Origin of the sequence: Skermanella mucosa (genome assembly GCF_016765655.2) — a bacterium.
GTDB classification, from domain to species: Bacteria; Pseudomonadota; Alphaproteobacteria; order Azospirillales; family Azospirillaceae; genus Skermanella; species Skermanella mucosa.
Genome location: NZ_CP086106.1, coordinates 5,692,929 through 5,808,271 on the forward strand (window position 1 = coordinate 5,692,929; position 115,343 = coordinate 5,808,271).

Here is a 115,343-nt window from a genome sequence, read left to right on the forward strand (position 1 = left end):
GGGCTGGAGTGACCGGAATGGGCACCGAATCGAATGGTCCCAAGGTCGTAGACATCTATACCGACGGGGCCTGCAGCGGCAATCCGGGACCGGGCGGCTGGGGCGCCATCCTGCGCTACGGCGCCGTCGAGAAGGAAATGTGCGGCGGCGAGCCGAACACGACCAACAACCGCATGGAACTGATGGCGGCCATCCAGGCGCTGGAGGCGCTGAAACGCCCGGTCAAGGTCCGGCTCCACACCGACAGCCAGTACGTCAAGGACGGGATCACCAAGTGGATCCATGGCTGGAAGGCGCGCGGCTGGCAGACCGCCGACAAGAAGCCGGTCAAGAACGTCGAGCTGTGGCAGCGCCTGGACGCCGCCAAGGCCGGCCACGAGATCGAGTTCCACTGGGTCCGCGGCCACGCCGGCCACCCGGAGAACGAGCGCGCCGACGAGTTGGCGCGCAAGGGCCTCCAGGAGGCGCGGCGGCGGTGAACCGCGCCCGCCCGAGTCAGAATTCCAGGTTGACCGCGATCACGGCCACGTAGCCGTCACCGACCTCCGGGTCGTCGTCGTCGAAGAAGATCAGGTCGGGGCCGATGGTCAGGCCGGAAGCGACCTGATAGGCGGCACCCACGGCGTAGATGTCGATGCCCCGGCCGGTCAGGTCGACCTTCTGGTACTGCGCCGCGACGCCCCAGGCATCCGTCTCGTAGCTGACGCCGACGTTCCAGGACCTGGCGTCCGGGTCGTCGGTCTCGATCAGGCTGTCGCCGTTGTCGTTGTAGGCGCCGCCGATCTTGAAGCCCTGGTAGCCGACCTGGGCGCCGACGCCCCAGGCGTCGAAATCCTCCGCCTCCGTCCCGTCGTTGGCGTCCCCACGGACATAGCCGGCGCCGATCTCCAGCGAGAAGCCGGCGACCTCCCGCTCATAGCCGATGCCGACCTCGATCAGGTCCTTGTAAAGGTTGTCCGTATCGGGATCCGTCGGATCCAGGGCGACGACGTTCTGCCCTTCGCTGTCGAACTGGGGCGCGTACGAGACGCCGGCCCGCAGGCCGCCGAACTCCGGGGTCATGTAGGTGACCTTGGTCGAATCGGAGGTATCGGTCGGCATCAGCAGGTCGTCGGTGTCGATGTCCGGGCCGGCGAAGTCGAACCAGTCCTCGTCGATCTGGCCGTTGCCCACGGTGGGCGCGAAGACGAACAGCTGGTCGGCCGCGCCGTCCTGGTCGCCGAACTCGAAGCGTCCCCAGGTGCCGCCGAGATAGACCGAGGCCTCGTCGGTGACAATACCGCCGCCGGCACCCTCGTTCTCCAGCTCGATCCGCGCGCCGTAGAGCAGGCCGTTGTCGGCCTTGCCATCGGCGGCGACATGGATCTCGACCTCGTTCTGGAACTCCCGGCTGGTGGCGCCGGGGGCGTCGCTGTCGAAGGTGGCGGCGCGGAAAGTCGTGTAGCCGCCGAGCTTCACCGTGAGCTGAGCTTCGGCGGACTGCGGCTGCATCACCGCGAGCGCCGCTCCGGCGAGCAACGCAGCGCTCAAGACCTTCGATCTGGACAACATGAAACCGCTCCGAAATGCATGGACTCTGGAGCGGAGTATTCAGGATAGGTCAATCCCTGACCAGAATAGCAAAAGCATAATCATACCGATTTTTCTTCCTGTGCCATATCGGCGACACCCGGAAGGTGGACTATATGCGATCTGTCCTTAAGAAAAAGAAGTATTCATGAAACATGACTGAAACGCTACTGAAATCATGCATTTTACATTTCGGTCCTCAATCCGGACTTCCGAAGCGTTCCGCGGTCGGGGACCCGCCGAGCGGATCTGCGGGCTTGTCCGATTCCCGGGCTTTCCGCATCTTCAGGTTGGCTTCCTGCGCTTCCTGCCCCGACTCTTCGTCGAACAGCCTCTCGACATCCCGCGCGTTCTCCGCGGGATCGCTCTTCACGGCATCGGAAAGATCGGGAACCGGCTTCTTTTCCACGGCGCTGCTCCTTGGATGGATCGCAGCGTGAACACTCCGGCGCAGGCTCCGGTTCCAGCGCCGCCCGTCCTTCACCCCAACCGATTGTTGCCCCAGCGTATCACACCCGAACTTCCCAGCGGCCGGCGCGAAAAAGATGCGGCGCGGTCGGGGCATGGCCTGATATGAAAGATAGGGTTACCTGCCAGGGAGTTTGGGAATGGGGTTCCGGGGGCATCGGCTCGCGGTATTGAGCGTTGCGGTCTGCCTGTCGGTATCGGCTCCCGGAGCCGGTCCGGCCGACGCGGCCGATCCGAAGAGCGCCGACGTGCAGTGGGCGCAGACCATCCTGAAGGACAAGGGATTCTTCAAGGGCCGTCCCAACGGCGACATGAACGACCCGACCCGTGCGGCCCTGCGCGCCTATCAGAAATCGGCCGGACTGAAGCAGACGGGGCAGCTCGACCACGCGACCACCAGCCATATGCTCGCGGCACGCCAGGCCGCGACGGCGCCGACCATGGGCAATCTCGCCGGGCCGAACGGCCGTCCCCAGCCGAGCCAGGCCCCCCGCGGCGAAGCGCCCAAGCCGGTGGCGGCGCCGAGAACCCAGGTCGATTCCCACGGCACGCCCGAGGGCGTGCAGGCCCTGGGCGTGGTCGGCCAGTCCGGGACCGCCGGGAACTCCAGCTACACCGCCCCCGCTCCGGTGAGGCGCGCGGCGGCGCCCGGCGAGCCGGTTCCCCAGGCGGCGCCGCGCACCGCGGTCGATTCCATCGGACAGGCCCCGCCGGAGGGCATGCGCGAGGCGCCGGATCCGGCGACCAGCGGAATCACCGTGCCGGAATGGGTGCGCACCGGCGTGATCGGCATCCTGGCCGCCGCCTTCGGCATCGCCGGCCTGACCTTCTGGCTGAGCGGACGGCGGCCGTCGCGCAAGCGCACCGCCGCCGGTGCGGCCGCCCCCGCGGCCCAGCGGCGGGAACCTAGCTTCGAAGGCGGCAAAGCGGCGGCGGGCGGCGCTCCGGTGCTGCGCGCGACCAGGCCCTCCTGACCGGATCGCAGCCCGAAACTGTTCGGCACCGAGGCAAATTGCTGCATCGCAGCAAAAGCGCTGGGCAGGGATGACCGACCCGGCGTAGCATCGCGGCCACCGCCTCCTTCCGTGCCCGATCGGGATATCCTCGCCCCATGGAACTTCTGACCGGTCTGATCGGCGACCTGCCGGCCGTTGCCCAGGTTATCCTGATGCTGAGCCTCGTCACCGTGCTCGGCTTGGCCCTGGGAGAGATCAAGCTCGGCGGCGTCGGACTCGGCATCGGCGGCGTCCTGTTCGCCGGGATCGCGGTCGGGCATGCCGCCAAGCTGGCGGGGCTGTCGCTCGACCACGCCATGCTCGACTTCGCGCGGGAGTTCGGACTTATCCTGTTCGTCTACAGCATCGGCATCCAGGTCGGCCCCGGTTTCTTCTCCGCGCTGAAGCGGTCCGGCCTGGCGCTCAACCTGATGGCGGCGGCGATGGTCGGGCTCGGCGCCGCGACGGCGGTAGCGATCCATCTGGCGGGCGGGCTGCCGCTGCCGGTCGTGCTGGGCCTGTTCTCCGGCGCCGTGACCAACACGCCGTCCCTGGGCGCCGCGCAGCAGGTGCTGAAGGAGGTCGGCGCCGCGCCGGAGATGCTGGCCCTGCCCAGCCTGGGCTACGCCATGGCCTATCCCTTCGGTATCGCCGGCATCCTGATCACCATGCTGGCGGTCAAGGCCCTGTTCCGCCTCGACCCGGCCGAAGCCGCCCGCGCGTTCGAGGAGCGGCGGCGCTCGGACGTGGCGGCGCTGGAGACCATGAACGTGGCGGTCCGAAACGAGGCGCTGGGCGGCCGGGCGATCGGCGACCTGCCCGGACTGGCGGATTGCGGCGTGATCGTCTCGCGCATGATGCGGGACGGCAGGCTGCGGGTGCCCCACGACGGCACCCTGCTCCAGGCCGGCGACGTGCTGCACCTCGTCGGGCCGAAGCCCGGCCTGCTCAGGATGCAGTCGGTGCTGGGGCCGGAGAGCGACCTGAAGCTCACCACCAAGGGAACCGACCTCACCTGGGCGCGGGTGGTGGTGACCAACGCCCAGGTGCTGGGCAGGTCGATCGCGGCGCTGAACGTCCAGGACTCCTACGACGTCCGCATCTCGCGCGTGGTGCGGTCGGGGGTCGAGCTGGTGCCGGACGCCGCCTTCAGGCTCCAGTTCGGAGACATCGTCAACGTCATCGGCACGCCGGAGCATATCCGGCAGGTCGCCGGCGTGCTGGGCAATTCCGAACGGCGGCTCCAGCAGGTCCATCTGGTGCCGATGTTCCTCGGCATCCTGGTGGGGCTGCTGCTGGGCAGCGTGCCCCTGGCGGTGCCGGGACTGCCCGCGCCGCTGAAGCTGGGGCTCGCCGGCGGGCCGCTGATCGCGGCGATCCTGCTGGCCCGCGTGGGCCATGTGGGGCCGCTGGTCTGGTTCATGCCGCCGGTCGCCAACACGGCGCTGCGCGAGCTGGGCATCGTGCTGTTCCTGGCTGTCGTGGGGTTCCGGTCGGGGGACCGCTTCGTCGATACCCTGGTCCATGGCGACGGTCTGGCCTGGATGGCCTGCGGCGCGCTGATCACCATCGTCCCGCTCATGGCCGTTGCGCTGTTCGCCCATCTGGCGATGCGGCTCAATTATCTGAGCCTGTGCGGCCTGCTGGCGGGATCCATGACCGACCCGCCGGCCCTGGCCTTCGCCGGCGCCATGGCCCGGAGCGAGGCGCCCGCCCTCGCCTACGCGACCGTCTACCCCCTGGTGATGTGCCTGCGCATCCTGGCGCCCCAGGTGATGGTGCTGCTCCTCGCCTGACGCTCAGCGGAGACCCTGGAAGAAGTCCATGATCGCCTCCGCGGTCCCCGGCGGCCACTGGTGCGGATAGTAGCGGCCGCGGGAATTGAGGTCCCGGTCGTGCGGGCACCACAGCACCGGGTTGGCGGGGTCCCGGTCGGCGAAGCGTTCGCACCGGAAGGCGCCGGCCCCGGCCGGCTCGGGCGAGGCCGCGTCCTGGCCGTTCTGGGCCACCAGGGTGTCGCGGGCCCGCTCGCCTTCGGAGATCGGCACCAGCTCGTCCGCCGGGTTGTGCAGCATCAGCGCCGCGACACTGCCCCGGCAGCGGGACGGCACGATGCCGCCGGCGACGCTGCCGACGCCGCGGATCCGGTCGCCGCGGGCGCAGGCCAGGCTGTTGACGAAGGACGCCCCCAGCGAATGCCCGACCACGAAGATGCGGTCGGGATCGACGCAGTAGCTCCCGGCGAAGCGCGCCACGACGGCGTCGAACAGGGCATAGTCCCGCAGGCTCCCCGACCGGTCGCCGGGATCGGACCAGCTGAAGGTGCCGTCGGCCTGCCGCAGGGCCTGGGGATAGACGAACAGGGTCGGCTCGCGGGCCGCCTTGTCCAGGCCGTAATAGCCCCTGACCTGGGCGTTGTCATTGGTCCGTCCGTGGAAGGCCACGACCAGCCGGTGCGGCCGGCCCGGCTCGTAGCCGGCCGGGATGTCGGCGATCAGCGCGCGCTCGCGCCCGTCCACCACGACGCTGTCGGGGGGCGTGGCCGGCGGCGGGCGGCCGCAGCCGACCGACGACCCCGCCCCTTCCGCGGTGGCGCAGGCCGACAGCAGGAACAGCGGGACCGGCAGCAGCGCGAGCCATCGGGCGGCGGTCATGGCGCCTATTCCCCGGCCGCCGCCGGCGGCAGCTCGTCGCCGAGCGCGCGCGCGATCTCCAGGTGGTCGCGCAGCGACGGCAGGTGGTTCGCCGCGAAGGTGCGGAGCGCCGGATCGGCACCCTCACTCGACTGCCGGTCGAACAGGTCGATCAGCGTCTCCTGCGTCGCCGTCTCGGTCTCCAGATAGGCCCGGTCGAACGCGGCCCCCGCCAGGTCCAGCAGGACGCCCGGCGCGGAGGCCGGCGACGCCTCGGCGGACAGCGGGGCGATCCCGGCGTCGCCCGCGAGCACGGTGAGTTCCTGGTTGATCGGCCGCTGGTCCTCGACGACCCGCTCGGCCAGGGTCCGCACCCGCCCGTCCTGTGCCTTGGCCAAGGCCTGTTCCGCGGATTCCAGCCGGGCCAGGCCGGCGCGCGACGCCCGCTCGACGAACTGGCGGTCCTGCACCGCCGGTTCGTCGGCTCGGGCAAGGACGGAATGCCCCGCCGTCAAGGCGAGCAGGAGAAGAACGGCGGCTGGCAGCTTCATCGTGTCTGGCCCATGGCTTTGCGTCCCGCCCGTCGGGAACCCCGGCTTGCTGAACAACATGGATGCTCCGTTGCTCCGTACCGGCAGCTCCAGGATACCGGGCCGCGCATAAAATATTAATACTTACTGAGCATACAATCCTTTCTGTCCACAGGGACATCTTATCGTCAGGCAGGGAATTCTTCCATATGGGGCCGCGCGACAGGTCCGGAGGATTGCGCCGGTCCACCCGCAAGCGCTGGGCCGCCCAGGCCTTCGGGCTCGGAATCATCAGCCTGCTCGGCTTCATGCTGCTGCTCCAGTTGCGGCAGGACAGGGCGGCGGCCCTGGCCAGCGCCACCGCGACCGCCGACCGGCTGTCCCGGGTGCTGGAGGCGCACACGCGGGAGACCGCCTCGGCCGTCGGTGCCGTGCTGGCCGCCACCGCCTTCCACCTGCGCATGAGCAAGCGGCCCGATGCGCTGCACTTCGAACGGGTGCGCCGGATCCTGCGGGAGAACGCGAGCAGCCTGCCCTATCTCGGCGCCCTGTCCTTCGCCGGGGTCGACGGACGGCTGATCGCCTCGACCCGGACGGAACTGCCCGTCTCGACCGACATCTCGTCCCGCGATTACTTCCGCAGGCACGCTGCGGGAGAGGCCGGCCTGCTCATGGGATCGGCGGTACCGAGCCTCCTTTCGAACAACGTGGTCCTGCCGATCAGCCTGCGGGTCGAGACCTTCGACGGGGCCTTCGCCGGCGTGCTCGTCGCCGTGATCGATTTCCGGCACTTCCAGGCGTTTTACCGGACCCTCAGGATCGGGGAGCTGGGGCTGGTGGCGCTCTATTCCGGCGATCACGTGATGACCCTCGAACTCCCGGCCGGCCGCAGGCCGGGCGCCGACGCCGGCGTGCCCACGGGACTGCTGTTCAGCGAGGCTCCTCCCCCCGCCGCCGGAGCCGGAACCTTCCACGCCGAAACGCCGCTCGACGGCATCGACCGGATCATGGGCATCCGCACCGTCGACGGCCTGTCGTTGGGTGCCGTGGTCGGCGTCTCGGTCGAGGAGGCGCTGGCCGACTGGCGCCTGGGCGCCCGCAGCCACGCCCTGGTCGGGCTGGCGGCGGGACTGGGCGTCGTCGGGCTGACCATCGCGCTGCTGGGCCAGATGCACCGCCGCGACCGGGCGAGCGAGGCGCTGCGCGCCGCGGGGGAGCGGCTCTGCCGCAACGAGCAGCACCTGACGCGGGCCCAGACCGTATCGCGCATGGGAAGCTGGGAGCTGGACCTGGCGTCCGGCCGGGTCCTCTGGTCGCCCATGATGCACCGGATCTTCGGCCAGCCCATGGCGTACCGTCCGACCCTCGCCAGCATCTTCGAGCTGGTCGGCGAGGAGATCCGCGGCGACCTGCGGCACTTCCTGGACCAGGCGGTCGCCGGATCGACGCCCGCCGGCATCGAGTTCGACTTCACCCGGCCGGACGGCGGGACGCGGCGCTGCCGCTGCAAGTGCGAGCCCGTCCTGGCCGGCGGCCGGACCGTCGCGATCATCGGCACCCTGCAGGACGTCACCGAGCAGCGCCGGGCCGAGGCCAAGCGGCTGGAGCTTGAGCGGCAGCTTCAGCAGGCGATGAAGATGGAGGCCCTGGGCACCCTGGCCGGCGGCATCGCCCATGACCTTAACAACGCGCTGGTGCCCGTGCTGGGATTGACCGAATGCGTGCTGGAAAGCCTCCCCCCCGGCAGCGGGGAGCGCGCCGACCTGGAAGTGGTGGTCCAAGGCGCCACCCGGGCCCGCGACCTGGTGCGCCGGATCCTCGCCTTCAGCCGCCAGGAGGCGCCGGAACGCCGGCCGGTCGATGTCGGGACCCTGCTCGGCTCCGCCTGGGAGCTGCTGCGCCATGCGCTGCCGCCCGCCGTCACCGTCGACTTCCGCTGCGCTTCCGGAGCGCTTGTCCTGGCCGACCCGTCGCAGCTCCACCAGGTGGTCGTCAACCTGGTGACCAATGCCGCCCAGGCGATCGGGAACCGCGCCGGCACAGTCACCGTCACCGTGGCCGCCGCCGACGGCGAGGTCCGCCTGAGCGTCGCCGACACCGGGACCGGGATGGACGAAGCGGTCCGGGCGCGGGTCTTCGAACCCTTCTTCACGACCAAGCCGGTCGGCGAAGGCACCGGCCTCGGCCTCGCCGTCGTCCATGGCATCGTGTCCGGCCATGGCGGCCGCATCGAGTGCCGGAGCCGGCCCGGCGAAGGCACGGTGTTCGACGTCCACCTGCCCGCCTTCGAGGCGGCCGGCCTCGAACCGGTCCCCTGCGACTTCATCTGACGAACAGCGACAGGCTCCCGAATGAATTCAATCCCCGCAACCGCCTCCGCCCTGGCCCCCGCCCCGACGCAGACGATCGTCGTGATCGACGACGAGAAGCTGGTCCGCCTGACCCTGTCACGCATCCTGACCCGGGCCGGCTACCGCGTCGCCGAGGCCGCCGACGGTGAGGAGGGCCTCGGCGAGGTGGCCCGTTGCCGGCCGGACCTCGTGATCTGCGACATCCTGATGCCGACCAAGGAGGGGATCGAGACGATCCGTGAGCTGCGGCGTACCCTCCCCGACCTGCCGATCATGGCGATCTCGGGCGGCGGACGGCACGGCACCTGCGACTTCCTGCGCCACGCCGAACAGTTCGGCGCCTGGGCGACGCTGCAGAAGCCGTTCCTGCCGGAGGAAGTGATCCAAACGGTGGGCCGGCTGCTTCCCGAGCCGGCCCGGCCGCCGGTCAGTCCAGCTTCAGCGCCTGCCTGACCGCCGGGAGCGCCGGTTCGCCGCCCAGGGTGGTGACGCCGTCCAGCCAGGCGGCGATCGGTTCCGGGTCGGCCTTCAGGACCTCGGCCGCGGCCTCCGCCGGGTCCTGCCGCTCCTCCTCGATCCCCTGCATGATCGCGTTTTCCATGTCGGTGGTGAAGGCGAGCTGGCCGAACAGCTTGCCGGCGTTCGGGCAGTCCTGGGCATAGCCTCGGCGCGCCAGGGTGTTGATCGTGGTGCCGCCGTAGTTAGCGCCGAAATACTCGTCGCCACCGCTCAGATAGGTGATGTCGAACTTCTCGTTCATCGGATGCGGCTCCCAGGCGAGGAACACGATCCAGTCGTCCCGCCGGGCCTTGCGGTTGACCTGGGCCAGCATGCCCTGCTCGCTCGACGGCACCAGCGACCAGTCGCCCAGCCCGAAGGCGTCGGCCCCGATCATCCGGTCGATGTTCTGGTTGGCGGGGGCGCCGGGATCGATGCCGTAGATCTTGCTTTCGAACTTGTCGGCGAACTTGTCCAGGTCGGCGAAGCTGCGGACGCCGGCTTCCGCGACATAATCGGGCACCGCCAGGGTGAACTTGGCGTTCTCCAGGTTGGCGCGCAGCAGGTCGGCCTCCTTGTTCTCCAGCAGGGGGCCGGCGAGGTGGCTCTGCGCCGGCATCCAGTTGCCGAGGAAGACGTCGATCTGGCCGGTCTTCAGCCCCTGGAAGGTGATCGGCACGGCGATGGTCTCGACCTTCTGCTCATAGCCCAGCGCCTTCAGCAGGATGCCGGCGACCGCGTTGGTCGCGGTGATGTCGGTCCAGCCCGGATCGGACATGCGGACCAGCTTGCAGGAGGCCGGGTCCGCCGCCCTGGCCTGGGCCATCGGCAGCGCCGCCAGGAACCCGGCAAGCGCCACGCCTGCCGCCACGCTCATTCCCTTCATCGTCGGTCCCTTTCGCATCTGTTCCAAGTTCGCCTGTTCCAAGCTCGCCAGTTCCAAGTTCAAGCCTACCGGCGTTGAACCGCCGGAAAGCGGGCCATCGCTTCCAACTCGTCGAGATCGATGTGGTTGCGCATGTATTTCCGCGAGGCGTCGTTCGGCGGATGGTGGTCCCACGACCGGCGCTCGCCATGGCAGAGCGCGTCGTAGACCAGGTGCCGGCGCCGCTGGCTCTCCAGAACCCGGGCGTGCAGGGCCGGCAGATCCCAGCGCCGGGCGACCTCGGCGCGGTAGGTCGCCACGGTCCCGGCCGCCTCCGGCCGCTCCGCCAGGTTGACCAGCTCGTCCGGATCCGCGGACAGGTCGTAGAGCTGGTCGGGATCGGCCGGCGAATGGACGAACTTCTCCGTCCCGCGCCGGATCATGACGATCGGCGCCACGGCGCCCTCCGCAAGGTATTCGCCGATCGCCTCGTCGTGGCCGCCGGTCCCCTGGAGGTGCGGCAGCAGGCTGCGCCCCTCGATCGGCGTGGCATAGGACGGGGCGGCGCCGTCATGGGCGATCTCCGCCAGGGTCGGCAGCAGATCGATGGAGGAAACGGAGGAAACGACCCGCCGCGCATCGAAGCGCCCGGGCGCGTGGACGATCAGCGGGATGCGGCAGGACGGCTCGAAGAAGCTCATCTTGTACCAGAGCCCGCGCTCGCCCAGCATCTCGCCATGGTCGGACAGCAGCACGACGATGGTGTTGTCGGCCTGGCCGCTGTCGCGCAGGGACCGCATCACCAGCCCGATCTGGTCGTCGATGAAGGAGACGGACCCGCAATAGGCCCGCCGCGCGTCGCGGACATGCCGCTCCGTGATCTCCGCGTTGTCCATGTCATAGACATGCCGCAGCCGGCGGGAGTGGGGGTCGAGCCGGTCGGGCGGGATCGTGATGCGCGGCGGCGCGATCTCCTCGTCGCCGTACCGGTTCCAGTATTCCTCGGTGATCGCGTAGGGATCGTGGGGATGGGTCATCGACACGACCATGCAGAACGGCCGGTCGTCGCGCCCGCGGGCGATGTCGAACAGCTTGCGCCGCGCCTCGAACACCACCTCCTCGTCGAAATCCAGCTGGTTGGTCCGCACGCACAGCCCGGCGTCGATGACCGAGCCCATGTTGTGGTACCAGGAGGGCCGGTGGTCGAAGTCGCTCCAGTCCGGGGTCCAGCCGAAATCGGCGGGGTAGATGTCGGTGGTCAGCCGCTGCTCGAACCCGTGGAGCTGGTCCGGCCCGCAGAAATGCATCTTGCCGGACAGGATGGTCTGGTACCCGGCATGGCGCAGATAGTGGGCGAAGGTCGGGACGTCGGACGGGAACTCCGCCGAATTGTCGTAGGCGCCGATCGCCGAGGGCAGCCGGCCCGACATGAAGACGTAGCGGGACGGCGCGCACAGGGGGCTGTTGCAATAGGCGGATTCAAAGGTGACCCCGCCGGCCGCCAGCGCGTCGATATGCGGCGTCTTCGCCGGCCCGCCGCCATAGGCCGCCAGCACTCCCGGTGTCAGCTGATCGGCCATGAGGATCAGTATGTTCGGCCGGCCCGCAGTTCGCCCTGTCATTCACTCCACCTTTCTCCGCTGTGCCTGCTCACCCGGGGTAAGGCCCCGGCCGCGCGAAACGTTCCATCCGGCGATGCCGTCCGGCGATTCCATTCGGCCTGATGATCCGCGCCGTCGCGTTCACTACAATTCCAGTCGAATGCGGCCGGCGTGAAGCCGCTCGTTGATCATGATGGTATGAGGAGCGCTCATGTCGATCCGCCGCCCGCCGCTCCAGCCGCTGGCCTTCTTCGAGGCCGCCGGCCGCCATCTGAACTTCAGCGCCGCGGCGCGCGAGCTGGGCGTGACCCAGTCGGCGGTCAGCCATCAGGTCGCCTGGCTCGAAGCGGACCTGGGCGTGCCGCTGTTCCGCCGGCTCCACCGGGGCGTCGCCCTGACCGCGGAGGGCGGGCGCCTGTTCGAGGTGGTGCGCCGGGGCTTGGACGAGATCGGCGCCGTGCTGGCCGCGATCCGGGCCGGACGGGGCCGCCGGGTCCTGAACGTCGCGACCGACTTCGGCTTCGCGGCGTGGTGGCTGATGCCCCGCCTGGCGGAACTGCGCGAACGGATGCCCGACCTGGACGTCCGCATCGTGACCTCGCAGGACGCGATCGACATCCGGCGCGAAGCGATCGACGTCGCCGTGAGCTTCGGCACCGGCATTTGGCCCGGCTGCACCGCGCGCCCCCTGTTCCCGGAGGTCGTGGTCCCGATCTGCAGCCCGGGCTTCCTGGCCGGATCAAACCTTTCCGCCGGCCATGAGAAACTGGCGTCCGTGCCGCTCCTCCACCTGGAAAGCGCCGGGTTCGCGCCGTGGCTGTCCTGGCGCGACTGGTTCGAGATCCACGGAGTGACCGGCCGCCGGCCGACCGGCCTCGACCTGACCTTCAACAACTACCCCCTGGTCCTCCAGGCGGCGCTGATGGGCCAGGGCGTGGCGCTGGGCTGGTCGCCGCTGGTCGATGCGCTGGTGAAGGGCGGTCAACTGGCCGCGCTCGGCATCCCTGTCGAGCGCGCCGACCGCGGCTACTTCATCGTCGAGGCCGAGCCCGGCGGCCCCGTCCCGGGACCGGCCGGCGAAAGCCGCGAGGTCTTCAGGAAGTGGATCCTGGAGGAGGCGGGAGGCCAGCCGGTCGCCCTCTCCTACTCCCGCGTCGGAAAAGGCTCGGCGGTCGTGTAGAACCGGCCGTCGTACTTGACCGCGTGGTTGTAGGGCCGGTACAGCCGCCACGTCAGGGTCTCCAGGGTCCGGCGCAGCAGCGTATGTTCGCCGACCGGATGCTCCATGTCCGGGTTGGCGGGGATCTCGATCGTGATGTCGCCGGTCGCCTGCCGTCCGGAGACCTTCCAGCCGATCTTCTCCAGGTCCAGGTCGTAGTCGGCGACCTCGACCGGAAGGGGCTGCTCGGGATCGGTCCAGAAGGGCGAACCGGGCGGCTGGAGGAACGCCATGACGAGCGACCGCAGGCCCCAGTGGCAGCTTCCCGTGCCCGTATAGGCCTCGACGAAGCGGAGATCCTGGCCGTAATAGCCTTGGGTCAACTGCCCGCCCCGGAGGGCGCCCCGCTCCACGAAATGCCGCCACACCGCGTCCAGGGCGCGCCGCGCCTGCCCCGGCGCCACGCTCTCGGGTGCAGCGGCGGCCTCCGCCACGACGGCGGCCGGAATCGCCGTGCGGTAGCAGATGCTGCGTCCCATGATCGGAACGCCCTCGGGGCTGATCAGGTGGAGGATGTTGGAGGTGGACGCCTGGAGGGCATCCGCGTTGAAGTCTGCGTCGAAATCGGGATCGACCATCCGGATCCAGGCCAGCTCGTAGCTGATGCCCCAGGCATTGTAGAAGTCGATGCCTTCCGGATTGTCGAAGAACCAGCCGTGCCCGCGGTAGTGGCCCAGCATGGCCTTGTAGTGGTGCAGCGGAACCTCGGCGCCCGCGACACCCAGGTCTTTCAGCACGATGCCGACCATCAGGGGGAAGAAATGCCAGTTGTTGTCGCGGACCTTCACGGTCAGGGCTGGGGACAGCCAAGCGGCGATCCGGTCCCGCTCGGACTGGGTCAGGCGGTCCCAGATGCGATCCCGGGTCATCCACAGGATGCGGGCGATATCGGCGGCCTCGACGGTGCGCTGGTCGTAGTCCCGCAGGTCGCCCCAATAGGCGTCGCCGTCCCTGTCCGTCCCGGCCAGCAACCCGGCGCGCAGGACCTCGACCAGATCTACCTCGCCGATGCCGCCGCCGAGCCGGACCACCGGATCGCGGCCGGACCGGATCCAGGCCGCCGGAAGGACGGCCGTCCTGGCGAAGCCTTCGAGACCGTTGATCGCGTAGCCGGCCCCGCTCGGCGCGCCGGGATACTGGACCCGTTCGCCCCCGGGCGATCGGTACGTCATGTACCCTTCCATGAAATAGGCGAACAGGGCCTCGTACCGCTCTTCCGCCCCGGCCGCCGGATCGAGGAACGCCGACCGGAGCGCCCCGTCCCGCCGCGTCGGCTCGGGATCGGCAGCCTCGTAGCTCATCCACCCGGGGATGCCGCGAATGCCGAGATAGGCGGCATAGGCGCCGCCGCCGAGAATTAAGGAACCGATGACCAGGAAGAGAACCGACTTACGCGAAACTTGAAACTTCATTCAGAGGAGAACCTTGACCCGCCGGACGATTGAAGACTCCGGCACAAGGCGCGGGCGCGGACTGCCGAAGCGATGAACCCGGATTGCCGATGCCCCGGGCCGAAATGTCTGCGGGTTGTAGCGCAGGGATTACACGAATGTGAAGCGTAGGTTGAGATAAAGCGAACTCCCCCCAATTTTACCTAGTGTTTCGGCCGGAACGAATGATCCCCCGAGTCAGGTTCTGCGATGCGTTGGGCCACGGCCCAACCTACGGTTTGGCGCAGGGCAAAGGCGACACAGACCGTCGATCGCAGGTTGGGCCGTGGCCCAACGCATCGAACCAAATAAAACGGGGTCAAAAAAAGGGGTCAGAGTGATTTGACGCAGCGCCCAGACCCTTCCGCGCCCAATTGGAACACCCCGGCACGTCGATCTGGGGCACGGATGACCACGGATGGGCCGAACTTTGACGACATGGCCGAAGCGCAGCACACCGATCCTGACATCGAAGCCCCTGCTTCCACCCCCGTCCCGGCCAAGCAGGAGAATTTATCCTGCACACTAAACTTTATACGAACTATCACTCTCAATGATGCAATTTTTGAGATGCGTCCCCAGCGCACCCCGTGTTATCTGGATCGACCCGCCTGGACGGGCTTTTCGGCTTCGACCCGGTTCCCCCTTCGAAGCTGGAACGCCGCGCCGCGTGACGGGGATCGTACGCAGGCATCATGCGGCTATCGCCGAAGGTAGCGCCGCACCAGGGCATTGAAGCATGAGCAGTTTCGAACCGTGGCGGTCACGCCGACATGGGGCACACCCGCCTCGCACCTCCCTCCGGCCCTCGGGGAAGCGGCGATGAGCGAGGCGGACGCGGCGGTCGAGGCCGACCGGAAGCCCAAGGCCCGGCAACCCGACAAACCCTCCGACGCCCTGACCGGCCTGCTGCCCAAGCTGCCGCAGCTCGACGCCGGGCACGTCAAGGCGATCGGCGGGACGCTGCCGGGCCGCCTGCTCGGACGAACCGCAGCGCTGCTGGCACTTGTCGCCATGGTCTTCGGATGGTGGGGCCTGATCGACAGCATGCTCCCGTCCTGGGCGGCGAAGCTGCGGAACGACCAGCCCGAACTCTTAAACGGCATGGTGTTCGGCCTCCCCTTGGCGATCGTGGTATTGCAACTCGGACGCGAGCTATTCGAGAACGCTCAGGCGCGCCGGATGCGCGAGCGCGTGATCAAGGGCGAGGTCAGGGACCCCGGCTATTTCCGTCTGGTGCCCTATACCGCCAGGGACCGGGAGCGTTTCGCGCGGGCTGACGGCGCGCCCGCCCGGGTGCTTGCCTGGATCGAGGACGCGGCCACCCCCGTCCTGTATTTTTCCGGCGACTCCGGCACCGGAAAAAGCTCGCTGCTGGAAGCCCATGTCGTTCCGAGCCTGCGCGAAACGGGTTGGCTGGTGGTGAGCGTCCGCAGCTATGCCGATCCCGCGGCAGCCCTGGAGACGGCGCTCCGCACCCCGGACCTGATCTGGAAGCACCCCCCTGAGGCCGGCAGCCTCCATGACCTGATCGGGTCGGCGGCGCGCAAGCTCGCGCGGGAAAAGCGCCGTCTGGTCCTTCTGCTCGACCAGTTCGAGGAGTTCCTGATCCTCCACGACGATTCCGCCCGCCGGCAGTTTCTAGACCTGCTGGCCGAACTCGACCGGATGCCGGTCGCCGGCCTCCGGCTGGTTCTGGTGCTGCGCTCGGAATACGAGGCGCGCATTCCGGAATCCGGACTGCCCCCGCTGATGCAGGGCGGGAACTGGTTCAAGCTGGGTGCCTTCACCGAACCCATGGCGCGGACTTTCTTGAAGGACTCCGGGCTCGAACTGGCGCCGGGCGCGTTCGACCGCCTGCTCGCGGGTGCTGCCGCCCTGGAGGCCACCCGGGGACTGTTCCGGCCGATCGTGCTCAACCTGCTCGGTCTGGTCATCGCCCGGCATGCCGGGAAGCTCCCGGACGGCCTCGACCCGGAAAAGGTGATCCAGGGCTACCTGAAGGAGAACCTCAGCGCCGCCGAGATCAGCGCCGACGCCCCCCGCGTCCTCGCGCCGATGATCACCGAAGCCGGCACCAAGCGGCCCTTGGAAGAGAGCGTTCTGGCGGCGGAAACCGGATTGCCGCTCGGCCGGGTGCGGCACTGCCTGCTCCATCTCGCCCAGACCGGCATGGTGCGTCCGCTCGGCCAGCATCAGGTGGTCTGGGAAATCTCCCACGACTTCATCGCCACCCAGATCGGGCTGCTGCTCGGCCGCCTGCGCCCATCTACTTGGCGGTGGGCGCTTTCCTTCCTGACGCCGCTGGTCACCGCCGCTTGGCTTATGACGGCAGCGCTGCTGGCTTGGTATTGGCCCAAGCTCCTCGTCTGGGAGGCGATTACGGCCTTGAGTAGTCAGGGCTTCAATATTTCAGGCGATCATGAGACGGGTTACCGGATCGATAGCCTCGACTTGCGCGAAGGCGCGGCATCGGTGCTCGCCGAGCATCTTTCCGCATTCGATCCGCTCATATCCTTAGGCATATCCGGAGACGGTGAAGCAAAGACCTTGCCCAGCCTGAATGGATTGGCAAAACTACAGCAGCTCTCCATCTCATCCAATGGCTCGCTCCAGTCGCTGCCCAGCCTAGACGCCTTAACGAACCTCAATGAGTTAGCTCTGGGTTTATTAGCCTATCATGGGACCTTAGCCTTGGAACAGCTTGCGGCACTGAAAGTGCTTAATGTTCCGGACTCACGAGGTGCTTACGAATTCGTTCGTAGAATACAGGCCGAGCGAGAGCTTCTCGGGCTCAATCCACTCAAGATCGAATTCTGGTCACATCAGGGATGAACATGACTCGGCCACATCCGAGGCAGGTCCATCCCTATGCATCAAGAATAAAAGGGGTCAGAGCGAATATACCGCGGCAACCAGATCCCTGCCCGCCTGATTGGATCGTCTCAGCACCGGTGAATGGCCGGGCGGCTATCAACCTGACGGTTTCAAGCCGGGAGAAATCCCACTCCGATGAACGAGATTGAAATCTTATAAAAATAGGCGTAAAAGCCTACGCTCTATCTCTCCAGAAGAGGCCCGCCATGCCCGACACCGCCGTCCAGGCACAGGCCCGCCGCCCGGAAACTTCCGTCCGGACATGCCAGCGATCCGGACCTGCCCGGCCTACCCAGGCGGATCAGCGAGAAAACAAGAAGAAGGATGCGGCATCGTACCAGCTTCGGCGACGGACGGCGGTTAATGGACGAACCGGGTCCGGATGCTCGCATGAGGTTACGGCGAGTGATGACGGATCATGACATTCCCGGCCTTACCCCAGGGGGGGCGACAAGCGCGCTGGCAGGTTCCGACACCGTGCTTCATGTCCACGCAGCCGGCGGCAGGTCGCCCGTGCCGGTACTGCGCCCCACGCCGGCACGGGACGAAGTCGAGACTACGCCCGCGCCCCGACTCCCCCGCCGGCCCCTGGCGAATGATGACAAATGATGACCTCGACTTTGGCCATCCTAAATGGGACTTTGATCAGGCCCTGATCCAGAAGAAGGGTTCCTCGGCGATGAAGTCGAGGGCGTCATCAAGGGGCATGATGGCGCCGAAGGGACCGGCGGGTCCCCAGGCGTCGCGTCGCCACCAGAGGACCTCGACCTCGTCGTCCTCGCCGGTCGGGCACAGGCGGGCGACCGGCGCGCCGGTGCGGGTGCTGACCAGCGAGTAGCCGTGACCGGCGCGCCGGGCGCGGACGCCACCTTGCGGCCAGGGGTGGGCGTGGATGCGCTGGAGCACGGGGTCGGTCTTGGCGGCCATGGCGATCTCCGCGGGGCGGGACTGTTGGGTCCAACACTCCAACCGCCCGGAGGGGACCATGGACCGCCCTGACCCGCCGCTGCCCGAGGCGTTCTGCCGCTGGCTCGCCCCGGCGCTCGCTGTGTTCTCGCCGACCTGCCGGCCCCAGGCCGCCGCGCTGGCGGTCGGCGCCCTGCTGGCGCTTGGCCCGCGCACCGTGGCCGGCGCGCTACGCGCGCTCGGCCTGGCCGGACGGGCCGATTTCGCCACCTTCCACCGGGTGCTCAGCCGCGACGTGTGGTCCGGGCTGGCGCTGGCCCGGCGGCTCACCCGGGCGCTGGTGCGCGTGTTCGCCCCGCTCGGCCCGGTGGTGGTCGGGCTCGACCACACCCTGGAGCGCCGGCGCGGTCCCCGGGTCCGGCCGGCGGCACACTACTACGACCCGGTGCGCTCCTCGCGCGGGCGCAAGGTCACCAGCCGCGGCCTGCGCTGGGTCTCGGCCATGCTGCTGGCCGAGGTGCCGTTCGCCCGCAAGGTCTGGGCGCTGCCGATGCTCAGCGCGCTGGCGCCGAGCCAAGCCTTCTGCCAGGCCGAGGGCCGGCGATACCGGCCGGTCACGGCGTGGGCGCTCAGCCTGCTGCGCCTGGTGCGGCGCTGGCTGCCGGGGCGCGCCATGGTCGCGGTGATGGACGGCGAGTTCGCCTCGGTCGGCCTGCTGCGCGAGTTGGGCCGCGCAATGACCGTGGTGACCCGGCTCCGCCTGGACGCCCGGCTGTTCGACTTCCCGGCCCCGCGCCCGCCCGGCCGGGGCGGTCGGCCCGCCACCAAGGGCAAGGCCCAAACCAAGCTGGCCAAGCGGCGGCACGACGCGGGCGAGCCCTGGCAGCGCTTCGCCCTGCTGGTCCGCACCGGGCGTCGCCACGCGCGGGAGGCGGAGTTCATCTCCGGCACCGCGCTGTGGCACCACCCGGGGGAGCCGCCGGTCGCGGTCCGCTGGATCCTGGTGCGCTATCCCGGGTCCAAGCGCGACCCCGACGCGTTGGCGTGCACCGACTTGACGGCCGACCCGCTGGTCATCCTCGGCTGGTTCTCCAGGCGCTGGCTGATGGAACTCACCTATGAAGAGGCGCGCGCCCACCTCGGCGTCGAGACCCAGCGCCAGCACGCCGACAAGGCGGTGTTCCGCACCACCCCGGTGCTGTTCGGCCTGTACTCGCTGGTCGCGCTCCATGTCCAGGCCTTCGCCGGCCAACTCGACCTGACCCCGCGCCGGGCGGCCTGGTACCCCAAGACCGCCCCGACCTTCGCCGACGCCCTGGCTGCCGTACGCATCGCCCTGTGGACCGACCTGAATTTCGTCACAGCCCTGGATCCCGGCGAAACCGTCCAAATTCCTCGCACCGTCTACGTCAGGCTCGTCCAGGCCGCCGCTTATGCCCCCTGACCTATCAAAACCAATCCGAAGCCGCTCGTAGTCCCATTTAGGATGGCCAAAGTCGAGATGACATCTGCGGCCTTACCCCGGGGGGTCATCAACACCCGCCCCGCCGACCGAATCCCCGCCTACCGGTCCACCACCACGTCGCTGGTCGGCTTGGAGCAGCACAGCAGCACCTGCCCCGCGTCGATCTCGCGCTGGCGGATGCCGCCGCCGTGCTTCATGTCCACGGTGCCGGCGACCAGCTTGCTCTTGCAGGTGCCGCACAGTCCCTTGGTGCAGGAGGACGGCAGGCGCATGCCCGCCATCCGCGCGGCGCTCAGGATGGACGTCCCGGCATCGCATTCGATCACCCGCCCGGTCTTGGCGAACTCCACCCGGAAGGTGCGCGCGACCGCTGCCGGCGGCGGCACCGGCACCACAGCAGAAGCCGCCGCCGCGTCCGGCTGGGCCTCGGCCAGGGCCGCGAAGTCGAAGCTCTCCTCGTGGTAGCGCCGCATGTCGAAGCCGGCCTCGGCCAGCATCGCCCGCACCGCCGCCATGTAGGGCGCGGGACCGCAGGTGAAGACGGTGCGTTCCTCCAGGTCGGGCGCGATCAGCCGCAGCATCGGCAGGGTCAGCCGGCCCCGGAAGCCGCTCCAGGCGCGCTCGGTGTCCGTCGTCTCGCACACATAGGCGGTCGAGAACCGGGGCAGGTTGCGGGCCATCAGGTCCAGTTCGGTCCGGAAGATGATGTCGGCCGGGCTGCGGGCGCTGTGGACGAACACGATGTCCCGGTCCTGGGCAAGGTCGTGGTACGTGCGCGCCATCGACATCAGCGGCGTGATTCCGCTGCCGCCGGACAGGAACAGGAATTTCGGCGCCGGATGGTCGATCGTGGTGAAGTCGCCCAGCGGGCCGACCGCGCGCAGCTCCATCCCCGGCTTCAGGGTGTCGTGCAGCCAGTTGGAAACGACCCCGCCCGGCACCCGCTTGACCGTGATCGAGATCAGGTGGCCGCGCGTCGGCGCGGAGGAGATCGTGTAGCAGCGGTTGATCACCTGCCCGCCGATCGGCAGGTCCAGGGTGATGAACTGGCCGGGCTTGTAGCGGAACAGGCGCGGCTCCCGCGCCGAGAAGACGAAGGTCCTGACGTCATGGGTCTCGTCCCGGACCTGGCGGCAGACCAGGACGTCGTCGATCTCCGGGTTCCAGCCCGGCAGTTCCCGGGTGACCTGGGACGCCAGGGCGTCTTCCGCGGAAATCTCCAGAACAGGTGCGTCGGTCATCAGCATCACCGGTTTCCTGCCTTCCGCTCAGCGTGCGCCGTCGCCCGCAGCGCGGGCGGCGTTATGGGCCGACATGCGGCCGACATACCAGTTGGTGAATTTCTCGACCAGCATCTCGGTATGGACCGAATAGGGGCCCGGCTCGTAGGCCGGGCTGCGGGCACCCGACTGGGCATAGCCGACCAGTTCGCCGTCCTGGTTGTTGGTCGCGGCCCAGACCGAGATCAGGTTGCGCAGGTCGTAGTCCACGCCCTCGACCGCGTCCTTGTGGACCAGCCACTTGGTGCGCAGCAGCGTGCGCTCCGGGCTCAGCGGCAGCACCGAGAAGGTCACGATGTGGTCGCTCATGAAATGATGCCAGGAGTTCGGCTGGGTCCAGACCGACAGCCCGCCGAGCTTGGCGTCGTTCAACCCGCCCAGCAGCTTCTTGCAGGCCACCTGCGTGTTCATGGTCTGGGACTCGCCGTGCTGGTCGATCGGCAGGCGCTGGGCGCGGTAGCCGGTCACCCGGTCGTCCAGGTGGTCGATCTCCCGCGCGCCGATGCCCCGAGCCTCGCACCGGGCCTCCAGGTCGCGCACCAGCCCGTCGTAGCGGGCGATCTGTTCGCGGCCGACATCGTCCACCTCGTCCGGCGCATAGCCGAAGCCATAGGCGAACAGCGGGATGGTCAGTTCGGGATGGTTGACCGAGCAGTGGTAGCATTCACGGTTGTTCTCCATCGTGAGCTTCCAGTTGCCCTCCTCGACCAGGTCGATCTGCTGCACCACCTTGGTGTTGGTAATGTCGTGGGGTGCGATATAGGGCTCCAGGTCGCGCGCCATGTCCTCGATGTCGGCGGGCGGCTCGGCGGCCAGGCAGATGAAGATCAGGCCGGCGACGTTGCGCAGGTGGACCTTCTTCAGGCCGTGGCAGGCCGTGTCGAAGCCCGGCCCCATATGCTCGGCGAACAGCAGCGAGCCGTCCAGGCCGTAGGTCCACTGATGGTAGCGGCAGACGATGTTGCCGACCGTCGTCTTCTCGTCCAGCACCAGCCGGGCGCCCCGGTGCCGGCAGACATTGTGGAAGGCCCGCAGGCCCATGTCGTCATCGCGGGCGATGATGACCGAGGCAGTGCCGATGTCCACCACCATGCAGTCGCCCGGCTCCGGAACGTCGGGCTCGACGCCCACATAGATCCAGTGCCGCCGGAAGATGATGTCGAGGTCCGCTTCGAAGATCTCGCCGCTGGTATAGAACGGCGCTTCCAGGCTATAGCCCGGCTTGCGGCGCCGGAGCAGGCTTTCCAAAGAGGATGCAACCATCGTCGACATTCAAGGGCTCTCCCGCGGCAATCGGGCGCTCGTCCCGCCCGAAGCCGATGGTGCGACGGACGGACTGGTCCAGCCTCCGCAAATGCGTCATTTATCTCTCAAAGCGCGACATCGCCCGAGACCATGATCATCCGAGAGATCCCCTGGCGCGACCCCCTCCCGGCCTTCGCCCCCTGGGCGTCGGACCCCTTCGCGGTGCTGTTCGACAGCGCCGCGGACGGGGATGCCCGCAGCCGGTGGAGCTACCTGGCGGTCGAGCCCTTCCGAACGATCCTGGCCGGCCCGGGCGGCGTCGCGGTGGACGGGCTGCCGGCGGCGGGCGATCCCTTCGCCGCGCTGGAGGCCGAACTGGGGCGGACCCCGGTGGCTCCCGGCGCGGGACCGGCGCCCTGGTGCGGCGGGGCAGCGGGATTCCTGGGCTATGGCCTGGGCCGGCACCTGGAGCGCCTGCCCTGCCGCCACGGCGACGACCTCGGCCTCCCGGACATGGCGGTCGGCCTCTACGACGTGATCGTCGCCTTCGACCACCGGGAGCGGCGCTGCTGGATCACCTCGGTCGGCGGGACCGGCGGGACCGGAAAGCTGGACGCGGTCGCCGCCCGCCTGGAATCCACACCTCCCGCCCCGGCGGAGCCGCCCCCTTCCGCCGGGCCGTGGCGGGCGGAGCTGACGCGGACCGAATATGAGCGGCGGGTCGGCCGGGTGCTGGACTATATCCGGGCCGGCGACATCTTCCAGGCGAACTTCACCGGCCGCTTCACCGCCGGCCGGCCGGCGGCGCTGGGCGGCTTCGACCTCTACCGGCGCCTGCGCGATCTAAGCCCCGCGCCGTTCGCGGCCTACGCCGCCTGCGGCCCGAGGCTGGCGCTTGCGAGCGCGTCGCCGGAACGGTTCCTGAAGCTGTCGGCCGATGGCCATGTCGAGACCCGGCCGATCAAGGGCACCCTGCCGCGCGGCACCACGGCCGAGGAGGATTCGCGCAACGCCCGCACCCTCGCCGCCAGCGCCAAGGACCGCGCCGAGAACCTGATGATCGTGGACCTGATGCGCAACGACCTGGGCAGGGTCGCCCTGACCGGCAGCGTCACGGTGCCCAGCCTGTACGCGCTGGAGAGCTTCGCCAGCGTCCATCACCTGGTTTCGGTGGTGGAGGCGGACCTGCGCCCCGGCGTCGGCCCGGTCGGCCTGCTGCGCGCCACCTTCCCCGGCGGATCGGTCACCGGCGCGCCGAAGATCCGCGCCATGGAGATCATCGACGAGCTGGAGGCCTGCCGACGCGGTCCCTATTGCGGCGCGCTGGCCTGGATCGGGTTCGACGGCGCCATGGACAGCAGCATCCTGATCCGCACCCTGATGGTGACGCCGGACCGCATCGCCGCCCATGCCGGCGGCGGCATCGTCTCCGACAGCGACCCGGCGCGGGAGTACGAGGAGATGCTGGTGAAGATCACGCCGCTGCTGCGGGCGGCGGATCCTGAATGGAGAAGGGAATGAAGGTCTGGCTGAACGGCGCCCTGGTCCCGGCGGGGGAGGCGCGGATCGACCCGGCCGACCGGGGCTTCACGCTGGGCGACGGGCTGTTCGAGACGATCCGCGTGGCGGACGGGCGGCCCTGCCACCTGGATCGCCATTTGGCAAGGCTGGCCGGCGGTGCGGCTGAGCTGGGCATCCCGCTGCCGATGGAAGCGCCGGAGATCGCCGCCGGGATCGCCTCCGTGCTGGCGGAGACGGGATTGTCGGAGGCCGCGGTGCGGCTGACACTGACGCGGGGACCGGCGCCGCGCGGCCTGCTGCCGCCCGACACGCCTCGGCCGACGCTGCTGGCGACGGCGGCTCCGGCCTCCCCGTCCCCGGCGCCGGCCCGCGCGGTGATCGCCCGCTCGACCTGCCGGAACGAGCTGTCGCCGCTCTCCCGACTCAAGAGCCTGAACTATCTCGACGGCATCCTGGCCCGGCGCGAGGCGGCCGACCGCGGCGCCGATGATGCGCTGATACTGAACACCCGTGGTCGGCTGGCCGAGGCCACCGTCGGCAACGTCTTCGCCGTGATCGATGGCGTGCTGGTGACTCCGCCTGTCGGCGAGGGAGCGCTGCCCGGCATCGCGCGCGGTCTTGTGATCGAGCGGCTATCCGCAGCCGAGCGCCCCGTCACGGTCGAGGAACTGATGAACGCCACGGCGATCGCCGTGACCAACAGCCTGGGCGTCAGGCCGCTGGCCACCCTGGAAGGCCGGCCGCTGGAGAGCCGCACTGCAGCCTCCGAACTGGCCCGCATGATCGGATTTGCGTAGGTCGGCGTTCGCCCGCAGGGCGAACGCCGACCTACGGTGTTTCGAACTCAGCGATCGATGTTAGGGACCGCTCAGCCCGCCTTCATCTGGCCGGTGACCCAGTATTCGATCCGCTCCGGATTGTTCTTGATGTAGTTGTCCACCGCCTGCTCGTAGCTGCTGCCCTGCGCCTCGAACATGATCGCCTCGACGTCGGCCAGCGGCAGCACCATGCGGCCCAGGAACTCGTAGGCCTCCGGCTGGTCCTGGTAGAAGCCCTTGCGGACCAGCTTATTGACGCTCTCCAGCCCGCCCAGCGAACCCTTGGGATCCTCCAGGTAGCGCAGCTCATGCTTGGCGAACATCCAGTGCGGGCTCCAGCTCGTCGCGACGATCCACTCCTTGCGTCGCTCCGCCCGCTCGACTCCCGCGAGCATCGCCGCGTCGCTGGCCGAGATCAGCTGATAGTCCGTCAGGCCATAATCCTTCAGCGCCGTCTCGGACGCCTGCATCAGCCCCGCGCCGGGATCGATGCCCTGGATCTTGCTGCCGAGCTTCTCCTTGACCTCGGGCTTGCTCAGGTCCTCGATGCTCTTCAGCTCGGACTCCGGGATATAGGCCGGAACCACCCAGCCCAGCTTGGCGCGGGTATACATCGGGCCGAGATCGTCCACGTCCTGCCCGACCTTGTCCAGGTACGGCTTGTGGGTCAGCGGCTGCCACGACATCAGCATGGCGTCAAGGTTGCCCGACGCGATGCCCTGGTACTGGATGCCGATGTCGGCCATGGTCAGCTGGACCGTGTAGCCCATCCGGTCTTCCATGATCTTCTTCGCCAGCTTGGTCACTGCCTCGGCGTCGGACCAAGCGGTCCAGCCGATATTGATCTTCTTCTCGGCGGCCTGCGCGGGACCGGCAAGCGTCGCCACCATCACGGCGGCGGCGGTCGAGGCCGCGGCCAAGCTCAAAGCTCTGGACAATATTCCCATTTTCTGTCAGCCTCCTGTATCATCGTTTTGTTTATGTCCCGGCGCTCAAGGCGCCGGGTTCGAACGGGCCGGCGACGGCATCAGCCGTTGCAGGAAAGCCGGCACCACGAAGCGGCCCTTGGAGGGTGCCGCCGCCTTGGCCCCGAAGCTCTGGGTGATACGGTCCAGGATGATGGCGAGCAGCACCACCGCCAGGCCGCTCTTGAAGCCCAGCCCGATGTCCAGCCGCTGGATGCCCTGAAGTACCACGTTGCCCAGGCCGCCGGCGCCGATCATCGAGGCGATCACGACCATCGACAGCGCCAGCATCATGGTCTGGTTGATGCCCGCCATGATCGACGGCCGGGCGTTGGGAAGCTGCACCCGGAACAGCAACTGACGGTCGGTGCAGCCGAAGGCGCGGGCGGCCTCGACGATCTCGACCGGGACCTGCTGGATGCCCAGCGCGGTCAGGCGGACCGCCGGCGGCATCGCGAAGATGACGGTGGCGATGATGCCGGGGACCCGGCCCAGGCCGAAGAACATGACCGCCGGGATCAGATACACGAAGGCCGGCATGGTCTGCATGAAGTCCAGCGTCGTCTTGGAGATGCCCTCGACAATCTTGCTCCGCGCCATCCAGACGCCCAGCGGCACGCCCAGGATCAGGCTGAGCATGGTGGCCGCCAGCACCAGGCCCAGGGTCGAGATGGTCTCGGTCCAGAGGCCCATGGAGACGATCAGCAGCAGGGCCACCAGCGTGAACAGCCCGAAGCGCAGGCTGACCCGCCAGCCGGAGAAGGCGGTCAGCAGGACGATCATCAGCCAGATCGGCAGGGCCAGCAGCGCCCCGTCGATCGCGGCGCCGAAGCCGTCCACCACGGCGGCGATGCCGTCCAGGAACGGCTGGAAATTGTCCAGGATATAGTTGACGAGGTCTTCGACCCAGATGTCGAGCGGGATCTCGAAGTTCATCGGTTCAGCCCTCCCGATCCAGGGTTCTGAGCAGCGACGAGGGCGAGATCGAGCCGACCAGCTTGTTCTCGCCGTCCACCACGGGGACGGGGCATTCGGTCGAGGCGACGGTGCGCATCACCTCGTGCAGCGGCGTCTCGGACGAAATCGGATCGACGTCGGGCAGGAAGGCGTGGACGAAGCGGGGCTGGTCCTCCGCCGCCAGCGCGCGCTCCAGCGAGCTGCGCGACACGGTGCCCTGGTAGCGCTGGTCCTGGTCGTGGACATAGCCGTATTCCTGGTTGCCCCCGGCCAGCTTGTCCAGTGCCGGCTGAAGCACGCCCGGCGTCCGGACGACGGAAGTCGATTCCTGGAAGTCCGCCACGTCGCCGGCGCGCAGCACGCGCGACACGTCCACGTTGCGGAAGAAGGAGCGGACATAATCGTCGGCCGGGTTGCGCAGGATCTCGAACGGGGTGCCGATCTGGACGATGCTGCCGCCCTCCATGATGGCGATCCGGTCGCCGATCCGCATCGCCTCGTCAAGGTCGTGGGAGATGAAGATGATGGTCCGCTTGTGCTCGCGCTGGAGGCGCAGCAGCTCGTCCTGCATCTCGGTCCGGATCAGCGGGTCGAGGGCCGAGAACGCCTCGTCCATCAGCATGATGGTCGGGTTGTTGGCGAGCGCCCGGGCAAGCCCGACGCGCTGCTGCATGCCGCCCGACATCTCGCGCGGATAGCGCTGGGCATACTGCCCCAGGCCGACCTGCTCCAGCGCCTCCAGGGCGGCCTCGTGCCGCTTCTGCTTGGGCACGCCGGCGATCTCCAGCCCGAAGGCGGCGTTGTCGAGCGCGGTCAGGTGGGGCATCAGCGCGAAGGACTGGAACACCATGCTCATGTCCTTGCGGCGGACCCCGATCAGCTCCTTCTTGGACATCTGCACGAGGTCGCGCCCGTCGAACACGATCTTGCCGGCGCTCGGCTCGATCAGCCGGTTGAGCAGCCGGATCATGGTCGACTTGCCCGATCCGGACAGGCCCATGATCACGAAGATCTCGCCGCTGCGGACCTGGAAGCTGGCGTCCTTGACGCCCACCGTGACGCCCAGCTTCTTGAAAACCTCGTCCTTGGTGGCGCCCGCGTTCAGCATGTCGAGGGCCGGCTTCGGGTCGTCGGCGAAGATCTTGTAGACGTTGGAGACGTCGAGCCGCACGTCGCCGGCGACGTCCTTGGACTTGGCGCCGGCCGGTCTGGGTACGGCCGCAGGCGCCGATGCAGTCCCGGTGGCCGCCGGAAATGAGCGCAGCGGAGCCGATTGAACGGAGTCTTTGCTCGTTATGCCCTCGAACGCTGCTTTCATCTCATGGTCCTCTTCCCTGTTTTTACATCGGTTACCTGCAACTGTACCCGCATACTTACTTCATTCAACGAATTATTCCCTGTTCGATCAGGCATTCGTAGATCGCAGACGCCGCGTCTTCGGGCGACGGCTGGACCATCAGCCTGCCTTGGCCGGCCCGGGTCTCGGTCGCCGCCCTCAGGCGGTCGAGCGCCGTGCCGCCCCGCCGGGAGCCCATCAGCCTCGGTCGGGCACGCCACGGCCGGACGGCGCAGTCCTCGAGGAAGGCGTCGCCGGCGCCGTCCGCGGGGAGGATGTCGATGCTCCCGCGTCGGGCGCGGGCGAACGCGCTCTGGCGCGCCGCCGGTGCCGACCCATGCAAAGTCGCGACCAAGGGCAGCCCGGCGGCGACCAGCCGGCGCCGTCCGCGCGGCAGAGCCTGCGTCAGATCGGCTCCGTCACCGGAAAGTTCCAGCGCGACAACGTCCGGAACAAGCGTACGTTCCAGCGACCTTGCCATAAGATAAGGCACCATGCCGCTGTCTTCCCCACCCTCGGCGACCGCCCCGGCCAGGACGAGCGCCGGCGCCAGCGTCCGCAGCCGGGACGCCAGGGCCGGGACCGGGTCGGCTCCGGACGCCAGTTCCAGCACCTCCAGCCTGTCCAGGCCCATGCCGAGATAGTCGCGGAGCGCCGGGTTCGACGGGTCGCCGGCATGGAGCGCGTGGACGCGGGCGGCATGGCCGGTTTCGACCAGCCGAAGCGCCAGTTCCAGCGCCTGGGCGTCTAGCGGCGCCCGCCGGGCGCGGCCCGACGCCGGATGGCGGCCGGCGGAGAGCAGGACGGCGACCTCGATCATTCGATCGTCAGCCATGGCCACCCCGCTCGCGGCGGCGTTCCCGCGCATGCCGGATCAGGGCCGGCATGACCGCCTGCGCGTCGGCCACGATGGCGAGGTCGGCGCGCTTGATCATCTCGGCGTGAAGGTCGGTGTTGACGGCGATGACGTGCTTTACCTCCGTGATTCCTTGCAGATGCTGGGGCGCTCCCGCGATCCCCAACGCGAAATAGCAGCGCGCCGTCACCAGGGTGCCGGACGCGCCGATCTGGCGGTCCCGGGGCAGGTGCCCGGAGTCACAGACCACGCGGCTGCCGCCGCGCGTGGCTCCCAGCACCTCCGCAAGCTCGGCGAACGAAGCCCAGTCGGTCAGGCCGTTGCCGGCGCTGACGATGAAGTCCGCCTCGGCCGGCGACAGCCGGTCGGGGTCGGTCTCCAGCAGGCGCGCGGAGCGGATACCCGCCGACGCCGGGAAGTCCGGGACCGGTGCCGGGATCGGCCGCGCCTCGTGGCGGACATCGTCGAGCGGCGGAACGGCGTCGGGAGCGATGCTCATCAGCCGCGCCGGGGCGCGGCTCAGTTCCGATGAGCCGCCGCGGGCACGCCGGCCCGCCTGGGTCGGTGTCAGTGTCTGGACACCCGGAAACAGCCGTTCGCCGGTAGCAGCCGCGACGCGGCGCGCCAGATCGGCACCGCCGGAAGCACTCTCGGCAAACAGCACGTGTCGCGGCTTCAGACTGTCCACCGCGGCGAGCACCAGGGCGGTGCGTCGCTCCGGGCAATAGCCGGCAAATAGTTCGAAGTCAACCTTCATAACCCGATCGATACCGGCGGCACCCAGGTCGGACTCCCTGTCGAGGCCGGCGGAGAGCGCCGCCACCGCCCCTCCCCCGGCATCGGCGAGGATGCGCCCGGCGGCGATCACCTGCCGGTCATGGTCGGTCATCTGCCCGTCGGGCTGGTCCAGGACGACCAGCACCAGGAAGGCCGGATCGTCGATGATCCGGACGGAAGGACCGGCGGCGGCGGCGGTCTGCAGGCGACCCTGCTGCCCCGGATGGGCCAGGGCGGCGCCGCTCCAATCGAAGCGACGGCGGGCTCCGACCTGGACGGCGGCCCCGGCGCGCTCCGCCCGGGGATCGCGGCGGCGCCGCCCGCCCGGTGCCGGGGCGGCTCCCCGGGCGATGCGCCGGCGCGGCTGTTCGGACACCGTCAGGGCCAGCAGTTCGGCCCGGGGATCGCGCCGCTTGCGGGTCATGGCCGCGGCTCCGTGGCGGCCAGGACCAACTCGGCGATCTCGGCGACCTGCGGCCTCGGTCCGACCACGCCTTCCAGCATCAGCGCGCAGTTGGGACAGGCCACCGCCACCGTCGCGGCGCCGGTCGCGCGGGCATGGTCCATGCGGACATCGGGGATGCGCCGCTCGCCCGCCACGTCGGTCAGCGGCGCCCCGCCGCCGCCGCCGCAGCAGCTCGACCGCAGGCCGGAGCGCTCCATCTCGACGCGGGCCACGCCGATCGCGTCGAGCAGGGCCCTGGGTGCGTCGATCTCGCCGTTGTAGCGGCCGAGATAGCAGGGATCATGATATGTCACGGAGTCCGAAAGCCGGCTCTCCGCCTTGAGCCGCCCGTCCCGCAGCAGGTCCAGCAGGAAGGCGGTGTGGTGGATCACCGGGACGTCGAGCCCGAACGGCCGGTACTCGTTGCGGAGCGCATGAAGGGCATGAGGGTCGGCGGTGACGATGCGGTCGAAACGATAACGGCGCAACGTGGTGACGTTGCGCCGTGCCAGATCCTGGAATGTCGCCTCGTCGCCGAGCCGTCGGGCGACGTCGCCACAGTCCAGCTCTTCCGCCCCCAACACCGCGAAATCGACCCCGGCGCGGCGGAGCAGCTTCACCAGCGCCCTCAGGGAACGCTGGGTCCGCAGCTCGAACGCCCCGTCGCCCAGCCACAGGAGCACGTCGCACTCGCCCCTGTCGGCCAGCACCGGCAGGTCCAGGTCCACCGCCCAGTCCAGCCGCCGGGACAGCGGCCGTCCGCCCGGATTGTCGGTCGCCCGAAGCTCCTCCAGCATGCCGGCCGCCTTGCCCGGCGTGGCGCCCAATTCCAGGGTCTGGAAACGGCGCAGGTCGATCACCGCGTCCACATGCTCGATCATCATCGGGCATTCCTGCACGCAGGCGCGGCAGGTGGTGCAGGCCCACAGGGTGTCGGGATGCACCGTCGGGCCGATGACGGGTTCGGCGGGACCGCCATGGGCATTGCCGACGGGGCGCCCGGGATGGCCGTGGCCGGCATAGTTCCGATCCGATCCATCCTCGTCCAGCGCCGTCACCAGGTCCTGGATCAGCTTCTTGGGGTTCAGCGGCAGGCCGGCGGCATAGGCCGGGCAAGCCGTCTCGCACCGGCCGCATTGGACGCAGGCGTCGAATCCCAGCAGCCGGTTCCAGTCGAAGTCCATGGGTCGCTCGGCCCCCAGCCTCGGCGCCTCCAGGTCGAGCGGCCGGATCGCGCTGTCGCGGCCGGCACCGTCCCGGAACCGCAGGGGCCGGGGATGGGCGACCAGATGGAGCGCGCCGTGGACGGCGTGCTTCAGGGGTCCCTTCCAGACGCCCAGCACCAGTTCGGCGCAGCCCCAGGCGCCGGCCAGGACCAGCGCCAGGGCCAGCCAGCCCGGCAGGACGCCCCCGGCGGCTTGGTCCAGGGCCACCGCCAGGAAGGCCGCGGCATAGGCCAGCAGCGCGAAGGGCAGCCGGCTGAAGCGTCCGCCGGACAGTTCAGCCGGCCGCTCGACCCGGCGGCGCCAGCCGACCATCAGGCCGCCCGCCAGCATGGCCGCCAGCGCCAGGCTCAGCAGGCCCCAGACCGCGCCGTGCCGCAGGGGTGGCAGCGCCAGCGCCACGATCAGCACCAGCGAGGCGAGGAAGCCCCCCGCCGTCAGCGCGTGGAACCGGGAATTGAAGCTGTTGCGCGCCACGACCTCGTGGACATCGACCAGATAGCGGCGCGGCAGCGCCTTCAGCCCGGCGACGATATCCACGTCGGCCGCGCGGCCGGCTCGCCAGCGCCGGGCCTGGACCAGGGCCAGCAGCAGGCCGGCGGCCAGCGTGGCGATGACGATGGCGGAGAGCGTCGTCGCGATCATGCCGGCACTCACAGGTCCTTGCACAGGCGGGCGGCGTCGTAGATCGCCGCATGGATGTTGCGCCCGGCGACCCCGTCGCCGATGCGGTAGAGGACCGCGTGCCCGTTGCTCCGATGGGGTTGCGGCCGGCCCTCGACCAGGGCCCGCAGGTCCATCTCACCCCGGTTCACCGAACGCTCCTTCAGGTCGAAATACAGGCCCTCGTTGGGCAGCGTGCCGAACTCGACCACGACCTGGTCGACCAGCCGCTCCTCCTCCTCGTGGGTGAACTCGTTGCGCAGCACCGCGACCAGCTTGTTGCCCTCGCGATAGATCTCGGTGAGCTGGAGGTTGGGCGACATGACGACGCCCAGCTTGTACAGCTCGCGCAGGTGGATCGGCTGGTTGGTGGCCCCGACCTCCTCGGCGATCATGCGATCCTGGGTCGCGATCTCCACCAAGGCGCCTCGCTTCGCCAGGAACTCGGCGCAGGACGAGGCGTGGTGCTGGCCGGTCCCGTCGTACAGCAGGATGTTGTCGGCCGGCTCCACGGCGCCGGACAGCATGTCCCAGGTGGTAACGGCCAGCTCAGCGCCCTTGACGTCGCCCCGGCTGGGATGGCCGCCGGTCGCCAGGATGATCACGTCGGGCTTCTCCGCCTCGATCAGGTCGGGTGTCGCCTCGACGCCCAGCCGCATGTCGGTGCCGAGCCTGGTCGCCTGCTGGGTCAGCCAGCGGGTGATCCCGGTCAGGGCCTCCCGCCAGGTCGCCTTGGCGGCGATGGTGATCTGGCCGCCGGTTGCGGCGTTCTTCTCGAACAGCACGACGGAATGGCCGCGCTCTGCGCACACCCGAGCCGCCTCCAGCCCGCCGGGGCCGCCGCCGACCACCACGACGCGCTTCTTCTCCGTGGCCTTGGGAATGACGTGGGGCATCGTCCGCTCGCGCCCGGTCGCCGCGTTCTGGATGCACAGGGCGTCGCCGCCGGCATAGATCCGGTCGATGCAGTAGCCGGCGCCGACGCATTGCCGGATGTCGTCCATCCGCCCTTCCATCAGCTTCCGCACCAGGTGCGGGTCGGCGATATGGGCGCGGGTCATGGCGACCATGTCCACGTGCCCCTCGGCCACGGCGCGGCCGGCGGTGTTCAGGTCGGTCACCCGCTGGGCGTGGAAGACGGGGATGTCCACCTCGCGCTTGATGGCGCTGGGCAGGAACAGGAAGGGGGCAACCGGGAACGACATGTTGGGCAGCACGATCGCGTGGGCCAGATGGTCCCGCGCCTGTCCGCCCAGGATGTTGGCAAAGTCGATCAGCCCGCGCCCGGCATAGGTCCGGGCGATGGCGACGCAGTCCTCGTGGGTCAGGCCGTCGTCGATCAACTCGTCGCCCGACATGCGGATGCCAATGACGTAGTCGTCGCCGACCGCCTCGCGGCAGGCCTCCAGCACCTCGATGCCGAAGCGCATGCGGTTCTCCAGGCTGCCGCCGTACTTGTCGGTACGCCGGTTGACCGAGGGGCTCCAGAACTGGTCGATCAGGTGGCCGTGGGCGGCCGACAGCTCGAATCCATCCAGACCGCCCTCCTTGCAGCGGCGCGCCGCGGCGGCATAGTCGGCGACGATGCGCCGGATGTCGGTGTCCTCCATCTCCTTCGGGATGGTCCGGCCCGCCGGCTCCCGCCGGGGCGAGGCGGACACGGTGGGCAGCCAGTTCTCGGTATCCCACTTGGTCCGGCGGCCCATATGGGTGAGCTGGACCATCAGCGCCGCGCCATGGGCGTGGACGCGGTCGGAGAACTCCCGGAAGAAGGGGACGACGCTGTCGTCGGCGACCGAGATCTGGTTCCAAGGGGCCGCCGGGCTGTCGAGCGCCACCGACGACGAGCCCCCGAACATGGTCAGGCCGATGCCGCCTTTCGCCTTCTCCTCGTGATAGAGCTGGTAGCGCTCCTTGGGCTTGCCGTCCGAGCCGTAGGATGGCGCGTGCGACGTGCTCATCACCCGGTTGCGGATGGTCAGGTGCTTGATTTTCAAGGGGCGGAGAAGCGCTTCGACGGGAGACATTTGACCTCGGTTCCCCATCATTGTGACAGTCCCAAGAATTCGCTGGCGGTGGCAGGGGCACCTGCCCTAGCGCGACAAATTTCCGTCAAGTTGCGACAAGGTGTCCGATACCCCTTCCGCGGCATCCGGCAGCTTGAGAAAACGGCCGCGCCCGCATACCACCGGGTGGAGAACAGGCAGGCACAGGCTCCACCCGGATGACGGACGAGACGGAAGGCGAGGATGGGAAGCGGCGCCTGGTCAGCCGGCACGACCAGTTCGCGAAATACCTTCTGGATCAACCCGGCATCGCCGACGCGTTCCTTCGCGAACGGCTGCCGGCGGCGGTGGCGGCCAACCTTTCCGACGCGCCGGCGGTGGACAGGTCGGAGAGCTTCGTCGACGCCGCCCTGCGGGAGCGGCGCGGCGACAGGGTCTACAGCCTGAGCACCCGAACCGGCGACCCGCTGCTGACCTGGGCGCTGGTCGAGCACAAGAGCACGCCGCACATCAACTCGCTCCCCCAGCTCCTGACCTATGTGAGTGGTGCCGCCGTACGGGGCGCCGTCCGGCGGGTCATGCCGGATGGAAGCGTCTGGATGGTTCCCGTTCCGGTGTACGCGATCATCCTGTATCATGGGAAACGGCCATGGTCGCTGCCGACCCGGCTTCGGGATGCCTATGGCGTGCCGGGTGGGATGGTTGAAGCGGGGCTGCTCGATTTCGGCTATGTCCTGATCGACCTGGAGACGATCGCCGATGACGAATTGTCCCGGCATCCCGATCTTCAGGCGGGCCTGCTGGTGCTGAAATACGCGGGCAGCGACGCCGACCCGCAGGAAACGCTGGAGCGGCTGCTGACGATCGGGGCGGCAGCCGGCCTGGCGGTGATCGTGGCGGTGGTGAGGTACCTGTTCAGCGCGGCGGAAAACCTGGACCGCCAGCACTTGAGGACGATCTTGGGCCGCATCGTGCCGGAGGAGAGTGAAATGATCATGTCGAACGCGCTTCGCGAAGTCATGGCCGAGGCCCGCGCCGAAGGCGTGATCCTGGGCGAAGCCAAGGGCCAGGCCAGGGGCAAGGCCGAGATGCTGCTTCGCCTGCTCGGCCGACGCTTCGGCGCGGTGCCGGAGGAGACTGTGCAAAGGGTGCGGGCGGCATCGATCGAAGATCTGGACAGCTGGGCCGAAACTATTTTCGACGCGCCAACGCTCGACGCGGTTTTTAACGATCTTCATTGAAAAGCGGCGGCGCGGACCCTTCCGCGCCGCCGGGTTTCACTCCGCCGCGGCCGCCAGGGGAGTTCCCGAATAGATCGGGAAACGGGCGCACAAGGTCTGCACCCGCTCCCGAACCTTGGCCTCGACCACTGCGTTGTCGCCGGAACCGCCGGCGGCGGCCAGCCCGTCCAGGACCTGGGTGATCATCTCGCCGACCTGGGTGAATTCCGCCGTGCCGAAGCCCCGCGTCGTGGCGGCCGGGGTGCCGAGGCGCACGCCCGAGGTCACCATCGGCTTCTCCGGGTCGAACGGGATGCCGTTCTTGTTGCAGGTCATCCCGGCGCGCTCCAGGCTCGCCTCGGCGGCCTTGCCGGTCAGGCCCTTGGGCCGCAGGTCGACCAGCACGATGTGGCTGTCGGTTCCGCCCGACACGATATCCACCCCGCCCTCGACCAGCCTTGAAGCCAGCGCGCGGGCATTGTCCACGACCGACCGGGCATAGGTCTTGAATTCCGGCCGCAGCGCCTCGCCGAACGACACCGCCTTCGCGGCGATCACATGCATCAGCGGACCGCCCTGCAATCCCGGGAACACGGCGGAGTTGATCTTCTTGCCCAGGTCGGCGTCGTTGGACAGCACCATGCCGCCGCGCGGCCCCCGAAGCGTCTTGTGCGTGGTCGTGGTGATGACATGGGCCTGCGGGACCGGATTGGGATAGACGCCGCCCGCGATCAGGCCGGCATAGTGGGCCATGTCCACCATCAGGTATGCCCCGACCTCGTCGGCGATTTCCCGGAACGCGACGAAGTCGATCACCCGGGGATAGGCCGAGCCGCCGGCGACGATCAGCTTCGGCCTGTGCTCGCGCGCGAGGTCGCGGACCTGGTCATAGTCGATCAGCGCATCGTCGCGCCGGACGCCGTACTGCACGGCGTTGAACCACTTGCCGGACTGGTTGACCGAGGCGCCATGGGTCAGATGGCCTCCGGCCGCCAGCGACATGCCGAGGATGGTGTCGCCGGGCTGAAGCAGGGCCATGAAGACCGCCTGGTTGGCCTGGGCGCCCGAGTGCGGCTGGACGTTGGCATAGGTGCAGCCGAACAGCGCCTTGGCCCGGTCGATCGCGATCTGTTCCGCCACATCGACGAACTCGCAGCCGCCATAGTAGCGGCGGCCGGGATAGCCCTCCGCGTACTTGTTGGTGAGGACGGAGCCCTGGGCCTCCAGCACTGCGGAGGAGACGATGTTCTCCGACGCGATCAGCTCGATCTGGTCCTGCTGCCGGTGCAGTTCCCGGGCAAGCGAGTCCGACAGCTCGGGATCGCTGTCGGCGAGGCGGGCGGTGAAGAACCGTTCGATGGAGTGCGACATGTCAAAACCCTTCAGCATACGATGCCCTTCAGCATTCGATAAAGTTGACGGCGAGGCCGCCAAGCGAGGTTTCCTTGTATTTCGTCTGCATGTCGGCGCCGGTCTCGCGCATGGTGCGGATCACCTTGTCGAGCGAGACATGGTGCCGGCCGTCGCTGCGCAGCGCCAGGCGCGCTGCGTTGATCGCCTTGGTGGCGCCGATCGCGTTGCGCTCGATGCAGGGGATCTGGACCAGGCCGCCGATCGGGTCGCAGGTCAGGCCCAGGTTGTGCTCCATCCCGATCTCGGCGGCGTTCTCGACCTGCTCCGGCGTGCCGCCCTGGGCGGCGGCGAGGCCGGCGGCGGCCATGGAACAGGCGACGCCGACCTCCCCCTGGCAGCCGACCTCAGCACCCGAGATCGAGGCGTTGCGCTTGTAGAGGCCGCCGATGGCGCCGGCGGTCAGCAGGAAGGTGAAGACACCCTGCTCGCTGCGGCCGAAGCAGAAGCGGTCGTAGTAGTGAAGCACCGCCGGGATCAGGCCGGCCGCCCCGTTGGTCGGCGCCGTGACGACGCGCCCGCCCGCCGCGTTCTCCTCGTTGACCGCGATGGCGTAGAGGCTGACCCAGTCCATGATCGCCATGGGATCGCGGAGCGACGCCTCCGCCCTGCCGTTCAACTCGCGATACAACGCCGCAGCGCGGCGGCGAACGTCGAGGCCGCCGGGCAGCTTGCCCTCCTGCGTCAGGCCCCGGGCGACGCAGGCCTGCATCGCGTCCCAGACGCGGCGCAGGCCGGTGTCGATCTCGGCATCCGTGCGCCGGACCCGCTCGTTGGCCCGCATCATCTCGGCGATCGACAGGCCGGAGGTGCGGGCCGCCTCCAGCATCTGGCTGCCGCTGACGAAGTCGTAGGGTACCGGCGGGGTATCGGCCACGCGCTCGTTGCGGAACATCTCCTCCTCGGTGACGACGAAGCCGCCGCCGATCGAGTAGAAGATCCGGGTGTCCAGCACCGCCCCTTCGGCGTCGAAGGCGGTGAAACGCATGCCGTTGGGATGGCCCGGCAAGGTTTCGTCGCGGTGAAGGACAAGGTCCCCGTCTTCATCGAACGCGACCTCGTGACGGTCCTTGAGCGAGATCCGGCGGCCGGACTTGATGCCCTCCAGGATCCCCGGAATCCGGTCCGGATCGACGGTATCGGGTTCCGCCCCGGACAGCCCCAGCAAGACCGCCCGGTCGGTGCCATGGCCGACGCCGGTCAGGGCCAGCGAGCCGAACAGTTCGGCGGCGACGCGATGCGTACCGGCGAGGAGGCCACGCTCGTCCAGCGCACCGATGAAAGCGGCGGCCGCCTTCATCGGTCCGACGGTGTGGGAGCTGGACGGCCCGATGCCGATTTTGAAGATGTCGAACACGCTGACCGACATGACCACCCCCGTTGGATGTGAGAAAGCCGTTAGCGCCGGTACTCCGCCATGGCGTCGCTCAGCCACATCCAGGTGTATTCCGTGAAGGAGCGGCGCGGGTAGACGTCATAGGTGGGCGCGTCGTCGATCTGGTGCAGGATGATGCCGGCGCGCGCCAGCAGGGTCTGGGCGCACTGCCCGGGCCTGAAGCTCGCCGGGTGCAGGTCGAGGCTGCATCCCTTCATCATCGTCTCGCGGGCGCCGGGGCCGGTGAGGCGCAGGCGGGTCCTGTTGCCGGTCACGTCGGTGACGGCGGCATGCAGGTCGCCCAAGGCCTCGCGCAGGCGGGCGACCAGCGCGGTCTCCTCTCCCGGAGGAGTCACGAGAAGCCACTCGTCGGGACCGAGCCACAGCACGGTCACGTCGGCGGCAGACGTCACCGTGTTCGCGCTGAGCGGAAGGACGCAGCCCAGCACGGCGCCGACCGTGCGGACGAACCTGGGATCGGATGGCCGGCCGCGCAGGTTGATCTGGCCGGGCGGCGTCAGTTCGACCAGCCCGAGGCCGGGACCGCCGGCCAGCGCCGCGACGGCCTGGGTGAAGCGCTCGGCGCCGCCGCGCCGGAGCAGGGTGTCAGCCATGGAGACGCACTCCCTCGGGATCGTAGAACACGGGCTTTGTGACGGCGCATTTGACGGTCTTGTCGCCGGCCAGCGGCGCGTAGACATGCTGGCCCATCCGGTTGAAGCCGTCGGAGACCAGCGCCAGGGCGATCGAGCGGCCCAGCGTGTCGCTGAAATAGCTGGACGTGACGTGACCCAGCATGGCGACCGGCGGCTGGCCGCCGGCGGTGGCGGTCAGCTGCGCCCCTTCCGGCAGCACCTCGTTCGGGTCCTCGGTCAGCAATCCCACCAGTTGCTTGCGGTCGCTCCGCGCCGTGTCCTCCCGGGTGAAGGACCGCTTGCCGATGAAGTCGGCCTTCTGCTTGGACACGACCCAGCCCATGCCGAGGTCCTGGGGCGTCACCGTGGCGTCCGTCTCCTGGCCGACGATGATGTAGCCCTTCTCGGCGCGAAGCACGTGCATGGTCTCGGTGCCGTAGGGCGTGATGCCGTGCTTCTCGCCGACCCGCATGATCTCCTCCCAGAGATGCAGGCCGTGCTGGGCCGGCACGTTGATCTCGTAGGACAGTTCGCCGGTGAAGCTGATCCGGAAGATCCGGGCCGGGACGCCCGCGACGACCGCCTCGCGGTACGACATGTAGGGGAACGCCTCGGCGCTCAGGTCCAGTTCGGGCGCCAGTTCCGCCACCACCTCGCGGGCCTTCGGGCCGGCGACCGAGGCCGTCGCCCAGTGCTCGGTGACGGAGGTCAGGAACACGCGCAGGTCCGGCCACTCGGTCTGGATGTAGTCCTCCAGCCAGTCCAGCACCTTGGCGGCGTTGCCGGTGGTGGTGGTCATCAGGAAATGGTTGGGGCCGAGGCGCGTGGTGACGCCGTCGTCCATCACCATCCCGTCCTCCTTGCACATCACGCCGTATCGGCAGCGCCCCACCTCCAGCTTCAGGAAGGCGTTGGTGTAGACGCGGTTGAGAAGCTGCGCCGCGTCGGGTCCCTGGATGTCGATCTTGCCCAGGGTCGAGGCATCGAGCACGCCGACCGCGTTCCGAACCGCCCTGCATTCGCGCCGGACGGCGGCATGCATGTCCTCCGAGCCTTGGGGGAAGTACCAGGGGCGCTTCCACTGGCCGACATCCTCGAACGCGGCCTTGCGGGCGACGTGCCAGGAATGCATCGGCGTGACGCGGGCAGCGTCGGCCAGTTCGCCGACGTCGCGGCCGGCCAGCACGCCGTATGTCGTCGGCGTATAGGGCGGGCGGAAGGTGGTGGTGCCGACCTGCGGGATCGGCGAGGCCAGCGACTTCGCCAGGATCGCCAGGGCGTTGACGTTGGAGGTCTTGCCCTGGTCGGTGCCCATGCCTGTGGTCGTGTATCGCTTCAGGTGCTCGACCGACTGATAGCCTTCGCGGGACGCCAGCAGCACGTCGGCGGCGGACACGTCGTTCTGGAAATCGACGAAGTGCTTTGCCTTGCCGTGGCCGACCGGGGCCGTCGTCGGAACGATCCAGAGCGGCCGGATCGGCTGGTGCGGCACCGACGCCGCGGCCGGGACCGCCGGAGCCGAACCGTCGCCGTGGCCGGCCGCCCGGGCCGCCTCCGCGCCGGCGGCGGCGCCCTCCGCGAGGCAGCCGGGAAGATCGAAGGTCCCCTTGCAGGATCCCGCCGACCGCTCGGCCTGGACCGACACGCCCGGAACGAAGCAGGCCAGCGCATCGTCGTAGCGCAGCTTGCCGGTCGATTGGGAGAACAGGTGGACCGCCGGATTCCAGCCGCCCGACATGGCGACGAGGTCGCATTCGATCCGCGTCGGGGCGCCGATCACGCCTTCGCCGGGACCGTTCATCATCATGACCTCGACACCGGTGACCCGCTTGCCCCCCTGGGTCGCGGTGATCGCCGTGTTCGCCAGGATGCGCATGCCGCGCCGCTTCGCCTCGGCAGCCAGCGGGCCGCCGGCCTGGATGCGCAGGTCGACGATGGCGGCGATCTCGATCCCGGCGTCGTTCATGTCGAGGGCGGCGGCGTAGGCGCTGTCGTTGTTGGTCAGCACCACGGCGCGGCGGCCCGGCAGGGTTGCGAACCGGTTGACATATGTCCGCACGGCGCCCGCCAGCATGATGCCGGGACGGTCGTTGTCGGCGAACACCAGCGGGCGCTCGTGCGACCCGGTCGCCAGCACGACCTGCTTGGCACGGACCTTCCACAGGCGCTGGCGCGAGATCCCGGGCGCCGAGCCGCGCGGCAGATGGTCGGTCCGCCGCTCCGCCAGGATCAGGTAATTGTGGTCGTAGTAGCCGGTCACGGTGGTGCGCGGCAGCAGTCGCACCTCGGGGAAGGTCTTCAGCTCGGCGACCACGTCGCGCACCCAGTCGGCGGCCGGACGGCCGTCGATCGTCTCGTGCGTGCCGAGCAAGGAACCGCCGAACTCGTTCTGCTCGTCCGCCAGGATGACCCGGGCACCCGTCCGGGCGGCGGCCAGCGCCGCCATCAGTCCCGCGGGACCGGCGCCGGCGACCAGCACGTCGGCGTGGACATGCATCTTGTCGTAGAAGTCGGGATCAGGCTCGGCCGGGGCCTTGCCCAGACCCGCCGCCCGGCGGATCACCGGCTCGTAGACCTTCATCCAGAAGCTCTGCGGATGCATGAAAGTCTTGTAGTAGAAGCCCGCCACGAAGATCTTGGACAGCACGTTGTTGATGGCGCCCACGTCGGTCTCGACCGACGGCCAGGCGTTCTGGCTTCCGGCGACCAAGCCCTCGTAGATTTCGATCTGGGTGGCGCGCAGGTTCGGTTCGGTCCGGCCGCCGCGTTCCAGCTGGATCAGCGCGTTGGGCTCCTCCGATCCGGCGGACAGGATGCCGCGCGGCCGGTGGTACTTGAAGCTGCGGCCGACGAGATGGACGCCGTTGGCGAGCAGGGCGGAGGCCAGCGTGTCGCCCTCGAAACCCCGGTACCGGCGGCCGTTGAAGGTGAAACCGACGGGCCGGCCGCGGTCGATACGGCCGCCGGCGGACGTGCGGAGGGTCCCGCTGCTCATGATCCGCTCCCCTGCCTGGGTTCCTTGGTCCCGACCGCCTCTTCCACCGGCTGATCCGCGACGGCATCGGTGCCGCCGATCGGATAGACACGCAGGATCTGGTTGGTCACGGTATGGCGCTCGACGTTGAACCAGCGGCGGCAGCCATGGCTGTGGACCCAGCGTTCGCGGTGGGCGCCCTTGGGGTTTGTGCGCATGAACAGGAACTCGGCCCATTCGGCATCGCCGAGGGAAGACGGATCGGTCGGGCGGGCGCGGTGGGCTTCGCCGCCGTAGCCGAACTCGGTCTCGTCGCGCGGGCCGCACCAGGGGCAGTTGATCAGGAGCATGGCGGGTTCCTCAGACAGGGCTCAGTGGGCGACGGCGGCGGCGCCGTGCTCGTCGATCAGATGGCCGGTGGTGAAGCGTTCCAGGCCGAAGGCGGCGTTCAGCGCGTGCGGCTCGCCCCGGGCGATGGTGTGGGCGAAGACGAAGCCGGACCCCGGCGTCGCCTTGAAGCCGCCGGTTCCCCAGCCGCAGTTGATGAACAGGTTCTCCACCGGCGTCTTCGAGATGATCGGGCTGGCGTCGGGGCAGACATCGACGATGCCGCCCCACTGGCGCAGCATGCGCAGCCGGCTGAAGATCGGGAACAGCTCCAGCAATGCCCCCATCTGGTGCTCGATCACGTGGAAGCTGCCGCGCTGGCCGTAGCCGGTATAGGCGTCGATGCCCGCCCCCATGACCAGCTCGCCCTTGTCGGACTGGCTGACATAGACATGGACGGTGTTGGACATCACGACGCAGTCGATCACCGGCTTGACCGGCTCCGACACCAGCGCCTGGAGGGGATGGCTCTCCACCGGAAGCCGCAGGTCGGCCATGCCGGCGACCACGCTGGAATGGCCGGCGGCGACGATGCCGACCTTGCCGGCCTTGACGAACCCCATGGAGGTCTCGACCCCGACCACCTTGCCGTTCTCGCGGCGGATGCCGGTGACTTCGCAGTTCTGGATGATGTCGACGCCCCGCGCGCTGGCCGCCCGGGCGAAGCCCCAGGCGACCGCGTCGTGGCGGGCGGTGCCGGCGCGACGCTGCAGGGTGCCGCCCATGATCGGGTAGCGGACATCCTTCGAGATGTTGATGATCGGGCAGAATTCCTTGACCTGCTCGGCCGTCATCCATTCGCTGTCGATGCCGTTGAGCCGCAGGGCGTTGACCCGGCGCATGCCCTCGCGCACGTCGCCCAGGTTATGGGCGAGGTTGAGCACGCCGCGCTGGCTGAACATGATGTTGTAGTTCAGCTCCTGGCTCAGCCCCTCGTAGAGCTGGAGCGACTTCTCGTAGAGCGCCGCGCTCTCGTCCCACAGGTAGTTGGACCGGATGATGGTGGTGTTGCGGCCGGTGTTGCCGCCGCCCAGCCAGCTCCGCTCGATCACGGCCACGTTGGTGATGCCGTGCTCCTTGGCGAGGTAGTAGGCCGTCGCCAGCCCGTGCCCGCCGCCGCCGATGATCACGACGTCGTAGCCGTCGGCTTTCGGCCGGTTGTCGCGCCACGCGCGGTCCCAATTCTGGTGGTGGGACGCCGCGTTCTTCACGAGGGAGAAAATCGAGTATTTCGCCATGCCAGCCTCACCCTGTACCGTGGGCCGAGGCTATCCCGGAAACGCACCCGGCCGCTAGAATGCAGCAGCCGATTCGGCATAACGGAAGCGACACGGCACCCTTCGGACACGTCAGAAATCTACAATGGGCACTTCACCTTCCGTCACGGCACCCGGGCCTTCCGCCGCCACCGGCCGCGCCACGCTGATCGGCATCTCCGCGATCCTGATGTGGGCGCTGCTGGCGCCGCTCACGGCGCTGACCGGCGCGCTGCCGCCGTTCCAGACCGTGGCGGTCGCCTTCGCGATCGGGGGACTGACGGGCATCTGCGGCACGCTGGCGGGCGGGCGGAGCCCGGTGCGGGCGATGCGCCAGCCGGCGGCCGCCTGGGCCTTGAGCGTCGGCGGCCTGTTCGGCTTCCACTTCCTGTATTTCCTGTCGCTCAAGTCGGCCCCGCCGGTCGAGGCCAACCTGATCAATTATCTGTGGCCGCTGTTCATCGTGCTGTTCTCGGCCCTGCTGCCGGGCGAGCGCCTGCGCTGGTGGCACATCGCCGGCGCCTTCGCCGGCCTGGCGGGCACGGCCCTGCTGGTGACGCGGGGCGGCGGCTTGGCGGTCCGCACCGAGTACCTGCCGGGCTACGTCGCGGCGCTGGGCAGCGCCCTGATCTGGACGACCTATTCGCTGCTGAACCGGCGCTTCGGGCAGGTGCCGACGGATGCGGTCGCGGGCTTCTGCCTCGCGACGGCGGTACTGGCTTTTGTGTGCCATCTGGCCTGGGAGACGACGGTCTGGCCGGACGACACGGTCGGCTGGGCGGCGTTGATCGGGTTGGGGATCGGGCCGGTAGGCGCCGCCTTCTTCGCCTGGGACCATGGCGTCAAGCGCGGCGACATCCGGGCGCTGGGCGCCTTGTCCTATGGGGCACCGCTGATCTCGACGCTGCTGATGATCACCTTCGGGCTGGCCGAGGGTCACTGGACGGTATGGGCGGCCTGCGCGCTGATCGTGGGCGGAGCGCTGCTGGCAAGCCGGGAAATGCTGCGGCGGTAGCGTGCCGGCCGGCAGGTGGCCGGGTTGGCAGCATCTTTTTTTCTGGCCACAGATGACGCAGATGGACAGAGATGAATGCTGGTCCGCGAACGCATCGGCCGAATGTTATTGACAGCGATCACCATTGTACATAAATCTGTACAACAACATGGCGGGGGCTGGGGCGATGGGACATGTCAGCTATACTGAACTTCGGCAAAACCTGGCCCGGTACATGGATGAGGTATGCGACAGCAACGCGCCCCTCGTCGTCACGCGGCAGAATGCGCGCCCTGTCGTGATGATCAGCCAGGATGAGTACGAAAGCATGGCGGCGACCCTCCACCTGATCAAGTCGCCTCGCAACGCCCTTCGGCTCATCGAGTCCATGGAGGACGCCGAAGCTGGCCGGGTAAGCGAACGGGGATTGATAGAGGTGGACGACGAGGCGGAAACCGACCTTCGCACCGGCGACGGTGAGCCGGATTGACGAGACTCGCCTGGACCGACGCTGCTTGGGAAGATTATACTTGGTGGCAGGAGAACGATCGTAAGACGGCCCGCAGGATCAACGAATTGATCAAGAGCGCCTTGCGGACGCCCTTCGACGGCGTTGGAAAGCCTGAGCCATTGAAAGGTGACTGGGCGGGTTGGTGGTCCAGGCGGATAACCTTGGAGCACCGTCTGGTGTATCAAATCTCCAGGATCAACGGCGACGAGACATTGATCATCGCTCAATGCCGTTATCACTACTGATCCGGCGACCGGCGTCAGACTATGGTCACGTCTCGGCACTTCAGCAGGAACGTGCAGGAGGAATGTGATTTCTTCCTCTCCGGCCGGATTCAGGTCAAGCCGCGAAGCGGATCGTCGAGGATATCTCATCAAATTTCATGGAAAGCCGGCCGGACTGATCCCGGTCGACCAAGCCAATTTCTTCAAGTGCCACGACATCCTCATGGACCCGTTTGACATCCCGTCCCAGTTCCCTCGATAGAGCTCGGATACTGGCCGCGGGCGCGCGCCGCAGGTGGCGCAGCAGTTCAAAGCGTTTCGGTGTCAGGACGGCGCAGAGGGCACTCCAGTCCTCGAAGTAGAGATGGTCGGTCGCCTCAACGTCCTGGCCGGCCTCAGCTGCTTTCCAAGCGCTCGCAACCTCGGTCGCCGCCTGCTCCAGAGCGCCTCGCGTGACGCGGATTTCACGCTTAATGATCCCACTCTCATCCATGATCCCGCCTCCAATCAGCTACCGCTTTCAGAAAATCAGCCACAAGGCTATCCACGTCCGTGAAATGATAGGGTTCCTCATGGTCACGTCGGTGCTGATGGTCACCCTTCCCTCTTTCATTGTCGAAGCCGACCATCCGTTGCCCATCGACGATGTATACCAAGCGGTACTTGAAGCTGTGCTTGGATGGTGGGACAGGCTCCGGCACACTCCAGACCACCAGTTCGGCGAAATCGCGGTTACCGAAGGCAACGCGACGTCGGATCAAGAGCTTGGCGGTCATGTTGGCATTTTACGCCAACACCTTTGTCGGGGTCAAGAGCCAACGTAAATGCGGCCATGGCCGTCAGTTTGATCCTGGGTGGTCCCGGCGCATCACCTTGGAAAATCGCTTGGTACACCAAGCCTTTGGAAAGGGTGCGGGAGAGACATCAATCATTGCTCAATGCCGCCGCAACTCCTGTCCGCCCAATCCAAGTGCCGTCGGTGTTTCCTGAGTTTATCCGGGCTATCCGTGGCCCGGATACGTGATGTTCCGTTTCCCAGCGTCTGACGGCCACCGTCACTCGAACAAGCGCCGGTCCGGCGGCACGAGGTCCCGGTCCAGCGCCAGCGCCGTCACCGCCCGCAGTCCGTCCGCCAGCACCGCCGGCTCCGGTGCCGGCCCGTCCCGCCGCAGCTCGCTCGGGCTGACGCCGTAGACTTCGCGGAACTGGCGGGAGAAGTGGGCGCAATCGGCGAAGCCTGTCTCCTGGGCGATGTCCGTCACCGACCGGGCGGAGTTGCGCAGCAGCCAGTGGCCGTAGCGAAGGCGAAGCAGGCGGTAGAAGCCGGTCGGGCTCATCGCCGTGGCATCGCGGAACAGCCGCTCGAACTGGCGGGTGCTGACGCTCAGGCGGGATGCTATCTGCTCGACCGTCAGCGGATCGCTCAGGTTCTGCTCCATGAGAAGCAGCGCGCGGCGGACGCGGTCGTTGACGACGGCGGCCGCCCCTTCCATCGAGGCGGTCGGCGGCTGGGGCTGCGACTGGCCGGGCGGACGGGCCTTGTCGATCAACATGATGTGCATCGTCTTCTGGGCGCAGGCGGAGCCCAGGTGCCGCTCGATCAGGAAGGCGGCGAGGTCGGCGACACCCGCCCCGCCGGCGCAGGTGATGCGGTCGCGGTCCACGACGTAGAGCTGTTCCGCCACCGGCTGGTGGTCGGGGAACTCCTCCAGGTAGTCGCGGTAATGGTACCAGCTCACGCAGCAGCGCCGGTTGCGCATCAGTCCGGCGCGGCTGAGCACGAAGCTGCCGGTGCAGACCCCGACCAGCCCGACGCCTTGCGCCGCAGCGGTGCGCAGGTATTCGACCGCCTGCGCGTCCAGCTGCGGGCCGGCGTGCAGCAGCCCGCCGACCACCACGATGTAGTCGAACTGGCGCGGGTCCTGGAACGCTTCCCAGCGGGCGACCGGGATGCCGCAGCTCGACCTGACCGGTTCGGGCGAGGAGCCCATGATGGTCCAGCGGCAGCGGATCTGCCGGCTGCCGTCGCCATCGTCGGCGGCCAGCCGCAGCGCGTCCATGAAGGTCGACAGCGCCGTCAGCGTGAAGTTGTTGGTCAGGACGAACCCGACGGAAAGGCCGGTGCGGCTCATTTCGCCACCGCGGGCTGGCGGGTCGCCTCGACCAGGGGGCGGACGCGGTGGCTGCTCTGGTCGTTGCGCGGCGCCACGCCGAAATAGTCGCGGTAGCATTTGCTGAAGTGGGTCGCGGAGACGAAGCCGCAGCTGATCGCCACCTCCATGACCGACATGCGGGTCTGGCACAGCAGCTGGCGCGCCCGCTGGAGCCGCAGGCCCAGGTAATAGCGCGCGGGAGAGCAGTTCATGAACTTGCGGAACAGCCGCTCGACGTTGCGCCGCGACTGGCCCAGCCGGCTGGACAGGGTCAGCAGGTCCAACGGCTCCTCGATGTTCTCCAGCATCAGCTTGACGGCGGCGGCCAGCTCCTCGCGCTCGATGGCGGGATCGGGCTGGATCGCCTCGCGCTGGCGGACCGATCCCTGGCGGATCTTTTCGTGCAGGAGCTGTTCGGCGATCGATACCGCCAGCTTATCGCCATGGGTCCGGGCGATGCGGTGGAGCATCATGTCCATCGCCGCCGTCCCGCCGGCGCAGGTGAAGCGGTTGCGGTCGACGGTGAACAGCTCGTCGGTCGCCTCGATCTCCGGATAAGTTTCCGAGAAGCCGGCCAGGTTCTCCCAGTGGATCGTGCAGCGGTATCCGTTCAGCAGGCCGGCCCGGGCGAGGATGTGGCTGGCGGTGCAGAGAGAGCCGAACTCCACCCCCTGCGCGGCCCGCCGCCGCAGCCAGGACAGCACGGCGCGGTCCTCGTACCAGTGGCCGTCGATGCCGCTGCACAGGACGATGGCGGGGATGTGGGGCGCCGCATCGATGCCGTGGTCCACCGCGATGCGCAGCCCGCAGCTCGCTTCCCCCGGCGCCCCGTCGGGGGAGAGCAGCACCCAGCGGTACAGTTCGCGCCCGCTGATGTGGTTGGCGAGCCGGAGGGGCTCCAGGGCCGCGGTGAACGCGATCATCGAGAACCGGGGAATCAGCAGAAACCCCACTGTCTCAGGCGTGCTCACGGTATGGCCCATGACTGGAGAGACCTCTCAGGACGCGCGGTTCACCGATGTATGCAGATTATGACTTCACCTTCTGGGCATCACCAAGGCAAGAGACGTTGCTTGGATCATCCGAAAGGGTTTCGAATACTCCCGGCTCACCCGGCGGAGCGATAGCTGGAAACCGCCCCTCCGGCCGAAACCGGCCGCCGGGCCGGAGCATCCCCCGCGACAAAGTAGGGCACGTCGGCGCGCGGCAGTGCGTCCCGCCCCCGGATCGCGTCGGCCAGCTTCTCCGCCATCATGATGGTCGGCGCGTTCAGGTTCCCCGTGGTGATCTGCGGCATGATCGAGGCGTCGATCACGCGAAGCCCGTCCACCCCGTGGACCCTGCCCTGCCCATCGACCACGGCCATGTCGTCGGTGCCCATCCGGCACGAGCAGGACGGGTGATAGGCGGTCTCGCCATGCTGGCGGACGAACTCGTCCAGCTCCGCGTCGGACTGGAAATCCACGCCGGGGCTGATCTCCCGCCCGCGGTAGGGGTCCAGCGCCGGCTGCGCCATGATCTCGCGGGTGATCCGGATGGCGTCGCGGAACTCCCGCCAGTCCTGGTCGGCGGACATGTAGTTGAACAGGATGCTCGGCGCCTCGCGCGGGTCGCGCGACTTCGCATGGATGCGGCCCCGGCTGGGCGACCGCATGGAGCCCACATGGGCCTGGAAGCCGTGGGCGTTCACCGCGTTGGTGCCGTTGTAGTTAATCGCCACGGGCAGGAAATGGTACTGGATGTTCGGCCAGGCGAAGCTCTCGTCGGAGCGGATGAAGCCGCCCGCCTCGAACTGGTTGCTGGCCCCGGTGCCGGTGCCCATGAACAGCCACTCCGCCCCGATCGCCGGCTGGTTCCACCATTTCAGCGCCGGATAGAGCGACACCGGCTGGGTGCACTCGTATTGCAGGTACATCTCCAGATGATCCTGGAGGTTGGCGCCGACGCCCGGGATCTCCGCCACCAGGGGCACGCCGAGGCCGCGCAGCAGGTCGGCGGGACCGAGGCCCGAGCGCTGCAGCAGGGCCGGCGAGGCGATGGCGCCGGCGCACACCAGGACCTCGCGGCGGGCATGCGCCGTCACCGGCTTGTCCTTTTGCAGGTACGACACGCCGATGGCGCGCTTGCCGTCGAACAGGACCCGGTCGCTCAGCGCGTGGGTGACGACGGTGAGGCCCGGTCTGCCCTTCGCCATGTCCAGGTAGCCCCGCGCGGTGCTGGCCCGGCGCCCCTGGGGCGTGACGGTCCGGTCCATCGGGCCGAAACCTTCCTGCCGGTAGCCGTTCAGGTCGTCGGTGTGGGGATATCCCGCCTGGACCCCCGCTTCGATCATGGCATGGTAGAGCGGGTTGTTATGGGTCTTCGGCGTCGCCACGCTGACCGGCCCGTCGCCGCCATGGTACTCGTTGGGGCCGATGTCGCGGCTTTCCGCCTTGCGGAAATAGGGCAGGCAGTCGCGGTAGCTCCAGCCGTCCAGGCCGAACTGCTCCGCCCAGTTGTCGTAGTCCATCGCGTTGCCGCGGATGTAGCACATGCCGTTGATCAGCGAGGAGCCGCCCAGGCCCTTGCCCCGGCCGCATTCCATGCGCCGGTTGTTCATGAAGGGCTCAGGCTCGGTCAGGTAAGCCCAGTTGTAGCGCCGCCCCTGGAGCGGAAAGGCCAGCGCCGCCGGCATCTGGGTTCGGAAATCCATCCGGTGGTCCGGCCCGCCGGCCTCCAGCAGCAGGACGCTGACTCCCTCGTCCTCGGTCAGGCGGGCGGCCAGCACGTTCCCGGCCGAGCCGGCGCCGACGATGATGTAGTCGAACTCCTGGATGGTAGGCATCGTTCAGGTCCCTCCTGGAAAGACGGGAGCGTTTCAAAAACCCGGAAGATCAGAATACGGAGGCGAAATCGCCCAGCTCGACCTGGACCGACTTGATCCGGGTATAGTGTTCGAGCGTGCCGAGGCCGTTCTCGCGGCCGATGCCCGATTGCTTGTACCCGCCGACCGGCATCTCGGGCGGTGACTCGCCCCAGCTGTTGATCCAGCAGATGCCCGCTTCGAGCCTGTGGATCACGCGGTGCGCGGTGGTCAGGCTCTCGGTCACCAAGCCGGCGGCGAGGCCGTAGGACGTGGCGTTGGCGCGGCGGACCACCTCGTCCTCGTCGTCGAAGCCCAGCAGGCTCATGACCGGGCCAAAGATCTCCTCCCGCACGATCGCCATGTCGTCGCGGCAGTCGGCGAAGACCGTGGGCTCGACGAAGGCGCCCTTGTCGAACGGAGCCGTCGTGACGCGGGAGCCGCCGGCCAGCAGGGTGGCGCCTTCCTTGCGGCCCAGATCGATGTAGCGAAGCACCTTCTCCAGGTGGCCGAAGCTGGACAGCGGGCCGAAATTGGTCCGCGGGTCGAGCGGATCGCCCAGCCGGATGCGCTTGACGCGCTCCAGAAGCCGCGACTGGAAATCCGCCATGACGGAGCGGTGGACGAAGACCCGGGTGCCGTTGGTGCAGACCTGGCCGGAACTGTAAAAGTTCGCCATCATCGCGATGTCGGCGGCGCGGTCCAGGTCGGCGTCGGGGAAGACGATCAGCGGCGACTTGCCGCCCAGTTCCATCGTCACTTCCTTCAACGTGGAGCCGCCGGCCGCCGCCATCACCTTGCGGCCGGTCTCGACGCCACCGGTGAAGGAGATCTTCTCGATGCCGGGATGCCCGGCCAGCAGCGCGCCGACCCGGCCATCACCCTGGACGACGTTGAACACGCCGTCGGGCAATCCCGCTTCCGTGTAGATCTCCGCCAGCTTCAGGGCGGTCAGCGGGGTGATCTCGCTGGGTTTGAAGATCATCGCGTTGCCGGCGGCCAGCGCCGGGGCGGACTTCCACAGGGCGATCTGGATCGGGTAGTTCCAGGCGCCGATGCCGGCGACCACGCCCAAGGGCTCCCGCCTGGTATAGACGAAGGACGAGGCGCGCAGCGGGATCTGCTGCCCCTCGATCGCCGGAACCAGCCCGGCATAGTATTCCAGCACGTCGGCGCCGGTCACGATGTCCACGGCGCTCGTCTCGCTGAGCGGCTTGCCGGTATCCAGCGTCTCCAGTTCGGCCAATTCGTCGTTGCGCTCCCGCAGGATCTCGACGGCGCGACGCAGGACGCGGGAGCGCTGCATGGCGGACAGATCCACCCAGGCCCGCTGGCCTTCCCGCGCGCTGGCGACGGCTCGGTCGATGTCGGCGGCCGAGGCTTGGCTCACTTCGGCCAGCACCTCGCCGGTGGCCGGATTGACCGTGGTGAAGGCGCCGCCACCCTCGGCCGCCGAAGCGCTGCCATGAATGTAAAGCTGCTGCTGCCCGAACCTGGCCATCACACCCTCCCCGTCCCGCATATACCGATCGTTCCGTTCCGATCCGTTTCGATGTAATGGTTTTATATTGAACGTTCAACCAAAAAAGATTCGGCGACGGATCGGGAACTCCGGGCGATCTTCTTCGAAGCCGCTCAGGTCTTATGGAATGACACCATTAAGGTGTATCTTGACATTGAGGGCAGAAGGCGCGATTTGCCCCGATGACGGAGAAACGGAAGCCGACCTACGATCTGGATGCCTTCAAGGCTGCATTCGACAGTGCTGGAAAGCTCCGGGCGACGGGCTCAGCGATAAGGGGGCGGCAGCACTGGGATTCGGCCGCACCGAGATCGTGGCGACACTGCAGACCATGCGGCGATCTCATTTCTACAAGTCCATGACAGCCTATGCGGATCATCGGGTCTGGCAGGACGTGCACCATGTGCCATCGTCAGCAGGGATGCTGTACGTGAAGTTTACCGCCGATACCGTGACCGAATTCCTGTTGCTGTCCTTCAAGGAGAAAGACGATGAGTGATCCCGTCTGTCCCCAGACAGGAGCGCCCATGTACCGCGACACGCGGCCTATGACGCTGTCTTACCGGACTGAAAGCATCACCTTCGACATGCCGGGATGGTACTGCGACATGTCGGGCGAAAGCATCCATACCGGTGCCGACATGAAGGTTTCCGACCGGATGCTGAACCGGCTCAAGGCCCGGACCGAAGGATTGCTCGAACCGGAGGAGGTCCGCCGCATCCGCAAGAAACTCGGACTCACCCAGGAACAGGCCGGGCAGCTCGTCGGCGGCGGCCCGCGCGCTTTTCAGAAATACGAAAACGGCGATCTGCTGCCCAGCAGGGCCATCAGCAGCGCCCTTGTCCTGCTCGACCACGACCCCGACGGTTTGAAGGTGCTCAGAGGGCGGAGCGGGAAAGCCGACATGGGGTTGCTGGATAAACCGCACGAGGGGCCGCAACCCTGAGCGGCCTCATCTATCCCGCCGCGTCAATCCTGCGCCCGAGCTGCGACGCGAGATAGCTCTGCACGATCGCCCGCGCCGTGTCGGACTTCTCGACGCCTTCGAGGGAGGCGCGCAGCCACAGCCCGTCGATCAGCGCGGCGAGGCCGGTCGCCGCCTCCTCGGCGCGATCGGAAGGCAGCAGGCGGCGCAGGTCGTAGAGCAGGTTGGAGCGCAGTCGCCGGGCGTTGACGCGCTGCAGGCGGGCCAACTCGGGTACGTGAGGGACCTGCGCCCAGAAGGCGAGCCAGGCGACGATCACGGGCCGGTCGAACTGGTTGGCCGCGAAATTGCCGTCGATGATGGCGGCGAGGCGCTGTTGCGGCGAGGAGGCCCCGGCCAGCCGTCCGACCACGTCCTGGCGCAGCTGCTGGAGAAGATTTCGCATCGTCGCCTCAAGGAGGTCGTCCTTGCTGCCGAAATAATGATGTATGATGCCGGTGGAAACGCCCGCTTCCTTGCTGATCCGTGATATGGTCGCATCAGCGAAACCGTATCGGCTGATCGACGTGATGGTCGCTTCGATCAGCTGTTGTCGGCGTATTGGCTCCATACCGACTTTCGGCATGAGTTGATCCTCACCTTCTGGTTTTATCCAAAGGGGAACTTAGCGTTTTTTTATTGGACGATCAATCAAAATAAGCTATCTGTGTTCGGCATCACGGGCATGAACTGCAGGAGTTACCTGATGCAGACCTATACGCGCACCTCCAAGTTTGGTTCCCTCGCACGCACGCTGGCCCTGGCCTTCACGGTATCGGCCGTAGCCTTGACGGTGGCGGTTCCCGGCCCCTCGGCCGCGGCGGAGCCCGACCGGTGCAGGACGGTGCGTTTCGGCGACGTCGGCTGGAGCGATATCGCGGCGACCACGGGGACGGCGTCGGTCGTGCTTCAGGGACTGGGCTACAAGACGACGACACAGATCGCCTCGGTGCCGGTGGTGTTCCTGGGACTGAAGAAGAAGGACATCGACGTCTTCCTCGGCAACTGGATGCCGACGATGGAGACCTTCATCCGGCCCTACATCGAGGACAAATCGATCGAGGTCGTGCGCGCCAACCTTGAGGGCGCCAAATACACCCTGGCGGTTCCGACCTATGCCGCCGAGGGCGGCCTGCGCGACTTCTCCGACATCGTGAGGTTCAAGGACAAGCTCGACGGCAAGATCTACGGGATCGAGGCCGGCAACGACGGCAACGTGATCATCGACAACATGATCAAGGCCGACGCCTTCGGCCTGAAGGACTTCCGGCTGGTCGAATCCAGCGAGGCCGGCATGCTGAGCCAGATCAAGCGTGCCCAGCGGTCCGAGCAGTGGGCGGTCTTCCTGGGCTGGGAACCGCACCCGATGAACAAGTCGATCGACATGACCTACCTGACCGGCGGCGACGAATGGTTCGGGCCGAACCTGGGCGGGGCGACGGTCTACACCAACGTGCCGGCGGGCTACCGGCAGACCTGCCCGAACGTCGGCAAGTTCCTCGAGAATCTCGTGTTCGACCTTGATATGGAGAACGAGATCATGACGTCGATCATCGACGAGAAGCAGGCGCCGGAAGCCGCGGCGACAGCTTGGCTGAAAAGCAATCCCGCGGTGCTGGAAACCTGGCTCAAGGGTGTCACCACCGTGGACGGCCAGGACGGTCTGGCGGCGGTCAGGAAGCACCTCGAGCTCTCTTGAACCGGGCGGGCGACCGGTCGAAGGATCGGGTCCGGGATGAAGTTTGTCGCAAAAAGGCAGGCAAACCTTGTGCAGGCGCCTAAATAATGGTCGCCTGTACGACGCGACACCCTTTCTGCCGTCCCTTTGCCCATCGGACCCGACGCCATGGACACCCGGTTGACCCCGACTGAAAAAGCCTCGCCGACCCTGGAGGACGCCTGCGTGATCCAGATCGGCGGCACCCTCGCCGATTGGGTGGGCATGGCCGACTGGATGGCGCTGGCGGCGCGCCTGGGCGCCCGGCGCCCGACCGTGATCGTGCCGACCGGTGGTCCCTTCGTCGACACGGTGCGGGATGCCGAGGACATGTGGCGCCTCCAGCCCGGCATCGTGCGCCGGATGACGCTGCTGGCGATGGACAGCTTCGCCCTGCTGCTGCACGGCATCCATCCGGAGATCGGGACGGCGGCCGGTCCGGTGGAGATGAAGGCCAACGCCGCCGCCGGTCGGGCCAGCGTGTGGTTGCCATCATCGCTGGCGGCAGCCCGGCGAGAGCTGGCGGAGGATTGGGACGCCACCTCCGACAGCCTCGCGGCGTGGCTCGCGGTGGAGATCGGCGCGGAGCGGCTGATCCTGGTCAAGGCCGGAACCTGCCCGTGCCATTCCGTCGAGGATCTCGGGGCGGATACCGCCGCGATGGTGCGCGACGGGGTGCTCAGCCCCGGCTTCCCGGTCTGGCGCCGCCGGTTCGGCGGTGCCGTCTGGTGCGTCGAGCGCGAGCGGGTGGAAGACGTGGCCGCCGCGCTGGAGCGGGGCGGCGGCTTCGGCTGCCCGCTGGCGGCGACACCCCTGCTGGGCGCCGCGGCCCCGGAACGTTAGGGCCGCGTTCCCGACCCGAGCCTCAGGCGGAGCGTCGCCCGGTCATGCGGCGGCCGATCGCGCCGGCGATCAGGCCCAGCAGCCAGACGCCCAGGGCCACGGCGAGGCTGGCTCCGATCACGAAGATCCACTGCGACTGCTGGAAGCCGCAGTCGCAGACGCTGTACAGGTACGCGAAGACCGCCCCGCCGCACAGCAGGGCGAAGATGGCATTGATCACGGCCGGCTCTCCTTTGTTCAGGCCTGGGCCGCCAGTGCGTAGAGCCGGGCCTCGGTCTCGGCCAGGACCCAGCCTTCCACCTTGACCGTCCGACCCTGGGCGAAGTCCTGGCGGATGCGGCCGCGCAGCCAGCCATGGATCTCAGCGTCGGGAGTGCCGACGAGGCGGTCGCGCTCGGCGCCGAAGATCGTGTCGACCAGCACTTCGCGCGGCTGGCACAGGGCGGCGTGGCCCTGGCAGGCGAAGCCCACGCGGCGCGCGTCGTTCGGCCGGGAGAACATCCGGAGCGCCCGTTCGGCCAGTTCGCGGTCTCCCGCCCTTTCGGGCAGGGCGAAGGCGCCGGCCGGGGACGGGGCCACGGCGGCCAGCCCGGTGACGGCGGCGAAGCCGGCGAGGGCGGTGCGGCGGGTAAGCGTCATGCGGGTGCTCATGCTGTCAACAGCCCCTTCAGATGTCCGGCCAGCCGGACGGAAAGCGCGGTGATGGTGAAGGTCGGGTTGGAGGTGCCGACGGTCGTGAAGACCGAATTGCCGACGACGTACAGATTGCCGACGCCATGGACCCTGCAGTCGGCATCGACCACGCCGTCGCGCGGATCGGCGCTCATCCGGGTCGTGCCGGCATGGTGGAAGCCCCAGGTGTCGAAGCGCGACCAGACATTGGGATCGTCCTCCATGGCGATCTGCATGCGGCCGAGGCCGAGACGCCCCAGTTCCTCGCCCATCAGTTCCATGGAGCGGACGACGCTCCGCTTCTCGATCTCCTGCGTCGCCCAGTGCAGGTTGATCCGGCGCAGGCCCAGATCGTCGACCTGGTCGGTCAGGGTGATGCGGCTGTCGGGGTTGGGGACCTGCTCGACCTCCATCTTCAGCAGCCAGACCGCCAGGTTGCCCGGATCGCCGGTGATCCTGCGGGCGAGGTTGCCGGCGACATAGTCGATGTCGCAGATGATGTTGCCGACATGGACGTTGAAGTCGCGAACCCAGCCGCCGCCCGAGATGAATTTCTTCAGCCCGTCGCGGATCGCGGCCAGCGACCGGTCGCCCTGGGTGCGGATGCCGTCATAGAGTTCCAGGCTGAACTGCGCGTTGCACATCCGCTCGGCGCGGATCGTCTCCTCGCTCAGATGCAGCGAACCCTCGATGTATTCGCCGCTGGGCACCGTGTTCCGGCGGTAGAAGCTGAGGTCGGTCGAGCCGTCCGACAGCAGGATCATGCCCGGACTGGCGACCCGGTGCTCCATGAAGAACCGGCCGACATTGTCGTGCTCGTTTCCGATGCCGTTGGGACGCACCTTGTTGGCGTTCAGCAGCATCCGCGGGTTTTCCATCCCGCCGCAGGCCAGCACGAAATGGCGGGCGCGGAAGGTGGAGCGGTTGCCCGCCGCGTTCACGACGGTCACTTCCCGGATCAGGTCCTCGGTCTCGCCGATCACCAGGTCGACGACGCTGCAATTGAGGTAGCAGGTGACGTTGGGCGACGCCTTCACGGCATCCCGGTGGACCTCGCCGAAGCGGGTCGCGTGGATCTGGGTGGCGCCGGTGTGGAACCGCTTGGGGTCGAACGGCAGAACCGGCAGGCCGGCCGCCTTGGACCAGTACTCGCCGTCGAACAGATGGGGGTTCAGGCCGATGATCTCGGTCGCGCGCGGATAGTGGGCCTTGACGTCGTCCAGGGTGATCGGCCAGCCGCTGTGCGGGATCCAGTCGCGTTTCTCGAAATCGATCGGGTCCAGGCTGCGGCAATAGCCGCCCCAATGGTTCGTCGTTCCCCCGAAATAACGCAGGCGGCAGGCGTCCAGATCGGCATACTCGATACCGGTCTGGGTGCCTTCGTAATTGGGCTGGCCGTTCTCCGGATACTCGAAGCCGCCCGCCTCGATGACGGATACCCGGAAGGGAGCACCGGTCAGTTCCAGCGCCATCGTGATGCCGGCGGCACCGGCACCGATGATGCAGATTTCAGTCTCGATGACTTCGCCGGAAGGTATCTCGGCGCCTTCTAAGATCATGTCTCAATCATTCCCTGATCACTGGCCCTGGGCACGGCGAGCGCGAGCCTATGTTTCGCCCCGGACGGGGACAATCGAGCAGGGTTGGTACCCCTATCGCCACATATCTAAGGTGGAGCAACCGGCCCGGCCACAAACGTGTTTCCCCGGCACCGACGATTCAAGGAGATCCCTATGGCACACATGGATACCGCCTTCGTGTTCGACCTGGACGGTACGCTGATCGACAGCGTTTACCAGCACGTGCTGGCATGGCAGGAAGCGCTGGACGCCGAAGGGATCGAACTGTCCGCCTGGCGCATCCACCGCAAGATCGGCATGAGCGGCGGGCTGTTCACCAACATGCTGGTCCGGGAGACCGGGCTCGACATCGACCAGGACCTGCTGGACCGGCTGCGGGCGCGCCACGCCGAGGCCTACCGGCGGCAGTCCGGCCGGCTGCGGGCCCTGCCGGGATCGCGGGAATTGCTGGCGCACCTGACGGACTCCGGCATTCCCTGGACGATCGCGACCAGCGGCCGGATGGAGACGGCGGCACCCGCGCTGGAGGTGCTGGGAATCGACCTGGAGAAGATCAAGGTCGTGACCCGCGACCAGGTCAAGTACGCCAAACCGGACCCGGACCTGTTCCTGACCGCGGCCGAACGGCTGGGCGTCGATATCCAGTCCACCATCGTGGTCGGCGACAGCATCTGGGACACCCTGGCGGCCCAGCGAGCCCGCGCGCTGAGCGTCGGCCTGCTGTGCGGCGGCTACGGCGCCGACGAGCTTCAGAGAGCGGGAGCCTTCCGGGTCTACGAGGATCCGGCCGACCTGCTGAAGCACCTGGACGAGGTCGGCGGCCGGCGCTGACCGGCGGCGAGCCGGGCCAGGAACAAGGAATGCCGACAATGCGTTCTGTCCGGCATGGAAAATTCCTATCCGCTGCCGCGCACGGCGCGGGCGAATATCGCCCGCCGGCCGTTGGTTGCCAAGGCCTGCTCCCCGGAACCGACCGGGGTGGCGGGCCTTGACCTGATCGTCCGCAATTTCTGTCTTGACGACCCCGGACCCGTCGCCCAGGCGGTCAAGATCGCGGGACGATACGGCATCAAGCGGCACGTCCTGATCCCCGCCTTCGCCCTGTGCTGGGCGGCGGGCAGCCATCGTGACCTGTCGGCGCTGGAGCGGGCCGGCAGGATCGGCGTGACCGGCGTGGTGGCGACGGCGCTGGTGTCCGAAGCGATCAAGCGCAACCTGTGCCGCTCCCGCCCCTGCGACTGCGGCGATGCTGGCGAATGGGGCACCGAGGGCGCCCGCTCCTTCCCCTCCGGCCATGCTGGAAGCGCCTTCGCGGCCGCTACGGCGGTGGCCGTCGCGGCCGGGGATCGGCGGATCGGCGCGGGCGTCTTCACGGTAGCCGGCTTGCTGGCGGGCGGCCGGGTCTACGCCGACCGGCACTGGACCTCCGACGTGGTCGCCGGGGCCGTCCTGGGCACGGCGGTCACCGCGCTGGCGGCGTGGTGGCTGGGTGTACGGCGCTAGGAGAGAATAAGGAGATGGTGTCCGCGGCGGGATTCGAACCCACGGCCCCAGGATTCATCCCACTTCGGCTTTCGCCGCCGCCGGGCTATCGATATGCCCGGCGTTCGTGGTCTGGACTGTCCCTTCACCATGGGCCGAAGCCGACAGGTGCCGCCCGTCCAGTCTCTACACCTTCCCCGACCTTTCGGAGGGGGCTTGGCTCGGGATCGGCACGGTGCCGTCGGCACCGGAGCTTTCCCCGACTTTGAGCGGATCCGCCGCGCGGTTTCCCTTCGCGACGCCCAATTGAACTAGGAATCCTGTGCTCTATCCTGCTGAGCTACGCGGACATTATCTCCTGTGGAATGTCTAGCGGTTTTCGCCCCCTGCGGCAACCCGCAAATCGCCCACCCCGGATCAACCTGCCCGTATCGACCTGGGGCACCGGCCATGCTATTTCCATAGGCATGACCGACACCGCCCAGACCGATTCCGTCCCGACGGAAACCGCCGCCAAACAAGCCGATGGCCTCTACCTGGTGGATGGCTCCGGATTCATCTTCCGCGCCTACCACGCCATTCCGCCGCTGACCCGCGCCGACGGCACCCCGGTCAACGCGGTGATGGGCTTCACCAACATGCTGATGAAGCTGCTGGCGGACCATCATGCCGAGGCGGTGGCGGTGGTCTTCGACAGCAAGCGGCTGAACTTCCGGAACGAGTTCTACGCCGACTACAAGGCCCACCGGCCCGAGCCGCCGGAGGAGCTGAAGCCCCAGTTCGGCATCATCCGCGAGGCGGTCGAGGCCTTCTGCGTGCCGTCGATCGAGCTGGAGGGGTACGAGGCCGACGACCTGATCGCGACATACGCGCGCCTCGCCCGCGAGCAGGGACGGCAGGTCACGATCGTCTCGTCCGACAAGGACCTGATGCAGCTGGTCAGCGACGGCGTCGCCATGCTGGACCCGATGAAGAACAAGCCGATCGGGCCGGAAGAGGTCTTCGAGAAATTCGGCGTGACGCCGGACAAGGTGGTGGACGTGCAGGCGCTGGCCGGCGACCCGGTGGACAACGTGCCGGGCGTTCCCGGCATCGGCGTCAAGACCGCGGCCCAGCTGATCGGCGAGTACGGCGACCTGGAACAGTTGCTGGAGCGGGCCGGCGAGATCAAGCAGCCCAAGCGCCGCCAGGCCCTGATCGACAATGCGGAGCTGGCACGGATCTCCAAGCGGCTGGTCCGGCTGGACGACCAGGCACCGGTGCCGGTGCCGCTCGACGACCTGAAGGTGCGCGAGCCCGACCACGAGAAGCTGCTGGGCTTCCTGCGGCAGCAGGGCTTCCGGTCGATCATCACCCGGGTCGAGAACGAGATCCGCGCCGACGGCAAGCTGGTGGACGGCGCCTCCGCCCCGGCGGGCACGGCGGCCCTGGCGGGCGGATCGACCGCGCCGGAGGCTAAGCCCCGGGCCCGGTTCGACGGCAAGGGAAGTTACGAACTGGTCCAGACCGCCGAGGCGCTGGACCGCTGGATCGCGGCCGCCTATGCCGCCGGAACGGTCGCGGTCGATACCGAAACCGACTCGCTGAGCGCGTGCAGCACCCGGCTGGTCGGCGTCTCGATGGCGGTCGAACAGGGGGCGGCCTGCTATATCCCGGTCGGCCATGTCGGCCCGGGGGGAGCGCCGGCGGAAGGATCGCTCGACCTCAGCCCGTCCGACGCGCCGCCGCAGCTGCCGATCGCCGAGGTGGTGGCGAAGCTGAAGCCGCTTCTGGAAGACCCGGCCGTGCTGAAGGTCGGGCATAACCTGAAATTCGACATCCAGGTGTTCGGCAGCCACGGCATCCGGCTCGCCCCGATCGATGACACCATGTTGATCAGCTACGTGCTGGAGACGGGGCTGCACGGCCATGGCATGGACGAGCTGTCGAAGCTCCATTGCGACTATACGCCGATCACCTATGACCAGGTGACCGGCACCGGCAAGTCGCGGGTCACCTTCGACCGGGTGCCGCTGGACAAGGCGACCGAGTACGCGGCGGAGGACGCCGACGTGACGCTCCGCCTCCACCACGCGCTGAAGCCCCGGCTGGTGCCGGAGCGGCTGACAACGCTCTACGAGACGATCGAGCGGCCGCTGGTCCCCGTCATCGCCGACATGGAGGCCTGCGGCATCCTGGTGGACCGCGACGTGCTGAAGGAGCTGTCGGGCGATCTGGCGTCCAGGCTGGCCGAGCTGGAGACGGAGATCCACCGGCTGGCCGGCCATCCCTTCAATGTCGGCTCGCCCAAGCAGCTGGGCGACGTGCTGTTCGGCGAGATGGGATTGCAGGGCGGCAAGAAGGGCAAGACGGGCGCCTATTCCACCGACAGCGCCACGCTGGAGCCGCTGGCCGAGCAGGGCCACGACATCGTGCAGAAAGTGCTGGACTGGCGCCAGTTCTCCAAACTGAAGAGCACCTACACCGACAGCCTGCAGCAGCAGATCGATGCCAAGACCGGCCGGGTCCACACCTCGTTCTCGCTGGCGATCACCAACACCGGCCGGCTGTCGTCCAACGATCCCAACCTGCAGAACATCCCGATCCGCACCGAGGAGGGCCGCAAGATCCGCCGCGCCTTCATCGCCAAGCCGGGCCATGTGCTGCTGTCGGTGGACTATTCCCAGATCGAGCTGCGGCTGGTCGCCGAGATGGCCGGGATCGAGGCGCTGAAGCACGCCTTCCGCGAGAACATCGACATCCATGCCATGACCGCGTCCCAGGTGTTCGGCGTGCCGCTGGACCAGATGACCGGGGAAATCCGGCGCAAGGCCAAGGCGATCAATTTCGGCATCATCTACGGCATCAGCGGCTTCGGCCTGGGCCGCCAGCTCGGCATCCCGGCGGGGGAGGCAAACGCCTTCATCAAGAGATACCTGGAGCGCTTCTCGGAACTGGCCGCCTTCATGGAGCAGACGAAGGAGTTCTGCCGGAAGAACGGCTACGTCACGACCCTGTTCGGCCGCCGCTGCCATATCCAGGGCATCACCGAGCGCAACCCGGCGCGCCGCCAGTTCGCCGAGCGCCAGGCGATCAACGCGCCGATCCAGGGGACCGCGGCCGACATCATCAAGCGCGCCATGGTCCGCATACCCGCGGCGCTGGAAGCCGCCGGCCTGACGGGCCGCATGCTGCTGCAGGTCCACGACGAACTGGTGTTCGAGGTCCCGGAAGCCGAGGCCGCCGAGACCTCCGACACCGTGCGCCGCGTCATGGAAGGCGCCGCGAGCCTCGGCGTGCCGCTGGTCGCCGAGGCCGGCACGGGACACAGCTGGGCCGACGCGCACTGAGCGCGGCGGCCTTCGGCATCAGTAATCAGTTAGCCCTGCGGCCCGTGAACACCGCGTCGAGGTTGGGGGCGTCGAGAACGTTCTCGGCCCATTCGTTCAGATCGCCGTCGGGAGCGCCGAGCACCCGTTCCAGCGTCGACTCGGGCACGGCACCGAAGCGCCGCCGCAGCAAGCGTAACAACATGTCGGCCTTGCCCTCCGCCTTGCCTTCCGCCTTCCACTGTTCCGCTGCGATCGACATGATCCTGGCCTCCTGACCTGGAACGATCTCCGTCAGCGCGTCCCGAAGGACCGCCGCGTTGATCTCGTTCGGTTCGGCGATAAGGTAGCGTACCAGGGCAACCAAGTCATCAAAGCCGATGGCCAGCGCCGCCCGGCCGAGCTTCACCAGCAACTCGTAAAGGTCGCCGCGGCGGCTGCCATGCTTCAGGATCAGCAAGCCGACCCGAAGCACCTTTTCGCGCGACAGGCTGGCGTCATCGATGCGGCCCAGATCGGCTAGCGAATAGCGGAAATCCAGGAGGTACGGCCGGAGCATCTCGTCGCCCAGTTCCATTCCGGCGGCGAAATCGAGGGGTATCCGCCACTCCGCCTCGCCGTGATAGACCACGAGCGGCAGGATGGGCGGCAGCGGCTTCAGCCTGCCTTCGGCGTCCCTGCCCTCCCGCTGGACCCACCACTGCCAGATCTTGACCTCGTAGCCGAGCAACTGGAGGCCGATCCGCGGCTCGGGCCAGGCCTTGTGCTCGAGCAGGGCGTAGATGAAGGCGGCCCCGCCCGTGAGGGTGCGGGTCCGGTAAAGCCGGTCGGTGCGGTATTCCTGAAGCTCCCGATCGACGAAGGAGCCGTGCTCCAGCACGGGATCCTCCGGGGACAACTGGCGGGCGACCTCTTCCGGAAGGCGCTCGCGGATCAGCGCGCCTGCCGCGCCGGGCTGATCGAGCAGGCGTTTGAAGAAATGGTCGTGGCGCTGGATCAGGCGGGAGGTCATCGACGGGAACATCCGGTTGGGGAATCATGCGGAAGTATTCGCATGCCCGACCGGCGTTTCCCTATCGAAGCGTCCGCCGCGCGGCTGCGTCAAATCGGCCGCGCGGCGGTGCTCGGATCAGACCGCGACCTTGAACTCGGCCTCGGTCTTGGACTTGATGTCGTCCACGGTCACGCCGGGGGCGACCTCGATCAGGGTCAGGCCGCCGCCGGTCTCATCGACCGTGAAGACGCCCATGTCGGTGATGATCATGTCGACCACCGCGGCCCCGGTCAGCGGCAGGGTGCACTGCTTCAGGATCTTCGGCTCGCCATCCTTGGAGGCGTGCTCCATCACCACGACGACCTTCTTGACGCCGGCGACCAGGTCCATGGCGCCGCCCATGCCCTTGACCATCTTGCCCGGGATCATCCAGTTGGCGAGGTCGCCGTTGGCCGCCACCTGCATGGCGCCGAGGATCGACAGGTCGATATGGCCGCCGCGGATCATGCCGAAGCTGTCCGCGCTGCTGAAATAGCTGGTCTTCGACAGCTCGGTGATCGTCTGCTTGCCGGCATTGATCAGGTCGGGATCCTCTTCCCCCTCGTAGGGGAACGGGCCCATGCCGAGCATGCCGTTCTCGCTCTGGAGCGTCACCTCGATCCCTTCGGGGATGTAGTTCGCCACCAGGGTCGGGATGCCGATGCCCAAGTTGACGTAGAAGCCGTCGCGCAGTTCCTTCGCGGCGCGCGCCGCCATCTCTTCGCGGGTCCAAGCCATTATGTTTTCTCCTCCCCTTTTGGTCAGGCGCGCTTGCGCACGGTGCGCTGCTCGATGCGCTTGCCGGCATCGGCCACGTGGATGATGCGCTTGACGAAGATGCCGGGCGTGATGATGTGGTCGGGATCGATCTCGCCGGGCTGCGCCAGGTGCTCGACCTCGGCCACGGTGACCTTGGCCGCCGTCGCCATCATCGGGTTGAAGTTGCGCGCGGTCTTGCGGTAGACGAGGTTGCCCTCGGTGTCGCCCTTCCAGGCATGGACCACTGCCAGGTCGGCGAACAGGCCGCGCTCCATCACGTAGGTCTCGCCGTCGAACTCGCGGATCTCCTTGCCGTCGGCGACCGAGGTGCCGACGCCCGTCTTGGTGAAGAAGGCCGGGATGCCGGCGCCGCCGGCGCGGATGCGTTCGGCCAGGGTACCCTGCGGGTTGAACTCGATCTCCAGCTCGCCGGCCAGGTACTGCTTGGCGAAGGTCTTGTTCTCGCCGACATAGGACGAGATCATCTTGGCAATCTGGCGGGTCTCCAGCAGGACGCCCAGGCCGACATTGTCGATGCCCGCGTTGTTGGAGATCACGGTCAGGCCCTTCACCCCGGAATCGCGGATCGCCTCGATCAGCACCTCCGGGATGCCGCACAGGCCGAAGCCGCCGGCCATGATCGTCATGTCGTCGAAGAGCAACCCTTCCAGGGCGCTCTTGGCGTCGGCGTAGACCTTCTTCATCCCTTTATCCTTGTCTCTTTATCGTTGTTACGCCCATTGATCCGGCCCACGGCCTGATCGGCGCACTTGCCCGCCGTCAACCGGGCCGTTACCGTCAGGGCCATTGCCGCCGGAGCCATTGTCTCCAGGGATAGTGCGGTGCGACATGCCCTGTCAATCCGGCGCATGCCGGCAAGCGGATCTTCCCTACGGCTTTGACCGTTTCCCGCGGCCTCATCCAACGGCGAGATCGTCCATATGCCCAACCCCATACCCGGGACACCGCATCCGCCATGCTCGACCTGGCATTGACCTCGGCCGTGGCGCTGCTGGTGACGATCGATCCGATCGGCACCGGCCCGGTGTTCGCGGCGCTGACCCGCGGGTCCGATGATGCCCACCGCCGCCGGATGGCGGTCAAGGGCGTCCTGATCGCGGCCGGCATCCTGTTCGTCTTCGCCTTCGTCGGCGATTTCCTGCTCCGCGCCCTGGGCATCGGCTTCCCGGCCTTCAGGATCGCCGGCGGCATCCTGCTTCTGCTGCTCGCCATCGACATGGCTTTCGCCCGGCCGAGCGGCCTGCGCAGCACGACCGAGCCGGAGCAGGAGGAAGCGACCCACAAGGAGGACATCTCGGTCTTTCCGCTGGCGATTCCCTTGATCGCGGGTCCCGGCGCGCTGACCTCCCTGCTGCTTCTGATGGGCAAGACCGACGGCGACCCGCTCGCCCGGGCGGTCGTCCTGGGCGTACTGGCGCTGGTGCTGCTGGCCAACCTGGCGGTCCTGCTGGCGGCGGGCCGGATGACCAAGCTGATGGGCGTGACGGGGGTCAACGTGGTCAACCGCATCCTGGGCATCCTGCTGGCGGCGCTGGCCTGCCAGTTCGTGATCGACGGCATCCTGCAGAGCGGAATCGTCAGGACATGAGCGCGCACTGGACCATCGGCTTCGACGGCGACGACACGCTGTGGCACAACGAATCGATCTTCTCCATGACCCAGGAGAGGTTTCGGGCCATCCTGGGCGGGATCGACGCCGGAGAGGTCGACCGCCGGCTACTGGAGATCGAGCGCCGCAACCTCGGGCTGTTCGGCTACGGCATCAAGGGCTTCGTCCTGTCGATGATCGAGACCGCGATCGAGGTGACGGACGGACGGGTGGACGCCCGGGACATCCAGACCCTGATCGAAGCCGGCAAGTCGATGCTGGCCCATCCGGTGGAGCTGCTCGACGGCGTCGCCGAGACGGTCGAGTATCTCAGCCACAGCCACCGGCTGGTGCTGATCACCAAGGGCGACCTGTTCGACCAGGAAAGCAAGATCGCCCGCTCCGGCCTGGCCGAGCTGTTCGACCGGATCGAGATCGTGTCGGAGAAGGACCCGGAAACCTACCGCCGGGTGCTGGCCCGCCACGACATCGCGCCCGAGCGCTTCCTGATGGTCGGCAACTCCGTCCGGTCCGACATCCTGCCGGTGCTCGAGGTCGGCGGGCAGGCGGTCCACGTTCCCTATCACATCACCTGGGCCCACGAGCATGTCGAGCCCCCGGCCGAAGGCTACCGGCGGATCGACGGCATGGCGGAGCTGACCGGCGTGATCGCGACGCTATGATGCGGCAGGACGAGAACCGGAAAGGCCCCGTCGGCGACGGCGACGAGGACGGACGTCCCGATCCCCGCCTGACCGGGCTGACCGCCGGGTTCGTCGGTGAAGTCCGCGCCTGCCTGGGCGCTGACCGCATCGACCGGGTCCGGGCGCTGGCCGAGCCGCTGGGTCCCGCCGACCTAGCCGACCTCCTGGAGTCCCTCGACCCGCGCGAGCGCGCCCGGGTGATCGGGGCGATCCGCGACAGCTTCGACCCGACCGTGCTGATCGAGCTGGACGACAGCGTCCGGCTGGAGGTGGTGGAACAGTTCGACACCGCCGACCTGGCGGCGGCCATCGCCCACCTGGAGAGCGACGACGCCCTGTACCTGATCGAGACGCTGGACGAGGACCGCCGGATCGCCGTGATGCAGGCCATGCCGGCCGCCTTCCGCGACATCCTGGAACAGGGGCTCGCATATCCCGAATCCAGCGCCGGCCGCCTGATGCAGCGCGACGTGGTGGCGGTACCGGGTTTCTGGACGGTCGGCGAGGTGATCGACTTCCTGCGCCGCAGCCAGGGGCTGCCCGACGACTTCTACGACCTGGTCGTGGTCGATCCTGCCCACCGCCCGGTCGGCACGGTGCCGACCAGCCGCGTGCTCCGTAATCCCCGCGGAACGAGGGTCTCGGAGATCATGGAGGACCGGGGACTGAGCGTTCCCGCCACCATGGACCAGGAGCAGGTGGCCGATATCTTCCGCCGCAACGACCTGATCAGCGTGCCGGTGGTCGATGCCGCCGGGCGCGTGGTCGGCGCGATCACCGTGGACGACATCGTCGACGTGATCGACGAGGAGGCGGAGGAGGACCTACTGGGCCTGGCGCGCGCCGGCGAGCGGGACATCTATGCCTCGCCGTTGCGCACCGCCCGGCGGCGCCAGAGCTGGCTGCTGATCACCCTGGTCAACACGATCCTGGCCTCCCTGGTGATCTCGCGCTTCGAAGGGGCGATCGAGCGGATCGTGGCGCTGGCCGTGCTGATGCCGATCGTCGCCGCCATGGGCGGGAATGCCGGCATGCAGGTCATCACGGTCATGGTCCGGGCGCTGGCCGCGCGCGACCTCGCCGCGGGCGGCACCTGGCGGGTGGTCGGCAAGGAGGTGGTGGTCGGGGTCATGAACGGCATCGTCTTCGCGACGGTCATGGGGACCATCGCGACCCTGTGGTTCGGCGAGGCGGCCCTGGGGCTGGTGCTGGCCAGCGCCATGATGTTCAACATGGTGTGGGCCGGGCTGGCCGGAACCCTGATCCCGCTGACGCTCGACCGCTTCCGGATCGACCCCGCCGTGGCCGCCGGCCCGCTCCTGACGACAACCACCGATGTGCTTGGCTTCTTCGTGTTCCTGGGGCTCGCCAGCACCTTCCTGCTGTGACGCCGGCCGGACTTCGGCGTCAGACGATCACCTTGTTGTTCAGCAGCGCCAGCATCGGCACGTCGCTCGGCCGGTTGCCGTATCCCCAGGTCTCGCCGAACGGGCCGTGGTGGTGCAGGTAGGCGGAAACCCGCTGGGCCTTCATCGCGCGCACGCAGTTGCCGCCCTTCATGTGGCCGGTCAGGACGCCGCCCTCCTCCTCCAGCCCGGTCGCCAGCAGATCGTCTACGCCCAGCCCGCGCAGCAGGACCGGCATGTAGAGGGCGAGCGCTCCCGTCGCGACCACGATGCGGCGGCCGGCATCCTGGTGCGCCTTCAGGGCATCCAGGACGGGGCGGTTCCAGCGCGTCCAGCCGGCCAGCCGTTCGGCTGCCGCCGCCGCCTCCGCCACCGGGACGCCGGCGAGCGTCTGGCGCAGCAGGATCGCCTTGGTAGAGGTCCGGATATCGTCGCCGAGCTGGCGCCTCGTCGCGTGGAGCTGGATCGCCCCATGCACCGCCCGGGCCAGCGACAGCCGCGCCCGGCGCGAGCCCACGATCTGCGACAGGAACGGCAGCAGGCTGTCGCCGCGGACCAGCGTTCCGTCGAAATCGAAGAAGGCGATCCCCCGCCGATCGCCAGGAGACCCGTTTCCGGACCCGGTCGGTTCATGCGCCGGGGATGGGTGCGGCGACGGAAGGGTTTTGCCGGTACTCACGGTTCGACGGCTCGGTAAGGGCGACCGGGCGATCAAATACCGCAGTCTTCCCAACGGCTCAACCCCGCAGATCGGCCCGGAATCGCCGATCGCCCCGAAATGGGGACACAGTCTAAAGTTGCCGATAATTAGTTTGAGATGCGACTTTCGTCAGGCTCGGCTGTTGGGACGGTGACCGGGGCTGCGGAACAACGCGGCAGGACAACGATCAGCTCAACCGGGAGCCGGGGAATGGAGAGCCTTGAACCATGCGTATTCTCATCGTCGAGGACGAAGCGATCATCGCCCTTTGCATCGGAATGACGCTGCAGGAGGCCGGGCACGAGGTCATGGGACCGGTGGCGACGCTGGACGAATGCATGAAGCTGGCGGAGCGGACCATGCCGGAACTGGCGCTGGTGGACATCAATCTGGAAGCGGCGGGGAGCGGCGTCGACGTGGCACGCGAGATGCTGGAACGCTGGGGCGTGATGTCGATCTTCGTGAGCGCCCAGGAAGTCGTCGCCAGGCGTAGCCGGGACGCGGCCGTCGGCTACCTGAACAAGCCGTTCGACACGCGGACGCTGCTGGAAAGCGTCGAGGTCGCGGAGCTTCTCCAGCAGGGCTCCACGCCGACCAGGGTGCCGAACGGGCTGGAGCTATTCGTCGAGACCGAGGGCGAGCAACAACAGGAGCCCTGGCAGGCCGCCCTGGAGCGGGCGCAGGTTCCACGAGCGCAATAACGGAGTCAGGACGACCTCCCCCCGTGAGCCCCGGGCTCCGGGGCCGCCGCGGTGCCGAGTATCGTCCAGCGCTCGGTCTCGGCGTTGAGGGCGGCGCCGAACAGCACCGCGTATGCCAGCATGTAGAGCCAGATCATCATCGTCAGCACCGCGCCGGTCAGCCCGAACGCCATTTCGTAATGGGCGACCTCGCGGACATAGAACGAGAACACCAGCGAGATGACCATCCACAGGGCGGAGGCCACGACCGCGCCCCAGCCGACCCACCGCCATTTCGGGGAGGATCGGCAGGGTGCCACCCGGTAGCAGACCGACAGCGCGACGACGATGATCACGCCGACCAGCGGCCATCGGCCGACCGACGCGGCCATCGCCCAGGCCGGCCCCAGGGACGGATCCCGGGACGACTGCTCGGCCAGCGCGCCGACCAGGGCGGGACCGGCGGTCAGGATGCCGATCGACGCCACCACCAGCACCGAGGCGCCGAGCCCCAGCAGCAGGGCCAGTCCATTGAGGGCTAAGAAGCCCCGCGTCTCCACTTCGCCATAGGCATTGTTGAGCGCGGCCATCAGCGCCCGCATGCCGAACAGGGCGCTCCACAGCAGCATCAGGACGGTGCCCGCCAGCCCCCAGCCGAACTGGTCGCCCGATCCGCGGGCGGTCGCCACCAGATTGCCGAAGATCGCCCTCATCGCCTCGTCCGGCAGGATGGCCTCCAATTCCTGGATCCAGGACCGGACGGCGGTGCCGCCGCCCAGCAGACCGTAACTCAGCACCAGAAGAGCCAGCGTAGGGATCAGCGTGTAGAAGCCGAAGAAGGCGACGCCGGCGGCGGCGACCCACAGCGCCTGGTCGTTCGAGGTGTTCCATACCCGCTTCAGGATCACCCACCAGCCGGCACGGGAGATCGCGGCGGGATGGGCGGCCTCCTGTCCTGACCGTTCCGAATCGTCAGACATCCCGTGACATCGCCGTGAAATCGGCGGCAGGAACACCAGCCGCAAGGAAATTCCGCGAAATCGACCCATGTCCATGACCGGCTTTCCCTGTCCCAGGGTCGCAAGCCGGCATGAGCTGGCAATCAAACCACTTCGGAAGTCGTTCGGTTCGACTTCGGTGCGGCGCGTGTCGACTATGTTTTGTCATCATGCCTCGGAAATACAGGAATGCTTGGGCGCCGTCGCTGTTGCTGAGGCGAGATAACCATCCAGGAGGAAACCATGGCTGATCTTACGGGTATTCTGGGCACGATGCTCGCCACGGGCATGGCCGGCCGAAGCCGCCGCGGTCCGGCCTTCTCGTCATCGCCGTTCGGCATGGGCGGAAGCGGCATGGGAAGCGGCCTCGGCGGAGGTCTCGGTGGCCTGGGGGGCGGCATGGGAGGCGGCGGCATGCGCTCGGCCGGAATGGGCGGCGGCATGGACATCAAGCATGTGGCCGGCCTGGGCGCCCTGGGATACCTGGCCTACAAGGCTTTCCAGGAGCGGCAGACGAACATGGGCAGCCAGGGGGGCGGCCAGGGCGGCGGGGCCTCGCCGGCCGGCGGATCGTCCTCCGGCGGGCTCGGCGACATGATCGGCGGCATCTTCGGCGGCGGGCAGCGCGGCGGCCAGGGAAGCCAGGCGGGCTCGGGCGGCGGCCTTGGCGACCGGCTGGCCGGGATGTTCGGCCAGCAGCGGCAGGACACCCCCCAGCCGGCGGACGAACCGGACGCCTATCCCGACGTCGCCATGGAGGACGAACGCGCGCTCCTGCTGATCCGCGCGATGATCGCCGCGGCGAACGCGGACGGCGAGATCACCGCCGACGAGCGCCAGCGGATCCTCGGGAAGCTCGACGAGGCCGGCGCCGGTCCCGATGAGAAGCGGGTCGTCGAACGCGAGCTGGCGTCCCCGATGTCCACGGACGCCCTGGTCCGCGAGGTCCGCGACCCCGCGACGGCCGAGCAGGTCTACCTGGCCTCGGCCCTGGCGATCGAGCCGGACACCCAGGCCGAACGGTCCTACCTGCAATATCTCGCGGCCCGCCTCAACCTGGACCCCCAGCGGGCGGAGCAGTTGCATAAGGTCGCCTGACCCTGCGGAGGGACGCGCGGGAGCGTCCCTCCCCCTCCATTTTTCCGGAAGAAGCGAGCCCTCCAGATGCATTTCTCCAAGCTGCTGTGCGGCCTCGCCGCGCTTTGGCTGCTGGCCGCGTGCAGCGCGGCACCGGAAGCGGACCCCAGTGACGGACCCGAGATCGAGGTTCCGGTCGGCTCCGGCTCTCCGGCGCAGTGAACCGACCCCAGGGACCCGGCCCCCGGAAAGCACCTGCACGAAGGCTATAAGCTGATCGAGATGGCGCGATCAATCCCGGGACGGGCGGTTTGCAATCCCGCCGATCAACCGGTTCATCGGCCAAATCACTCTTCGGCCAAATCACTCTTCGGATCGCGCGGCAGCCTTTCGACGCCGCGCATCGTCACCCGACCCCATCCCATAAGCAATAAACCTGGAGGACCCACCATGTCCCAAACGCGCTTCGGTGCCCTGGCCCTGGCAGTTTTCGTCGTATCCGGCTGCTCCACGCCTTTCGGCCTGTCCAACCTCGGCGGCGAGACATCGTCGCTCAGCGCCGCCGACCGCACCTTCATCTCCCAGGCGGCCTACGGCAGCCTCGCCGAGGTCGAGCTGGGGGAGATGGCGCAGCAGCAGGCCTCCAGCCCGCAGGTCCGTGATTTCGGCCAAAGGATGGTGACCGAGCATACCCAGATGAACGAGGATCTGATCCAGGTCGCGTCGGCCAAGGGCGTCACGCCGCCCAGCTCGCCCGATCCCGGCCGCGCCGCCGTGGCCGACATGCTGGGCGAGCTGTCGGGCCAGGAATTCGACCGGCAATACGTCCAGCAGCAGCTCCTCGACCATCAGGTCTCGGAGACCCTGTTCGAGAACCAGGCCGAGAATGGGCAGGACGTCGAGTTGAGGCAGTTTGCCCGGCGCTACGAGCCAATCATCGAGCGGCACGTGGAGATGCTGCGCCGGATGGCCTCCCAGCGCGTCTCCTCGAACTGATCCCAGTCCCGGACCGGGAGGCGCTCCCCGCCTCCCGCTTCGCGGCTTGTGCCGACGGCCCGGGTGCGGCTAACTGTCCCCAACCGTGACAGTGAAGAAGCCCGCCATGACGCCCTCCCCGAAGACGCCGCGGCCGATCATCATCGATACCGATCCGGGGCAGGATGACGCGGTCGCCATCCTGCTCGCCTTCGCGGCTCCCGAGGAACTCTCCGTCCTGGGGATCACCGCGGTCGCCGGCAACGTGCCGCTGCCCCTGACGGAAAAGAACGTCCGGAAGATCTGCGAACTGGCGGGCAGGCCCGATACTCCCGTCTATGCCGGCTGCGCGCGGCCCATGGTGCGCCGGGGCGTCACGGCGGAGCATGTCCACGGCAGGACCGGCCTGGACGGCCCCGACCTGCCCGAGCCGACCATGGCCCTGCGGCCGGGACACGGCGTGGATTTCCTGGTCGAGACCCTGATGGCGGCGCACGACGCCTCGGTCACTCTGTGCATGCTGGGCCCGCTGACCAACCTGGGCATGGCGCTGGTCAAGGAGCCGGCGATCGTCACCAAGATCCGCGAGGTCGTGCTGATGGGCGGCGGCTGGCGGGAGACCGGCAACATCACCCCGGCGGCCGAATTCAACATCCATGTCGATCCCCACGCCGCGCACAATGTGTTCGCGTCGGGCGTGCCGATCACCATGATGCCGCTGGACGTGACCCACAAGGCGCTGACGACCCGCAAGCGGGTGGATCGCTTCCGGGCGCTGGGCACGCCGGTGGGAACGGCGGTGGCCGATCTGCTGGGCTTTTTCGAACGGTTCGACGAGGGCAAGTACGGGACCGACGGCGCCCCCCTGCACGACCCCTGCGTGATCGCCTGGCTGCTGCGGCCCGACCTGTTCAAGGGCCGCCGAGTCGCCGTGGAGATCGAGACCGGGTCGGAGCGGACCATGGGCATGACCGTGGTCGACTGGTGGGGCGTGACCGCCAGGCCGGCCAACGCCCTGGTGATCGACCAGATCGATGCCGACGGTTTCTTCGACCTGCTGAGCGAACGGCTTTCCCGTTTCCGGTGACTTGGAAGGTCAGGCAGCGGCCAGCGCCGAGTCGGCCTGGATCGCCCGGCGCACCGCGGCCTCCCGGCGGGCGGCCTCGCGCCGGCGTGCCAGTTCGTAGGCGAAGGCGCCCAGGATGGTCAGGCCGATCATGATGACCGACAGCGCGTTGACCGCCGGCGTCAGGCCAGTGCGGACCTTCGACGCGATATAGACGGTCAGCGTGGTGTCCAGGCCGCGCACGAAGATGGTCGTGTTGTAGTTCTCGAAGCTCTGCAGGAAGGCGATGAAGGCGGCCGACAGGATCGCCGGCATCAGGTACGGCAAGGTGATCCGCCGGAACACCTGGAGATGGCTGGCCCCCAGGTCGAGCGCCGCCTCCTCCAGCGTCAGGTCGAACCGCTGGAGCCGGGCCATGAACAGCAGCATGGCATAGGCCGCGATGAAGCTGGACTGGGCGATCACGGTCAGGAAGATACCGCCCTTGACGTCGAGCCAGCGGTCCCAGAACACCAGCGTCGAGATCCCGATGATCACGCCGGGCGTCAGCAGCGGCGAGACCATGACGGCATAGAGCACCGTGCGCGCCCGGCTCGTCAGCCGGTACAGCAGCAGGGCCGCGGCCAATCCGATCGGCACCGCCAGGGCGATAACCCCCAGGGCTATCACGAAACTTGTCCACAGGGCTGTCCACATGGCGCCGTCGTTCCACAGCACCTTGAACCAGTCGAGCGTGAAGCCCAGCCACGGCGCCACGGTCGGGAAGCGGCTGGTGTTGAAAGTCGCGGCGGTCATGATGATCAGCGGCAGGAACAGATAGCCGAAGAACACCACGAGATAGAGCGTCACCAGGGCGGAGCGGATGCGGTCGGCGGTCATCAAACGGTCTCCTGCTGCGCTGTCCACATGTTTCCACACCCCGGTTGCCGGCGGCGCCCGAACGTTAATTCTTGGCTAACCAGAATATCGGCCGGACCTTCCCCGGCTTTACCAGATGCTGCGGCCGATGCCTATTATATTGCTTCCAGTACCTTGTTAAACCTTGCATAATCCGCCCCTGCGATGGCCTACCGGTCGACCCCAGGCGGAGTACAGAATGCCGTTGCCAGAACTTCCGCACTATCCGGATGTCGTCAGCCTCATCCCGAACAGCGGCGTTCAATTCCTGGATTTCGGTTTCAGCCTGATCGACGGCGACGGCAGGAAGAACCCGAAGGCGCCGACCGACTGGGGCTTCTACGATCCCCATCCCGACACCCGGACGGGCGCGCAGGAACTGCCGATCCTGCTGCGCCGCGGTGCCGACGACATCACGCCGGGTCGCGAGGACTACGCGATCGACGTCAAGCGGCTGCTCCAGTTCGTCGGGCGGACCTGGCTGCCGATCCCGCTGTTCCGGGAGGAGCCCGGCCGGTCGTTCCACCACGGCCCGGTCAACTGGTCCAGGGCCTATCTGGTGCAACTCCCGGAGCGGGACAAGGCGGGCAACGAATACCGCCTGGTGGTGGCCCTGGACACGGGGCTGATGGACGAATACGCCGACGGCGGCTATCTCGCCCCGTCGTCCGACGACGCGCGGAACGGCCGCCGCTTCTCGCTCCCGGGCAGGACGGACTTCTATAATTTCCTGCTGTGCCAGCCCTGGCTCAAGGGATGGCTGAACGAGCTGTTCAAGACCATGGTCGAGCAGGAGGAGAGCCGCCGCGCCAACCGGCGCGAGGTCACCCTGTCGCACGAGGAGCTGGTCGACCGGATGAGCGGGCCGAACGAGCCGCTCGCCCGCTACATGGCCTTCGTCGACCTGCTGTACCAGCTGGACTTCCTGCCCAAGCTGCTGTTCAGCGACACGGTGACCGCGGCCAAGCAGGTCTTCGTCGACGTGGACATGGTGCTCGACCTCGGCAATTCCCGCACCTGCGGCCTGCTGGTGGAGGCGGAGCCGGACAGCCGGGGCGCCGACATCAACCGGGCCTTCCGGCTGGAGCTGCGCGACCTGTCCCAGCCGGAGCAGGTCTATGCCGACCCGTTCGACAGCCGGTTCGAGTTCGCGATCGCCCGATTCGGCCTGAACCACCATTCCCACCGCAGCGGCCGGGCCGACGCCTTCTCCTGGTCCACCATCGTCCGCGTCGGCCCCGAGGCGGTCCGCATGGCCGGCTCGCGCCGCGGCAGCGAGGGGCGCACCGGCATGTCGAGCCCGAAGCGCTACCTGTGGGACGAGGAGCCGAGCCAGCAGTCCTGGCGCTTCAACGGCCAGACCCTGGACGACGAGATGGAGGGGTTCGCGGCCCAGGGCGTGTTCGCCGGCCTGGTCAACGACGCGGGCAAGCCGCTGCACCAGGTCAACCCGGGGGAAGACGACCTCCCGACCCTGCTGGCCCGCTATTCCCGGTCCAACCTGGTCAGCTTCGCCCTGGCGGAGATCCTGCTCCAGGCGCTGGTCATGATCAACGCGCCGGCCCAGCGGCTGCGCCGGCGCAACGCCGACCTGCCGCGCCGGCTGCGCCGCCTGATCCTGACCATGCCGACCGCCCTGTCGCTGGCCGAGCGCGAGTTGCTCCGCGCCCGGGCGGAAGCCGCGCGCGACCTGCTCTACCTGTGCCTGGGCCGGGCCGAACGGCAGTTCGGCGACGAGCCGGGCAAGCTGCACTGGGTCGAAGGCCCGCCGCCCGAGATCATCCTGAAATGGGACGAGGCGAGCGCCACCCAGGTGGTCTATCTCTACAGCCAGATCGCGCTGGCCTTCTCCGGCGACGCCCGCGCCTTCATCCGCGCGGTCCGGGGCGGCGGATCCGGCCAGGGAGAGGACGGGAGCAGCCTGCGGGTCGCCACGCTGGACATCGGCGGCGGCACCACCGACCTGGTGATCACCTCGCTCCGGGCCGACGGGCAAGGCAGCAACGTCACGATCTTCCCCCGGCAGCTGTTCCGCGAGAGCTTCTCGCTGGCCGGCGACGACATCGTCCAGCTCCTGGCGCGCGAGATCGCGGTGACCGCGCTGTCCCGCACCGTCCAGCAGTCGATCGGGCGGGAACGCGCGGAGGCGCTGACCCAGGAACTGTTCGGCGGCAACCGCGGCGACATGTCGGCGGAGGAGCAGCTGCGCCGCCAGCAATTCGCCATGCAGATCGCCGCCCCGGTCGCGGTGGCCCTGCTGGGCGAGTACGAGGGGTACGACCCGATCGATCCGCCGCCGGTGGAGATCCGGAAGCTCGGCGACTTCTTCCGGCCCGACGCCCCACCCCCGCCGGGGCTGGTCCAATCCCTGGAACGGACCGTCGCCGAGGCGGGCGCCACCGATTTCCGCCTGATGGAGGTGCCGATCCCGGTCGATCTGGCCGACGTGGACCGGATCGTCCGCAGCCTGACCGGCGACATGGTGCGAGCCCTGACGGAGGTGGTCTGGCATTACCGGGCGGACGTGATGCTGCTGTCCGGCCGGCCGTCGCGGTTCCCCGCCATCAAGGACTCGATCCTGGAGACAGGCGCGCTCCCGGCCCATCGGGTGATCGCCATGCACGAGTTCCGGGTCGGCCAGTGGTACCCGTTCCGCAACCGGGAGGCGCGCATCTCCGACCCCAAGACGACGGCCGCCGTCGGCGGCATGATCTGCCTGCTGGCCGAAGGCCACCTGCACAATTTCAACTTCCGGAGCGACGACCTCTACGCCCGGTCGGTCGCCCGGTTCGTCGGCAAAGTCGAGGCCGGCAACTCCAACAACCGGCTCCAAGCCCAGGACGTCTATCTCTCGGACCTGGATTTCGAGACGATCGAGGACCTGCCTGAGGCCAAGTTCGAGTTCCGCGGACCGCTGCTGCTGGGCGTGCGTCAGTTCCCCAACCAGTGGTGGCCGGCCAGCCTGCTCTACATGATCGACTTCGCCGACGAGGAGGCGCGGACCCGGGCGATGCGCCGGACTCCGCTGCGCGTCCAGCTGAAGTTGGAAAGCACGAAACGCCCGCGCGGACGGCCGAACGAGCCGCAGGAGAAGGTGGTCAACGACCGCCTCGCCATCGGTGAGGTCGAGGATTCCGAGGGCGGTGCCCTGAGCGGCCGGCAGCAGCCGTTGCGCATGCGTCTCCAGACCTTGCGGAACCGCGACGGCTACTGGCTTGACACCGGCATCCTGATCGACGTCTGAGATCGGGACGCAGGGGAGCGAAGACATGAACGACCAGCAGATCCGCCTGAAGACCGCCGCGGACCGCATCGCCGCCACCGCCCGCCGGAGCAGGGGTTGGGTGTCCGAGACCCGCGGCGCCTCCGTCTCGGTCGCCAACGAGGCCGACAGCCTGATCTCCGAGGCCCGGCGGGTCGAGAGCGTGGCGCGCAAGCTGTCGCGGGCCGCCGAGCGCCGCATGTGCGTCGGCGTCTACGGCGCCAGCCAGCAGGGCAAGTCCTACTTGGTCTCCGTCCTTGCGCGTCCCCCCGGCAAGGCGGGCCTGCTCGCCCGCTTCGGGGCGGAGCGGCTGGACTTCATCACCGAGATCAACCCGTCCGGCGGCAAGGAATCGACCGGGCTGGTCACCCGCTTCACCGTGCACCCGCCCGAAGGCCCGACGGACCCGGATTTCCCGGTCGATGTCCGGCTGCTGACCGAGACCGACATCGTCAAGATCCTGTCCAACGCCTTCCAGAGTGACTTCGACCAGAACAACCTGAAGATCGAGCGCCCGCGCGGCGAGGCGGTGCGCAAGCTCCTCGCCGCCTGCGATGGCCTGAGGAAAGCCCAGCCGACCGCCCGCCACCTGGACGAGATCACGCTGTTCGACATCGGCGAGTATTTCGGCAAGAACTTCAGCAACCGCTGGCAGGAGCTCCAGCCGCTGGGTTACTGGGAACGTCTGGTCGAGCTGGCGCCGTTCCTGGACATCGGCGGCCGGGCCAAGCTGTTCAGCGTGCTGTGGGGCGGCATCGACGACCTGACCGAGCTGTACAAGACGCTGGTGGCGGCCCTGGACCGGCTGGGCCACGCACCCGACGCGGTCACCCAGCTGACGGCTCTACAGCCCCGCAACACCAGCATCATCGACGTGGCGGCGCTGAAGCGGCTGGGTCAGCCGTCCGACGCGAAGGACCTGCTGCGCCTGCGCAGCCTGTCCGACGGCCGCCTGGGCGAGCCGGTGGAACTGCCACGTGCCGTGGTGACGACCCTGGTGGCCGAGCTGAGGATCACCATCGACGAGCAGCCCTGGCCGATGAACGCCCACACCGACCTGCTCGACTTTCCCGGAGCCCGGTCGCGCTACAAGCTGGCGCAGCTGCCCGAGCCGGGCGCCACCGTAGGCGCGGACGAGCAGAGCCGCGAAGGCTTGGTCTTGGAGCTGCTGCTGCGCGGCAAGATCGCCTACCTGTTCCAGCGCTACTCGGAAGAGCGCGAACTGACCGCCATGCTGCTGTGCATGGGGAACAAGCCCAACGAGGTCAAGGATTTAGGTTTCCTGGTGCGGCACTGGATCGAGCTGACCCACGGCGCCACGCCGGAACAGCGCGCCCGCGTGACGACATCCCTGTTCCTCGTCCTGACCATGATCGACCTGGAGTTCCAGGCCAAGGCCGGCGAGGACATCGACCAGAAATGGCAGATCCGGCTGCACACCTCCCTGCTGGAGCCATACAAGTACGACGGCTGGGTCGATAACTTCAACGGCAGGCCGTTCGACAACACGCTGCTGCTGCGCAACCCCAACTTCGACCAGGAATGGCTGGTCGAGTACCGGACGAAGCCCGGTTCGCCCGAGCCGGAGCGACCTCTGGTCGAGGATGCCCTGTCCCGCCGCAACGAGGGACACCGCCGGAAGCTGGAGGACAGCTTCTTCGCCTCGGCCCAGGTCCAGCGCCATGTCCGCGACCCCCGCGAGGCGTGGAACGCGATCCTGAAGCTGAACGACGGCGGCGTCACCCATATCGTGGACCGGCTGACCGCGGTATCCGACCCGGCCCTGAAGGCGGCCCAGGTCGAGCAGCGCCTGCGCGAGAGCGTGTCCCAGTTCCAGAACTCCTTGAAGCGCTTCTACCATGGGGTGGACGAGGAGGCCCGGCGCGAGAAGGAGGAGGCGCTGAAGGCGCTGCGCAAGACCCTGGTGTCTGCCTTCCAGCGCAAGCGGTTCCGCACATTCCCGCGCTTCCTGTCGTACCTGATGGTCGGCGAGCGCGACCTGCGCGAGATCGCGCTCAACGTCGCCGTGATGAAGATCGAGGAGGTGGAGGAAGCGCCGCCCGACGACCTGGACATCTTCGGCAGCCCGGCGGCCGCCGCCGCTCCGGTCAGGACCGTCCGCGACGACCGCCCCGCCCTGTTCGCCCGCGAGCTTCACCGGCACTGGGTCGGCCGCCTCCGCCATCTGCCGCAGGAGGAACAGCTGCTCCAGCATTTCGGGCTGGCGGCGCAGACGGTCGGCGACCTGGTGGACCAGCTGGTGATCGCGGCCGACCGGGTCGGGATGATCGACAAGGTGGCCGGCGCCATCCGCGGCGAGACCGCGCTCGCCGCCATGCGCTGGGACGAGATAGCCGACCGGCTGGTCACCATAGCGTCCAACGCCTTCAACGTGTTCGTCGCCGAGATGGGGTTCCACGACGTGCCCCCCGCGCAACGGCCGGGCGTTCCGGAAGGCTCCCCCACGCCCGACCACAGGGTGTTCGAGCCGCCGCCGCCCGTGACCGGCGCGCTGCCGGTGCTGGGCGACGAGCCGCTGCTGCTGGAACAGCGCTATTTCATCGACTGGGGCGTCGCTTTCCTCCAGGCCGGCCTCGCCAACCTCAGCTATGGCGGCGGCCGGGAGCTGGACGAGGCGCAGAACCGGGCGCTTGGCGACATCCTGTCGAACCTTTCCGTAGACCGCCTGCTGGCGGGCACGGCCCGTCCGGCATGACCGCCCCCGAGGACCTTGGATAATGGCCACAGAAGTCACCCAGCCGCCGGGCTCGGCGCCGGGCGCCGCCCTGATCTCCGTCAGCGGGCGGCAGGGACTCGATCCGGACAGCCTCCGGCTCGCCATCGCCCAGCCCAACGGGCAGAAGTTCCTCCAGCAGTACGGGGCCGGCGACGCCTGGGGCTCGACCCGGACCTGGCTGAGGCCCGTCGGGACGGAGCTGGACGGCGCCTTGCTCCGCATCCGGGTGGACGAGCGGCTGACCTGGAACCTCCAGGCCAACGTGACCTATCTGCTGGCGCTCAGCGATGCCAACGGCGAGGCGCCGGGCGAGGAGCGGCTTCGCTGGAAAGCCATCCGCCTGCCCTCGGAGCCCCCGCCCAGGGTGGCGGAGCCCGAACCGGAGCCGGAGTCGGAGCCGGTGGTGACGGCATCCGAGCCTGAACCCGATCCCGAACCGCCACTCAAGGCCCCGGAACGGCAACCGGAACCCGGACCGCAACGCCCCCGCTGGCTGGTGCCGGCGCTCGCGGCGCTGGTAGCCCTGGTCGCGGCGGGTGGCGGCGCCTGGTGGTTCCTGAACCGGGAAGAACCGGTGCCCCCGGTCGCGGAAAGTCCCGCCCCACCGCCCGAAGCGCCTCCCGCCCCCGCCGCACCGCTGACCACCGCGACGGCGACGGCGTTCCTGCGCACCAGCCCCGACCCGGCGGGCGCCCTGGCCGAAGCGAAGCGCTACATGCAGGAAGGCTCCCGCGACTCGGTCCAGGGTGCCCTGCTGCTGTTCCGGCGCGCGGCCGACGGCGGCCAGGCCGAGGCGGCGACAGCGATCGGCGCCATGTACGACCCGGAGACCTTCTCCCCCGAGCGCAGCGCCGTGCCGTCGCCGGATGCCGAGAAGGCCCAGCTCTGGTACGAGAAAGCCGCCGACGCCAACGATGCCGAGGGATTATACCGCCTCGGCCGCCTGTTCATCAGCGGGCGCGTCGAGGGACCGGGGATCTCCCCGGAAGCCGGCGTCAGGACCCTCCAGCGCGCAGCCCAACTCGGCCACCCCGAGGCGAAGGCGGAACTGGAAAAACTCGGACAGCCGCAATGAGCAACCACCATCGTCCCTCTGCCGAAACATCGGACGCCGCCATGGGCCATAGACGCCCCTCTTCGTCATGGCCGGACTTGATCCGGCCATCCGCGCGCGAACCTCGCCACGTCGGTTTGCCCGTGGATGCGCGGGTCGAGCCCGCGCATGACGAAAAGGAAATCGCTTGCCGCCATAAGACCTTCTTTGGCGCTCCCGCGAAGGAGGAAGCGCCCCCCGCGACACGGCGGTCGCCCCTCGGCTGGCTCGCCGCGTCGGCGCTGGCACTCGTCCTCGCCTCGCCCGCGGCACTCGCCTGCTCGCCGGCCCCCTTGCTCCAGCCTGGCAAGACCCAGCTCCAGGAACGGGTGCTGACCCGGCCCGGCGGCAAGCTGACGCCCGACGGCGGGGCGGCGAAGCCGGTGCCGGGGTTCAGCGTCCTCTATGTCTACGAGCGGAGTCCCGACGGCGCGCGCGTCCGCGTAGGCGCCGGCGCCGACTGCAGGCCGGAGGGCTGGATGCCGGCGGAGGCGGTAGTTCCCTGGCGGCACACGCTGGTGGCCGCCTTCGCCAACCGCACCGGGCGCGACCGCGTGCTGTTCTTCGGCGCGGAGGACGGGCTGCGCGGCTTGGTCGGCAGCCGCGACGCCGGTGCCCAGGCCGCCAAGCTGGCCGAGGCAGCCAAGACCGCCGGCCCCGGCCAGGGTGCCGCCGGCCCGCTGGTCTCGATCGAGCCGGAAACCGCCGTCGACATCAACAAGCAGTTCTACCTGCTGCCGATCCTGGAGGCGAAGACCCAGCGATTCCCGACCGGCCGCCCGGTCCGCATGGTCAAGGTGGCGGCGGTGACCTCGCGCGACCAGGGAGCCCCGGCCCCGGCTTCAGCGGCGTCCGCCACCCCGGCGCCGCCCCCGGCCCCCGCGGTGCGTCAGAATTTCCGGACCGCCATCGTCTTCGTGATCGATGCCTCCAGCTCGATGCAACCCTATATCGACCGGACCCGCAAGGCGATCGAACGCATCTATGACGGCATTAAGGCGGCGGAACTGCAGGAGCAGGTGCGGTTCGGCCTGATCGGCTACCGCGACGATCCCAAGGCGGTCGCCGGCCTCGAATACCTGACCAAGGTGTTCGTCGATCCCAGCAAGGTCGACACGCGGGAGGAATTCGACAAGGCCGCCGCCGGCCTCGCCGCTTCCAAGGTATCGACCCGCGCTTTCGCCGAGGACGGCTATGCCGGGGTGGACTCGGCGATCAACGCGATCGACTGGACCCCGTTCGGCGGGCGTTTCGTCGTGCTGATCACCGACGCCAGTTCGCGGGACCCCGGCAGCGGGCTGTCCGCCACCGGCCTGGACGCCAAGGCGCTGTCCATCGCCCTGCTCGAGAAGAAGATCGCGACCATGGCGCTCCACCTGCTGACCGAGGAGGGCAGGAAGGACCATGCCAAGGGTGCGGCCCAGTACCGCGAGCTGACCACCTATCCCGGGCGGAAACCCCTCTATTACCCGGTGGAGGCCGGCGACGTGGGCCAGTTCGGCGCGCGGGTCGATACGCTGACCGACAGCCTCGTCACGCTGGTCCAGGCGGCCGAGGCCGGCGAGGGCCTTGATACGCCGCCTCCCCCGCCGCCCAAGGCGGCGCCCGGCAAACCGGCCTCCAATCCCGGGGGCGATCCCTTGGCCGAGGATATCGCGGCGATCGGGCACGCCATGCGGCTGGCCTACCTGGGCAGCGTGCAGGGCACCGCGGCGCCACCGATGTTCGAGGCCTGGGCGGCGGACCGCGACTTCGCCAACGACACGGTGGCGAGCCTCGACGTCCGGGTCCTGCTGTCCAAGTCGCAGCTTTCGGACCTCCAGGCGACCGTGGGCGCCCTGGCCGATGCCTATTCCAAGGGCCAGCTCGATCCCAGCGACCTGTTCAACCAGCTGCGCAGTGCCGCCGCGACCCTGAGCCGCGATCCGGCCAAGGTCGGCACCTCGGACAATCGGGCGCTCAACCAGGCCTTGCTGGGCGAGTATCTGGACGGGCTGCCCTATACCAGCCGGGTAATGGCGATCGACCAGGACGCCTGGCTCGGCATGAACCCGGGCGAGCAGCAGGCGCTGATCGACGATCTCCAGGTCAAGGCGCGGCTCTATCGCCGGTTCCATGACGACGTGAGCAACTGGGTCAGGCTGGCCGAGGGTGCCTCGCCGGAAGACGCGGTCTATCCCGTTCCGCTGACGGCGCTGCCGTGACCGACGCGCCGCTGCTTCGTCTGCAAGGTGTCGAGCGCACCCATCGGGCCGCCGATGGCGGTTTCGCGCTGTCCGTGCCCCGGCTGGACGTGGCGGCGGGCGAGCGGGTGGTAATCCTGGGACCGAGCGGGTCGGGCAAGAGCACGCTGCTCGACCTGCTGGCCTTCCTTGCGGCGCCGGACCGGGCGGAGTTCTTCCAGTTCAACCCGGACGGGCGGAGCCATGACGTTTCCGCGCTGTGGCGCCGTGGCGACCGCGCGGCGCTGACCCGGCTGCGCGCCGCCCATATGGGCTACGTGCTCCAGACCGGCGGTCTGCTGCCCTACCTGACCGTGCGAGAGAACCTGCTGCTGGCCCGCCGCCTGCTGGGGCTGGAAGTTCCCGGTCCGGCCGAGCGGCTGGCCGAGGCGGTCGGGGTCGCCGACCTGCTCGGCCGCCGGCCGGCGCAGCTGTCGATCGGCCAGCGCCAGCGCGTCGCCGTGATCCGGGCGCTGGCCCACATGCCGCAGATGATCCTGGCGGACGAACCCACGGCGGCGCTCGACGTCGGGCTTGGGGAAAGGGTGATCGACACGCTGGTGGCGGTCAGCGGCGCCGTGGGCGCCGCCCTGATCCTGGTCACCCACGACGAGGAGCTGGCCCGCCGCGCCCGGGGGCGGATCGTCCGCTGCCGGCCCATGCTCGACGCCGGCACGCCCGGCAGCGTGGTGGCCGCATGATCGCCTCCGGCCTGTTCGCAAGGTCCGGCCAGATGTTCCGGCTGGTCGTCGCCGACCTGCGCCGCGATTGGGCCATGGCGGTGTGCCAGGTCTTCGCGCTGGCCGCCGTGCTGACGCCCCTGCTGGTGCTGTTCGGCCTTCAGCAAGGGGTGCTCGGCCAGATGCTGCGCGATCTCCAGGCCAATCCGGCGATGCGCGAGATCGTTCCCCGGGTGACGGGCACCAACCGGTTCGACGCGGCCTGGCTGGATGCCGCGCGGCGCCGGGCCGATGTGGCCTTCGCCGTCGGCGACGCGCGCACGCTGGCGGCCGAGGTCGAGATGGTGCCCCTCGCCCGCCCGCAGGCCGAAGCCGTGCTGGGCGTGCTGGTTCCGACGGGACCGGGCGACCCGTTGGCGGCGACGGCGGGGGAGCCCTGGGCCTCCGGGCTGGACCGGGTGGTGCTGTCGTTCGGCGCCGCCCGCGCGCTTGGCGCAACCGCCGGCGAGCGGATCCAGCTCCTGGTGCCGCGCCGGCGCGACGGCACGGACGAGACCCGGGCCCACGCGGTCACCGTGGCCTCCGTCCTGCCGCCCGACCGCATGGCCGAGACAAGGCGGGCGATCCTGGTGGACGACAGGCTTGTCCTGCACGTGCAGCGCTACCGCGACGGGTACGCCGTTCCCGAACTGGGTTGGCCGGGCGCCCCAGCCGGGACCGAGCCCCAGCGCTTCGAACGCTTCCGGCTCTACGCCCGGACGATCGACGATGTGGCGCCGCTGACCGCCTGGCTGCGCTCCGGCGGCGTGGAGCCGGTCAGCCGGCTCGACCAGATAGCGCCCATCCAGGCGCTCAATGCCAACCTGAGCCTGATCCTGGCCGTGATCAGCGCCTTCGCCGCCGCCGGCTCGATCGTGGCCCTGGCCGCGACCCAGTGGAGCGGGGTCGAGCGCAAGCGGCGCGAGCTGGCCCTGCTGACCCTGATCGGCTACGGCCGGGGCTGGCTGATCAGCCTGCCGCTCGCCCAGGCGCTGCTGCTCGCGGCGCTGGGATCGGCCCTGGCGATCGGCCTGTTCGCGGCGGCGGCCGGGGTGATCAACGCCCATTTCCCGGCGATCGGATCGGTTGCGGCCGGCGCCTGCCGGCTGGCCCCGGACCAGTTGCTGCTGGCCGCCGCCATCACCTGCCTGCTCGCCATGGGGGCCGCCCTGCTGGCGGCGGCCCGCGTGACCCGGATCGAGCCGGCAGCCGCCCTGCGGGATACCTGAGCCATGAAGATGCTATCCTTCCCGTTCCGTCTCGCAGCCCTTTTTCTGGCATCGGCGCTCTGGCCGGTTACGGCGAAAGCCGCCGAGACGCCCTGGCCGGAAGATCTCTACAACCCGGCACCCGCGGCGGGCGACCTCGTCCTGCCGATGCCGTGCGGCGGCGCCATGGCATTCCGGCCCGTCGTGGTCCCGGCCAAGGACCTGCTGGACGACCGCCGCATCGCGGTCGGCGGGACCGAGGACGCCGTCGGCTACAAGGAGAACCAGCGGGCCGACTTCATCGCCGGCGGCTTCAGCGATCCCAAGGAGAAGGGCAAGCGGACCTACTATATCGGCAAGTACGAGGTCACCCGGGCTCAGCTGGCCTCGGTGGGCGCCGAGTGCCCCGCGCCCGACGGCGACTCGCGCCTGCCCGCCGTCTCGGTGACCTGGCGGGAGGTGTCGGACTTCGCCGACGCCTACACGGTCTGGCTGCTGGCAAACGCCAGGAAGGACCTGCCGAAGGAGGCCGGGCAGGCGGGATTCGTGCGGCTGCCGACCGAGACGGAGTGGGAATATGCCGCCCGGGGCGGCGCCCAGGTCTCCGAGGCGGACTTCGCCGCCCCCCTGTTCCCCATGTCCGACGCACTCTCCGCCTACGCCTATTACGGCGGGGCGGAATCGTCCAACAACGAGCTGCAATGGATCGGGTTGCTCCAGCCCAACCCGCTGGGCCTGCACGACGTCCTGGGAAACGCGTCGGAATTGACGGCGGAGCTGTTCCGCCTGAACCGGCTGTCCCGCCTGCACGGGCAGGCCGGCGGCTACGTGGTGCGGGGCGGCGATTACCTGACGAGCGCGGCGTCGATCCGAAGCGCCGCGCGCGACGAGTTTCCGCCCTATGACGACCGCGGCCCGCGCCGGCAGAAGACCGTCGGCTTCCGCGTCGTCTTCGTCCCGCCGGTCCTGCCCTCGGCCGAAAGGGTGCGCGAGGTTCAGGCGGTCTGGAACAAGCTGCCCGAGTCGGGGGGGAGCACGCTTTCCGAACCGGTGCAGGACGACCCCCTGAAGGAGATCGAGACCCTCGCCGGCGCCGTCCAGGACCCGCAGGTCCGCCAGCGGCTGAAAGGCCTGGGCGCCGTGGTCGCCGCCAACATCAAGACCCGCAACGACCAGCGCGACCGCGCGGCGAGGGCGAGCCTGAACCTGGCGACCTGGCTCGCCGGCAATCTCCGGGTCGACACCCGCAAGATACTCGGCCTGGAGGAGACGGCGGCGCTCGGCAACGAGGTGGTCAGGGCGCGGATTCCCAACGACATCGCGGCGCTGCGCGGCACCATCGGCTATTACCGGGACACGCTGAGATATCTGCTGAACGATTATCCCAGGACCGTCCGCGAGGAGCAGGCCCGCGTCCTGCGCCAGGAGCTGGAAGCCCGGCAGGCCACCGGGCAGGCCGTCCTGGTGGAGGCGGTCACCCAGGACACCGAGCGCTACCAGCGCGACGGCGACCTGCCGGCCGATCAGGTCGAACTCCAGCTCCGGCGGGAACTGTGCGCCGGGGAGATCAGCAAAGCGTTCCCCAGCGCCTGCCGGCCGTTCCGCCGGTGATGGAAAGGCAGGCAACCTTGCGTCCGATTCAAATGCGAAGGACAGCCCCGTACCACCATGGTAGGTTCCCGCCGCCCGGCATTCCATTCCTCCCGGTAGTCTCGCGCGGGCGGATACAGAGGTTTGCATGAAGACCATCGTTCGGCTGATCGCGATCACCCTTTCGTTGAGCCTCGCGCTCGGCGGCTGCGTCACCACCCAGGGCGCGGACGGCCAGGCCGTGTCCAGCAACTGCGAGGACCCGAGCCTGTCCGGAGCCGAAAGGCAGCTCTGCCTGGACAACAAGTCCTTCAACAACACGGTGCTGGGCGGCGCCCTGGCCGGCGGCGCGATCGGCGGCGGTGCTGCGGCGCTGGGCTGCCTGGCCGCCAAGGAGAACCCGCTGACCTGCGCGCTGATCGGCCTCACCGTCGGCGCGCTGATCGGGGCGGCGGACGGTTACGCTACCGCCAAGACCCAGGAGGCATCCCGGCAGAACGTCCGCGCCATCGATCTGGTGACGGCCGACATCCGCCGCGACAATGAGAAGCTGGAATCGATGCTCCGCAGCAGCGAGGCCGTCTCCCGCGAGAACCGGACACGGCTCGCCCAGGCCGAGCAGCAGCTGAGGTCCGGCCGGATCACCTTGAAGCAGGCCCAGGCGGAGAAAGCCAAGGCCGAGTCGGGCAAAAAGCAGATCGAGGCCACGCTGGCATCCATGGAGGACGCGAAGAAGGCCTATGAGAGGACGCAGCAGCAGACCGGCCAGAGTTCCCCCGCCTTTGCCAGGGAAATGCAGGACATGGAAAAGCAGATCGCCCAGATGCGCCAGCAGCGCGACGCGCTGAATCAGGCTATCACCACGAGCCGGATCGGCTGAGGGAGCGCATGATGAGGACCTGGACCAGAACCGTGGCCGGCGGCCTGACGTTGTTGCTGCTGGGCGGCTGCGCGGCCGTGGAGACCTATGTCGGCGAACGCCGGGACTTGGCGGCCGGCGGCCCGGAGGCGCGCATCCAGGAGGCCCAGGGCCGCCAGGCGCAGGCCCGCACGACCAACATGGCGCTCCAACGCCAGGTCGCGGAGGTCCAGGCGCAGCAGACGGCGTTGTCCCGCGATCTCCAGGCGTCCCAGGCGCAGCTCGGCGAACTCAACCGGAAGCTGGCCGGCGCCCGCTCCGCCACGGCGGCGCAGAGACGAGACTACGACCGGCTCGTCGCCCGCCAGAAGCAGATCCGCCAGGAACTGGACGCGCTGGCCCGCCAGCCTCAGCCGGCTTCCGCCATCGACGCCTCGGCCCAGTCGCTGAAGCTCCAGCAGATGCAGGACGAGCGGGACGCCCTGCAACGCCAGATCGACGCCCTGCAGCAGGCCCTGTCCTGAGGGCGGACCGGAAAATGACGAGGCAAGGACCGGCATGAGGACAGGCACCATCCTGCGCCAGCAATCCACCGAGGGGCTGGAGCCCTACGGCGCCTTCAACCAGCCGGTCTACAAGAGCCACGGCCAGATCCGCACGGCGCTGCTCAACGAGCTGGGCCCGCTCTACGCCGATTACTTCCCGCGCCCGGACTCCGATCCGGACGGCAAGTGGATCGGCTGGCTGACCCAGAGGGAGGGGCAGCCACGCCGCTGGGTGGACATGTCGCCGGAGGAACAGCACCGGGTCGAGCCGATCAAGAACCAAGTCCTGGACGGGCTTTCCGGCTATATCGCCAAGCTGCGGGAGGCGCCGGAGAACTCGTCGCGCAACAACTTCTCCCGCGTGCTGGAGAAGGCGCAGGAGGTGCCCGGCCCCGACTACCTGTACTTCGTCGGCGACCAGCCGATGGTCGCCTTCTGGGGCTTCAAGGGTGTCGGGCGGCCGAACGGCGTCAACCCGCTGCGCCTTCCGCCCACGACGGTCCGGTTCGATCCGCCCGTGGCGCCGATCAATCCGGCGATGCCGGGCGGAACGGCGGTGCCGCCGGCCGGCGTGCCGGTGGCGACCGGCCGGCCCTGGTGGCACTGGCTGCTGATGGGGTTGGGGGCGCTGCTGTTCCTGCTGCTTCTCCTGTGGCTCCTCTGGTGGCTGTTCGCGCCGCGCCTCGGCCTTCCGCCGCTTCCCGTCCTGCCCTGGCAGGAGGAGGAGGTCGTGGAGCCGCCGCTCGATCCGCTGGTGCCGCGGGTCGTCCCGGTGGAACCGGGCGTGGGAGTGCCCGGGGTCGGGGTTCCCGGAGCAAGCGTGCCGGCTGTTCCGGTGCCGGAAGCTCCCGTTCCCGAAGCTCCCGTCGTTCCGGAAGTGCCCGCTCCGGGCGGCGGGACGCCGCCCCTCCCCGATGCGCCGCCGCCCGCCGAAGTTCCCCCGGAACCGCAACCGGAGCCGGCGCAGGTGCCGCCGGAACTGCCGGAACTGCCGCCTGAGGGCCGGCCTGCCGGCCCGCCCGGCGCTCCGCTGGCACTGCCGCCCGGGCCGCTCGATCCGGGCCCCGCCCGGTTCATGGAGGGAGTCTGGCGGAGCCGGTCGGGCCTGCGCGACGGGGAGGGCCGGCCGCTAGAGCAGCTCTACCGCTTCGGCCAGGACGGCAAGGGCGAGGTGACTGTCCGCGGTCCCGGCGGCACGGCCTGCAAGGCTCCGGCCGAGGCGGTGGTGACGGCGGACCGGCAGCTTTCCATCCGGGAGGGCCAGACCCTGACCTGCGCCGACGGCCAGACCATGAGCGGGGCCGAGACCAATTGCGGCACCCGGCCGGACCAGACCGTCGGCTGCACCGGCACGAACAAGACGGACGGCAGCGAGTTCGACGTCCGGATGGAGAAGGTGGAACCGTGACCCGGACGAGGGACCAGGAGTGACCGAGCAGATCCTGGCGCGCGGCCGCCTGTCGGACCACACGGGCCTCGCCGTGTTCAACAAGCCCGTGTTCGAAAGCCACGGGCGGCTGGTCGAGATGGTGCGGCAGCACCTGGGCCAGCGCTACGCCGCCGTTTTCTCCCGGCCGGAGGTCAGGCCCGACGGCGAGGTGGTCTGGTGGACCACCCAGGAAGGGACGGTGCGGCGCTGGACCGAACTGGGAGCGGAAGAGCGCGCCCGGCTGGACCCCGCCCGGCTGGAGATGGGCGGGGCGCTGGAACGGCTGGCGTCCGACCTGGGCCGCTCCGGCATCAATACCCGGCTGGGCAACATGGCGCCGATCCTGGCGGCGGCCCCCGAGATCCCCGGGATCGAGCACCTGTATGTCGTCGGCGACCAGTTCGCCCTGGCTTTCTGGGGCTTCCGCGGCGGCACCGGCAGCGTCAACGCCTTCGGCCGGATCCCCGAACCCGTCGCCCCGCCGCCGGCCGCCCCCGTGGTTCCGCCGCCGCCGGTCCGCGGTTTTCCCTGGCTGAGGCTGCTGCTGGGCGCCCTCCTGCTGGCCCTGCTCGCCGCGTTGCTGTGGTGGTGGCTGGCCGGCCGCACGCCCGATCCGATCCCGGCACCCGAACCGCCGCCGGTCGTTCCGCAAGCGCCGGTGCCGGTGCCGGAGCCTGCCCCGCCCGAGCCGGTGCCGGAGCCTGTCCCTCCCCCGCCCGAGCCGGTGCCCGAGCCCCCTCCTCCGCCTCCCCCGGAACCGGAACCCGAACCGCCGCCACCCGAGCCGCCGCAAGCGATCGTTCCACCCGCGAAACCCCCGGAGCCGCCGCCGTCGCCGGCCCAGGCGCGGCTTCCCCGATGCCCCGAGGGGGTCCAGCCGAGCGACCGGCGGAACCTGGTCGTGGTGTTCGACGTATCGCTCAGCATGGGCTTTCCGGCCGACGTCGATCCGGCCGAGCTAAACAGCCTGGTGGAACGGATCAGCCGGGGCGACGTCTTCGCGCAGTTCCAGCTGGCCCAGCTCCAGGCCCGGTCGCGGGTCTCGCGGATCGACGTGGCCCGCTCCGCCATGACAGGCCTGATCGACGGGCTGGACCCGTCGGTCGATGTCGGCCTGGTGAATGTCGGCACCTGCCCGGCGGCGGAGACCGTGGGCGTCTTCCCGCCCGGCCAGCGCGGGCGCCTGCGCTCGATCGTCCAGAACGCCGAACTGGTCCCCGAGACGCCCCTGGCCGACGGATTGACCAAGGCCGGGCAGCTGATCCGCGAGGGCGGCGGCACCGGGATGATCGTCGTGATCTCCGACGGCGAGGACAGCTGCGGCCGGGACCCCTGCGCCACTGCCCGCCACCTCGCCCAGACCCTGCCGGGGGTCAAGGTGAACCTGCTGGACGTGTTCGGGTCCGGCGAGCGGAGCTGCATCGTCGCCCCCTCGGGCGGGCGGATGTTCACGCCCCGGTCGGCGAGCCAGGTGGACGACCTGCTGAACTCCGCCGCCGAGGGGGTCGAGGACGCCAGCTGCCGCCCGTGAGGGCTACTTGGCGACGTCGGTCAGGCCGACCTTGAAGAGCCGCATCATCAGCAGGATGAAGCCGACGCACAGGACCAGCAGGATGAAGGCGTAGGCGGCGCCCTGGTTCCAGTTCCCGCCCTCGAAGAACCAGTTGTAGATGATCTCGGTGAACCAGCGGCTGTTGGGGCCGCCGAGCAGGGCCGGCACGGCGTAGCTGCCGGCGGCCAGCATGAAGGTCATGATGCAGCCGACCGCGATGCCGGGCTTGGCGTGCGGGATGACGATGCGGCGGTGGATGCGCAGCCAGCCGCTGCCCAGGTCGCGCGCCGCCTCGATCTGGTTGCGGTCGAGGGATTCGATCGCGTTGTAGAGCGGAAACACCATGAACAGGATGTAGACATAGACCATGCCGACGATCACGCCGGCCGGGCTGCCCAGGAAGCGGATGGGCCGGTCTATCAGACCCAGGTTGACCAGCAGCAGGTTCAACGGTCCGTTGAAGGCCAGGATGATGTACCAGGCGAAGGTTCGCAGCAGCTCGTTGATCCAGAACGGGATCACCAGCAGCAGGACCAGCATCGGCAGCGTCCGGGGCCGGGCCACCTGGGCCATGAAATAGGCCACGGGATAGCACACCGCGAAGGTCAGCGCCGTCACCAGCGCGCTGGCCCAGATGGTCTGGAGGAAGATGCTGCGGTGGATCGCGTTGTTCCACAACGTCACATAGTTCTGGACGGTGTAGACGTCGTCCGGCCCGCCGATCCGCGACGGCGGCAGGCTCGGCCGCAACGAGAAGTCGATCATCAGGATCTGGGGCAGCACGACCAGCATGACCACCCAGAAGGCGCACAGTGCCACGATGATCGCGGTCAGGACCGGGCCGTAGCGGCGCAGCACCTCGGTCATACCAAATCCCTCATGGGCGAATCCCTCATGCGGCGTCGTCGGACGGCGGCAGGACGACGGCGTCCTCCGGCCGGAAGCTGACTGCGGCCTCCGCGCCGGGCCGCCACGCGTGGTTGCCGCCGCCGGTATTGGCGGTCTGGAACAGGATCGGGCGTTCCTGCACCGGTTCCAGGAAGATGTTGACGAAGGCGCCCTCGAAGTCCTGGTGGCTGACCCGGGTGCGGATCAGGTTGTTCTCCGCCGTGCCGTCGTCGGCGCGGACCCGTTCCGGCCGGACGAACAGGATGGCCTGGTCGCCTTCGCGCAGGTCGCGTGGGTTGCGCCCGATCAGCTTGCCGGCCGGAGTCTCGATCGCGGCCCGGCCGCCGGCCGCCGCCATGACCCGCCCGGTGAAGCGGTTGCTCTCCCCGACGAAGCTGGCAACGAAGGCGCTGGCCGGGTCGTCGTAGATGGCCCGCCCGTCGCCGACCTGCTGGAGCACGCCGCGCGACATCACGCCGATCCGGTCGGACATGGTCATGGCTTCACCCTGGTCGTGGGTGATGTAGATGAACGTGACCCCGGTCCGCTTCTGGATCTCGCGCAGTTCCGAGCGCATGTGCTGGCGCAGCTTCAGGTCCAGGGCGGACAGCGGCTCGTCCAGAAGCAGTACCGCCGGCTCCACCGCGAGCGCCCGGGCGATCGCGATGCGCTGGCGCTGGCCGCCGGACAGTTCGGTCACCTTCTTGTCCGCCGTGTCCGGCAGGGCCACGAGGTCGAGCAGTTGCTGAACGCGGCGCCGGCGGTCGGCGGAGGCGACGCCCCGCACCTCCAGCCCGAAGCCGATGTTCTCCGCCACCGTCATCAGCGGGAACAGTGCCAAGTTCTGGAAGATCAGCGCGGTCGGCCGCTTGTTCGGGCCGATGCCGGCCATGTCCCGGCCGCCGATCCGGATCGCCCCGGACGTCGGTTCCATGAAACCGGAGATCATCCGCAGGATGGTGGTCTTGCCGCAGCCCGAAGGCCCCAGGAAGCTGAAGAATTCTCCTGCCGGAATGGTCAGGTGCACGTCGGAGACCGCCGTCAGCGCGCCGAAGCGCATGGTGACGTGGTCGAGTTCGATATCCTGGCTCATGGTTCCCCGTAGCCGGGAAGCCGGGGCCTGAAAGCGGATCAGGCCCCGGCTCCCCTCCGTTCCTTACGCCGCCAGGAAGCGGTCCTGGTACTCGTTGCGGATGGAGACGTACCACGCCTCCTGGATCGGCCACCACCACAGCTTGTCCAGCGCGTCTGCCGGATAGGCGTCGGCGAAGAACTGCTTGTTGAAGTCGCTGAGATACTGCTCCGCGCCCTTGGAGGTCGTGTTGATGCTGGTGTGGTTGGAATAGAGCGCGCCGGCCTGCGGCGTATAGTACCAGTTGATCCACTCGTAGGCCTGCGCCAGGTTCTGCGCCCCCTTGGTGATGCAGAAGCCTTCCATCCAGGCGAGCGCCCCTTCCTTGGGCGCGATGAAGCGGATCGGCAGGTTCTCCTTGCGGAGAGTCGCCGCCGAACTGTCCCAGGTCTGGCCGATCACGCAGCCATTGGTGCGGAAGGCACCCTGGGCCTCGTTCTCGTTGGACCAGAACTGGCCGACCGACGGCTTGTTCTCGGTCGCGACCTTGATGATGGCGTCGAAGTTAGCCCGGGCCTTCGCCTCCTCCGTGAACTGCTGGCGCACCGGATGGGGCAGCTTGCCCTGGGATTCCAGCCACAGCGCGATGCCGATCAGGCTGGAATGGCCGCGCACGGTGACCTGGCCCTTGTATTCCGGCTTCCACAGGTCGCCGTAGCTGGCCTGGCCGTACTGGAGCTTGGCGACGGTGTTGTCGAAGGCGATCGCCTCGGTGCCCCAGTCGCTGGGCGCCAGGTAGCGCTTGCCGCCGATCACGCCGCCCATGCCGGCGGAACCCTTGACCGCCGAGTCGATGCAGCCGTCGAAATTGACCTTGGACTCGTCGAGCGGCTGGACCAGCTCGTACTCCACATAGTTCGGCACGCGGTCGACGGTCGGCATGATGACGTCGAAACCGGCTCCGCCAGAGGCGCGAAGCTGGTTCAGCAGCTCGTCGTTGGTGCCGTACTCGGTCAGGACCGCCTTGATGCCGGTCTTCTTTTCGAAGTCGGTGATCATTTCGGGGGAGATATAACCGGACCAAGCGAACAGCTTGACCTCGCCCGAGGCGGCGCGGGCATTGCGCACGATGAAGGGGCCGGCCGCGGACAGGGCGCCCGCCGCGGCGGCACCTTTCAGCAGGGTGCGGCGGGTGAAGGCCCGGGCGGCACGCTGCGTCGCCTGGCTGGACAGTTTTTCCGCTGAGTCAGTCATGTCTCTTGTTCTCCCAGAACGGTTCCGTGGCCGGCGGACTATGCAGCAGGCCCAAGCCGAGCGGCAATTTCAGACGCCGCGTTTTAGAAAATTTTCATCAATGTGTCATGGCTCGGCCCTGGCGTGCAAGGCCGCGAAAGGCAATCATATCAATCGCTTTCACTGTCCGGAGACGCGCCGATGAGCGGCCGCCCTTCCCGCAACGTGCTCCTGATCCTGGCCGACCAATGGCGCGGCGACTGCCTGTCGGCCCTCGGCCATGCCTGCGTGCGCACGCCGCACCTGGACGCCCTCGCCGCCGAGGGGACGCTGTTCCGCCGCCATTTCGGACAGGCGAGCCCCTGCGGGCCGGCGCGCGCGTCCCTGCTGACGGGGATGTATCTCCAGAACCACCGATCCGTCGCCAACGGCACCCCGCTGGACGCCCGGCACACCAACCTGGCGCTGGAGGCGCGCCGACTCGGCCATGCTCCCGCCCTCTTCGGCTATACCGACACCTCGCCCGACCCGCGCCGCCACGATCCGGCCGACCCGGCGTTGCGCAGCTACGAGGGCGTGATGCCGGGCTTCGACCCGGCCTGCCTTCTGACCGAAGCGATCGAACCCTGGGCCGAGCACCTGCGGGCGAAGAGTTATCCGGTGCCGGAGCAGGCCCGGGAGATCTACCGCACCGCCGAGCCCTTCGGACCGGCCGTCTACCGGGAGGAGGACAGCGATACCGCCTTCCTCGCCGACCGCGTGATCGCCTGGCTGGAGGGGCGCGGCCGTCAGCCCTGGTTCGCCCTAGCCGCCTTCATCAGGCCGCATCCACCCTGGGTAGCGCCCGATCCCTATCACCGCCTGATCGATCCCGCCGCGACGCCGCCGGCGGTGCGCGCGCCGGACTGGCGGACGGAGGCGGATGGGCATCCCTGGCTCGCTTGGCACCTCGCCCGCCAGCGGACCGACTGCTGGGTGGAGGGAGCGGACCTGGACCCTCGCACCCTGGATGCCGGCACCCTGGCCCGGCTGCGCGCGACCTATTACGGGCTGGTCGCCGAGTTCGACGCCCAGGTCGGCCGGATGGTGTCACTGCTGAGGGAGACCGGCGCGCTGGACGACACGCTGGTGATCGTCACGTCCGACCATGGCGAGATGCTGGGCGACCATTGGATGCTGGGCAAGGCCGGCTACTTCGACGAGGCCTACCATGTCCCGCTGATCGTTCGGGACCCGGATCGATCCGGCGGCGGCACGGTGGATGCCTTCACCGAGCATGTGGACCTGATGCCGACCGTCATCGACTGGCTGGGCGGCACCCCGCCGGCCCAGTGCGACGGCCGCTCGCTGCTGCCGCTGCTGGGCGGATCGCCCGTTCCGGAGGATTGGCGCCGTCATGCCCATTGGGAGTTCGACTTCCGCGACGTGGCCCGGGGCGAGGCGGAACGGGCGCTGGGGCTGCGTCCCGGCCAGTGCGTGCTCAACGTGCTGCGCGGCGAGCGCTACAAGTATGTCCATTTCGCCGGCCTGCCGCCGCTGTTCTTCGACCTGGATGCCGACCCCGGGCAATTCCGGAACCTCGCCGACGATCCCGCCCATACGGCCCTGGTCCGCGACCATGCCCAGGCGCTGCTGTCCTGGCGGATGGAGAATGACGAGCGGGTACTGGCGAACATGCTGCTGACCCCGGATGGGGTGGTGGGCGGATGACGCCCCCCCCCGGGGGAATGTCATCAAACGTGGTCATGGCGGCTGGGAGGGCGGCGGAATGTTTACGTCCCTCCCCCCCCCGGAATGTCAGCAGATGTCATCATTTTGCCGGGTCGGATCGCGGAGTGCTCATGCCCAGTCTCCGCAGGCAGAATGTCAGCAAACGTGATCATGGCCTGTCATCCAGGCCAAGCTTTCGTATTCACGCTTACAAGATCCGGCACCGGGGCGCGGATCGAAGCATGGCATGGATGAATGAAGGAAGACTTTCCTGGATGGTGTGTTGGGTATCCGGGCTTGCAGAGGTCCGGACATGCCAAAGGGGGCCGAAAGCCCCCTTTGATAGTTTGATCTCCGACGCAGTCCGCCTTGGCGGCACGACCCCATTAAGTGGCCTCGGCATCGAAGTGGCAAACAATTAGACCCATGCCGTGCCGGGGTCAAGGGCTTTTGCATTAATATGTCGCATGTACGTGATCGTTCGAATATGGCCGGTGCTGGCCGGCATGAGCGCTTTGGCGACTGCCAACTTGAGTGGACCAGCATCTTGACTGTCACGCGGAAAGATACATGGGGAGTGACAGGTTCTTGCCACAGATGAGTGGTGATAAGTCACAGATTCGAAGCAACGGAATTGATGCCCTCCGAAGATCATCCCGATCTGTTCTCAGTATTCCGGCCGGGACAGTTCCTAGTATTCTGTCCGGGACATTGATTCCATGCGTTGGGCCACGGCCCAACCTACGATCGACGACCCGCATCACCTCCGCCCTGCGTCAAACCGTAGGGTGGGCCGTGGCCCGACGCATCGCAGAAAACGCATCGCAGAACATGAAGTGGAGGGATCTTCCGTTCCGGCCGGAGCCCTAGCATGAACCCCCCGGGATGAACACGGGTCGGAGGGAAGGGCCGTCAGTGGCGGAAAGCTCCGGGTTGTCGGACTGCCCTTTTCATGCATAATGCAAAATTACGAATTCGGCGCAACGCGCCGTCGTCAAGCCAAGGGCCCGGGACGGATCAAGCGTCCACGAGAGCCGGCATGCAGAAGGGGAGGGAAAATCCATGAAGCGCATTGTCCTGAACGCATTGGGGCCGCTGGTCGGCGCGCTGCTGGCCGGAGGGGTGTTTTCGCTGCCGGCGGCGGCACAGACCGAGCTGAAGTTCGGTCATGTCGGGGCGCCGGGATCGCTGTTCGACCAGTCGGCCAACGAATTCGCCAAGCGGGCCAACGAGAAGCTGGGCGACAAGGCCAAGGTGGTCGTGTTCGGGTCCAGCCAGCTCGGCACCGACGAGCAGATGCTGCAGAAGCTGCGGCTGGGAACCATCGACTTCGCCCTGCCCTCCACCGTGATGTCGACGGTGTCGGACGTCTTCGGGCTGTTCGAGATGCCATACCTGGTCAAAGACCGGGAGCACATGAAGCGGATCGCCGACGACGTGTTCTGGCCGTCGCTGGCTCCGGCGGCCGAGAAGCAGGGCTACAAGATCATCGGCCTGTGGGAGAACGGGTTCCGCCACGTCACCACCAACACCCGCCCGGTCGAGACGCCGGACGACCTGAAGGGCATCAAGCTGCGCGTGCCGGGCGGCAAGTGGCGGGTGCGGATGTTCCAGAGCTATGGCGCGAACCCCAGCCCGATGGCGTTCTCGGAACTGTTCGTGGCGTTGCAGACGGGCGTGATGGATGGGCAGGAGAACCCGCTGACGCAGATCCACAGCTCCAAGCTCCAGGAAGTCCAGAAGTTCCTGTCCATGACCGGGCACGTCTATACCCCCGCCTACGTGACCGTGGGCAGCCGCAAATGGGCCAGCCTGCCGGCCGACGTGCGGCAGGTCCTGGAGGAAACGGCGCGGGAAACGCAGGCCTTCGTCTATGAGACGGCGGCGCGCATGGACGAGGAGTTGGAGACCAAGCTGCGCGACGAGGGCATGCAGGTGAACGAGGTGGACAAGGACGCCTTCGTCAAGGCCAGCGAGCCGATCTACCGCGACTTCTCCGACGAGGTCCCGGCCGCCAAGACCATGGTGGAGAAGGCCGTCGAACTCGGCAAGTCTTCGTGAACGCCGGATCCCCGTAATGGCGAACTCGACATCATCCCTGGCGCTGATGCGCACGGGTTTCGAACGTTTCCTCGCCGCCATCGTGATCATCCTGCTGGTCGGCATGACGGCGGTCGTGTTCGGGGCGGTGGTGTTCCGCAAGCTGGGCGCCTCGCTGGTCTGGTATGACGAGGTCGCCTCGATCCTGCTGGCTTGGCTGACCTATTACGGGTCGGCGCTGGCGGCGCTGAAGCGGTCCCATATCGGCTTTCCCGGCCTGATCGCCGCCATGCGGCCGGCGCTGCGGCTGCCGGTCGTCATCCTGGCCGAGGTCATCGTCATCGGCTTCTTCGTGCTGCTGGCCTGGGTCGGCATCGAGGTGCTGGGCTATCTGGAAGGCTTGACGCTGGTCAGCCTGCCGTGGGTGCCGGTCTGGTTCACCCAGTCGGTGATCCCGATCGGGGCCGTGCTGTTCATCATCGCCGAGCTGATGAACCTGCCGGAGATCCTGCGGGAGGCGCGCGGGCACGGGCCGATCCACGATCCCGAGATCCCGCCCGAACTGTTGAATCCCGACCTGATGAAAGATGCCCGGGGGGCCGAGCGATGACCCTGCTGTACATGGCGGCCGGGCTGTTCGGCCTGGTCCTGATCAACGTGCCGATCGCGGTGGCGCTGGGCGTCGTGTCGGTGGTCGCGATGCTGCTGTCGTCGGGAACGGCGACGCTGCCCAACATGGCGATGGTGCTGTATGACGGCGCCACCAGCTTCCCGCTGCTGGCGATCCCGCTGTTCATCTTCGCGGGCGCCATCATGAACTCGGCCGGCATCTCGCGCCGGCTGATCGCCTTCGCCTCGGCGCTGGTCGGGTTCGTGCGCGGCGGGCTCGCCATGGTCAACGTGGCGACTTCCCTGTTCTTCGCGGAAATCTCGGGCTCGGCGGTGGCCGACGTGGCGGCGATCGGGTCGATCCTGATCCCGGCCATGAAGAAGCGCGGCTATCCCGCCACCTTCGCCGCCGCCATCACCTCGTCGGCTGCGACGCTGGCGGTGATCATCCCGCCGTCGATCCCGATGATCCTCTATGCGGTGATGTCGGGCAGTTCGGTGGTGCAGCTGTTCGTGGCCGGCATCGTGCCGGGCCTGCTGGGGGCGGCCGGGCTGATGGGCCTCGCCTACTGGTTCGCTGTCCGCCGCAACTACCCGGTGGAGGAGATGTTCCGGGTCAGCCGGGTGAAGGAAACCTTCCGCGAGGCGGTCTGGGCCTTCACCATGCCGATCATCATCCTGGGCGGCATCTTCGGCGGCTGGTTCACCGCGACGGAGGGCGCGGCCCTGGCCGTGGTGGCGGCGCTGTTCCTGGGGACCGTGGTCTACCGGGAGCTGGACCTGGCGCACCTGTACGACGCGATCCTGGAAGGCGGCATCCAGACCGCCGTGGTGATGCTTCTGGTCGCGACCTCGGCCCTGATGGGGACATATCTGACCGAGCAGCAGGTGCCGCAGCAGCTGGCCCAGGCGGTGGCCGACTTCACCAATAACCGCTACGTCGTGCTGGCGCTTCTGAACGTCATCTTCCTGCTGGCCGGCCTGTTCCTGCACTCGGCCGCGGCGATCATCCTGATCGTTCCGATCGTCATGCCGCTGGTCAACCTGGTCGGCATCGACCCGGTGCATTTCGGGATCATCGTAACGCTGAACCTGGGCATCGGCCAGCAGACGCCGCCGGTCGCCAGCGTGCTGGTGACGGCCTGCTCGATCGCCAAGGCCGACATCTGGGCCGTCAGCAAGGTGAACATCTACTTCATCGGCGTGCTGATGGCGGTGCTGCTGCTGTCCACATACGTGCCGATCGTGCCGATGGGTCTGGTCGAGCTGTTCTACCGATAAGCATACTAAGCACACAGGGGGGAAACCCGTGGAAAACCTGATCCTGACCGAGCACCACGGCCCGGTCGTCACCGTCACCCTGAACCGGCCGGACAAGCTGAACGCCTTCACCAAGTCCATGTGGCAGCGCCTGGGCGAGGTGATGCGGCGGCTGTCGGACGACGATTCCGTCCGGTGCATCGTCTTGCGGGGCGCCGGGGACCGGGCGTTCAGCCCCGGCAACGACATCTCGGAGTTCGAGAACGAACGCTCCAACTCCGAGCAGGCCAGCGCCTATGGCAAGATCATCGCCGGCACGCTGGACGCGATGCGGACCTGCCGACACCCGACGGTGGCGCTGATCAAGGGGATCTGCGTCGGCGGCGGGCTGGAGATCGCAGGAAGCTGCGACATCCGCATCTGCGGCACGTCGAGCCGGTTCGGCGCGCCCATCAACAAGCTGGGGCTGGTGATGGGCTATGCCGAGCTGGACGCGCTGATCGCCTTGGCCGGCCGCTCCACCGCGCTGGAGATCCTGCTGGAAGGCCGGATCTTCGGGGCGGCCGAGGCGAAGGACAAGGGCCTGGTCACCCGCGTGGTGGACGACGCCGAGGTGGACAAGGAGGCCATGGCGACCGCCCGGCGGATTTCCGAAGGCGCGCCGCTAGTCGCCCGCTGGCACAAGAAGTTCGCCCGGCGGCTGGCCGAGGGCACGCCGCTGAGCGAGGCGGAGATGGACGAGGGGTACGCCTGCTACGACACGGAGGATTTCCGGATCGGATACCGTGCCTTCCTCGACAAGGTGAAGCCAGAGTTCAAGGGACGCTGATTTATGCTTGCTGATCGGACGGGGCCGCTGAAGGGGCTCAAGGTCGTCGAACTCGCCCATATCATGGCCGGCCCGGTGTGCGGGCTGTTCCTGGCGGACCTGGGGGCCGACGTCATCAAGGTGGAGAAGATCCCCGGCGGCGACGACAGCCGCCGGTTCCTGCCGCCGGACATCGAGGGCGAGTCCGCCGCCTTCATGATGATGAACCGCAACAAGCGCGGCATCGCCATCGACCTGAAGACGGCGGATGGCAAGGCGGCGCTGGAGCGGCTGCTGATGGACGCCGACGTGGTGATCGAGAACTACCGGCAGGACACCATGGACCGGCTGGGGCTGGGATACGAGACTTTGCGGGAGCGGAACCCCAGGCTGATCTACTGCGCGGTGTCGGGCTTCGGGCGGACGGGCCCCTATGCCGACCGGGGCGGCTTCGACCTGATCGCCCAGGGCATGAGCGGGATCATGAGCATCACCGGGGAGGCGCCGGGCCGGCCGCCGGTGAAGGTGGGCGCACCCCTGACGGACATCACGGCGGGGATCCTGGCGGCGCTGGGGGTGGCCAGCGCGGTCGTGGCGAGGGCTTCGACGGGCAGGGGGCAACTGGTCGATACCTCGCTGTTCGAGGCGGGGATCGTCCACACCTACTGGCAGTCGGCGATCTGCTTCGCGACCGGCGCGTCGCCGGGTCCGATGGGGTCGGCCCATCCGCTGAACGCGCCGTACCAGGCGTTCGAGACGGCGGACGGCTGGATCAACGTGGGCGCCGCCAACCAGACCAACTGGCTGAAGCTGGTCGACGTGCTGGAGGCGCGGGAGCTGCTGGACGATCCGCGGTTCGCCGACAACCGGCGGCGGATGAACAACCTGGAGGATCTGGTGGAGGCGCTGACCGTCCATTTCCGCCAGCGGACCACGGCGGAGTGGCTGGAGCGCCTGAACGCCGCCGGCGTGCCGGCCGGGCCGGTGCTGTCGATCGCCGAGATGCACGCCGACCCGCAGACGCTGGCGCGGGAAATGGTGGTCGAGGTGGACCACCCGGTCGCCGGGGCGGTCAAGGCGCTGGGGCTGCCGATCAAGCTGTCCGACACGCCGGGCGGGGTCTTCGGGCCGGCACCGCGGTTCGGGGAGCATACGGCGGAGGTGCTGGCGGAGCACGGGTTCGGCGAGGAGGAGATCCGGCGGATGACGGAGGCGGGGGCGGTCGGGGGTTGAAAGGGGGTTTGGCCACAGATGAACGCAGATGGACACAGATGGGCGCTACGCGCCCTGTAGAATGATGCGTTGATACTGGATACGGGGCTTGCCGAAATTAATGAGCAGGGCGATGGGTATTTTGCCTGCCTTCAGGTAATTGAGGGTCTGGGCGACATGGGCGGGCGACAGGGTTTCGGTACATTTCAGCTCGATGATCATCCTGTCTTCGACCATGATATCCGCGAAGTAGCGGCCTACCTCGTCTCCTTTATAGAATACTGGGAAAGGCACTTCCTCACGTGCATGAATCTCCCGGCGGGTCAGTTCCGCGACCAGTGCCCGCCGGTAGACTATTTCAAGAAACCCATGGCCAAGAATGTTCGAAACTTCAAAAGCCGCACCAAGAACCGCATGCGACAGACGATCCCGCTCATCGATACCCATCTGAGCCCATCTGCGTGCATCTGTGGATAAATAATCCTGGAACTTACGCAGGCAAGTGATGCAGCGGCAATGCGGTCTCGTAGCGCACCTGTTTCAACGCGAAGCTGGATTTGATGCTGGAGACGCCGGGTATTCGGGTCAGGTGGGTCTTGAGGAAGTGTTCGTAGGCCGCGAGGTCGGGGACGACTACGCGGAGCAGGTAATCTGCTTCTCCCGTCATCAGGTAACATTCCAGCACCTCCGGCCGATGCATGATCGCGGCCTCGAAGGCGTCGAGGCGTTCTTCGATCTGCTTTTCCAGCGTGACGCTGACGAACACGTTTACAGGGAGGTCCACGGTCGAGGGATCGACCAGCGCCACGTAGGTGCGGATCACTCCGCTCTCCTCCAGCGCCTTGACCCGGCGGAGGCAGGGCGAGGGCGACAGGCCGATGGCGGAGGCAAGGTCGTTGTTGGCGATCCGGCCGTCCTTCTGGAGGCGGGCAAGGATCTTCCGGTCGATGGCGTCGAGGCTGGGTTTTGGCATTGGATGGCGCAAACTTATGCATTTTTGGCATGGGATGCCGTAAGCATGGCATCGGGCAGCGCAGTTCGCAACCATTTGCCCGGGCGCCGGTGTTATCGTGGTGGCCTGTCATCATCCTGGGAAGCGAAGCGGAAATGGTTGACTCAACGACCATCGAACACGGTGCCGATACCGTCGAATGCCTGCGCGAGCTGGAGCGCAAGATCCTTTGGCTGGCGTCCTGGACGATCCACAACGCCAACCATGTCCGGCCCAACCTGGACGGGCTGAAGGTAGGCGGGCACCAAGCTTCGTCGGCGTCGCTGGCGACGATCATGACGGCGCTGTATTTCGCGGCCCTGCGGCCGGAGGACCGGGTCGCGGTCAAGCCGCACGCCAGCCCGATCTTCCACGCTATCCAGTACCTGATGGGCAACCAGACGCGCGAAAAGCTGGAAAATTTCCGGGGCTACAAGGGTGCGCAGAGCTATCCGTCGCGGACCAAGGACGTGGACGACGTCGATTTCTCGACCGGGTCGGTGGGCATGGGCGTCGCCCAGACGCTGTTCGCCTCGCTGGTCCAGGATTACCTGAAGGCCAGGAACTGGGCTCCCTCGATCCCGGAGGGGCGCATGGTCGCCCTGATCGGCGATGCCGAGATGGATGAGGGCAATATCTTCGAGGCGCTGCTGGAAGGCTGGAAGCACGGCCTGCGCAACACCTGGTGGATCGTCGACTACAACAGGCAGAGCCTGGACGCTGTCATCCGGGAAGGTCTGTGGGAGCGGCTGGAAGGCATCTTCCGCAACTTCGGCTGGGACGTCGTGATCCTGAAGCACGGCCGGCTGATGCGGGAGGCGTTCGCCGAGGAGGGCGGCGACCGGCTGCGGGAGTGGATCGACACCTGCCCGAACCAGCTCTATTCGGCCCTGACCTTCCAAGGCGGTGCGGCGTGGCGCCGGCGTCTGATGGACGACCTGGGCGACCAGGGACCCGTGTCCCGGCTGATCGAGCGGCGCTCCGACGGGGAGCTGGCTGACCTGATGGGCAACCTGGGCGGCCATGACCTGCCGTCCCTGCTGGAAGCCTTCGAGGCGGCGCGGCGGCATGACCGGCCGGTGTGCTTCATCGCCTATACGGTCAAGGGCTTCGGGCTGCCGCTGGCGGGGCACAAGGACAACCATGCGGGGCTTCTGACGCCCGCGCAGATGGAGGCGTTCCGCGACGGCCTGAAGATCCGGCCGGGGCACGAGTGGGACCGCTTCGAGGGGCTGGGGATCGGGGAGGACCGGCTGTCGGCGTTCCTGGGCACGGTGCCGTTCTTCGCCAAAGGGCCGCGGCGCTATTCGGCGCCGGTGGTTCCGGTTCCGGAGGCTTTGGAAGTTCCGAAGCAGAAGGCGCTGTCCACCCAGGCGGGCTTCGGGCTGATCATGAACGAGCTGGGGCGGACCAAGGAGGGGCTGGCGGAGCGGATCGTGACGACGGCGCCGGACGTGACGGTTTCGACCAACCTGGGGTCGTGGGTGAACCGGCGCGGGCTGTTCGCCAAGGAGGCCATGGCCGACCTGTTCAAGAAGGAACGCATTCCGTCCACATACAGCTGGGATTTCTCGCCCGACGGGCAGCATTTCGAGCTGGGCATCGCCGAGGCGAACCTGTTCACCATGCTGTCGGCGCTGGGGCTGTCCCATTCGGTGTTCGGGGAGCGGCTGCTGCCGATCGGAACGGTGTACGACCCCTTCATCTATCGCGGCGCCGACGCGATGAACTATGCCTGCTACCAGGATGCCCGGTTCATGCTGGTGGCGACGCCGGCCGGCGTCACGCTGGCGCCGGAAGGCGGCGCGCACCAGTCGATCGGGACGCCGCTGGTCGGCATGGCGCAGGATGGACTGGCCTATTTCGAGCCGGCTTTCGTGGACGAGCTGGGCGTCATCATGCGCTGGGCCTTCGACTACATGCAGCGCAACGGCGAGGGCCAGCCGAACGAGCGGAACTGGCTGAGGGACGAGACCGGCGGCGCCGTCTATCTGCGCCTGTCGTCGCGCACGCTGGAGCAGCCGGGCCGGGACATGGCGCCGGAGCTTCGCCAGGACATCATCGACGGCGCCTACTGGATGCGGCGGCCGGGGCCGAACTGCCAAGTGGTGGTGGCCTATACCGGCGCGGTGGCGCCCGAGGCGATCGAGGCGGTCGGGCTGATGGCCGAGGACCGGCGCGACGTGGGGCTGCTCGCCGTCACCTCGGCCGACCGGCTGCACGGCGGCTGGAGCGCCGCCCAACGGGCGCGGGAGCGCGGGCTGGTGCATGCCCGGTCGCATATCGAGCGGCTGCTGGACGGCGTGCCGTCCAACTGCGGCATGGTGACGGTGATCGACGGGCATCCCGCGACGCTGGGCTGGTTGGGATCGGTCCACGGCCACCGGACGCGGGCGCTGGGCGTCGAGCATTTCGGCCAGACCGGCACCATCGCCGACCTGTACCGGCATTTCGGCATCGACGCCCAGGGCATCGTGCTGGCGGCCCAGGCTACCGCGGCCGGCCGGCCGATCCGGCATCTCCATACGATCGGGGAGCGCTGAGGGGCGCTGCGGGGAAGAGGTCCGGGGTTTCGGCCAGCAGGCGGGCGAAACGCGCCGCGGCCGGCACCATGCCGAAGACCAGCGGCGGCGGAATGACCCCGGTCCTGCCCGCCGCGACAGCGGGGAGATTGCGCCAGAGAGGGCTGGAGGCCAGGGTGGGCCGGGCGTCCGGCGGGACCGGATCGATCACCAGCAGGCTGGCGTCGGGATGCACGGACAGGCGGTCGATGGGGACGGTGGCGAACCCCCAGGCGTTGGTCGGCCCCGTCCAGGCGCTGCGCAGGCCGCTGCTTTCCAGGACGGCTTCCGCCAAGCTGCCTTTGCCATAGACGCGGACATGCCTCGCGTCCATGAAGCTGACGGCCAGGACGGGAGGGGGGTTGGCTGCTTCCAAGGTTACCTGGGCGGCGGCGAAGGCGGCTTGGGCGCTGGCGATCAGCGCTTCGCCGGCAGCTTCGCGGTGCAGCAGGCGGGCGAGCCTTCGGGTAGCCTCGACCGCGTTCTCCCAGGGCCGGTGGTCGGAGGTGTAGGTGGGGAGCGACAGCGTCGGGGCGATCCGCTCCAGGTGGGGCCGCAGGCTTTCATGCTCGCCGACGATCAGGATCAAGTCGGGAGCGAGGGTGCTGAGCAGTTCCAGGTTCGGTTCCAGGCGGAGACCGAGATCCACGACGCCGGGGTCGAGGGGTGGACCGCCGACCCAGGTGTCGTAGACCTTGGCCTCGGGCACGGCGAGGGGCCGGACGCCCAGCGCGATCAGGGTGTCGGTGAGGCCCCAGTCCAGCGCGACGACGCGGCGAGGGGGCGGCGGCGTGTCGCCCGCCGCGGCGGGCGTGGCCGCGAGGATGGCCAGGACGACCAGGGGCGCCAGGAGGCTTCCGAGGATTCGGAGGCGGAGGGCCGGCGGAGGTGAAGGCGACCTTACCTGTCCGTCGGCACCCTTCATCGATCGTTCCAAGCCGGCATCGAGCTTCTCCCTGCCTGTCATTGTTGGCCGGGCGAACTCTTAAGGTCCGAACGATGTCGATGCAACTCATTATCATTTGCATTGCCGGGTTTATCCCGGAGGGATGCCCGCACGCCGCGGGAGCCGGAGCTCGCCGCGGCGGGAGGTCAGGGCCGCGCTATTGCCTGGGTATCGCGTAGGCGATGACGCTGTCGCCGGCCTTGGTGCCCAGCGAGCCGTGGCCGCCGGCGGCGACCAGCAGGTATTGCCGGCCGTCCTCGCCCAGATAAGTCATGGGCGTCGCCTGCCCGCCGGCCGGCAGGCGGCTTTCCCAGAGCTGCTCGCCGGTGGTGACGTCGTAGCCGCGCACGTAATAATCGATCGTGCCGGACAGGAAGGCGACGCCGCCGGCCGTCATCATCGGGCCGCCCAGGCTGGGCACGCCCATCCTGAAGGGCAGCGGCAGGGGCGAGGCGTCGCGGACGGTGCCGTTCTTGTGCATCCAGATGATCTCGCCGGTGGTCAGGTCGGCCGCCGAGACATAGCCCCAGGGGGGAGCCTGGCAGGGCAGCCCGAGGACGGAGACGAACGGGGCCAGCTTGACCGCGAAGGGGGCGCCGAAATTCTCGTTGAGAGCCGGCAGGCTGTATTCCGGCCGGTTCTCGCCCTGGACATAGAGGGTGGTATCGTCCTCGCGCGGGATCAGCTGGGAGACGAAGGCGAGATAGGCCGGGGTCGTGAAGGCGATCTGGCGCCGGGGATCGACCGCGATGCTGCCCCAGTTGAACACGCCGAAATTGCCGGGGTAGATGAGGGAGCCTTCAGTGGAGGGCGGGGTGTAGCGGCCCTCGTAGCGCAGCCTGTGGAACTGGATGCGGCAGGCGAGCTGATCGAACAGGGTGGCTCCCCACATGTCCCGGCCGCTCAGCGGAGGCGGGTCGTAGGACAGCGCCGAGACCGGCTGGGTCGGGGCGGTGTGGTCGCCCTCGGCGGCGCCTTGCGGCGCCGGCTTCTCGGTCACCGGAAGGATCGGCTCGCCGGTGCGGCGGTCGAGGACGAAGAGCTCGCCCTGCTTGGTCGGCTGGACCAGGGCCGGCACCGTCTGCCCGCCGACGGTCAGGTCGATCAGGCTGGGCTGCGACGGCACGTCGTAGTCCCACAGGTCGTGGTGGACGGTCTGGAAGTTCCAGCGCACCTCTCCGGTCGCGAGGTCGAGGGCGACGACGGAGGACGAGAACCGCTCCACCGCCGGGCTGCGGTTGCCGCCCCACTGGTCGGGCGGCTGGTTGCCCAGGGGGATGTAGACCATGCCCAAATCCTCGTCCACGGCGGAGATCGACCAGGAATTGGGCGAGTTGGGCGTGTAGGTCTCGCCCGGAGGGGGCGGCGCCGTGTCGTCCGGATCGCCGGGGTCCCAGGCCCAGACGAGGTCACCGGTGTTCACGTCGAAGGCCCGGATCACGCCTGAGGCCTCGTTGACCGAGACATTGTCCAGGACGGTGCCGCCCACGATGATGAGGTCCCGGGTGACCACGACCGGGGAGGTCGAGTAGTAGGAGCCCGGCTTGACGTTGGGCATGTTGCGCCAGAGGTCGATCTGGCCGGTGCCGCCGCCGAACGCGGTGCAGATCGCGCCGTCCTCGGGGTTGAGGGCGATCAGCCTGCCGTCCGCGGTCGGCATGAACAGGCGGGCGGGGCAGTTGTCGGCGGTTTCCGGCGCGGTATTGGCCGCGACCGGCATGTCGGGGACCGGTGAGTCCGCCGGCTCCGCCGGGGCGGGCGAGGCGGGAGCCGGGGCGGCCGTTTCCTCGGAAGCCGGGTGGTAGGACAGGCCACGGCAGGTCAGGTGCTGGAGCGCCAGGTCGTCGCGGATCTCCGGATCGTAGCGCCAGATCTCCTCGCCGGTGGTGGCGTTCAGCGCGATGACGAACTGGTGCGGCGTGCAGAGATACAGGCGGTTGTCGATCTTCAGCGGCGTGACCTGGAAGGTGGTTTCCACCGGGTCGCCGGGCTGGCCGCGCAGGTCGCCGGTGTGGTAGGTCCAGGCCTCCTGGAGTTGGGAGACGTTGGCCGGGGTGATCTGGTCGAGCGGGGAATAGCGCTGGCCGTAGCCTGTGCGGCCGTAGGCATGCCATTCGCCGGGCGGGACGTCGGGCTTGCTGGTGGGTCCGTTCGCCGGGGCTTCGGCGCGCGGTCCCGGGGCGGTTCCCTCGATCCGGTGGGGGTCGGCGAACATGGAAGCTCCCGCCACCACGACGGCCAGGGCGAGTGCCGCCGCCAGCGGCAGGGAAGCGGCCCCGGAACGGCCGTCCAGCGGGCGGGTGACCCAGGGCAGCAGCAGGAGCAAGCCGACCACGACGAAGACCGCGCCGCGCGCCGCCAGCGGCCACCAGTCGAACCCGACCTCCCACAGGGACCAGGCCAGCGTGCCCAGGAGCAGCAGGGCATAGACCCAGAGCGCCGCGGGGTTCCTCCTGAACAGGAGATAGCCGGTGATCAGGAGGACCACTCCGGCGATGGCGTAGTACCAGGAGCCGCCCAGGCCGATCAGCCAGACGCCTCCGCCCGCCAGGGCGAGGCCCATGAGAATTAGAAGTATGGCCATCGCCACGGGGACGAACGGCCGCCCCCTGCCCTGCCTGTCGCGCTGCATGAGGTCACCTCGGAACTGCGGTATCAGCCTGGGTAACCCGTCGTCGGCGCGTTCGTTTCTTCGGGGAATGGATGAGGCGGCGGCGAAATGGAAAAAGGCCGGCCCTCGCGGGCCGGCCCCTTGCCGTCTGTGTTCTTCGTCTTCGGTGCGGGGCCGCCGAAGCAGCCCCGCGGTAGTTCCGGTTTCCGCCTTGTGGAGGGGCGGGGTTAGACGGGGGTGTGGAAGATGAAGTCGTTGGCCGACAGAGTGATGTTGCCGACGAGTTCGATCTCGTGGACCATCGGCGGTTCATCCTGCGACGTCTCGGTCCAGGCGATGATCGTCGTGTTGCTTCCGACCGAGATATCGAGTTCGCCGAACTCCGCTACCGAACGGACCGACTGGAGGTCGATCTTGTCCTGACCGATGGCGAAGTCGAAGACCATGTCCCGGTTGCCGACGCCTGCACCAGTATCTTCGGAGCTGAACACGAAGGTGTCGCTGCCCGCTCCACCCGTGAGTTCATCGACGCCCGTACCGCCGGTGATGATGTCGTTTCCGGCACCAGCCTTGATGACATCGTTACCGGCACCACCCCTGATGACGTCCTGGCCGGCACCGCCGGTCAGAGTGTCACCGTTGTGGCCACCGTTAAGGATGCCCTTCTCCGTGGCGGTCCCGACGTAGGTCAGCGTTGCCGACACCTTGCCGAGGAAGCCGGTGGCATCGACCTCCTTGACGGTCGAAGTCAGGTTGTCCAGCGCGATGCTGCTCTCGCTGGCCGAAGTCGCGTCGTCCAGGGCCTTCTGGGCGTCCGCTTCCGTCGAGATCAGGAGGTTGCGGGCTTCCAGGGCGGACTGGGCGATCGCTTCCGTCGAGATCAGTTCATTGCGGTCGTCAAGGGCGGTTTGGGCAACGAGCTCCTCGGAGACGATCTCCGAAGTCGCCTTTGCGGCGACCGCGGTATCCAGGGCGGTCTGGGCGGTAAACTCCTCGGAGACGATCTCCGAAGTCGCCTTCAAGGCCTCGGCGGTATCCAGGGCGGTCTGGGCGGCAAACTCCTCGGAGACGATCTCCGAAGTCGCCTTCAAGGCCTCGGCGGCATTCAGGGCTTCTTCAGCTTCCTGCAGCCTGGCATCGGCCTGACTGTCCATTCCCGGGCCGCCGGCAGTCTCGACATCCCGCTCGGCGTCCTCTACCGCGGTGATCAGGAGGTTGCGGGCATTCAGGGCGGACTGGGCGTCCGCTTCCGTCGAGATCAGGAGGTTGCGGGCATCCAGGGCAGTCTGGGCGGCAGCTTCCGTCGAGATCAGGAGGTTGCGGACATCCAGGGCGGTCTGGGCGGCAGCTTCCTCGGCGATGACGTCGGCAGTCGGCTTCAGGATCACCGCGGCATCCAGAGCAGACTGGGCAGCAGCTTCCTCAGCGATGACGTCGGCGGTCGACTTCAGGATCACCGCGTCGTCGAGCGCGGTCTGGGCATCCGCCTCAGCTTCCTGGAAGGAGGCGAGATCCTCACCATCCATGCCGTCCGACAGGCTGATGTTCGTCAGGCCCTGATCGGTGCCGGTGATCTTCGAACCGTCGAAGGTCACGGTCGAGGAACCCTCGACGGTCAGCGCGATGTTGCCGACGTTGGTCAGGGTCGCCGAGTAGGCCTGGCCGTCCTGCAGGGTCGCCGAAACGGACGTCATCGCCGTCGCGGAGCCGATGACCTTGTCGCCTTCGGACAGGTTCTTGCCGAAATCGACCGACAGCAGGCCCGAGTACGTGTTGGCCTCGAGGCCGGCTTCGGTCCAGCCTGCGACATTGCCCGTCCAGCCGGCGGCATTCACCTCGACATCATCGGTACCGATGTTGACGATGCTCAGGCCGGACGGAGCGGAGATGTTCACCAGATCATCGCTATCGATCTGATCGAGGTCTGCGATCTCGTACACGACCGGGCCGGAGATCTTGCCGGCGTCCAGAGTGGCGCTGTCATCGATGGCGAGACGGATCTTCTCGACACCGGTGATTTCCGGTCCGGAGACTTCCACATCCGGGAGATCGGTGATGCCCATCATGCCGGACAGTACCGCGGTGACCGTGTCGGCGTTGCCGGAGCCGGTGACCTTGGTATCGTTGAGCGTGCCGAAGTAGGTCGCGGTCAGCGAAGCTTCGCCGGTCAAGCCCGACGCGTCCAGGTCGGTGCCCGGCGCCAGGACGACATTGAGGCTGGCATCGCCGGAGACGTTGACCTTCGCATCTTCGAGACCGAACAGCACGATCCGGCTGTCTTCGCCCTTGGTGGTCAGATTGACGGTTTCGACGTTGGAGATATCCAGCAGACCCGTCGACTCTTCGGACAGCGAGGCCCAATCGATCGTCAACCCGTCGATCGTCGCGTTCAGGGTGTCCTCGCCGTCGCCGCCGTCCACCGTGTCGGACGCGTTCAGCGTACCGCCGAAGCTCATGGTGTCGTCGCCCGCGCCGCCGGTGACCGAGACGGAACCGGAATTCTCGGAGAAGGACACGTTCAGCTTGCCGTCGACCGTCAGGGCGCTGACGATTCCATCGGCCGACGGACCGACGTTGAGCAGGGTTACTTCCTGATCGCCGGAGACGTTCAGCGTCACCGAACCCGCGTCGCTGGTGATGCCGGAGGCGTCGACCGTGGCAGCGGCCTCGGTAGCGGACAGGTTGACGGTTTCGACGTTGGCGATCTTCAGCGCACCGGTCTCGGCGGTCAGGCCGTCGATGTCGGCGGTGACCGTGTCGTTGCCCGCGCCGCCGTTGACCACGTCGGCATTGTTGAGGGTCGCACCGAAGCTGATGATGTCGCCGGCCGTACCGCCAGTGACGGAGACGTCACCGGAAGTTTCGGCGAAGCTCGCCGTCAGCGCCGCGGTCATCTGTCCCGCGTTCACCGTGGCGACGCCGGCGCCGATGTTCGCCAGGGTGGTGGCGAAGGCGCCCCGAACCATGACGCTCTTGACGTCGGAGACGTCGGTGAAGTCGATCCCGCCGCCGGCAGCGCTGCCGGTCAGGTCGAACGCTTCGACGTTGCTGATGGTCGGCGATACGACGGTGCCGCCCAGCGTGACTTCCAGGCGGTCCGAGGTGGAGGTGCCGCCGGAGAACTCGTCCCCGGAATTCAGCGTGCCGACGGTGCCCTGGAACACGTTGATGCCGGTCGGCGAAACGCCGGGCTCTTCAAAATTCTCGTTCGTATCGTCGTCGGTCGTCAGGGTCAGGAAGCCGCTGGCAACCGCCAGGTTCACCTCGGCCGTGGCGACGTTGCCAGGAGCCGCACCGGTCAGCGTGAAGGTGACCTTGCGGTCGCCGTCGCCGTTGGTGGCGTCGAAGGTGATGTTCTGGAGCAGCGTGTTGATCAGCCCATCGGTGGCGTCCTCGTTGAAGGTGATCACCAGGGGCGAGCCCTGGCCGCCGGTCATGGTGCCGATGTTGATCTCCGACTGGCCATCCGTGACCAGCACGAAGCCGCTGACGACGCGGGCGTCGGTGCCGGACAGGGCGAGGATGTCGGAGGCATCGACGGTGCCCGACAGCTCGACCTTCAGCGTGGAGCCCTCGACCGGGACACCCGAGACGACCAGATTGGCCGAGGCGTTGTCGCCGCCGATCGACGCCGGTTCATCCGCAACCAGCATGGAGCGGTCGTCGTCGCCGAGGCCGGACAGCTGCAGGGCGCTGGAAGCCGTCACCGCGATCTTCGAGGAAGCCAGCAGGCTCGTGGCTCCGTCCGCATCGGACGCGGTCACCGTCACGGTGCGCTCGGCGACCGTGTCGGCCGAGAGCTTGACGCTCTTGAGCAGGGTGGAGACCAGCTCGTCGGTGGCCTTGTCGTTCAGCGTGACGACCAGGGGCTTGTAGCCGGCCTCGATGCCCTTCGACGGATCGGCCGCCGTGTAGGTGCCGCCGGTGACGGAGCCGATCAGGGTCTGGTCGCTCGTCGTCGCGGCGTTGCCGTCGGCGTCGATGATGATCGACTTGTTGGCTGCGTTGCCCGTCAGGATGACGTTGCTGTCGCCGATCGTCAGCGCGTCCGAGTTGGTCGCGGCGGCGCCGGAGGCGATCGACACGGTCAGCTTGCCGCCCGCATAGTTCTGCTCGGCGTCGGAAATCGTGGCGCCGGCGAAGATCGCGGTGGCGGCATCCTGGACGATGGTGGTGTCGGCCACGCCGGCGAACACCGGCGCGTCGTTGACCGCGGTGAATTCCACGGACGCGGACGTCGCGATCTGGTCCTCGCCGTCGGAAACGTTCACCACGAAGCTGACCGGGCCGTTGTAGTTGGCGATCGGCTTGAAGCTCCAGGTGGTTTCATCGATCCTGGTCAGATCGCCGAAGGCCGTGTCGACCTCGACGTCGGTGACGATCAGGTTATCGCCGTCGGCGTCCGTCATGTTGGCCAGCAGCTGCTCGGCGCTCATGACGAGCGTCGTGTCTTCCTGGATCGCGTCGAACGTGACCGGGCCGCTGGCCTCCGGCCAATCGTTGACCGATTCGACCTGGAGGGTCGCGTAAGCGACGGTCTGGTGCACACCATCGGAAACGGTCACCTCGAAGCTGACCGTGCCGTTGTAGTCGGCGGCCGGGGTGAAGCTCCAGGTGTCCTCATCGATCTTTTCCAGCGTGCCGGCGGCTTCATCATACGAAACCCCAACGATCGACAGGACGTCGTCTTCGGCATCCGTCACGTTGGCGAGGAGCTGGTCCTTCGAAAAGATGACCGCGGAGCCTCCTTCCTGGGTGCTGTCGAGCACCACCGGAGCACCGGCGACCGGACCTTCGTTGCCCGGGGTCATGCTGGTGTCGTTGACGGTGGCGGAGGCGGAAACCTCCAGGCCGTCCAGGGTGATGGTAAGGGTCTCGGGGCCTTCGGTGATGAGGTCGGCGATCAACTCGACGTTGATGGAAGCCTTGCCGTCCTCGCCGACGGTGAACTCGCCGGTCAGCTGGCCGCCCACGACGTCCTCGGCGCTGACGCCCGTGAGGGTATAGGCGATCTTGGTGCCGGGCTCGACCTTGGTGGTGTCGAGGATGAAGGTGACCCACTGGCCCTCGTCGGCCGAAGGCGCGGCGGCGTTGACGGCGTAGCTGGGAAGGTCTTCGGTGATCGCGGTGTCGACGGCCGACTTGCCGCTCTCGACGGTGGCTGCGTCGTCGGTGACGCCGTCCAGGACCGCCTTGGCGGCCGCAAGGTCGTTGTCGCCCCAGTAATCAGGACCTTTAACCTTGTACTGCTCGGTGTAGTAGGCGGCGACCTGGGCCTTGTTCTCGACCATCACGGCGTCCGCGCCCTGCGCGCCGCTGATGATGTCGATGATGATCAGCCCGATCGGACGGCCCTCCGCGATCTTGCCCGTCCAGTAGTCCAGGCCATCTTGATCGATGCTGTCGCGGTTGAACAGGTTCTTGTAGACCGAACGCAGGAACGGCTCCGGGTCGGCCGAGGGATCGGCCAGGAACGGATACTGCTCGGTGGCCTCCTGCTGCACGGAGAAGCTCTGCGCGATGTCGGCGAGCGACATCGGCGACTCGTTCTCGCTGGACATCTGCTGCAACCAGTAGTCCAGGCCCTCCGGATCACCGGCGCGGCCGAAATACCCAATGTACAACTTGGAAATCAGGTTGATTGACATCCTAGACTCTTTGTTGGAGCGAAACCCTGCGGGTTTCTGGTGTGACAGGTATCGTTGAACCGTTAGTCCTGCCGAACCGCGGAGCGAGGAAGCCTCGCATTGAACCGCCTATTACATGAGTTATAGGCCGTTTAGACATCCTAAGATTGCATGATATGGTTAATACCTGGTTAATCAGCAGATCTTTGAGAGTCGTTCGCAGTCAGCGGAAGATCGGGATAATTCAGGTTGTTTGCCGAGGCATCCTGGAGCGGATGCCCGTCATGAGGTTTGAAGCTCAATCAACGCCGTGATCAGACTCCCTTGGACTGGCACCCGATACGCCTTCGACGCGGAAACCAGCGGCCCGGCCGGGGGACGGACGTTTCCGTGGTTTCCTGTTAAGCGCCTGGGCAGCAGATGCCGATATGCCCAGTGTTGCCTCTAAGGGTTAATTTTCTGCAACGGGAGGATGCCTCAGTACCCTAACTTTCAGCCTAGTGGCATACCGCAATAAAAAAGCCCGAACCCCGCCGACAGGGCGGAGTCCGGGCTAAAATGCTATTATTTTCGGTAGGTTAGCGGATGGGGATCAGGGGCGGCGAAGGAGTCCACATCCTACCGTTTTTGATTTTTCCATAAGGGGTTATGCTAATTGTGGCTCGCGCGCCACATAGGCTTTTATGCCAAGTGTTTCCTCTGACTTTTGGGGGCGCTGAGCGCGGATGATGTTCCAGAGCCGGGCGGAAACGCGCTCCCAGCCGCAGGAAACAAGCCAGTCCCGTTGCCGGGCCAGCAGGGCGTCGATCTCCGGCCCGCCTTCAAGCACCTGAGCCAACCCCCGCGCCATGTCCTCGGGCGAAGTCCCCGGCAACCGGATCGTCACCGGGGAAACGTCATCGAAGATCGCCAGGGGAGTCACCGCCACCGGGCGCCCGCTGGCCAGCCCCATGCGCACGGCGGCGCTCGCCGATTCCTGGGTGTGCTGGTACGGGTAGACCACGACGTCGGCCAGGGTCAGCAGGCCGATGGCGACCTCCTCGTCCAGATAGTCGGTCAGCAGGGTGACGGAATCGCCGAGACCCA

General features: G+C 68.1%; 96 protein-coding genes (2 of these 96 cut by a window edge). 48 read left to right on the plus strand and 48 right to left on the minus strand.

The window, feature by feature from the left end; all coding sequences use genetic code 11:
* Both JL100_RS26435 and rnhA read left to right on the plus strand, forming a co-directional pair.
* On the plus strand, positions 1–12 hold the end of the coding sequence (locus JL100_RS26435; protein ID WP_202683992.1) for a homoserine kinase. It extends 966 nt beyond the left edge of the window; the window shows 12 of its 978 coding nt (coding positions 967–978); its start codon lies off the left edge, out of view; its stop codon occupies positions 10–12.
* A 5-nt stretch (positions 13–17) separates the two neighbouring features.
* Positions 18–479, plus strand: coding sequence for a ribonuclease HI (gene rnhA / locus JL100_RS26440; RefSeq protein WP_202683991.1), 462 nt, complete (start codon positions 18–20; stop codon positions 477–479).
* A 16-nt stretch (positions 480–495) separates the two neighbouring features.
* Here the strand turns inward: rnhA and JL100_RS26445 are convergent, their stop codons facing one another.
* Both JL100_RS26445 and JL100_RS26450 read right to left on the minus strand, forming a co-directional pair.
* Entirely contained in the window at positions 496–1,551 is a 1,056-nt protein-coding gene (locus JL100_RS26445) for a porin (RefSeq protein ID WP_202683990.1), read from the minus strand.
* Between the two features lie 217 nt (positions 1,552–1,768).
* On the minus strand, positions 1,769–1,978 hold the full coding sequence (locus JL100_RS26450; RefSeq protein ID WP_228420923.1) for a hypothetical protein: 210 nt from the start codon (positions 1,976–1,978) through the stop codon (positions 1,769–1,771).
* Positions 1,979–2,177: 199 nt separating this feature from the next.
* Between JL100_RS26450 and JL100_RS26455 the strand changes: the two genes are divergently transcribed.
* Both JL100_RS26455 and JL100_RS26460 read left to right on the plus strand, forming a co-directional pair.
* The gene (locus JL100_RS26455) at positions 2,178–3,011 is read left to right on the plus strand and encodes a peptidoglycan-binding domain-containing protein (RefSeq protein WP_202683988.1); all 834 of its coding nucleotides are present in this window, start codon (positions 2,178–2,180) and stop codon (positions 3,009–3,011) included.
* A 137-nt stretch (positions 3,012–3,148) separates the two neighbouring features.
* A complete protein-coding gene (locus JL100_RS26460) occupies positions 3,149–4,828 on the plus strand; it encodes a putative transporter (RefSeq protein ID WP_202683987.1) in 1,680 nt (559 codons plus the stop codon).
* A 3-nt stretch (positions 4,829–4,831) separates the two neighbouring features.
* Here JL100_RS26460 and JL100_RS26465 read toward each other — a convergent pair whose 3' ends face one another.
* Both JL100_RS26465 and JL100_RS26470 read right to left on the minus strand, forming a co-directional pair.
* Positions 4,832–5,686 (minus strand): alpha/beta hydrolase family esterase, encoded by an 855-nt coding sequence (locus JL100_RS26465; RefSeq protein WP_202683986.1) that lies wholly within the window; start codon positions 5,684–5,686, stop codon positions 4,832–4,834.
* 5 nt (positions 5,687–5,691) lie between these two features.
* Complete coding sequence (locus JL100_RS26470; protein WP_202683985.1) at positions 5,692–6,216, minus strand: DUF4142 domain-containing protein; 525 nt, start codon at positions 6,214–6,216, stop codon at positions 5,692–5,694.
* A 188-nt stretch (positions 6,217–6,404) separates the two neighbouring features.
* Here JL100_RS26470 and JL100_RS26475 point away from each other — a divergent pair, with 188 nt between their 5' ends.
* Positions 6,405–8,525, plus strand: coding sequence for an ATP-binding protein (locus JL100_RS26475; protein ID WP_202683984.1), 2,121 nt, complete (start codon positions 6,405–6,407; stop codon positions 8,523–8,525).
* Between the two features lie 21 nt (positions 8,526–8,546).
* Entirely contained in the window at positions 8,547–8,999 is a 453-nt protein-coding gene (locus JL100_RS26480; protein WP_211113170.1) for a response regulator, read from the plus strand.
* Here JL100_RS26480 and choX read toward each other — a convergent pair.
* Positions 8,974–9,948 (minus strand): choline ABC transporter substrate-binding protein, encoded by a 975-nt coding sequence (choX, locus tag JL100_RS26485; protein WP_228421433.1) that lies wholly within the window; start codon positions 9,946–9,948, stop codon positions 8,974–8,976. The genes JL100_RS26480 and choX overlap by 26 nt on opposite strands.
* Positions 9,949–9,995: 47 nt before the next feature.
* Positions 9,996–11,531, minus strand: a complete 1,536-nt coding sequence (betC, locus tag JL100_RS26490; RefSeq protein WP_202683982.1) for a choline-sulfatase — start codon at positions 11,529–11,531, stop codon at positions 9,996–9,998.
* A 190-nt stretch (positions 11,532–11,721) separates the two neighbouring features.
* On the opposite strand from betC, the gene JL100_RS26495 reads away from it, so the two are divergent.
* Positions 11,722–12,690 carry a choline sulfate utilization transcriptional regulator gene (locus JL100_RS26495; RefSeq protein ID WP_202683981.1) on the plus strand — a complete coding sequence of 323 codons (969 nt, stop codon included), beginning with the start codon at positions 11,722–11,724 and terminating at the stop codon, positions 12,688–12,690.
* On the opposite strand, the gene JL100_RS26500 is transcribed toward JL100_RS26495, so the two are convergent.
* On the minus strand, positions 12,654–14,141 hold the full coding sequence (locus JL100_RS26500) for a DUF2264 domain-containing protein (protein WP_202683980.1): 1,488 nt from the start codon (positions 14,139–14,141) through the stop codon (positions 12,654–12,656). The two genes, JL100_RS26495 and JL100_RS26500, sit on opposite strands and share 37 nt — an antisense overlap.
* 840 nt (positions 14,142–14,981) lie before the next feature.
* On the opposite strand from JL100_RS26500, the gene JL100_RS26505 reads away from it, so the two are divergent.
* The gene (locus tag JL100_RS26505) at positions 14,982–16,994 is read left to right on the plus strand and encodes an ATP-binding protein (RefSeq protein ID WP_202683979.1); all 2,013 of its coding nucleotides are present in this window, start codon (positions 14,982–14,984) and stop codon (positions 16,992–16,994) included.
* Positions 16,995–17,681: 687 nt separating this feature from the next.
* On the opposite strand, the gene JL100_RS26510 is transcribed toward JL100_RS26505, so the two are convergent.
* Entirely contained in the window at positions 17,682–17,963 is a 282-nt protein-coding gene (locus JL100_RS26510) for a hypothetical protein (protein ID WP_202685820.1), read from the minus strand.
* Between the two features lie 58 nt (positions 17,964–18,021).
* On the opposite strand from JL100_RS26510, the gene JL100_RS26515 reads away from it, so the two are divergent.
* On the plus strand, positions 18,022–19,386 hold the full coding sequence (locus tag JL100_RS26515; RefSeq protein ID WP_228420846.1) for an IS701 family transposase: 1,365 nt from the start codon (positions 18,022–18,024) through the stop codon (positions 19,384–19,386).
* Between the two features lie 119 nt (positions 19,387–19,505).
* Here JL100_RS26515 and JL100_RS26520 read toward each other — a convergent pair whose 3' ends face one another.
* On the minus strand, positions 19,506–20,654 hold the full coding sequence (locus JL100_RS26520) for a hybrid-cluster NAD(P)-dependent oxidoreductase (protein ID WP_228420924.1): 1,149 nt from the start codon (positions 20,652–20,654) through the stop codon (positions 19,506–19,508).
* A gap of 21 nt (positions 20,655–20,675) precedes the next feature.
* On the minus strand, positions 20,676–21,959 hold the full coding sequence (locus tag JL100_RS26525; protein WP_202683587.1) for an aromatic ring-hydroxylating oxygenase subunit alpha: 1,284 nt from the start codon (positions 21,957–21,959) through the stop codon (positions 20,676–20,678).
* A gap of 123 nt (positions 21,960–22,082) precedes the next feature.
* Here JL100_RS26525 and pabB point away from each other — a divergent pair, with 123 nt between their 5' ends.
* Both pabB and JL100_RS26535 read left to right on the plus strand, forming a co-directional pair.
* On the plus strand, positions 22,083–23,453 hold the full coding sequence (gene pabB / locus JL100_RS26530) for an aminodeoxychorismate synthase component I (RefSeq protein WP_202683586.1): 1,371 nt from the start codon (positions 22,083–22,085) through the stop codon (positions 23,451–23,453).
* On the plus strand, positions 23,450–24,250 hold the full coding sequence (locus JL100_RS26535; protein ID WP_202683585.1) for an aminotransferase class IV: 801 nt from the start codon (positions 23,450–23,452) through the stop codon (positions 24,248–24,250). The genes pabB and JL100_RS26535 overlap by 4 nt, the downstream gene beginning before the upstream one ends.
* A 71-nt stretch (positions 24,251–24,321) precedes the next feature.
* Here the strand turns inward: JL100_RS26535 and JL100_RS26540 are convergent, their stop codons facing one another.
* From JL100_RS26540 to JL100_RS26570, 7 genes are all read right to left on the minus strand, one after another.
* Entirely contained in the window at positions 24,322–25,218 is an 897-nt protein-coding gene (locus JL100_RS26540) for a glycine betaine ABC transporter substrate-binding protein (protein WP_202683584.1), read from the minus strand.
* A gap of 45 nt (positions 25,219–25,263) precedes the next feature.
* Complete coding sequence (locus JL100_RS26545; RefSeq protein WP_202683583.1) at positions 25,264–26,172, minus strand: ABC transporter permease; 909 nt, start codon at positions 26,170–26,172, stop codon at positions 25,264–25,266.
* A 4-nt stretch (positions 26,173–26,176) separates the two neighbouring features.
* Positions 26,177–27,511 carry a glycine betaine/L-proline ABC transporter ATP-binding protein ProV gene (gene proV / locus JL100_RS26550; protein WP_202683582.1) on the minus strand — a complete coding sequence of 445 codons (1,335 nt, stop codon included), beginning with the start codon at positions 27,509–27,511 and terminating at the stop codon, positions 26,177–26,179.
* A gap of 64 nt (positions 27,512–27,575) precedes the next feature.
* On the minus strand, positions 27,576–28,364 hold the full coding sequence (locus tag JL100_RS26555; RefSeq protein ID WP_202683581.1) for an electron transfer flavoprotein subunit beta: 789 nt from the start codon (positions 28,362–28,364) through the stop codon (positions 27,576–27,578).
* Entirely contained in the window at positions 28,357–29,586 is a 1,230-nt protein-coding gene (locus JL100_RS26560; RefSeq protein WP_202683580.1) for an electron transfer flavoprotein subunit alpha/FixB family protein, read from the minus strand. Before JL100_RS26560 ends, JL100_RS26555 begins: the two co-directional genes overlap by 8 nt.
* The gene (locus JL100_RS26565; protein ID WP_202683579.1) at positions 29,583–31,475 is read right to left on the minus strand and encodes a DUF3483 domain-containing protein; all 1,893 of its coding nucleotides are present in this window, start codon (positions 31,473–31,475) and stop codon (positions 29,583–29,585) included. The genes JL100_RS26560 and JL100_RS26565 overlap by 4 nt, the downstream gene beginning before the upstream one ends.
* An 8-nt stretch (positions 31,476–31,483) precedes the next feature.
* The gene (locus JL100_RS26570) at positions 31,484–33,520 is read right to left on the minus strand and encodes an NADH:flavin oxidoreductase (RefSeq protein ID WP_202683578.1); all 2,037 of its coding nucleotides are present in this window, start codon (positions 33,518–33,520) and stop codon (positions 31,484–31,486) included.
* Positions 33,521–33,717: 197 nt separating this feature from the next.
* Between JL100_RS26570 and JL100_RS26575 the strand changes: the two genes are divergently transcribed.
* On the plus strand, positions 33,718–34,740 hold the full coding sequence (locus JL100_RS26575) for an Rpn family recombination-promoting nuclease/putative transposase (RefSeq protein WP_202683577.1): 1,023 nt from the start codon (positions 33,718–33,720) through the stop codon (positions 34,738–34,740).
* 36 nt (positions 34,741–34,776) lie between these two features.
* On the opposite strand, the gene glyA is transcribed toward JL100_RS26575, so the two are convergent.
* The 6 genes from glyA to JL100_RS26605 are packed head-to-tail and all read right to left on the minus strand — an operon-like array spanning position 34,777 to position 42,738.
* Positions 34,777–36,090, minus strand: a complete 1,314-nt coding sequence (gene glyA / locus JL100_RS26580) for a serine hydroxymethyltransferase (RefSeq protein WP_202683576.1) — start codon at positions 36,088–36,090, stop codon at positions 34,777–34,779.
* A gap of 28 nt (positions 36,091–36,118) precedes the next feature.
* Positions 36,119–37,498 carry an L-serine ammonia-lyase gene (locus JL100_RS26585; protein WP_202683575.1) on the minus strand — a complete coding sequence of 460 codons (1,380 nt, stop codon included), beginning with the start codon at positions 37,496–37,498 and terminating at the stop codon, positions 36,119–36,121.
* Between the two features lie 29 nt (positions 37,499–37,527).
* Positions 37,528–38,118 (minus strand): sarcosine oxidase subunit gamma, encoded by a 591-nt coding sequence (locus JL100_RS26590; protein ID WP_202683574.1) that lies wholly within the window; start codon positions 38,116–38,118, stop codon positions 37,528–37,530.
* Positions 38,111–41,134 carry a sarcosine oxidase subunit alpha gene (locus JL100_RS26595; RefSeq protein ID WP_202683573.1) on the minus strand — a complete coding sequence of 1,008 codons (3,024 nt, stop codon included), beginning with the start codon at positions 41,132–41,134 and terminating at the stop codon, positions 38,111–38,113. The genes JL100_RS26590 and JL100_RS26595 overlap by 8 nt, the downstream gene beginning before the upstream one ends.
* Positions 41,131–41,463, minus strand: coding sequence for a sarcosine oxidase subunit delta (locus tag JL100_RS26600; RefSeq protein WP_202683572.1), 333 nt, complete (start codon positions 41,461–41,463; stop codon positions 41,131–41,133). The genes JL100_RS26595 and JL100_RS26600 overlap by 4 nt, the downstream gene beginning before the upstream one ends.
* 21 nt (positions 41,464–41,484) lie before the next feature.
* A complete protein-coding gene (locus JL100_RS26605) occupies positions 41,485–42,738 on the minus strand; it encodes a sarcosine oxidase subunit beta family protein (RefSeq protein WP_202683571.1) in 1,254 nt (417 codons plus the stop codon).
* A gap of 124 nt (positions 42,739–42,862) precedes the next feature.
* Here JL100_RS26605 and yddG point away from each other — a divergent pair, with 124 nt between their 5' ends.
* The 3 genes from yddG (at position 42,863) to JL100_RS26620 (ending at position 44,506) form a co-directional block, all read left to right on the plus strand.
* The gene (yddG, locus tag JL100_RS26610) at positions 42,863–43,771 is read left to right on the plus strand and encodes an aromatic amino acid exporter YddG (RefSeq protein WP_202683570.1); all 909 of its coding nucleotides are present in this window, start codon (positions 42,863–42,865) and stop codon (positions 43,769–43,771) included.
* A 166-nt stretch (positions 43,772–43,937) separates the two neighbouring features.
* Positions 43,938–44,240, plus strand: a complete 303-nt coding sequence (locus tag JL100_RS26615; RefSeq protein WP_202683569.1) for a type II toxin-antitoxin system Phd/YefM family antitoxin — start codon at positions 43,938–43,940, stop codon at positions 44,238–44,240.
* Positions 44,237–44,506 (plus strand): Txe/YoeB family addiction module toxin, encoded by a 270-nt coding sequence (locus tag JL100_RS26620; RefSeq protein ID WP_202683568.1) that lies wholly within the window; start codon positions 44,237–44,239, stop codon positions 44,504–44,506. Before JL100_RS26615 ends, JL100_RS26620 begins: the two co-directional genes overlap by 4 nt.
* Positions 44,507–44,600: 94 nt before the next feature.
* Here JL100_RS26620 and JL100_RS26625 read toward each other — a convergent pair whose 3' ends face one another.
* The 6 genes from JL100_RS26625 to betB all read right to left on the minus strand — a co-directional run bounded on the left by JL100_RS26625 (position 44,601) and on the right by betB (position 50,981).
* A complete protein-coding gene (locus tag JL100_RS26625) occupies positions 44,601–44,978 on the minus strand; it encodes an HVO_A0114 family putative DNA-binding protein (protein WP_202683567.1) in 378 nt (125 codons plus the stop codon).
* Entirely contained in the window at positions 44,971–45,261 is a 291-nt protein-coding gene (locus tag JL100_RS26630) for a toxin-antitoxin system TumE family protein (protein WP_202683566.1), read from the minus strand. Before JL100_RS26630 ends, JL100_RS26625 begins: the two co-directional genes overlap by 8 nt.
* A gap of 279 nt (positions 45,262–45,540) precedes the next feature.
* Positions 45,541–46,617 carry a GlxA family transcriptional regulator gene (locus JL100_RS26635; RefSeq protein ID WP_202683565.1) on the minus strand — a complete coding sequence of 359 codons (1,077 nt, stop codon included), beginning with the start codon at positions 46,615–46,617 and terminating at the stop codon, positions 45,541–45,543.
* Positions 46,614–47,609, minus strand: a complete 996-nt coding sequence (locus JL100_RS26640) for a GlxA family transcriptional regulator (RefSeq protein WP_228420925.1) — start codon at positions 47,607–47,609, stop codon at positions 46,614–46,616. Before JL100_RS26640 ends, JL100_RS26635 begins: the two co-directional genes overlap by 4 nt.
* Before the next feature lie 137 nt (positions 47,610–47,746).
* A complete protein-coding gene (betA, locus tag JL100_RS26645) occupies positions 47,747–49,462 on the minus strand; it encodes a choline dehydrogenase (protein WP_202683563.1) in 1,716 nt (571 codons plus the stop codon).
* Positions 49,463–49,511: 49 nt separating this feature from the next.
* A complete protein-coding gene (betB, locus tag JL100_RS26650; protein ID WP_202683562.1) occupies positions 49,512–50,981 on the minus strand; it encodes a betaine-aldehyde dehydrogenase in 1,470 nt (489 codons plus the stop codon).
* Between the two features lie 169 nt (positions 50,982–51,150).
* Here betB and JL100_RS26655 point away from each other — a divergent pair, with 169 nt between their 5' ends.
* Together JL100_RS26655 and JL100_RS26660 are read left to right on the plus strand one after the other, a co-directional pair.
* Positions 51,151–51,501 (plus strand): type II toxin-antitoxin system MqsR family toxin, encoded by a 351-nt coding sequence (locus tag JL100_RS26655; protein ID WP_228420926.1) that lies wholly within the window; start codon positions 51,151–51,153, stop codon positions 51,499–51,501.
* Complete coding sequence (locus tag JL100_RS26660; protein ID WP_202683560.1) at positions 51,494–51,949, plus strand: type II toxin-antitoxin system MqsA family antitoxin; 456 nt, start codon at positions 51,494–51,496, stop codon at positions 51,947–51,949. The genes JL100_RS26655 and JL100_RS26660 overlap by 8 nt, the downstream gene beginning before the upstream one ends.
* Positions 51,950–51,959: 10 nt before the next feature.
* Here JL100_RS26660 and betI read toward each other — a convergent pair whose 3' ends face one another.
* Complete coding sequence (gene betI, locus JL100_RS26665) at positions 51,960–52,553, minus strand: transcriptional regulator BetI (RefSeq protein WP_202683559.1); 594 nt, start codon at positions 52,551–52,553, stop codon at positions 51,960–51,962.
* A gap of 120 nt (positions 52,554–52,673) precedes the next feature.
* On the opposite strand from betI, the gene JL100_RS26670 reads away from it, so the two are divergent.
* Both JL100_RS26670 and JL100_RS26675 read left to right on the plus strand, forming a co-directional pair.
* A complete protein-coding gene (locus JL100_RS26670; RefSeq protein WP_202683558.1) occupies positions 52,674–53,666 on the plus strand; it encodes a choline ABC transporter substrate-binding protein in 993 nt (330 codons plus the stop codon).
* A 147-nt stretch (positions 53,667–53,813) separates the two neighbouring features.
* Complete coding sequence (locus JL100_RS26675) at positions 53,814–54,527, plus strand: amino acid kinase family protein (protein ID WP_202683557.1); 714 nt, start codon at positions 53,814–53,816, stop codon at positions 54,525–54,527.
* A gap of 22 nt (positions 54,528–54,549) precedes the next feature.
* Here JL100_RS26675 and JL100_RS26680 read toward each other — a convergent pair whose 3' ends face one another.
* From JL100_RS26680 to JL100_RS26690, 3 genes are read right to left on the minus strand one after another with little or no spacing between them, the layout of a single operon-like run.
* Entirely contained in the window at positions 54,550–54,747 is a 198-nt protein-coding gene (locus tag JL100_RS26680) for a hypothetical protein (RefSeq protein ID WP_202683556.1), read from the minus strand.
* 17 nt (positions 54,748–54,764) lie between these two features.
* Positions 54,765–55,166 (minus strand): hypothetical protein, encoded by a 402-nt coding sequence (locus JL100_RS26685; RefSeq protein ID WP_202683555.1) that lies wholly within the window; start codon positions 55,164–55,166, stop codon positions 54,765–54,767.
* 8 nt (positions 55,167–55,174) lie between these two features.
* Positions 55,175–56,758, minus strand: a complete 1,584-nt coding sequence (locus JL100_RS26690; protein ID WP_202683554.1) for an FAD-dependent oxidoreductase — start codon at positions 56,756–56,758, stop codon at positions 55,175–55,177.
* A 174-nt stretch (positions 56,759–56,932) separates the two neighbouring features.
* Between JL100_RS26690 and JL100_RS26695 the strand changes: the two genes are divergently transcribed.
* The 3 genes from JL100_RS26695 to polA all read left to right on the plus strand — a co-directional run bounded on the left by JL100_RS26695 (position 56,933) and on the right by polA (position 61,590).
* On the plus strand, positions 56,933–57,610 hold the full coding sequence (locus JL100_RS26695) for an HAD family hydrolase (RefSeq protein WP_201075153.1): 678 nt from the start codon (positions 56,933–56,935) through the stop codon (positions 57,608–57,610).
* Positions 57,611–57,664: 54 nt separating this feature from the next.
* A complete protein-coding gene (locus JL100_RS26700; protein ID WP_202683553.1) occupies positions 57,665–58,282 on the plus strand; it encodes a phosphatase PAP2 family protein in 618 nt (205 codons plus the stop codon).
* 446 nt (positions 58,283–58,728) lie between these two features.
* On the plus strand, positions 58,729–61,590 hold the full coding sequence (gene polA, locus JL100_RS26705) for a DNA polymerase I (RefSeq protein ID WP_202683552.1): 2,862 nt from the start codon (positions 58,729–58,731) through the stop codon (positions 61,588–61,590).
* A gap of 25 nt (positions 61,591–61,615) precedes the next feature.
* Here the strand turns inward: polA and JL100_RS26710 are convergent, their stop codons facing one another.
* The 3 genes from JL100_RS26710 to JL100_RS26720 form a co-directional block, all read right to left on the minus strand.
* On the minus strand, positions 61,616–62,581 hold the full coding sequence (locus tag JL100_RS26710) for an Rpn family recombination-promoting nuclease/putative transposase (protein WP_202683551.1): 966 nt from the start codon (positions 62,579–62,581) through the stop codon (positions 61,616–61,618).
* Positions 62,582–62,698: 117 nt separating this feature from the next.
* Complete coding sequence (locus JL100_RS26715) at positions 62,699–63,340, minus strand: CoA transferase subunit B (RefSeq protein ID WP_202683550.1); 642 nt, start codon at positions 63,338–63,340, stop codon at positions 62,699–62,701.
* Positions 63,341–63,363: 23 nt separating this feature from the next.
* Positions 63,364–64,065 (minus strand): CoA transferase subunit A, encoded by a 702-nt coding sequence (locus JL100_RS26720; RefSeq protein WP_158047512.1) that lies wholly within the window; start codon positions 64,063–64,065, stop codon positions 63,364–63,366.
* Between the two features lie 272 nt (positions 64,066–64,337).
* On the opposite strand from JL100_RS26720, the gene JL100_RS26725 reads away from it, so the two are divergent.
* From JL100_RS26725 to mgtE, 3 genes are read left to right on the plus strand one after another with little or no spacing between them, the layout of a single operon-like run.
* Positions 64,338–64,970 carry a MarC family protein gene (locus tag JL100_RS26725; protein WP_202683549.1) on the plus strand — a complete coding sequence of 211 codons (633 nt, stop codon included), beginning with the start codon at positions 64,338–64,340 and terminating at the stop codon, positions 64,968–64,970.
* Positions 64,967–65,653, plus strand: coding sequence for an HAD family hydrolase (locus JL100_RS26730; RefSeq protein ID WP_202683548.1), 687 nt, complete (start codon positions 64,967–64,969; stop codon positions 65,651–65,653). The genes JL100_RS26725 and JL100_RS26730 overlap by 4 nt, the downstream gene beginning before the upstream one ends.
* A complete protein-coding gene (mgtE, locus tag JL100_RS26735) occupies positions 65,650–67,062 on the plus strand; it encodes a magnesium transporter (protein WP_202683547.1) in 1,413 nt (470 codons plus the stop codon). Before JL100_RS26730 ends, mgtE begins: the two co-directional genes overlap by 4 nt.
* A gap of 19 nt (positions 67,063–67,081) precedes the next feature.
* Here mgtE and JL100_RS26740 read toward each other — a convergent pair whose 3' ends face one another.
* Positions 67,082–67,759 (minus strand): HAD-IB family hydrolase, encoded by a 678-nt coding sequence (locus JL100_RS26740; protein ID WP_202683546.1) that lies wholly within the window; start codon positions 67,757–67,759, stop codon positions 67,082–67,084.
* 248 nt (positions 67,760–68,007) lie between these two features.
* Here JL100_RS26740 and JL100_RS26745 point away from each other — a divergent pair, with 248 nt between their 5' ends.
* Entirely contained in the window at positions 68,008–68,481 is a 474-nt protein-coding gene (locus JL100_RS26745) for a response regulator (RefSeq protein WP_202683545.1), read from the plus strand.
* Between the two features lie 5 nt (positions 68,482–68,486).
* Here JL100_RS26745 and JL100_RS26750 read toward each other — a convergent pair whose 3' ends face one another.
* Entirely contained in the window at positions 68,487–69,440 is a 954-nt protein-coding gene (locus JL100_RS26750) for a YihY/virulence factor BrkB family protein (RefSeq protein WP_202683544.1), read from the minus strand.
* Between the two features lie 261 nt (positions 69,441–69,701).
* On the opposite strand from JL100_RS26750, the gene JL100_RS26755 reads away from it, so the two are divergent.
* The 4 genes from JL100_RS26755 to JL100_RS26765 all read left to right on the plus strand — a co-directional run bounded on the left by JL100_RS26755 (position 69,702) and on the right by JL100_RS26765 (position 72,597).
* A complete protein-coding gene (locus tag JL100_RS26755) occupies positions 69,702–70,556 on the plus strand; it encodes a tellurite resistance TerB family protein (protein WP_202683543.1) in 855 nt (284 codons plus the stop codon).
* 66 nt (positions 70,557–70,622) lie between these two features.
* Positions 70,623–70,757: a hypothetical protein gene (locus JL100_RS36585; protein WP_267133592.1), complete on the plus strand. Its 135-nt coding sequence runs from the start codon at positions 70,623–70,625 to the stop codon at positions 70,755–70,757.
* Between the two features lie 228 nt (positions 70,758–70,985).
* The gene (locus JL100_RS26760) at positions 70,986–71,531 is read left to right on the plus strand and encodes a DUF4142 domain-containing protein (RefSeq protein ID WP_202683542.1); all 546 of its coding nucleotides are present in this window, start codon (positions 70,986–70,988) and stop codon (positions 71,529–71,531) included.
* Positions 71,532–71,637: 106 nt separating this feature from the next.
* A complete protein-coding gene (locus JL100_RS26765; RefSeq protein WP_202683541.1) occupies positions 71,638–72,597 on the plus strand; it encodes a nucleoside hydrolase in 960 nt (319 codons plus the stop codon).
* 9 nt (positions 72,598–72,606) lie between these two features.
* Here the strand turns inward: JL100_RS26765 and JL100_RS26770 are convergent, their stop codons facing one another.
* Entirely contained in the window at positions 72,607–73,455 is an 849-nt protein-coding gene (locus tag JL100_RS26770) for an ABC transporter permease (RefSeq protein WP_202683540.1), read from the minus strand.
* A gap of 217 nt (positions 73,456–73,672) precedes the next feature.
* On the opposite strand from JL100_RS26770, the gene JL100_RS26775 reads away from it, so the two are divergent.
* The 11 genes from JL100_RS26775 (at position 73,673) to JL100_RS26825 (ending at position 90,668) form a co-directional block, all read left to right on the plus strand.
* Positions 73,673–76,717, plus strand: a complete 3,045-nt coding sequence (locus tag JL100_RS26775; protein ID WP_202683539.1) for a virulence factor SrfB — start codon at positions 73,673–73,675, stop codon at positions 76,715–76,717.
* Positions 76,718–76,742: 25 nt separating this feature from the next.
* Positions 76,743–79,451 carry a virulence factor SrfC family protein gene (locus JL100_RS26780; RefSeq protein ID WP_202683538.1) on the plus strand — a complete coding sequence of 903 codons (2,709 nt, stop codon included), beginning with the start codon at positions 76,743–76,745 and terminating at the stop codon, positions 79,449–79,451.
* 22 nt (positions 79,452–79,473) lie between these two features.
* Positions 79,474–80,547: a tetratricopeptide repeat protein gene (locus JL100_RS26785; RefSeq protein WP_202683537.1), complete on the plus strand. Its 1,074-nt coding sequence runs from the start codon at positions 79,474–79,476 to the stop codon at positions 80,545–80,547.
* 122 nt (positions 80,548–80,669) lie between these two features.
* On the plus strand, positions 80,670–82,769 hold the full coding sequence (locus tag JL100_RS26790) for a vWA domain-containing protein (RefSeq protein WP_202683536.1): 2,100 nt from the start codon (positions 80,670–80,672) through the stop codon (positions 82,767–82,769).
* Positions 82,766–83,488, plus strand: coding sequence for an ABC transporter ATP-binding protein (locus tag JL100_RS26795; protein ID WP_202683535.1), 723 nt, complete (start codon positions 82,766–82,768; stop codon positions 83,486–83,488). The genes JL100_RS26790 and JL100_RS26795 overlap by 4 nt, the downstream gene beginning before the upstream one ends.
* Positions 83,485–84,735 carry an FtsX-like permease family protein gene (locus JL100_RS26800; RefSeq protein ID WP_202683534.1) on the plus strand — a complete coding sequence of 417 codons (1,251 nt, stop codon included), beginning with the start codon at positions 83,485–83,487 and terminating at the stop codon, positions 84,733–84,735. The genes JL100_RS26795 and JL100_RS26800 overlap by 4 nt, the downstream gene beginning before the upstream one ends.
* Before the next feature lie 3 nt (positions 84,736–84,738).
* A complete protein-coding gene (locus JL100_RS26805) occupies positions 84,739–86,325 on the plus strand; it encodes a formylglycine-generating enzyme family protein (RefSeq protein ID WP_202683533.1) in 1,587 nt (528 codons plus the stop codon).
* 127 nt (positions 86,326–86,452) lie between these two features.
* On the plus strand, positions 86,453–87,184 hold the full coding sequence (locus tag JL100_RS26810) for a hypothetical protein (RefSeq protein WP_202683532.1): 732 nt from the start codon (positions 86,453–86,455) through the stop codon (positions 87,182–87,184).
* A gap of 11 nt (positions 87,185–87,195) precedes the next feature.
* Complete coding sequence (locus tag JL100_RS26815; RefSeq protein WP_202683531.1) at positions 87,196–87,687, plus strand: hypothetical protein; 492 nt, start codon at positions 87,196–87,198, stop codon at positions 87,685–87,687.
* A 34-nt stretch (positions 87,688–87,721) separates the two neighbouring features.
* Positions 87,722–89,116, plus strand: a complete 1,395-nt coding sequence (locus JL100_RS26820) for a hypothetical protein (protein ID WP_202683530.1) — start codon at positions 87,722–87,724, stop codon at positions 89,114–89,116.
* Between the two features lie 19 nt (positions 89,117–89,135).
* Complete coding sequence (locus JL100_RS26825; protein WP_202683593.1) at positions 89,136–90,668, plus strand: hypothetical protein; 1,533 nt, start codon at positions 89,136–89,138, stop codon at positions 90,666–90,668.
* Between the two features lie 3 nt (positions 90,669–90,671).
* Here the strand turns inward: JL100_RS26825 and JL100_RS26830 are convergent, their stop codons facing one another.
* The 3 genes from JL100_RS26830 to JL100_RS26840 all read right to left on the minus strand — a co-directional run bounded on the left by JL100_RS26830 (position 90,672) and on the right by JL100_RS26840 (position 93,903).
* Entirely contained in the window at positions 90,672–91,556 is an 885-nt protein-coding gene (locus JL100_RS26830; protein WP_202683529.1) for an ABC transporter permease, read from the minus strand.
* 25 nt (positions 91,557–91,581) lie between these two features.
* Positions 91,582–92,670 (minus strand): ABC transporter ATP-binding protein, encoded by a 1,089-nt coding sequence (locus tag JL100_RS26835; RefSeq protein ID WP_202683528.1) that lies wholly within the window; start codon positions 92,668–92,670, stop codon positions 91,582–91,584.
* Positions 92,671–92,733: 63 nt separating this feature from the next.
* A complete protein-coding gene (locus tag JL100_RS26840) occupies positions 92,734–93,903 on the minus strand; it encodes an extracellular solute-binding protein (RefSeq protein ID WP_202683527.1) in 1,170 nt (389 codons plus the stop codon).
* Positions 93,904–94,083: 180 nt separating this feature from the next.
* Here JL100_RS26840 and JL100_RS26845 point away from each other — a divergent pair, with 180 nt between their 5' ends.
* From JL100_RS26845 to JL100_RS26870, 6 genes are all read left to right on the plus strand, one after another.
* Positions 94,084–95,592 carry an alkaline phosphatase family protein gene (locus JL100_RS26845; RefSeq protein ID WP_202683526.1) on the plus strand — a complete coding sequence of 503 codons (1,509 nt, stop codon included), beginning with the start codon at positions 94,084–94,086 and terminating at the stop codon, positions 95,590–95,592.
* Between the two features lie 1,062 nt (positions 95,593–96,654).
* Positions 96,655–97,653, plus strand: a complete 999-nt coding sequence (locus tag JL100_RS26850; RefSeq protein WP_202683525.1) for a TRAP transporter substrate-binding protein — start codon at positions 96,655–96,657, stop codon at positions 97,651–97,653.
* Between the two features lie 16 nt (positions 97,654–97,669).
* Positions 97,670–98,242, plus strand: a complete 573-nt coding sequence (locus tag JL100_RS26855; RefSeq protein WP_202683524.1) for a TRAP transporter small permease — start codon at positions 97,670–97,672, stop codon at positions 98,240–98,242.
* The gene (locus tag JL100_RS26860) at positions 98,239–99,522 is read left to right on the plus strand and encodes a TRAP transporter large permease (protein WP_202683523.1); all 1,284 of its coding nucleotides are present in this window, start codon (positions 98,239–98,241) and stop codon (positions 99,520–99,522) included. Before JL100_RS26855 ends, JL100_RS26860 begins: the two co-directional genes overlap by 4 nt.
* A gap of 28 nt (positions 99,523–99,550) precedes the next feature.
* Positions 99,551–100,330 (plus strand): enoyl-CoA hydratase/isomerase family protein, encoded by a 780-nt coding sequence (locus JL100_RS26865; RefSeq protein WP_202683522.1) that lies wholly within the window; start codon positions 99,551–99,553, stop codon positions 100,328–100,330.
* A gap of 3 nt (positions 100,331–100,333) precedes the next feature.
* Positions 100,334–101,542: a CaiB/BaiF CoA transferase family protein gene (locus JL100_RS26870; RefSeq protein ID WP_202683521.1), complete on the plus strand. Its 1,209-nt coding sequence runs from the start codon at positions 100,334–100,336 to the stop codon at positions 101,540–101,542.
* Positions 101,543–101,587: 45 nt separating this feature from the next.
* Here JL100_RS26870 and JL100_RS26875 read toward each other — a convergent pair whose 3' ends face one another.
* Entirely contained in the window at positions 101,588–101,968 is a 381-nt protein-coding gene (locus tag JL100_RS26875) for a GxxExxY protein (protein WP_202683520.1), read from the minus strand.
* Positions 101,969–102,011: 43 nt separating this feature from the next.
* The gene (locus tag JL100_RS26880; protein ID WP_158047560.1) at positions 102,012–102,494 is read right to left on the minus strand and encodes an Lrp/AsnC family transcriptional regulator; all 483 of its coding nucleotides are present in this window, start codon (positions 102,492–102,494) and stop codon (positions 102,012–102,014) included.
* A gap of 134 nt (positions 102,495–102,628) precedes the next feature.
* Here JL100_RS26880 and JL100_RS26885 point away from each other — a divergent pair, with 134 nt between their 5' ends.
* Entirely contained in the window at positions 102,629–105,055 is a 2,427-nt protein-coding gene (locus JL100_RS26885) for a transketolase (RefSeq protein WP_202683519.1), read from the plus strand.
* Here JL100_RS26885 and JL100_RS26890 read toward each other — a convergent pair.
* From JL100_RS26890 to JL100_RS26905, 4 genes are all read right to left on the minus strand, one after another.
* Complete coding sequence (locus JL100_RS26890; protein WP_202683518.1) at positions 105,003–105,998, minus strand: iron-siderophore ABC transporter substrate-binding protein; 996 nt, start codon at positions 105,996–105,998, stop codon at positions 105,003–105,005. The genes JL100_RS26885 and JL100_RS26890 overlap by 53 nt on opposite strands.
* A gap of 178 nt (positions 105,999–106,176) precedes the next feature.
* Positions 106,177–108,651, minus strand: coding sequence for a glucose/quinate/shikimate family membrane-bound PQQ-dependent dehydrogenase (locus JL100_RS26895; RefSeq protein WP_202683517.1), 2,475 nt, complete (start codon positions 108,649–108,651; stop codon positions 106,177–106,179).
* A 206-nt stretch (positions 108,652–108,857) separates the two neighbouring features.
* Positions 108,858–114,278, minus strand: coding sequence for a cadherin-like domain-containing protein (locus tag JL100_RS26900; RefSeq protein WP_202683516.1), 5,421 nt, complete (start codon positions 114,276–114,278; stop codon positions 108,858–108,860).
* 625 nt (positions 114,279–114,903) lie between these two features.
* Positions 114,904–115,343 carry the 3' end of a glycosyltransferase family 4 protein gene (locus JL100_RS26905; RefSeq protein ID WP_202683515.1) on the minus strand. It continues 2,977 nt past the right edge of the window, so the window shows 440 of its 3,417 coding nt (coding positions 2,978–3,417); its start codon lies beyond the right edge, outside the window; its stop codon occupies positions 114,904–114,906.

Bases quoted from the DNA above. Each gene is read 5' to 3' on its own strand.
- rnhA (WP_202683991.1), top strand. From the start codon at position 18: ATGGGCACCGAATCGAATGGTCCCAAGGTCGTAGACATCTATACCGAC.
- JL100_RS26445 (WP_202683990.1), bottom strand. From the start codon at position 1,551: ATGTTGTCCAGATCGAAGGTCTTGAGCGCTGCGTTGCTCGCCGGAGCG.
- JL100_RS26455 (WP_202683988.1), top strand. From the start codon at position 2,178: ATGGGGTTCCGGGGGCATCGGCTCGCGGTATTGAGCGTTGCGGTCTGC.
- JL100_RS26460 (WP_202683987.1), top strand. From the start codon at position 3,149: ATGGAACTTCTGACCGGTCTGATCGGCGACCTGCCGGCCGTTGCCCAG.
- JL100_RS26465 (WP_202683986.1), bottom strand. From the start codon at position 5,686: ATGACCGCCGCCCGATGGCTCGCGCTGCTGCCGGTCCCGCTGTTCCTG.
- JL100_RS26470 (WP_202683985.1), bottom strand. From the start codon at position 6,216: ATGAAGCTGCCAGCCGCCGTTCTTCTCCTGCTCGCCTTGACGGCGGGG.
- JL100_RS26475 (WP_202683984.1), top strand. From the start codon at position 6,405: ATGGGGCCGCGCGACAGGTCCGGAGGATTGCGCCGGTCCACCCGCAAG.
- JL100_RS26480 (WP_211113170.1), top strand. From the start codon at position 8,547: ATGAATTCAATCCCCGCAACCGCCTCCGCCCTGGCCCCCGCCCCGACG.
- choX (WP_228421433.1), bottom strand. From the start codon at position 9,948: ATGCGAAAGGGACCGACGATGAAGGGAATGAGCGTGGCGGCAGGCGTG.
- betC (WP_202683982.1), bottom strand. From the start codon at position 11,531: ATGACAGGGCGAACTGCGGGCCGGCCGAACATACTGATCCTCATGGCC.
- JL100_RS26495 (WP_202683981.1), top strand. From the start codon at position 11,722: ATGTCGATCCGCCGCCCGCCGCTCCAGCCGCTGGCCTTCTTCGAGGCC.
- JL100_RS26500 (WP_202683980.1), bottom strand. From the start codon at position 14,141: ATGAAGTTTCAAGTTTCGCGTAAGTCGGTTCTCTTCCTGGTCATCGGT.
- JL100_RS26505 (WP_202683979.1), top strand. From the start codon at position 14,982: ATGAGCGAGGCGGACGCGGCGGTCGAGGCCGACCGGAAGCCCAAGGCC.
- JL100_RS26510 (WP_202685820.1), bottom strand. From the start codon at position 17,963: ATGGCCGCCAAGACCGACCCCGTGCTCCAGCGCATCCACGCCCACCCC.
- JL100_RS26515 (WP_228420846.1), top strand. From the start codon at position 18,022: ATGGACCGCCCTGACCCGCCGCTGCCCGAGGCGTTCTGCCGCTGGCTC.
- JL100_RS26520 (WP_228420924.1), bottom strand. From the start codon at position 20,654: ATGCTGATGACCGACGCACCTGTTCTGGAGATTTCCGCGGAAGACGCC.
- JL100_RS26525 (WP_202683587.1), bottom strand. From the start codon at position 21,959: ATGTCGACGATGGTTGCATCCTCTTTGGAAAGCCTGCTCCGGCGCCGC.
- pabB (WP_202683586.1), top strand. From the start codon at position 22,083: ATGATCATCCGAGAGATCCCCTGGCGCGACCCCCTCCCGGCCTTCGCC.
- JL100_RS26535 (WP_202683585.1), top strand. From the start codon at position 23,450: ATGAAGGTCTGGCTGAACGGCGCCCTGGTCCCGGCGGGGGAGGCGCGG.
- JL100_RS26540 (WP_202683584.1), bottom strand. From the start codon at position 25,218: ATGGGAATATTGTCCAGAGCTTTGAGCTTGGCCGCGGCCTCGACCGCC.
- JL100_RS26545 (WP_202683583.1), bottom strand. From the start codon at position 26,172: ATGAACTTCGAGATCCCGCTCGACATCTGGGTCGAAGACCTCGTCAAC.
- proV (WP_202683582.1), bottom strand. From the start codon at position 27,511: ATGAAAGCAGCGTTCGAGGGCATAACGAGCAAAGACTCCGTTCAATCG.
- JL100_RS26555 (WP_202683581.1), bottom strand. From the start codon at position 28,364: ATGGCTGACGATCGAATGATCGAGGTCGCCGTCCTGCTCTCCGCCGGC.
- JL100_RS26560 (WP_202683580.1), bottom strand. From the start codon at position 29,586: ATGACCCGCAAGCGGCGCGATCCCCGGGCCGAACTGCTGGCCCTGACG.
- JL100_RS26565 (WP_202683579.1), bottom strand. From the start codon at position 31,475: ATGATCGCGACGACGCTCTCCGCCATCGTCATCGCCACGCTGGCCGCC.
- JL100_RS26570 (WP_202683578.1), bottom strand. From the start codon at position 33,520: ATGTCTCCCGTCGAAGCGCTTCTCCGCCCCTTGAAAATCAAGCACCTG.
- JL100_RS26575 (WP_202683577.1), top strand. From the start codon at position 33,718: ATGACGGACGAGACGGAAGGCGAGGATGGGAAGCGGCGCCTGGTCAGC.
- glyA (WP_202683576.1), bottom strand. From the start codon at position 36,090: ATGTCGCACTCCATCGAACGGTTCTTCACCGCCCGCCTCGCCGACAGC.
- JL100_RS26585 (WP_202683575.1), bottom strand. From the start codon at position 37,498: ATGTCGGTCAGCGTGTTCGACATCTTCAAAATCGGCATCGGGCCGTCC.
- JL100_RS26590 (WP_202683574.1), bottom strand. From the start codon at position 38,118: ATGGCTGACACCCTGCTCCGGCGCGGCGGCGCCGAGCGCTTCACCCAG.
- JL100_RS26595 (WP_202683573.1), bottom strand. From the start codon at position 41,134: ATGAGCAGCGGGACCCTCCGCACGTCCGCCGGCGGCCGTATCGACCGC.
- JL100_RS26600 (WP_202683572.1), bottom strand. From the start codon at position 41,463: ATGCTCCTGATCAACTGCCCCTGGTGCGGCCCGCGCGACGAGACCGAG.
- JL100_RS26605 (WP_202683571.1), bottom strand. From the start codon at position 42,738: ATGGCGAAATACTCGATTTTCTCCCTCGTGAAGAACGCGGCGTCCCAC.
- yddG (WP_202683570.1), top strand. From the start codon at position 42,863: ATGGGCACTTCACCTTCCGTCACGGCACCCGGGCCTTCCGCCGCCACC.
- JL100_RS26615 (WP_202683569.1), top strand. From the start codon at position 43,938: ATGGGACATGTCAGCTATACTGAACTTCGGCAAAACCTGGCCCGGTAC.
- JL100_RS26625 (WP_202683567.1), bottom strand. From the start codon at position 44,978: ATGGATGAGAGTGGGATCATTAAGCGTGAAATCCGCGTCACGCGAGGC.
- JL100_RS26630 (WP_202683566.1), bottom strand. From the start codon at position 45,261: ATGACCGCCAAGCTCTTGATCCGACGTCGCGTTGCCTTCGGTAACCGC.
- JL100_RS26635 (WP_202683565.1), bottom strand. From the start codon at position 46,617: ATGAGCCGCACCGGCCTTTCCGTCGGGTTCGTCCTGACCAACAACTTC.
- betA (WP_202683563.1), bottom strand. From the start codon at position 49,462: ATGCCTACCATCCAGGAGTTCGACTACATCATCGTCGGCGCCGGCTCG.
- betB (WP_202683562.1), bottom strand. From the start codon at position 50,981: ATGGCCAGGTTCGGGCAGCAGCAGCTTTACATTCATGGCAGCGCTTCG.
- JL100_RS26660 (WP_202683560.1), top strand. From the start codon at position 51,494: ATGAGTGATCCCGTCTGTCCCCAGACAGGAGCGCCCATGTACCGCGAC.
- betI (WP_202683559.1), bottom strand. From the start codon at position 52,553: ATGCCGAAAGTCGGTATGGAGCCAATACGCCGACAACAGCTGATCGAA.
- JL100_RS26670 (WP_202683558.1), top strand. From the start codon at position 52,674: ATGCAGACCTATACGCGCACCTCCAAGTTTGGTTCCCTCGCACGCACG.
- JL100_RS26675 (WP_202683557.1), top strand. From the start codon at position 53,814: ATGGACACCCGGTTGACCCCGACTGAAAAAGCCTCGCCGACCCTGGAG.
- JL100_RS26685 (WP_202683555.1), bottom strand. From the start codon at position 55,166: ATGACGCTTACCCGCCGCACCGCCCTCGCCGGCTTCGCCGCCGTCACC.
- JL100_RS26690 (WP_202683554.1), bottom strand. From the start codon at position 56,758: ATGATCTTAGAAGGCGCCGAGATACCTTCCGGCGAAGTCATCGAGACT.
- JL100_RS26695 (WP_201075153.1), top strand. From the start codon at position 56,933: ATGGCACACATGGATACCGCCTTCGTGTTCGACCTGGACGGTACGCTG.
- JL100_RS26700 (WP_202683553.1), top strand. From the start codon at position 57,665: ATGGAAAATTCCTATCCGCTGCCGCGCACGGCGCGGGCGAATATCGCC.
- polA (WP_202683552.1), top strand. From the start codon at position 58,729: ATGACCGACACCGCCCAGACCGATTCCGTCCCGACGGAAACCGCCGCC.
- JL100_RS26710 (WP_202683551.1), bottom strand. From the start codon at position 62,581: ATGACCTCCCGCCTGATCCAGCGCCACGACCATTTCTTCAAACGCCTG.
- JL100_RS26715 (WP_202683550.1), bottom strand. From the start codon at position 63,340: ATGGCTTGGACCCGCGAAGAGATGGCGGCGCGCGCCGCGAAGGAACTG.
- JL100_RS26720 (WP_158047512.1), bottom strand. From the start codon at position 64,065: ATGAAGAAGGTCTACGCCGACGCCAAGAGCGCCCTGGAAGGGTTGCTC.
- JL100_RS26725 (WP_202683549.1), top strand. From the start codon at position 64,338: ATGCTCGACCTGGCATTGACCTCGGCCGTGGCGCTGCTGGTGACGATC.
- JL100_RS26730 (WP_202683548.1), top strand. From the start codon at position 64,967: ATGAGCGCGCACTGGACCATCGGCTTCGACGGCGACGACACGCTGTGG.
- mgtE (WP_202683547.1), top strand. From the start codon at position 65,650: ATGATGCGGCAGGACGAGAACCGGAAAGGCCCCGTCGGCGACGGCGAC.
- JL100_RS26745 (WP_202683545.1), top strand. From the start codon at position 68,008: ATGCGTATTCTCATCGTCGAGGACGAAGCGATCATCGCCCTTTGCATC.
- JL100_RS26750 (WP_202683544.1), bottom strand. From the start codon at position 69,440: ATGTCTGACGATTCGGAACGGTCAGGACAGGAGGCCGCCCATCCCGCC.
- JL100_RS26755 (WP_202683543.1), top strand. From the start codon at position 69,702: ATGGCTGATCTTACGGGTATTCTGGGCACGATGCTCGCCACGGGCATG.
- JL100_RS36585 (WP_267133592.1), top strand. From the start codon at position 70,623: ATGCATTTCTCCAAGCTGCTGTGCGGCCTCGCCGCGCTTTGGCTGCTG.
- JL100_RS26760 (WP_202683542.1), top strand. From the start codon at position 70,986: ATGTCCCAAACGCGCTTCGGTGCCCTGGCCCTGGCAGTTTTCGTCGTA.
- JL100_RS26765 (WP_202683541.1), top strand. From the start codon at position 71,638: ATGACGCCCTCCCCGAAGACGCCGCGGCCGATCATCATCGATACCGAT.
- JL100_RS26770 (WP_202683540.1), bottom strand. From the start codon at position 73,455: ATGACCGCCGACCGCATCCGCTCCGCCCTGGTGACGCTCTATCTCGTG.
- JL100_RS26775 (WP_202683539.1), top strand. From the start codon at position 73,673: ATGCCGTTGCCAGAACTTCCGCACTATCCGGATGTCGTCAGCCTCATC.
- JL100_RS26780 (WP_202683538.1), top strand. From the start codon at position 76,743: ATGAACGACCAGCAGATCCGCCTGAAGACCGCCGCGGACCGCATCGCC.
- JL100_RS26785 (WP_202683537.1), top strand. From the start codon at position 79,474: ATGGCCACAGAAGTCACCCAGCCGCCGGGCTCGGCGCCGGGCGCCGCC.
- JL100_RS26800 (WP_202683534.1), top strand. From the start codon at position 83,485: ATGATCGCCTCCGGCCTGTTCGCAAGGTCCGGCCAGATGTTCCGGCTG.
- JL100_RS26805 (WP_202683533.1), top strand. From the start codon at position 84,739: ATGAAGATGCTATCCTTCCCGTTCCGTCTCGCAGCCCTTTTTCTGGCA.
- JL100_RS26810 (WP_202683532.1), top strand. From the start codon at position 86,453: ATGAAGACCATCGTTCGGCTGATCGCGATCACCCTTTCGTTGAGCCTC.
- JL100_RS26815 (WP_202683531.1), top strand. From the start codon at position 87,196: ATGAGGACCTGGACCAGAACCGTGGCCGGCGGCCTGACGTTGTTGCTG.
- JL100_RS26820 (WP_202683530.1), top strand. From the start codon at position 87,722: ATGAGGACAGGCACCATCCTGCGCCAGCAATCCACCGAGGGGCTGGAG.
- JL100_RS26830 (WP_202683529.1), bottom strand. From the start codon at position 91,556: ATGACCGAGGTGCTGCGCCGCTACGGCCCGGTCCTGACCGCGATCATC.
- JL100_RS26835 (WP_202683528.1), bottom strand. From the start codon at position 92,670: ATGAGCCAGGATATCGAACTCGACCACGTCACCATGCGCTTCGGCGCG.
- JL100_RS26840 (WP_202683527.1), bottom strand. From the start codon at position 93,903: ATGACTGACTCAGCGGAAAAACTGTCCAGCCAGGCGACGCAGCGTGCC.
- JL100_RS26845 (WP_202683526.1), top strand. From the start codon at position 94,084: ATGAGCGGCCGCCCTTCCCGCAACGTGCTCCTGATCCTGGCCGACCAA.
- JL100_RS26850 (WP_202683525.1), top strand. From the start codon at position 96,655: ATGAAGCGCATTGTCCTGAACGCATTGGGGCCGCTGGTCGGCGCGCTG.
- JL100_RS26855 (WP_202683524.1), top strand. From the start codon at position 97,670: ATGGCGAACTCGACATCATCCCTGGCGCTGATGCGCACGGGTTTCGAA.
- JL100_RS26860 (WP_202683523.1), top strand. From the start codon at position 98,239: ATGACCCTGCTGTACATGGCGGCCGGGCTGTTCGGCCTGGTCCTGATC.
- JL100_RS26870 (WP_202683521.1), top strand. From the start codon at position 100,334: ATGCTTGCTGATCGGACGGGGCCGCTGAAGGGGCTCAAGGTCGTCGAA.
- JL100_RS26875 (WP_202683520.1), bottom strand. From the start codon at position 101,968: ATGGGTATCGATGAGCGGGATCGTCTGTCGCATGCGGTTCTTGGTGCG.
- JL100_RS26880 (WP_158047560.1), bottom strand. From the start codon at position 102,494: ATGCCAAAACCCAGCCTCGACGCCATCGACCGGAAGATCCTTGCCCGC.
- JL100_RS26885 (WP_202683519.1), top strand. From the start codon at position 102,629: ATGGTTGACTCAACGACCATCGAACACGGTGCCGATACCGTCGAATGC.
- JL100_RS26890 (WP_202683518.1), bottom strand. From the start codon at position 105,998: ATGAAGGGTGCCGACGGACAGGTAAGGTCGCCTTCACCTCCGCCGGCC.
- JL100_RS26895 (WP_202683517.1), bottom strand. From the start codon at position 108,651: ATGCAGCGCGACAGGCAGGGCAGGGGGCGGCCGTTCGTCCCCGTGGCG.
- JL100_RS26900 (WP_202683516.1), bottom strand. From the start codon at position 114,278: ATGTCAATCAACCTGATTTCCAAGTTGTACATTGGGTATTTCGGCCGC.